Below are 115,343 nucleotides of genomic sequence, written 5' to 3'. Positions count from 1 at the left end.
ATCCATCAGAATGGATAAAGTCGGTACGTGACGGTAAGACTGGTAAAGTTTATACCTATGATGAATTTAGAAAATCGTTTCCTGATCAAGTGACAAATAAAAGGTGATTAGATGTTAACAGAAAATGATATGCAGGATATATCAAGGCTTATAGAGCTGTTAAATAAGGTCATCGCATATGTCGTTGAGAACGAAGGTAATGACTTGCGTTGTAAGGGAATCCTTAAGTCTTTAAGAATACTTGAGGGCAATCAGCGTAATGGCCTTCCAAATTTATATAATCATATCATGGGTGATTTTAGAATGATGGTTGATCGAGGGTTATATGGTGATCAATATATAGATGAAATAACAAATGAAGTATGTAAAATAATAAAGTCAAATAGCTTGTTTTATAAATAGTCAACAATGTGATCCCGGCCCTTGCGCCGGGATCTTTGTTTTTTACCGGTCAGATCCTAATCTCCGCCTCAATCACCAGCCGCCCGCGCTCGACGGTGACGATAACCGGCTGGCCGGTGTTAAAACCGAGATCGTCCAGCCAGCGGACCTTGAGGGTGGGTTGTGGCAGGGTTGCCCGAAAAAGCTCCATCACCCGGACAGGAAATGTTTTGTGGCCACCGCCAGTGGGCCGTGTCCCCAAAACCACCCGGTCAGGGCCATGCCCCGACACCCCTGCGTTAAAACAAAAACCCCGGCGCGGGCCGGGGGTGGTGTTGGTTACTCGGCAAACGTCAGCCCGCCGGGATAATGCCTGATCCAGTTGGCGGCGGCGTCCGGGTCAAAGGGTTCGATGCTCAGCCCTTCCAGACAGTGCCACAGCTCGCGGGTGTTCTGCGCGGTGATGACCATGCAGACGGGGATGACCCGTATTTTTAACGGCATCCCGTCGGTAAATCCGGCTTCGGTAAGCCAGGCCCCTTGCAGTGGCACCGCCTGAAACCCGGCGCGTGCATAGCGTTCGGCTTGGGAAATGCGTTGTATTGCCTGATATGACTGCTTTGGTGGTGGATGAGGATGTGTATTAATAAAGGGCGATGGTGCGGCAAAGGAAGAGAAGAAAAGTCTAACAGATTAGTAATGAATACTATCCCGTAGAGTTGGAGACAATGATGGTAACCAGTATCGCGTTAAGCCCGTACTTCGAGCCGTTTATCCGTGAGCAAATCGATAGTGGCCGTTATAACAATGTCAGCGAAGTAGTACATGCCGGGTTGTGTGCGCTGGAAAAGTGGGGGCAGCAGATGACGCTGGATGCGCTGCGGGCGGCGGTAGAGCTGGGCGTGAACAGCGGGCCGGGCAAGGAGGCGCAGGCGGTGTTCGGTCGTCTGTCGGAGAAATACCGCCGGATGGCGGAAGGTGAGCAGGCAGAATGCAAAACGGCTGGGTGTTGAGCGTGACAGGCTGAAAAACTGCCTGCATAATGACAACACAAATGACACCACGAAGGTGAAAAATGATGGGAACAATCCACTTCAGAATAGACGAGGAAACCAAGCGTCTGGCGATGCAGGCAGCGGAAAGACGGCGAATGAGTCTGACAGAGGTAATGCGTCAGCGGGCAGAAGAGCTGGCCGCAGAGGAGCGTCGCTATCAAAACAGTGAGCATGAGGGCTGGCTGGAGCAACAGATACTGGAGGCATTCAGCCGTTATGAGGACGGGGAAAGTGAGTTTATCAGTAACGAAGAAATGAACCACCACATGAATGAACTGAAAATACAGGCAGCACGGGGCAAGCTGTGACATCAGCCATTCAGTGGGAAAAACAGGCACAGGCAGATCGTGAGGCCATCTTCCGTTATCTTTACAAAGAAGCGGGATTAGCGGTAGCCAGTGCCACGGATGACCGGTTCGTCAGTATGGCTGACATCCTTCAGGACAATCCTCAGGCGGGGGTAAAAGCCGCGAAAACGGAAAAACATCGGAAACTGGTGGTGCCACGTTTCCCGTTCATCATCGTCTATGCTGTTGAAGAGCATGTGGTTCGTGTACTGCGCATACTGCATACCTCCCGAAAAATAGCGGGACATTACCGTAAGTGTTAGCTCTACCGGGCGAGTCCACGAGCCTGTCCGTAATTCTGTGTAATTGCCACCCTTCAGTTGCTCCTCTATTACTCTTTACCTCATTACCTCATTACCTCATTACCTCATTACCTCATTACCCTTCTGACTCTATCCCCCAATCTTCACCTCCCTTGACGCACATCAAAAGGCGATGCGTAGACAGGAATATGATTGATAATCGTTATTACTTACCTTGATGCATTGCCGCCGTGTTGTAACGCAGGCGGGGTGCGGCGCACTGTCAGTGAAGGAATGGTGTATGGCTCTGAGTCTTCAAACGCTGCTTGATCTTCCTCTTAACGTGAATGCCGTAGTGGCGCGTATTCGCTCAACGGGCGAGTACCAGCAGCGGCTGACTGAGCTTGGCATCCGTGTCGGTGGCCAGGTGCGCGTGATTCAGCGTGATGCCAATCAGCCGTTAATGTTGGCTGCCGGGGATAGCCGGGTGGCGATCAACTGGGAGATGGGTAAGCAAGTGTGGGTATCGCCACAGCAATAAACACGATGGCAATCGGTTTGTCATGTTCGGTTTCTGGCAATCGGTTGATGACGGCGGGGTTACGACTCCCGTTATTTTTTATCAGGCAACTGCTTTTTATCAGGCTGCAATGGGTATGAGGTTTACACAGCGATGACACTGGAAGCATTGGCAGTGGGCACACAGTGGCGTGTGCTGGGGTTTCAGAAAGGATCGGCGGATTACCGCAAGCGCCTGCTGGCGCTGGGCGTGACGCCGGGAGTGGAGTTTTCGGTGTCGCGAGTCGCACCGCTGGGTGATCCGATAGAACTGCGCCTGCGTGGTGCATCGATCAGCGTGCGTAAAGGCGAAGCACAGATTTTGATTCTGGAAAAATGTTAATCCGGGCAGGTAAGGATTTTTTATGAATACGCAACCCGTAATTTGCGTGGTAGGTAACCCCAATTGTGGCAAAACGACGCTATTTAACGTCCTGACCGGCGGTAAACAAACGGTCGGTAACTGGCCCGGCGTGACGGTGGAAAAGAAAGTCGGCAGTTACCGTTATCATCAGCAACAAGTGACGTTGGTGGATTTGCCGGGGGTTTACTCGCTGAACCCGTCTTCCGAAAGCTCGGAAGACGAACGGGTAGCACGTGATTACATCCTGTCCGGCGAAGCCAATCTGGTACTGAATATCGTTGATGCCTCCAATCTGGAGCGAAATCTGTATCTCACCGCGCAGTTGCTGGATATGCAGGTGCCGATGGTGGTGGCCGTCAATATGATGGATATCGCCGCCGCACGTAAGTTGGATATTGATATCGCCGGTTTACAGCAGCGCCTGGGGTGCCCGGTCATCCCGATTACCACCAGCCAGAAGAAAGGCATCGCGATGTTGCATGAGGTGTGTCAGGCCGCGCTGGCACAACCGGTGATTCCACCGGTGTCGATTCCTTATGACGCGCCACTGAACCAGGCGGCGCAGGCGATTGCGGATAAACTGCAAGGGCAGGCGGCGATTCGTAACCCGTATTGGCTGGCGATTCAGTTGCTGGAAGGCGACATGACGGTGCGTGACCGGGTGCCTGCGGATACGCTGGCCTTTGCCGATGCTGAAGTCGCCCGGCTGGTCGCCGAGTATGAGGATGAGCTGGATATTTTTCTGGCGGACGCGCGTTACCAGTTCGTTGGCGCGGTGGCGCGTGAGGTGATTACCCGCCGTGGCGAGGCTTCCGCAACCCTGACCGACAAAATTGACCGCGTCGTGTTGCACCGCTTTTTTGGTATTCCGATCTTCCTGCTGGTGATGTACCTGATGTTCGTCTTCACCATCAATATCGGCAGTGCGTTTATCGACTTTTTCGACAAGCTGTTCGGCACCTTGCTGGTGGATGGATTCGGCGAGCTGTTGCTGGCGTTGCATACCCCAGAATGGCTGAAAACCCTGCTGGCGGATGGCGTGGGCGGCGGTATTCAGACCGTATCCACCTTTATTCCGGTGATCGGTTGTCTGTATCTGTTCCTGTCCTGGTTGGAGGATTCCGGCTATATGGCGCGAGCGGCGTTTGTGATGGACCGCTTTATGCGCAGCATCGGTTTGCCGGGCAAGGCGTTCGTGCCGCTGATTGTCGGGTTTGGTTGTAATGTGCCAGCGGTGATGGCGACGCGCACCATGGAGCGCCATAGCGACCGTGTGGTGACGGTGATGATGGCCCCATTTATGTCTTGTGGTGCACGTTTGCCGGTGTACGTGCTGTTTGCGTCCGCCTTGTTTGTCGAAGGCGGACAAAACCTGGTGTTCGGGTTGTATCTGGTCGGTATCGCGGCGGCGATTGCGACCGGCTTTTTGCTGAAAAATACCGCGTTGAAAGGCGAAGCGTCTGCCTTTGTGATGGAAATTCCCCCTTATCACTTGCCCAGCCTGCGCAGTGTACTGATTCGCACCTGGGAGCGCCTGAAGGGGTTCTTGCTGCGTGCCGGACGGCTGATTGTGGTGGTGGTGACGGTGCTGGGCTTTCTCAACTCGATGGGGACAGATGGTTCCTTTGGTAACCAGAATACCCAGAAGTCGGTGCTGTCGGCGGTGGGGCAAGCCATCGTGCCGGTATTCAAACCGCTGGGCATTCGCGATGAAAACTGGCCAGCCGCAGTAGGGGTGTTCACCGGGATCTTCGCCAAAGAAGCGGTTGTCGGTACGCTGGATGCGTTGTACGGCGCAATGGCAGCCTCGCAGGACGGCGGCGCGAAAGCAGAAGCCAAACCTTTTAGCCTGACCGGCGGTATTCAAGATGCGCTGGCGACCATCCCTGAAAATCTGGGCAAGCTGGGTGACGCGGTATTAAACCCGTTAGGGATCAATGTTGGTGATTTGAGTGATACCGCCACGATTGCCAAAGACAATAAATTCTCTGTGACCTCGCTGACCGTGATCAGCCAACTGTTTGATGGCCGCCTGGGGGCGTTTAGTTACCTGCTGATGGTGCTGTTGTATATCCCTTGCGTGGCGGCGGTATCCGCCATCTGGCGTGAGGTGGGCACCGCCTGGACGCTATTCTGCGCTGGCTGGACTATTCAGGTCGGCTACAGCACGGCGGTGGTGGTGTATCAGGTTGGGCGGTTTAGCCAGCACCCGTTGTATTCGCTGTGTGCGCTGATGGGGGTGGCGGCAATGCTGTGTGTCACAGTGATGTTGCTGCGCCGCAATGGTCTGCAACGCCAGCGCACCGTGGTAGGTGAAGTAAAATAAACCAGTCGGGCGGGCAACTGCCCGCCGGGGAGACATAATGACGCTACTTGAATTGCGGGATTTTGTCCGCGAAAGAAAAAAGGTGTCGCTGCAAGATATCAGCACGGCTTTTAAGGCCGATCCTGGTGTGGTGGCGGGAATGCTGGAGGTGTGGGTACAGAAAGGCAAAATCCGCTTCCATCAGGGGGATGCCGCACCCAAATGCGGCGGCTGTTGCGGCTGTGATAAACGCCAGGGCCAGTATTACGAGTGGTTGTGATGTTTTCCCGGGCCGAGGTGCAATCAGCCGTCGGCCCGGCTTCCCGTCCTGCGGCGGTAAATCTGCCGCCTGTCTTGAGATGTTGTCTGTTTATTAACTCCTTGTAGGTGTTCCTGGCGTGTCTGTCATGGTGGCTGACGTGCTGCCCAGCGTTATGGGCGCTGTAAGACGGCGGTGCCGGGTGGAAAACCAATAAAAACTGACCTGACGCAATATGTGGTACAGGCACCCTCTACATAATGAAACCTGTAATCCATCGGAGGGGGTGATGATGGAAAAATTACTTGATCGTTTTTTGAATTACGTTGCGTTTGATACCCAATCCCGACCGGGTGTTCGGCAGGTGCCGAGCACGGAAGGGCAATTGAAGCTGGCGCAGGCGCTGCAACAAGAATTAATTGAACTGGGACTGGAACAGGTATCGGTTACCAAGCATGGCTGTGTGATGGCGACATTACCCGCTAATGTTGCCTGGCCTGTGCCGGTGGTGGGGTTTATCGCCCATATGGATACCTCACCGGATTTTAGCGGCAAACATGTTAATCCACAGATTGTCGAGAATTATCGTGGCGGTGATATTGCGCTGGGTATGGGTGATGAAGTCTTGTCGCCGGTGATGTTCCCGGTGCTGCATCATCTGCTCGGCCAGACATTGATTACAACTGATGGCAAAACGCTGTTAGGGGCGGATGATAAAGCCGGTATTGCGGAGATCATGACCGCACTGGTTCGGCTGAAGAAACGCCAAATCCCACATGGTGAGATTCGTATTGCTTTCACGCCGGATGAAGAAGTCGGTAAAGGTGCCCAGCACTTTGATGTCGATGCATTCCGGGCGGAATGGGCCTATACAGTAGATGGCGGTGGCGTGGGTGAGTTGGAGTATGAAAACTTCAATGCCGCGTCGGCTGTCGTGAAGATTGTCGGTAACAACGTCCATCCGGGCTGGGCAAAAGGGGTGATGGTCAATGCGTTGTCGTTGGCGACACGTTTTCACCAACTCGTACCGGCTGATGAGACGCCAGAGCAGACCGAAGGCTATCAGGGTTTTTATCACCTCAATAGCGCGAAAGGGACGGTAGAACGGGCTGAACTGCACTACAGCATTCGGGACTTTGAGCGTGATAGCTTCGAGCGGCGCAAGAAAACGCTGCTGGATATCGCGGAAAAAGTGGGTGAGGGCCTGCATCCGGATTGTTATATCGAAGTCACGATTACCGATAGCTACTACAACATGCGTGAACAAGTGGAGCAGCATCCCCATATCATCGCGCTGGCGCAGCAGGCCATGCGTGATTGCGGGATTACGCCGCTGATGCAACCGATTCGTGGCGGTACGGATGGCGCTCAGTTATCTTTCCGCGGTTTGCCGTGCCCTAATCTGTTTACGGGCGGCTACAATGCTCACGGTAAGCATGAATTTGTGACGCTGGAAGGGATGGAAAGCGCTGTGGCGGTGATTATGCGTATCGCCGAACTGACGGCATTACGGGCCAGGAGCCGACAAACCAGCACTGAGAGTGCGTCAGTAAAAGCCTGATGGTTTAGGTATTAAGCTACTAACACAGAAGACGCCGTTTGGCGTCTTCTGTGTTTTAGATGACAGAGCAATAATCAGCCAACGATAGTCAGTCAACAAAGTACCAGTAACCGCTGTTAACCAGAGCGGTCAACTGGGCAAGGAAAGACGGATCATCCAGCGTGTCGCCAAATCGCCCGATGTTCAGCACGTCATATTGTGCCAGGGCAGCGATCGCCTGTGGTGGGTGGTTCTCCAGCCGCTCGCCGTTGACGAAACAGGTTTCGCCAATACGCAATACCCGCAATCCGCCAAGACGGCGCAATGCCTCGCCCTGCTGTAACAGGTCGTATACTTCGCCTGGCTGGTAAGGCGGCTCCGGCGGTGCCAAATCCAGCTCATGCCGTGACTGGGATGCAAATTCGCCGAACCATTGATGAAAAGCGTCTTTGTGCTGCACCAGTTCCAGCATCATGTGCTGAAGTTTATCCAGCTCCTGCGGTAACACGTCGGCTGGATGGGCGCGAGAAGGAATATCCGGGTCACTGTAGCGTTGGCCACCCAGTTCGCGGGACAACACATAGTCGGCGAAACCACTGACCAGCTCGCGGGAACTGGGAGCACGGAACCCGACCGAGTAGTTGAGCGAGTTTTCCAGTGAATAGCCTTCGTGCGGAAAACCCGGCGGAATATAGAGAATATCGCCGGGTGCCATTTCTTCATCAATAATGGCGTCGAACGGTGCAACCTGCAGCAAGTCAGGATGTGGGCAATGCTGCTTCATTGGCACCTTGTCGCCAACGCGCCAGCGACGGCGTCCGGTGCCCTGAATAATAAACACATCGTATTGGTCAAGGTGCGGGCCGACGCCGCCGCCGGGCACCGAGAATGAAATCATCAGGTCGTCAATACGCCAGTCAGGTAACTGACGGAAAGGGCGCATCAACGCGGCAGAAGGCTCATGCCAGTGGTCGACGGCTTGTACCAGTAAAGACCAGTTGCTTTCTCCCAGATGGTCATAGCTTTCAAACGGGCCGTGGCTGACATCCCAGCGGCCGTCACGATGGCTGACCAGACGGCTGTCTACCTCGTTTTCCATCGCAAGCCCCGCTAATTCGTCCGGGCTAATGGGATCAAGAAAATGAGGAAAACCGGCTTTGATGATTACCGGCTTTTTTTGCCAGTGGTGTGTCAGGAAGTCCTGCCAGTCAAGATTAAGTTGGTAGTCCATAACGCATTTCCAGTAACAGGGAGCTATCGACGATTATAACGAAGTCGCCGTGATGGTGTTTGCCCTTTATTCACAGATGAGATGGCAGGCTGAAAAGCGCGGTCGATGCGCTCGACCGCAGGCAATAACGATGGGGGTTGTCGCTAACCGCGCTGTTAATAACAAGGTTGATGTTAATAACAAGGTTAATGACAACCGTACCACTTACTACAGTGTAGGTGATTCGCAGCGGAGCGCATTAATTATCATTCTGGCCGAGGTGCTGCTGACCGAAAATCGCTTCGACTTTGGCACCACCAAGTGTGCTGGAACCGATGAGAATTTCGCCCTGATATTGCTCGATGATTTCAGCGGCAACGGATAGCCCAATGCCTTGCCCCGGGCGCAATGTGTCCGCCCGTTGTCCGCGCTGGAATATGACTTCGCGCTTGCTGTCAGGAATACCAGGGCCGTCATCATCAACAACCAGATGCAGTTTTTGGCCGGAATAGCGGGCGCTGATTTCAACGAACTCCAGACAATACTTACAGGCGTTGTCGAGAATATTGCCCATAACTTCCATAAAGTCGTTTTTCTCGCCAATAAAAGTCAGCTCGGGGGCAATGTCCATGGTCAGCACAACACCTTTACGTTGGTACACCTTATTCAGCGCGGAGCAGAGCGCATCGAGCTGTGCCGGCACGGAGTGCACTTCCCGAATGATAGTGAGGTGTTCGGTCCGCACGCTGGCGCGATGCAGGTAATAGCCGATTTGCTGCGAGATACGGCTGATTTGCGTCAGCATGATGGGTTCGGCTTGTTCGATGGTTAGCTCTTTGCCGGTGCGTAACGAGCGTAATGTGGTCTGCAACACCGCCAGCGGCGTTTTCAGACTGTGGGTCAGGTCGGTCAGGGTCGTTCGATATTTGTGATAACGCTGGCGCTCATTACTCAACAAGGTATTGAGATTCCTCACCAGACTGTTCAACTCGTGTGGTGGATTTTCGTCCAGGTGTTCGCGGGAACCACTTTCCAGTTCGCTTATCTGATGCACCAGATGCTTAATAGGCCGCAGACTCCAGTGGGCTGCCAGCCACAATAACGGCAGTACCAACACCAGATGAGCGATAAACACGTAACGGAACCATTCCCAAACTACATCCGCCTGTTGCAGTTCCTGCGGTACCCTGTCTACCACCACAATAACCAGTTTAGGCAAACGCTCAGAGGCGGGGTAAACGTTGACGGCGATTGAATGGGTGAACGGTGTTTTGTCTTCCGAACTGTAGGCGTGCAACTTATCCAGCATTTGCGGGCTGCTGCCTTGTAAGACGGCATCACTGGTGTTGCTGTTGGCATCCAGCTCGTGATAATCGGTTTTTTCCAGCCATTCAGGTTTTATCTGGGATTCCAGTTCCGGAACGGAACGCTCCCGCCACAATATATTGCCGTTCTTATCATAGATAAACACCAGCGTAGGGTAGTTAATATCGATTTCAGGCGGTGTTGCGATGGTCAGTTGATTGTCATGCCACTGCGCCAGGCTATAAAACAGGTTGCTCTCACCACGCAGCAGGCGGAATGACGTCTTGTCAAAACTCACGCTGTATCCCACTACTGCGACAATACCGTAGGAGAGAGTGAGTGCCAGTACTACCGCAGCGGTCGAAATCAGAAAGCGAAAACGCAGCGAAAAATGAGATTTTCTCAACTTGCCGTCCAGAATTTAGATATCGAAGCGGTAACCCTGTCCGCGAACGGTGGTAATAACATCATGGGAGTTGGCAGATTGTAGTTTCTTGCGCAGCCGACCCATTAATACGTCGATGGTATGACTTTCTCGCAACTCTGCGTCGGGATACAGTTGTAGCATCAGTGACTCTTTGCTGACCACCTTACCGTTATTGCGGATAAGCGTTTCGACGATGGTATATTCAAACGCGGTGAGTTTGACCGGCTCACCATGCACCAGCAATTCTCGACGTGACAGGTCCACTTCAAAGGGCGGCAGGCTGATAATTTGAGAGGCCAGGCCGCTATTGCGACGCATCAGCGCCTGCATGCGTGCGACGACTTCCTCAATGTGAAACGGCTTGGTGACGTAATCGTCAGCACCCGCTTCCAGAACCGCGACTTTTTCCTGCCAGCTTTCCCGAGCAGTGAGAACCAAAATTGGCAATTTGACCTGATGCGAGCGCCAGCGGCGGATCAGGCTGGTGCCATCTTCTATCGGCAATCCCAAGTCGACAATCGCGATGTCTGGCGCGTGTTCCTGAAGGAAATAATCCGCTTCTTTTGCGTCCGCTGCTGCATCAACCTGGTGTCCCATTTCATTTAACTGGACATTCAGGTGATGGCGTAACAGAACATTATCTTCAATCACAAGAATACGCATGACGGTTTTCCTCGGTCCATTGCCTGATAAGAACGATCCAAACTTAGTGAATTATCCAAACTTAGAGAACTGTTAACGCGTTGTACAGGTCTTGCTGTGCTTACCGGCGCGTTTACCGTCATTTAGGATAGCCAACGACAAAAATACCTCATAGATGTAAGGTTCGTCAGCATTATCCACAATCGTGCTCAACTGGGGCTAAACGGTAGGGCAGGAAATAGGTCGGGCGACGGTGATATCGCCCGAAATAAGGTTAAAGTTCGTCAACCAGTTTGATGGCACGACCGATGTAATTGGCCGGTGTTAATGCCTTAAGACGCGTTTTTTCATCGTCCGGCAGCGCCAGCCCGTCGATAAACGCCTTCATGCCTTCCGCGTCTACTCGCTTGCCACGGGTCAGTTCTTTGAGTTTCTCGTAAGGTTTTTCGATACCGTAACGACGCATTACCGTTTGAATCGGCTCAGCCAGTACTTCCCAGTTGTGATCCAGTTCATCCAGCAGGTGGTCGCGATTGACCTCCAGCTTGCTGATGCCTTTCAGGGATGCCTGATAAGCGATAACGGCATAGCCTACGCCCACGCCGAGATTACGCAGTACCGTTGAGTCGGTCAGGTCACGCTGCCAGCGTGATACCGGCAATTTGCTGGCAAGATGGCCCATGACTGCGTTAGCCAGCCCCAGATTACCCTCGGAGTTCTCGAAGTCGATCGGGTTAACTTTGTGCGGCATGGTAGAAGAGCCAATTTCACCGGCAATGGTTTTCTGTTTGAAATGGTTAAGGGCCACGTAACCCCACACATCGCGGTCAAAGTCGATCAGAATGGTGTTGAAACGGGCGATGCAATCGAACATTTCGGCGATATAGTCATGCGGTTCGATCTGTGTGGTGTAGGGGTTCCACTGAATACCCAGTGAGGTGACGAAGCTTTCACTAAACTGGTGCCAGTCAACCGCCGGGTACGCCACCATGTGGGCGTTATAGTTCCCGACAGCACCGTTGATTTTACCCAGGATTTCCACCTGCTGCAGTTGGCGGAATTGACGTTCCATGCGGTAGGCGACGTTGGCAAATTCTTTACCGATAGTCGATGGTGTGGCGGGCTGCCCGTGGGTACGGGACAACAGCGGGATATCGCGGTACTGCTGCGCCAGTTGCTTGATGGCATCGATGATATTACGCCAGAACGGCAGCAAGACGTCACGACGAGCGGCATCCAGCATCAGCGCGTGGGACAGGTTGTTGATATCTTCAGACGTGCAGGCGAAGTGGATGAATTCATTCACAGCGTGCAGAGCCGGAACCGCCGCCACTTTTTCCTTCAGGAAATACTCCACCGCTTTGACGTCATGGTTGGTGGTACGTTCGATAGTTTTAATGCGCGCGGCGTCTTCTTCGCTAAATTCAGCGACAATCTTGTCAAGGAAAGCGTTTGCGTCGGCATCAAATGCAGGAACTTCCTTGATTTCTGCACAGGCCGCCAGTTTTTGCAGCCAACGTACTTCAACCTGCACACGGAATTTCAGCAAACCGTATTCGCTGAAAATAGTGCGCAACATGCTGACTTTATCGCCGTAGCGTCCATCAATGGGGGAAACGGCGGTCAGTGAGGATAATTCCATCGCAAGCAACTCCTGGGATTGTTTTCAAATAAATAACAGAGATTATCGCCATCCTATCGCATGACGAATCGCGTTTCATGGCAAATAACCGCGCATCGTAACAACAGCGCATGACAAACAGCATCGTCTGGTGACTAGTATCTCATGACGGTGGCTGAACCGGAATAAGCAGCCACCATCAATGAGGTGGTGTTTCTGTCAGGGGGAATGGTGACAGCGGCTCAGTATCTCTTGTGCGTGGCGTACCAGTTTGCTACGGGAGAACATCAACTGTAGTCGACTACCGCCCACTTGCTGCCACAGTACGGCAGCACGGATCCCCGCCAGCAGTACAGCACGTACCTTCGCCTGAACTTGCGGGCTTTTTAGCACATCTTGCGCGCCGGTTACCTGAATACGCGGGCCCAGTTTGCTGATGACATCCACGTAAATACCGGCGAGTACGTTAATAAACGTGTCTGAGAGCAGGTCATAATGTTCGAGTTGTCTGTCCAACTGATTGATACGGTTACCTAATTCGTCCAGTGCGGCCCGGTTATTGTTCAGGCGGCGCTCCAGCACCATCAGGCTAAACGTATAGCGCGATAACTCAGCGCCCAGACCTTCGCGTGACGAGTTGAGGATCCCCAACAGCGTTTCCAGACCCATTTTCAGATGCTGTTCCGCGTTGCCAAACACATCCATCGTACTGGATGGGTTAATACTCATGATACTTTTCAGTGACGTTTTTAATGCATCCGTATTGCAACTGCCTTGATGCGCGAGTTGCTGCACCAAATAAGCAGACTGGCAGATTCCTGCCATTGCCAGCGTAATGTCATGATAATTTTTAGCCACAATTACTCCTGTCAACATCATCTGGCCGCTGTGTGGGTGCGAAATGGCGATACTGATTGCACGACCATTTCTCCCCAGCAGAAAAGTTAAAAACTGGCGCACATCTCCAGCTTTTGCACTCACATAGCTTAAAAAGGCGATGATCATGCCATAAAAATCAGGATGAACCCAAGCACAACCGGGCAAAACCCGGCACGGATTGCAAATCGCTCACCCTGATCACTCGGTACTGCAAAGTTTAGTGTCACGACAACGAAAAAGGTGCCAACGCGGTGTTTTATTTGGTGTCATCAGCTACAGAAGAACGAGGAGGGGGAAGGGATGAATGGCAAAACGCATCAGTAATACAACAAAAAAGGACAGCAAACAGGAAAGAAAAGGGGAAATCAGAAGAGAAAAGTCAGGAGAAAACCAGAGAAGCGTTGAGGCTCCTCTGGTCGAGTGCGGTGTGAACCGATTATGGCACCATACGCAGGCGTTCTTCGATGATGCCGCCACCAAGGCAGATTTCACCCTGATAGAACACAGCGGACTGGCCCGGCGTGACAGCGGCGACCGGTTCGTCAAAGCGGACTTCGATACGGTCTGCATCCAGCGGTGTCAGCAAACAAGGGATATCTGCCTGACGATAGCGGGTTTTTACCGTGCAACGCAGCGGTGCGCTCAGCGGCTCGCGGTCAACCCAGTGGAGTTGTTGTGCAATCAAGCCAACGGACATCAGGCGGGGATGTTCATGCCCTTGTGCGACGTACAACACGTTGCTGGCGACATCTTTATCAACCACATACCACGGGTCATCGCCGCCTTCTTTAACGCCACCAATGCCGAGGCCTTTGCGTTGCCCCAGCGTGTGGTACATCAACCCCTGATGCTCACCCATCACCTTACCGTCGTCTACAGATAAGATAGGGCCAGGTTGGGCTGGCAGGTAACGAGCCAGGAAGTCACGGAACTTGCGCTCCCCAATAAAGCAGATGCCGGTCGAGTCTTTTTTCCTGGCGGTTGCCAGGTCCAACTGCTCGGCGATTTTCCGCACTTCGGTTTTTTCCAGCTCACCCACCGGGAACAGACTTTGTGCCACCTGCTGGTGACTCAGGGTATAAAGGAAATAGCTCTGGTCTTTGTTGCCGTCCAGACCACGCAGCAGACGGCTTTTACCGTCGATATCCTGACGGCGGACATAATGGCCGGTAGCAATGTAGTCGGCACCTAAATCTTCGGCCGCAAACTCCAGAAATGCTTTGAATTTGATTTCTTTGTTGCACAGAATATCCGGGTTAGGCGTACGACCTGCGCGGTATTCCGCCAGAAAATGCTCAAAAACATTGTCCCAGTACTCGGCGGCGAAATTCACGGTGTGTAGCGTTATGCCTAACTTGTCGCAGACCGCTTGCGCATCGGCCAGGTCGGTGGCGGCGGAGCAATACTCCGTGTCGTCATCCTCTTCCCAGTTTTTCATGAACAGGCCTTCCACCTGATACCCTTGCTGTTGCAACAGATAGGCGGATACCGATGAGTCAACACCGCCGGACATACCGACAATGACTTTTTTCTGGCTGTTATCTGACATGGACATCTCGCGAACTCAAACTCAGTGAGGTGGTGTAAAGCGTTAAAGCGAAAATAAGCGCGATAGGTTAACACATTTATCGTGATCACACATTTTCTTGCGCGTCATTGATCTGATAGCGCGATACCTGAAAATCGGCTTTCAGGTGGAACGGGTCCGCCGCTGGCTAAACGGCGAACCGGAAGATATCAGGCAGGGATGGGAAATGGCCAGTTAAACGCTTCCAACAGGCTCAGCGGATAACGCTGGCCGTGCTGATAACAATGCAGGCTGGCGGCCACCAATGGCGAGCGTAAACACGATGCCTGAAGAATCTCTTCCGGCTTCAACCAGTGGCAACAGAGAATGTCGCTATCGTGCGGCGTGGTTGGGAGCCGTTCGGGTAGATCAATCGTGAAGCTAAAGCGCAGAAAAGGGGTGCTATCTGGTGCGATCCATTGGTGAAGCTGCAGAAAATGTTGTGGCATGGCTCGGATGCCGGTTTCTTCGAACAGCTCCCGTTGAGCTGCCTGAATCAGCGTTTCGTCTGCTTCTAGGTGCCCTGCTGGTTGGTTCCATAGCCGACGATGGTTGATTTCTTCTTCCACCACCAGAAAATGGCCTTCTGCCTGAACAACGCAGGCCACGGTTACATGCGGTTTAAACATGATCAATCTCCTTCCAGTCGCCGGGGAGTAATCCATCAAGAGTGTGGTTAGCCATACTGTAGCGAATCAAACGCAGTGTCGGATAGCCGATATGCGCCGTCATCCGTCTTACCTGACGATTACGGCCTTCATAGAGTGTGATTTTTAGCCAGCTCACCGGAATGTTTTTACGTTCGCGGATAGGTGGCTGGCGTGGCCACAGCCAGGTGGGTTCATCTACACGTTCTGCGCCCGCAGGCAGTGTAGGGCCATCGTTTAACACCAAACCGGTGCGAAAGGCACGCAACGCATCTTCATCGGGAATGCCTTCGACCTGGGCATAGTAAATTTTGGGGGTCTGCTTGCCGGGTTGGGTCAGCCGTGCCTGCAATTTACCGTCATTAGTCAGGATGAGCAGGCCTTCGCTGTCCCGATCGAGCCGCCCGGCAGCGTAGATATCGCGAAAGGGAACGTAGTCTTTCAGCGTGGCGCGACCGCCTTCATCGGTAAACTGAGAAAGCACATCGAACGGTTTATTGAGCAAGACGATGCGCCTTTGGGTGACGACGACAGGCTCATTTTTTTTTGGTCGAGAGCTGAATCGTTTAAGTTGGTGATTTCTAACAGGGAATTTATTCATCTTATTACTGGCTGTGAATGACAAAAACATTATACTCGAAATGGTTTGTGATTGGCTCAGGCTAAATATTCAAGTAGTATTGACACGCATCTTACAAGTCATTAACAAAATGGCGCTCGAAGGAGAGGTTAATGGAAAGTAAAGTAGTTGTACCGGCAGAAGGGCAAAAAATCACGGTTGACGCCCAGGGTAAACTGGTCGTGCCTGCTAATCCGATCATTCCGTTCATCGAAGGTGACGGTATCGGTGTTGATGTTACGCCAGCCATGATTAACGTTGTCGATGCCGCGGTAAACAAAGCCTATCAGGGTAAGCGCAAAATTTCCTGGATGGAAATTTACACCGGTGAGAAATCCACTCAGGTGTATGGTCAAGATGTTTGGTTGCCAGATGAAACGCTGGATCTGATCCGCGAATATCGCGTTGCTATCAAAGGGCCGCTGACTACGCCGGTAGGTGGTGGTATCCGCTCTTTAAACGTGGCACTGCGTCAGCAACTGGATTTGTACGTCTGTCTGCGTCCGGTTCGTTACTATGAAGGTACGCCGAGCCCGGTGAAACAACCCGAACTGACTGACATGGTCATCTTCCGTGAAAACGCTGAAGACATTTATGCCGGTATCGAGTGGAAAGCTGGCACACCGGAAGCGGACAAAGTCATCAAGTTCCTGCAAGACGAAATGGGTGTGAAGAAAATCCGTTTCCCGCAGCAGTGTGGTATCGGTATAAAACCGTGTTCCGAAGCCGGGACCAAGCGTCTGGTTCGTGCTGCTATTGAATACGCTATCACCAATGATCGCGATTCTGTCACGCTGGTGCACAAAGGCAACATCATGAAGTTCACCGAAGGCGCGTTCAAAGACTGGGGTTACCAGCTGGCTCGCGAAGAGTTCGGCGGCGAACTGATCGACGGTGGGCCGTGGGTGAAAATCAAGAACCCGAAAACCGGCAAAGACATCATCGTTAAAGATGTGATTGCTGATGCCTTCCTGCAGCAGATCCTGCTGCGTCCGGCCGAATATGATGTCATCGCTTGTATGAACCTCAACGGTGACTATATTTCTGATGCGCTGGCAGCGCAGGTCGGCGGGATCGGTATCGCTCCGGGGGCTAACATTGGTGACGAATGTGCACTGTTTGAAGCGACTCACGGTACGGCACCGAAGTATGCTGGTCAGGACAAAGTGAACCCAGGTTCGGTCATTTTGTCTGCTGAGATGATGCTGCGCCACCTGCAGTGGTTTGAAGCCGCTGACCTGATCGTGAAAGGGATGGAAGGCGCTATCAGGAACAAGACGGTCACCTATGACTTCGAACGTCTGATGGAAGGCGCTACGCTGCGTAAATGTAGCGAATTCGCTCAGGATATCATCAGCAACATGTAACCGATGGCGACATCGCACCAAGCCTCACGGTGGTCAGGCTTCCGTGAGGTTTTTTTATCTCTGGCGATGTACGATTCGTGCAGTCTCTCCGATGTATTCCCTTGTAGACCTTATTAATTTTACGGTTATTACACTCTACTTTTTCCTCCTTCGCTTTTTTGTGCTATCAATTTTGAACCGTCACTTTACATTCTCTTCTCGTTTTTGATGCTTTTTATCCGAATTCATTGTCGATACTTGGTTGTTATAACACCAGAGGACGAATAGTGATTTGTTTTGTTGCCCGTTTTGACATCGAGTCAGAATAGAAACTGAGGTTGATATATCATCAGTCAGCTAATTGTTGTTTTGATTTTATACGTCGATTCCCTTAATGAAAAAGTCTTTTCCAGTATTTGACCGTTCGGAGAAAAAATATCCGGTGATTGGTTGGCTATGGAAAGTTACCGATAATAAACATTTATAGCGATAAGTTATCAAGTTTTGATTGATGATTGGGAATAACGATCTATTAGAATAATTAACCACTTGCGTTTATCGCTATTTTTATTAAAAGCAGAGAATCTCTGAAAATGTTGGAATCAGGGTCTTCCTCCTCGTCGGCATTTTGCTATTCTGTTGGCGCTGGCCGGTAATTTGCATGAACGATGAGCTCCCTGGCATGGGGAAGAGACAGAGTAAAGAGGGATAGTAGCCAGTTATCGTTTTAAATTTAATCGAAAGATATCGATGGATTTTATTCGTCGATGATTTTTTTTGCGTGGAAAGTTACGGTAAGTGCCGTCGCGGCAACAGGCTACAATTTTTTCTGACAAAAAAAACAATGGATAATGTGAGGGGAACCCCCATGAGTCGAGCCCCAGCAAATAAAGATGAGAAAAGCCGACTTGCGGCGTTAAGAGAGTACGGCATTAGTAAACCGCTGTCTGATCCTGGTTTTGATAATCTGATCAATTTGGCAGCTAACGTTTTTAACGTCCCTATCGTGTTGATTTCACTGGTAGAAGAAGAGCGACAGCTGTTTGCTGCCAGTATAGGCATGTCGATATGCGAAACCTCCAGAGACGAATCCTTCTGTGCTCATGCGATTCTCAAGAAACGGATCATGGTGATCCCCGATACGCGCAAAGACCCCCGCTTTAGAGATAACCCTCTGGTCACTGGCGAACCGCACATCCGTTTTTATGCCGGTATTCCACTTCGAACACCGAACGGCTTTCCGATCGGTGTGTTGTGCATCATCGACAACAAACCCCATTCTTCTCTTAGCGCCCGTGATGCGCATAACTTGCAGGATTTTGCCGCGTTGGTGATGGACAAACTGGAAATGCGGCGGCTGGATTTAGCGCGCCGGGCCAGCCAGGCTCGTTTTGAGAGCATTGCCGAGTCGTCACCGGACGCCATTTTGTGCGTCAATGACAGAGGGACTATCACTTTCTGGAATGAATCTGCGGAAAAAATGCTGGAATACAGCCGCGACCAGATTATCGGTGAGCACATCAGCATCATCGTCCCAGATATGTTTGTTGTGCAGTTGCACCATCTGGCGACAGATAAAACCGCAATTTTTAAAGGCAGCACAATTGATCTGGAAATCCGTGCACTGTCTGGCACATTGATATCAACAGAGTTGACAGTATCCATGTGGCGGGATCATAACCAGACACGTTATGGCATCATCCTGCGTGATGTGACGGAAAGGCAGCGTTACGAGGAGCGGCTCTTTTTGCAGGCACACCGTGACCCGCTTACCGGTCTGGCGAATCGTACCTTGCTGACGTCTACGCTGGATCAGGTGCTAAAAAACGGTGAACCTGCCGCCATCATGATTATTGATCTGGATGGCTTTAAAGATATCAATGACAGTCTAGGCCATGCCAGTGGTGATGAAATTTTGGCCAGTGTAGCAAGAAGACTGCAGGACAACGCTCATTCCGGCGATCTGGTCGCCCGTATGGGGGGCGATGAGTTCGCGATATTGTTGCCAAATCAGAGCGATGAAGAGCAGGTCGCGAGACTGGCGGAAAAAATCATCCATGATATTTCGCAAGCCGTTCCGGTTGACGACAAACAAATCAACACCAGCGCCAGTATTGGGTTAGTCATGTACCCGGCACATGGAACCACTGTACAGGACTTGCTGACCAGTGCTGATCTGGCGTTGTACCAGGCGAAAGCCGACGGACGAAACTGCTATCGTTTCTTTACCCGTGAGTTGAGAGAAGTCTTTCAGGCCCGTCATGCCTTTCAACTGGAGTTTATCCGGGCGTATGAGCAGGAGGAGTTTGAGGTGTTCTATCAACCTCAGGTCAATATGGTCAATAACAAGATTGTGGGAGCGGAGGCGTTACTACGCTGGCGTCATCCCTATAAAGGGCTGTTGGGCCCTGCGGCATTTATGTCAGCGCTGGAGCGAGGACCTTGGGCGGAACGTATTGGCGATTGGGTTGTGCGCTCAGCCTGTCAGCAGGCCTCCGACTGGTGCCGCGCTGGGGCAAAAAATTTCCGGATCAGCATCAATTTGTTTGCAGCGCAGTTCCGCTCGGGCATGTTGGCGCAGAAAATCAGGGATGTGCTGGCGCAAACCGGCCTTAAACCCAGTGCGCTGGAGCTGGAAATTACAGAGAACATCATATTGCGACATGACGAGAATATGATGAAGCCGCTCAATGAGTTGCGTAATAGCGGTATTGGCATCGCGTTTGACGACTATGGCACAGGCTATGCGTCACTCAGTATGTTGAAACATTACCCGGTTACCCGGCTTAAAATCGATCAGACCTTCGTGCGTGCCATGTGTGAATCGGCACCTGATGCGGCAATCGTTCGCGCTATTCTGTATTTAGGAAAAAGCTTTGGTCTGGATGTGATCGCCGAAGGCGTGGAAACGCAGGATCAGTGTGAAAGACTGCTTAATAAAGGGTGTGAGCAGGCTCAGGGCTATCTGTTTGGTCGGCCGATGCCGGCAGCGGAGTTCGAGAAATTGCTCGATCTGGAGGATACGCCTCTGGGGTGATGCTTCATGAGGCGATGTAGCCGAATCGGCCTGTCAGTGAATTGCGAATAAGACCGGGGCATTTTTTGTCACCAGTATGGTTCAGTGCGAAAGCGGCAGACAGTCTCTGTATTGCTGCCATTAACCATACCGTTTTAGCAGGGATGGTGGGCTGGGGCGGGGGATCTTAACAGGATGAACATTCCTCCACTATAAAATCCGTTATATTTACTTACATCACCATTTGCGCATCAGTCAGGCACTAATCTGACTGATATTGAACGCAAACTATATGTCTCTGCCAGATATCCTACCCAAATAAGGTTTAGAGATAATTCATGCTCTGAGCATGCAATTTCCTTGTTTTATCCAAATTAAGCCTGAGTAAAAGTGTAAAGTTATGTTAATTTGGTAACATAAAGGTTATGGATGCTTGAAAATGACGAAGCAGCCCATACGATGTGGTTGTTGCAAACACTTTTGTTGCTTTTGCTGAAAGAGGAAATCTTAATTATATGATGCGTATTGCGCTTTTCCTGCTCACCAACCTGGCGGTGATGGTGGTATTCGGGCTGGTACTCAGCCTGACGGGAGTCCAGCACAACAGCATGGCAGGCTTGATTATCATGGCCGGTGTGTTTGGTTTCGGCGGGTCGATTGTTTCGCTGCTGATGTCTAAATGGATGGCGCTGCGCTCCGTCGGCGGTGAGGTGATTGAACAGCCCCGTGATGAAACCGAGCGCTGGTTACTGGATACCGTGCGGATGCAGTCTCAGCAGGCGGGTATCGCCATGCCACAGGTTGCTATCTATCATGCTCCCGATATCAATGCATTTGCGACAGGCGCACGTCGCGACAGTTCGTTGGTCGCGGTTAGCACCGGGTTATTGCAGAATATGAGCCGTGACGAGGCCGAAGCGGTTATTGCTCATGAAATCAGTCACATCGCTAACGGTGACATGGTCACGATGACGTTGGTACAAGGTGTAGTGAATACCTTCGTTATTTTTATCTCACGCATCATTGCGCAAATTGTGACCGGTTTTCTTTCTGGTAACCGTGACGATGGCGAAGAGAGTGGCAACGGTAACCCACTGGTTTATATGGCCGTTTCCATGGTGCTGGAACTGGTGTTTGGTATTTTGGCCAGCATCATCACCATGTGGTTCTCCCGCTATCGTGAATTCCATGCTGATGCCGGTTCGGCGAAACTGGTTGGCCGCGAGAAAATGATTGCTGCGTTACAGCGCCTGAAAACCAGCTATGAACCGCAGGAGGCCAGTAGCATGATGGCATTCTGTATCAACGGTAAGTCCAAGTCTCTTAGCGAATTGTTCATGTCGCATCCGCCGCTGGACAAACGTATTGAGGCGTTGCGTTCTGGTGAGTACCTCAAATAGTCCGCGCGCACTAATCAACGTGCACGTGTTCAATGAGAGCGTTTTATGTACAAAGGCCCTGTAGGGCCTTTGTTTTTTCTGGTAATCAGTCCGTGTACCGCCGTCTTATCCGGCGTCCTGTCTGGCAAAATAATCTTGCGCAAACGCAAACAGTCAGTGAAAAGCGAAAGAATGTTTTATAAAATAAAACCGCGATCACGGAAAAATGAAACATTGTTTCTACAATACCGGTATAACAAGGCGATTTGCCGGAGTGACAGGTTCTTTCACCTGGCGGCGTCTGATTTTTCACGATAAGCGCTAAGGATTTACGGATGGCCAAAGGTAAAAAGCTTTCTTTTACGTTCCATTCCTACCAGGATTCAGTCACCGGCACCGAAGTGGTGCGTCTCACCCCTCCTGATGTCATCTGCCACCGCAACTACTTCTACCAGAAGTGTTTTTCCAATGATGGTAGCAAACTGCTGTTTGGCGGGGCATTTGATGGACCGTGGAACTATTATTTGTTAGACCTGAAAACTCAGCAGGCTACTCAACTGACCGAAGGTACTGGCGACAATACCTTTGGCGGCTTCCTGTCTCCGAACGATGACGCACTGTATTATGTGAAGAATGTCCGCAACCTGATGCGCGTTGATCTTAACACACTGGAAGAAACCAATATCTATCAGGTACCGGATGACTGGGTCGGATACGGTACCTGGGTCGCCAACTCTGATTGCACCAAGATGGTGGGAATCGAGATCAAAAAAGAAGACTGGAAGCCGTTGACTGACTGGAAAAAATTCCAGGAGTTCTATTTCACCAACCCATGCTGCCGCCTCATTCGTATCGACCTTAAAACCGGTGAAGCCACGACTATTTTGCAGGAAAAACAATGGTTGGGTCATCCGATTTACCGTCCTGGTGACGATAATACGGTCGCCTTCTGTCACGAAGGCCCGCATGACCTGGTGGATGCCCGCATGTGGTTTATCAATGAAGATGGTACCAACATGCGCAAAGTGAAAGAGCATGCGCCAGGTGAAAGCTGTACTCATGAATTCTGGGTGCCGAATGGCTCTGCACTGGCTTATGTTTCTTATCTGAAAGGCAGCACTAACCGCTTTATTTGCAGTGTTGACCCCGTTACGCTGGAAAACCGTCAACTGACAGAAATGCCGCCGTGCTCGCATCTGATGAGTAACTATGATGGCACGTTAATGGTCGGGGATGGCTGCAACGCCCCCGTAGATGTGAAAGATGACGGTGGCTACAAGATTGAAAACGATCCTTTCTTGTATGTGTTCAACATGAAGACTGGGAAACATTTCCAGGTTGCACAACACAATACGTCATGGGAAGTACTGGAAGGCGACCGTCAGGTGACGCATCCGCATCCATCATTCACACCGGACGATAAACATATTCTGTTTACGTCGGATGTTGATGGTAAACCGGCGCTCTATCTGGCCAAAGTGCCTGATTCTGTCTGGCACTAACAGTACCTGCAACCGTGCCCACCAAGGGCGCGGTTTTTTTCGCTTTACAATAATATTATTAATCCGGCAGTACTATTGCAGTGGGCAATATTTAATCATGTTGTCTGTTATAGTAATGCCTGATTGCCATATTCAGAGCGTTCCCTTTATACTAAAACAAGTGTTCTATTTTTTTTAAAACAAAAATACTGAGTAGGGTAACCAAAAAAATGGCTATTGCAGATTTAGATAAACAACCCGATTCCGTGTCGTCAGTCTTAAAGGTTTTTGGTATTTTGCAGGCATTAGGCGAAGAGCGTGAAATTGGCATCACTGAACTATCACAACGTGTGATGATGTCTAAAAGTACGGTTTATCGCTTCCTGCAGACGATGAAATCGCTGGGATATGTTGCTCAGGAAGGTGAGTCAGAGAAATATTCACTGACGCTGAAATTGTTCGAACTGGGTGCGAAAGCATTACAGAATGTGGACTTGATTCGCAGTGCAGATATTCAAATGCGTGAGTTGTCCGCATTAACACGCGAAACTATCCACCTCGGCGCGCTGGATGAAGACAGTATTGTCTATATCCATAAAATTGACTCTATGTACAACCTGCGCATGTATTCCCGCATTGGCCGCCGTAACCCGCTGCACAGTACCGCGATTGGTAAGGTATTGTTGGCCTGGCGCGATCGTGAAGAGGTTAAAGGCATTCTGTCGAATGTAGAGTTCAAGCGGAGTACCGTGCACACTATCGGTAGTACGGAAGAACTGTTGCCACAACTTGATCTGGTTCGTCAGCAAGGATTCGGTGAAGACAACGAAGAACAGGAGGAAGGGCTGCGCTGTATCGCTGTTCCGGTCTTTGACCGTTTTGGCGTAGTGATTGCCGGTCTGAGTATTTCCTTTCCGACGATTCGTTTTTCAGAAGATAATAAGCATGAGTATGTGGCTATGTTGCATACTGCGGCGCGCAATATTTCTGATCAAATGGGTTACCACGATTACCCGTTCTGATACACGTTGCCCTTTCTGATAAAGAGTAGGGTACGTTACCAGGCTCTGGCTATTAGCCTGTCCCAGTGACAGGCTTTTTTATGGGCAGAACCTGCTTTTCAACTGGGGAATTGCGGTATGACTGTCGAATTGTCTGGCGGCACAGTGCTAGAATGCGCGCCTGAGTCAGGTTATGTAACAGGTTTTTAGACATGAGTAGTTTTGCTTCAGACATGCTGGAAGTGGTTTTTGTCGCATTGATTGTACTGCTGGTGATCCTGGTGTGGTTCTTTATCAATCGTGCCAGTGTCCGGGCCAATGAGCAGATAAGATTGTTGCATGAGATTGTTGAACAGCAGCAACAACAAATCGCGCTACTGCAAGCGCTGGTACCGGTAACGGCAACAGAGCCACAGAGCGTAGAACCGGTGACGGAACAGCCAGTATTGCCTGAAACTAAAGAAAGCGAAGTGGACACCTTGTTCAAGGATATGATCCCTGAACGGTAAGCGTTCGATGTGTGGCGATATACAGCCGAATGTACCTAACTCCGTCTGAATGCTTTGGTATTTATCGATTATCTGCCGCCTGTTTTGGCCCAACGGGTGGCATCGCCCGGAGCATGGTGCTACTCTACGCCGTCGGGCTATTATTGGCGTATCTTGCTGACCCGCTATACCGTGCGGTGGCCGTCACCATGTTGCCTGTCAACAGGATGGGACTGATTTAACAATTGTGGGTTAAATCCTTTCTCTCCGACCTTCTATATCAAACACAATTATCTTTTGTATGTGGGCTTTCGTGTGGCTCACCACTGCAAATAAGGGAATTTACATGCCTGTTATTACGCTTCCTGACGGCAGTCAGCGTCATTATGACCATGCCGTTTCTCCTCTTGATGTCGCGCTGGATATCGGCCCTGGCCTGGCGAAGGCTTGTATTGCCGGTCGCGTTAATGGTGAATTGGTTGATGCGGTTGATGTGATTGAATCTGACGCACAACTGGCCATTATCACCGCCAAAGACGAAGAGGGGATGGAAATTATTCGCCATTCCTGTGCGCACTTGCTGGGACATGCTATCAAGCAATTGTGGCCGGATACCAAAATGGCGATTGGCCCGGTCATCGACAACGGTTTTTACTATGACGTTGATCTGGAGCATACGCTGACACAGGAAGACCTGGAACAGCTTGAAAAGCGGATGCATGAGCTGGCTGGCAAAGACTACGACGTTATTAAGAAAAAAGTCAGTTGGCAGGAAGCGCGTGATACGTTTGTGGCGCGTGGCGAAAGCTATAAAGTGGCGATTCTTGATGAGAATATCAGCCATGATGATCGCCCTGGGCTGTACCATCATGAAGAATATATCGATATGTGCCGTGGCCCGCACGTACCGAATATGCGTTTCTGTCACCACTTTAAACTGCAGAAAACCTCCGGTGCCTACTGGCGCGGTGACAGCAAAAATAAAATGCTGCAGCGTATTTATGGTACCGCCTGGGCGGATAAGAAACAGTTAGGTGCCTACCTGCAACGCCTTGAAGAAGCTGCCAAACGTGACCACCGTAAAATTGGTAAGCAGCTAGACCTGTATCATATGCAGGAAGAAGCGCCGGGTATGGTATTCTGGCACAACGATGGCTGGACGATTTTCCGCGAACTGGAAGCCTTTGTGCGCATGAAGCTCAAAGAATACCAGTATCAGGAAGTTAAAGGTCCGTTCATGATGGACCGAGTGCTGTGGGAAAAAACCGGGCACTGGGAAAACTACAAAGAAGCCATGTTCACGACGTCGTCTGAAAACCGTGAATATTGTGTCAAACCGATGAACTGCCCAGGCCATGTGCAGATCTTCAATCAGGGGCTGAAATCCTACCGTGACCTGCCGTTGCGTATGGCGGAGTTCGGCAGTTGCCATCGTAATGAGCCGTCAGGTTCCCTGCATGGTTTGATGCGTGTACGCGGCTTTACGCAGGATGACGCCCATATCTTCTGTACCGAAGAGCAGGTGCGTGACGAGGTAAACAGCTGCATCAAGATGGTTTACGACATGTACAGCACCTTCGGTTTCGAGAAAATCGTGGTGAAACTGTCAACGCGTCCTGAAAAACGTATCGGCAGTGATGACATGTGGGACCGGGCTGAAGAAGACCTTGCTGCTGCATTGACTGAAAATGCTATCCCGTTTGAGTATCAACCGGGTGAAGGCGCGTTCTACGGTCCGAAAATCGAATTTACGTTGCATGACTGTCTGGATCGCGCCTGGCAGTGCGGTACAGTACAGTTGGACTTCTCGTTGCCAGGCCGTCTGAGTGCATCTTATGTCGGCGAAAACAACGAGCGTCAGGTCCCCGTCATGATTCATCGGGCTATTCTCGGGTCGATGGAGCGTTTTATCGGGATTTTGACCGAAGAGTTTGCCGGTTTCTTCCCGACCTGGTTGGCACCGGTTCAGGCTGTTATCATGAATATTACGGATAGCCAGTCTGATTATGTCAGCGAATTGACAAGAAAATTGCAAGATGCGGGCATTCGCGTTAAAGCGGACTTGAGAAATGAGAAGATAGGCTTTAAAATCCGCGAGCACACTTTACGGCGTGTTCCCTATATGCTTGTTTGTGGCGATAAAGAGGTGGAAGCAGGAAAAGTCGCTGTTCGCACCCGCCGCGGCAAAGATCTGGGAAGCTTGGACGTCAGTGAAGTAATCACGAAGCTGCAAGAAGAGATTCGCAGCCGTAGTCTTCATCAGTTGGAGGAATAAGGTATTAAAGGCGGAAAACGAGTTCAACCGGCGCGTCCTAATCGCATCAACAGAGAAATTCGCGCACAAGAGGTACGTCTGACGGGCGTTGATGGCGAACAGATTGGTATTGTTAGCCTGAATGAAGCGTTAGAGAAAGCTGAGGAAGCAGGTGTTGATTTAGTTGAAATCAGCCCGAACGCCGAACCGCCGGTTTGCCGAATCATGGATTACGGCAAGTTCCTTTACGAGAAGAGTAAGGCCACTAAAGAACAGAAGAAGAAGCAAAAAGTTATTCAGGTCAAGGAAATCAAATTCCGGCCTGGTACCGATGATGGCGACTATCAGGTCAAACTACGCAACCTGGTTCGCTTTCTGGAAGATGGTGACAAAGCCAAGATCACACTGCGTTTCCGTGGTCGTGAAATGGCGCACCAACAGATCGGTATCGAAATGCTTAACCGCATTCGTGATGATCTGACTGAATTATCTGTCGTCGAGTCGTTCCCAACCAAGATCGAAGGGCGTCAGATGATTATGGTGCTGGCACCGAAGAAGAAACAGTAAGGCATTCAAGTAACAATGTCCGCGCTGCCTTCGCGTAGCGCGGTTTTTGTTCGCCTTATCTGATTCATTGTTTAACAATGCGAAGTGGAAATAACAATGCCAAAGATTAAAACTGTACGTGGCGCCGCTAAACGCTTCAAAAAAACCGCCAGTGGTGGTTTCAAGCGTAAGCATGCTAACCTGCGTCATATTCTGACCAAAAAAGCGACTAAACGTAAGCGTCACCTGCGTCCGAAAGCCATGGTTTCCAAAGGCGATCTGGGCCTGGTTGTAGCATGTCTGCCTTACGCATAAGTAACTTTTTTAACTCAGAATTAAGACTTTAGGAGAGAGCATATGGCTCGCGTAAAACGTGGTGTGGTTGCTCGCGCACGTCACAAAAAGATCCTGAAACAAGCGAAAGGTTACTACGGTGCCCGTTCGCGCGTTTATCGTGTTGCCTTCCAGGCAGTAATCAAAGCTGGTCAGTACGCTTACCGTGACCGTCGTCAGCGTAAACGTCAGTTCCGCCAGCTGTGGATTGCACGTATCAATGCAGCAGCCCGCCAGAATGGCTTGTCTTACAGCAAATTCATCAATGGCCTGAAAAAAGCCTCTGTTGAAATCGACCGTAAGATTCTGGCTGACATCGCCGTATTCGACAAAGTGGCTTTCAGCGCACTGGTTGAAAAAGCGAAATCAGCTCTGGCGTAAGTCAGATGGAAGAGGGAGCTAGTCTCCCTCTTTTCGTCTTTGCCGCCGTGAAAAAGCCGACAATGTTCCACGATCGTAGATGAAAGACTTTCAGAACGAGCGAAATTGGTATATTGTCAACAGCTTAGAGAGTAATAACGCATCAGCAATGACAGCAAAAGGTAACGCAAGTATGAACGCTGCTATTTTCCGTTTCTTTTTTTACTTTAGCGCCTGAACATCGGGGGCTTTGCGCGTAAGAAGAGAAACGAAAAGTAGCGCCTAAGCCTCCTCTGTGGAGGCTTTTTTATTGGTTCGGATTTCTTAATTCGTAGTCATAATTCGTAGGCATAGTTACGTTTGGCGCACTGAAAACCGTATCTTTCCAATCATGATTGTCGGCCATACAGGCAGAAGAAGAGGAATGCAATGCAACATCTCGCAGAACTGGTTGCTAAAGCCAGAGCAGCCATAGAACAGGCTGGAGACGTCGCCGCACTGGAAAATGTGCGCGTCGAGTTTCTGGGCAAAAAAGGTCACTTAACCCTTCAGATGACCTCGCTGCGCGAGCTGCCTGCTGAAGAGCGTCCTGCCGCGGGCGCGGTGATCAATCAGGCGAAGCAGGAAGTACAGGACGCGCTGAATGCGCGTAAGCAAACGCTGGAAAATGCTGAACTGAATGCCCGTCTGGCAGCGGAAACCATCGATGTCTCTCTGCCTGGTCGCACGATGGAAAACGGTGGTCTGCATCCGATTACCCGAACGATTGATCGCATTGAAACCTTCTTTGGCGAACTGGGATTTGCCGTGGCATCAGGCCCGGAAATCGAAGACGACTATCATAACTTCGATGCATTGAATATTCCCGGGCATCACCCGGCGCGCGCTGACCATGACACGTTCTGGTTCGATGCGACCCGCCTGCTGCGTACACAGACATCCGGTGTACAGATTCGTACGATGAAGAAACAGCAGCCGCCGATCCGCATTATCGCCCCGGGGCGTGTCTACCGTAACGATTACGATCAGACACATACCCCGATGTTCCACCAGATGGAAGGGCTGATCGTGGATAAAAACATCAGCTTCACCAATCTGAAGGGAACGCTGCATGATTTTCTGCGCAACTTTTTTGAGGAAGATTTACAGGTGCGTTTCCGCCCGTCCTACTTCCCGTTTACCGAACCCTCCGCCGAAGTGGATGTGATGGGCAAAAACGGCAAATGGCTTGAAGTATTGGGATGCGGCATGGTGCATCCAAACGTGTTACGTAATGTCGGCATTGATCCGGAAGTGTATTCCGGCTTTGCATTCGGTATGGGGATGGAACGTCTGACCATGCTGCGCTACGGCGTGACGGATTTACGCGCCTTCTTCGAAAACGATTTACGCTTCCTCAAACAGTTTAAATAAGGCAGGAATATCAAGATGAAATTCAGTGAACTCTGGTTACGGGAATGGGTTAACCCAGCTATCAGCAGCGATGCCTTATCTGAACAAATCACGATGGCAGGCCTGGAAGTGGATGGCGTCGAGCCGGTCGCAGGTGCCTTCCATGGTGTGGTCGTCGGGGAAGTCGTGGAGTGTGCGCAGCATCCCAATGCGGACAAATTGCGTGTCACTAAGGTGAATGTTGGCGGTGAGCGCTTGCTGGATATCGTTTGTGGTGCGCCGAATTGCCGTCAAGGGCTCAAGGTGGCAGTAGCCACGGTGGGCGCAGTATTGCCGGGCGATTTCAAAATCAAGGCAGCCAAACTGCGTGGCGAACCGTCTGAAGGCATGCTGTGTTCTTTCTCCGAACTGGGCATTTCCGACGATCATAGCGGCATTATCGAACTGCCGTCCGATGCGCCGTTGGGTACCGACATCCGCGAATACCTGAAACTGGATGACCATACCATTGAGATCAGCGTAACCCCTAATCGTGCCGATTGTCTGGGCATTTTGGGTGTGGCGCGTGACGTTGCGGTATTAAATTCGATGGCGTTGGTGGTGCCGACGACTGAGCCGGTGCCTGCTACGATTACCGATCAATTCCCCATTGCGGTTGAAGCGAGTGACGCATGCCCGCGTTATTTGGGGAGAGTGATCAAAGGTATCAATGTGAAAGCGGCTACGCCGTTGTGGATGCGTGAAAAACTGCGCCGCTGTGGTATCCGCTCCATCGATCCGGTGGTGGATGTCACTAACTATGTCTTGCTGGAACTCGGCCAGCCGATGCATGCGTTTGACCTTAATCGTCTGGAAGGCGGTATTGTGGTTCGCATGGCGAAAGAAGGGGAAACGCTGCGCCTGCTGGACGGCACTGATGCTACCCTGAGCGCGGATACACTTGTGATTGCCGATCATCAAAAAGCGCTGGCGATGGGTGGGATTTTCGGTGGTGAACATTCTGGCGTAAATGGTGACACGCAAGATGTGCTGCTGGAATGCGCCTATTTTAATCCGCTGTCGATTACAGGGCGTGCCCGCCGTTATGGTTTGCATACAGATGCATCACATCGCTATGAGCGTGGTGTGGACCCGGCATTGCAGTATCAGGCAATCGAGCGTGCGACGCGTCTGCTACTGGATATTTGCGGCGGTGACGCTGGCCCGGTCGTAGATGTGACCAGTGAAAAAGATTTACCGGCACGTGCGACCATTACGTTGCGTCGCGATAAGCTGGATCGGTTGATTGGTCATGTGATTTCCGATGAGAAAGTCAGCGATATTCTTAACCGTCTGGGTTGTCAGGTGACGAAAACGGCTGATGGCTGGCAGGCGGTTGCACCGAGCTGGCGTTTCGATATGGCTATCGAGGAAGATTTGGTGGAAGAAGTGGCGCGTATTTACGGCTACAACAACATTCCGAATATTCCTACTCAAGCGCCGCTGAAGATGACGCAACATCGCGAGGCGAGTCTGACGCTTAAGCGTGTGAGAACGTTGTTGGTGGATCGCGGTTTTCAGGAAGCGATCACGTACAGCTTCGTTGACCCTAAAATTCAGTCGCTGATTCATCCCGGTGAGCAGGCATTGATTCTGCCGAGCCCGATTTCGGTAGAAATGTCCGCTATGCGCCTGTCTCTGTGGAGTGGGTTGTTGGGGGCGGTGGTGTATAACCAGAACCGTCAACAAAGCCGTCTGCGTGTGTTTGAGAGCGGTTTACGCTTTGTTCCAGACCTGAGCGCTGACTTGGGCGTGCGTCAGGAAACTATGCTGGCAGGGGTTATCACAGGGACTCGCTACGAAGAGCATTGGGATCTGGCACGTCAGACCGTTGACTTCTATGATTTGAAAGGCGATTTGGAAGCGGTATTGGCATTAACTGGGAAACTGTCTGCGATTGAGTTTCGCGCAGAGAGCCACTCAGCATTGCACCCAGGGCAGAGTGCGGCTATTTATCTGGCTGGCGAGCGTATCGGTTATATCGGTGTTGTTCATCCGGAACTGGAGCGTAAGCTGGACTTGAACGGTCGTACCGTGGTGTTTGAAGTGCTGTGGGATAAGCTCGCTGATCGTGTGGTGCCAGAGGCGGCGGACATTTCTCGTTTCCCGGCAAACCGTCGTGATATCGCTGTGGTAGTGGCTGAAAGCGTGCCTGCTGGCGATGTTTTGAACGAGTGCAAGAAAGTTGGCGCAAATCAGTTAGTTGGCGTAAACTTATTTGACGTGTACCGGGGCAAGGGCGTAGCGGAAGGGTATAAGAGTCTTGCTATCAGTCTGGTATTGCAGGATACCGCTCGTACACTGGCAGAAGAGGAAATTGCCGCTACCGTTGCGCAATGTGTAGCAGCACTAAAACAGCGATTCCAAGCATCCTTGAGGGATTAACCTATGGCGCTTACTAAAGCTGAAATGTCTGAATACCTGTTTGAAAAGCTTGGGCTCAGCAAACGGGATGCCAAAGAGCTCGTCGAGTTGTTTTTCGAAGAAGTACGGCGCGCTCTGGAAAATGGTGAGCAGGTTAAGTTGTCGGGGTTTGGCAACTTTGATTTGCGGGACAAGAACCAGCGCCCGGGACGTAACCCAAAAACCGGCGAAGATATTCCGATTACGGCGCGTCGGGTCGTTACGTTCCGTCCAGGGCAGAAATTAAAGAGCAGAGTGGAAAACGCGTCACCCAAAGAGTCCTGATTTGACAAAAAGGCCGCATTAGCGGCCTTTTCCTTTTACAGAATCGTCTGAAAATGTAGTAGTCGATTCAGGCCTTTTTACTACTTCGTTCTGGACTGCTTTTTGCCGGACTACAGTTTTTTGTCGGACCATTGTGCGCGGGCGTTGCGGCGCGGCAGGTGCTGGTTTACGGTCGTCTAACAGATGCCGGATTGCCAGTACCGGATGGTACAAAAGCATTCTTGGTCCAGCCCACCGCATGACAACCTTGATTTCCTCTCGTTTCGCAGGCTGATAGCAATGGATCGGACATTGTTTGCAGGCGGGTTTGTTTTCCCCGTAGTAACATTTTTCTAGCCGGTTTAAGGCGTAGTCCTGTAGCCTGACATAATAATCTGTGTCATCGACTGGGGCTGGAAAGGCACGCTCATACAACGTGATCATCGCCTGAATGGTACGGATTTCCCGTTGAATACGTTTGCCGGGGGAAGAAGACATTACTGTGCTCCCATGGTGATCATTAAGTTGCATAACAGATGCATTTTAATCGAGAAACACAATCCTGTCGCCGTTTAAGGTGCTCTGCGTGTTGCCAGCCAGGACAGCAGAGACCCCAAGGTCACCATGATAACGCCTTGCCAGAATGCTACTGAAGGCGTGGTTTGTAGCCACAGAGCCGCCATCAGCGTCGTTAGTATCGGGGTAAAATAAGACGCCGTTGCCAGTAATGCCATGTTGCCGCGTTGAATACCGGTATCCCACGCGGCATAGGCCAATGCCGTTGAAGCGCCGATAAAGAGCAATTCGAGTAGAGTGCGAATCGAAAAAGAGAATGCCGGCGCGTCATTGCGCAGATATTGACCCCACAACACCACCGCTGTAACGATGAAAAACAGCAGGATGCCACTTTTGCCATTGCCGAAACGGCGCGAGATATTGCAGTACAACGCCCAGACCAGCGCTGCGGCCAGTGCCATGCAATAAGCGAGCGGGTTGGTGCTGACATTTTGCCACATCAGAGTGGGAGTCCAGTCACCGTTACCTTTCAGAATCCACAGAATACCGGCTATTGAAAGGGCAAGACCCGGCCACAGCCACAGTCGACTTTTTTGTTGATTGATAAACAGCGAAAACAGAATGGTCAGGCAAGGCCACAGGTAATTAATCATTCCCAGTTCCATGGCCTGCAGACGGTTTTGTGCCATCCCAATCGACAACGAAAAACAGATTTCGTAGCTAACGAACAAAGCTCCGCCGAGTAGCAGGTAGATCCTGGCATGAGTACGAAGGGTGGGGCGATGTCCGAACAACAGCAAGCATATCGCGCTGGTGGTGTAAATCATGGCGGCACCGCCTAACGCACCTAATGCTTCGGTCAGGCTACGAATCACCCCGACAGAAGTGCTCCAGAGTACGATTGCCAGCAAGCCAGCCAGCGTAGCGCGACGAGGGGTTATGGGTATCATTAATGATTATCGACTATCACGGTTATTGATTATCACCTGGTAAGAAAGCGGGCAGATGCCGATAAGTCGTATCTGCCCAGAGAAATTAACGCAGTGAAAATTAACGCAGTGGCGAGGTGATTAGCGCCAGAAGTCGTCAAAAACGGTAATCGGTGGGCGGCGTTTATGCTCGGTTCTACGATACCAGCTTTCGATGATCGCAGCGTCAATCGGATCAAGCGTTTTGCCTTCCAGATAATCGTCAATTTTCTCGTAAGTGATGCCGAGAGCCATCTCATCCGGTAAGGATGGACGATCATCTTCCAGGTCTGCCGTTGGCGCTTTGGTGTAAAGGTGGGATGGACACCCCAGCAGCTTGAGTAAGGCTTTACCCTGTCGCTTGTTGAGACGGAAAATCGGGTTAATGTCGGTGCCGCCATCACCGTACTTAGTGAAGAAACCAGTGACGGCTTCCGCTGCATGGTCGGTACCCACTACCAAACCCGCGTTCATGCCCGCGATGCTGTACTGTGCTTTCATGCGCTCACGCGCTTTTTCGTTGCCTTTGACGAAGTCAGACAGCTCAATACCGATGGTGCGCAGCGTCGCTTCACTGGCATCTACCGCCGGTTTGATATTGACGGTCAGCACCTGATCAGGCTGGATAAACTGAATCGCATCCTGACAGTCTTGCTCATCGGCTTGCACGCCATACGGCAGCCGTACCGCAATAAAGCGATAATCAGCCTTGCCGGTTTCCTGACGCAGTTCGGTGATAGCGGTCTGGCATAATTTGCCGGTTAGCGTCGAATCCTGCCCGCCGCTGATCCCCAATACCAGGCTTTTGACGAACGGGTGCGCCTTCAGATAATTCTTTAAAAAATCAATGCTCACCCGGATTTCCTGCGCCGGATCAATCGCGTCTTTTACCCCGAGTGCCCGGATGATTTCTTGCTGTAATGACATGTCCACCCCCAACTGAACCTATTGATGTGCCAGAACAATTACTCACATCGCCAAAGAGTAACGTTAATTCCGACGAAGTAAAAGAACAAGAAAAAGCCGGAGGTTTTACAGTGGAACGGGGGCTTTTTCACCAATTATCAGCCTGTTGAAAGACAATAAGGTATTTGAAAAAGTTGAGCCTGCTATCTAGTCTTAGCAACACCGATAGCGAATGAGTGAGGTCATTCCATGAAGAAACGTGATTTATTCCTGTGTATCGCAGCAAGTACCCTGATGCTCACTGGGTGTGTGGCTTACGATCGCGCAGAAAATTTTTTCACTAAACCGGTGGTGAAGGACGTGAAAAAAGGCATGAGTCGTCAGGAGGTGAATCAGATTGCCGGGCCTGCGTCGACGCAAGCTACGATGCTCCATGCCAGGGGAACCTGTAATACTTATGTGCTAGGTACCCGCGACGGTAAGGTGCAGTACTACTTTGTCAGCTTTGATGAGACCGGACATGTACTGAACAAGGGGTTCCAGAGCTGCCAGGAATACGACACCAACCCGAAATTCTAAGTGGTTAATGCTATGTCGATGTGAAGTGCTATGCCGACGAGAAGTACCATGCCGACGCGAAGAACATCAACGTTGTCGGCATGGCTTTATAACATTGTGACAGGGATTAACGGTGCGTTAATGCCGTGTCATCATCCTGATTAAACACGACTTTATCGGTTTGCCCGAGCAATTGGCTGGTTACGGTACCCGCAGTCATGGAACCGCTGACGTTAAGCGCGGTGCGGCCCATATCGATGAGTGGTTCAATCGAAATCAGCAGCGCCACCAGCGTTACAGGTAAGCCCATGGCTGGCAGGACAATCAGCGCAGCGAAGGTGGCTCCGCCGCCAACACCCGCGACACCGGCTGAACTGAGGGTGACAATACCAGCCAGCGTGGCTATCCACATTGGGTCCCACGGATTAATACCGACCGTTGGGGCGACCATGACGGCCAGCATGGCCGGATATAACCCTGCACAACCATTCTGACCGATGGTGGTACCAAACGACGCGGCAAAGCTCGCAATAGATTCTGGTACGCCAATACGGCGCGTTTGCGCTTCGATATTCAGCGGGATAGTGGCGGCGCTGGAACGGCTGGTAAACGCGAAGCTCAGCACCGGCCAGACTTTGCGATAGAAGCGGGCAGGGTTGATGCCCGTCAACGCCAGTAACACGGCATGCACGCCAAACATTAATCCCAGACCAAGATAGGACGCCACGACAAAACCGCCGAGCTTGAGGATATCTTGCAGGTTAGAGCTGGCGACCATTTTGGTCATCAATGCCATCACGCCATAAGGTGTGAGGCGCATAACCAGACGGACCAGCTTCATTACCCAGGACTGCAAAGTATCAATCGCCGTCAGTACACGTTCACCTTTCACTGCATCGTCTTTGACCAGATGCAGGGCGGCGACGCCAAGGAAGGCCGCGAAAATGACCACGCTGATGATTGAGGTCGGGTTGGCACCGGTCAGGTCGGCAAACGGGTTTTTCGGAATAAACGACAGCAGCAGCTGTGGTACGTTCAGGTCTGCGACCTTACCAACATAACTCGTCTGAATGGTCGATAGCCGCGCGGTTTCCTGTGAGCCTTGCACCAGCCCCGAGGCGGTAAGCCCAAACAGATTGGTCACAAAGATACCGATTAAGGCGGCGATCAGCGTGGTAAACAGCAGCGTACCGAGAGCCAGCAGGCTGATTTTCCCCAGCGATGATGCGTTGTGTAGACGCGCCACTGAATTAAGAATCGACACGAACACCAGCGGCATTACGATCATTTGCAGTAATTGCACATAACCGTTGCCGACGATGTTGAACCAGGCGATGGATTGTTTGATGACAGGGTTGTCATCACCATAGATCAGGTGTAATACCAGTCCAAACAGCACGCCAGTAACCAACCCCAGCAGTACCTTTTTAGACAGACTCCAGCTTTTATTACCGCCATACCCTAGTGCGAAAAGTAGCATAGCAAAAACAAGCACATTTATTATCAGCGGAAAATTCATCCCACTACTCCTTTTTTAATGTTTATCACCGCTACGGTCAGAAGGAAACGTAGCCAGCGCAGTAGAATAGCAGGTCTTTTATATTGCGGTTATAGAGATAACTAACATTGATTAAACCGAATGGAATAACGAGGTTGGCGTTGATTTAACGCATCAGTAATTCATGCAATTGTTGGCCGAATTGCTGCAACCAGCGCGCAGGTTCGCCGTAGTGCCAGGATTCCAGCGGTTGTTGTGGTTGCCATAACATAAACAGAATAAGGCTTACACACAGTATGCGTTCCAGTTGGTTTCCTTTATCGCTATTGAGAATGGGCAGACGAAACCGCCATCGGCACGGCCATAACAGTGGTACGCCAGCGGTCGTCAGCATATCAGCGACAATATGGCTTAAATACCCCACGATCATGGCATGGTAGACATCACCCGGTAAGGGCCAGTCGACCGGTAGCCGGGTACGAATAACATAAACGCCGACCAATATCGCCAGCAAACTATGTGTAAAACCACGGTGGCCACACAACCTGGCGATTGGTACGGAAATCCACTTCAGGCGCTGGCCCAGAATCGACTTAGGGTGATCGATGTCCGGTAACAGGGCCGTTAGCATTGCGGCGGGAATAATATGCCACCAGTCACCCGCTGCCAGAGCGGGCGAGAGTTCTGCTTTCTTTGCAAAGATTGCGCTGGCTACGGCAAACAGGAGGTGGCCTTCCGCGGTCATGAAACATCTCAAAAACTGTCATTTTATACAGTATAAGAGATTGCAGCAGTTGACGGAAGGTGTGACGCTGTAACCAGTTATGTTTTATCTGGTTGATTCCCGGTCTTTTTATCTAATTGCAGTGATTTTATCCAGTTATTTAATAACTGTGGCCACATCGCCACAGGTAGTCCGGTTGTCCCCCGGATACCAAAACCATGTTTCCCTTGTTCAAACAGATGGATTTCAGCCGGAATGTGGTGCTCTCGCAGTGCTGCCAGCATCACCAGGCTGTTGTCTACTGGCACCGAGGGGTCATCAATCGCATGTACCAAAAATGTTGGTGGCGTTTGTGTACTGACCTGTTTTTCTGCGGAATAACGCTGAATTTGTGCGTCGCTGGGGTGCGAGCCTATCAGCGCTTTACGTGAACCTGGATGGGCAATATTTTCCTGCATAGAGATGACGGGGTACATCAGCACCATAAAGTCGGGGCGGGCGCTGGCGTAGTCTATTTCGTCCTGAGCTGGATAAGCGGTTTGTGCAAAACGGGTACCGAGGCTGGCTGCAACATGCCCACCGGCAGAGAATCCCATCAAGCCGATATGGTGGGGGTTAATACGCCATTGTGCGGCATGGGTACGCAAGATGCGGATCGCGCGTTGAGCATCGGCCAGTGGCGCATCGGCACCTTCCTGATGACCATCGGCTGGCATACGGTAGGTCATGACGAACAAGGTGTAACCTTGCTGAGTGAAATACGGTGCCAGGTCACTGCCTTCTTTATCCAGTACAACACGCTGATAAGAACCGCCAGGGGTAATTAATAGTGCGATGCCGTTAGGGGTTTCTGGCGCGTAAACCGTGATTTCTGGTCGGCGTATGCCGGTTACGGCACGGTCTGGCAATGTGGGGTCTTTGCTGCGTTCAACCACTTGCTGCTGTACTGACGATGTGACCGCACCGGGTGCGTCGCCTTGCGGCCATATCGGGAAGGTAGTGTCGGCGAAGGTGAGTCCACTGACAGACATGATAAGTGTTCCTGTAATGAATTTGCGTAGTGACATGGCCGTTTATCCATTGCGTTTATTGAGTCAGTATGACGGTGGAGGGGATAAAAAACAGGTAAACATTTCATCGAAGAGAATAAAATGTTTACCCAAACTGGCGAGTAAAATTATTTCCCATAAAGGGAAATAGGCACAGAAATTCAAAATGACGAATTGATGGTTTGGTTAATTCCTGGCAGATATTAACCTGGATAATAAAAATGCCACACTAATAGCATGGTATTATCCGTTTTGACGCAATATTCCAGATGTCGTGATCAGTGAATTAGAAACTGTACTGCACACCGACACGGTAACGAGTTTGACGTTCATCGGTGGATTTAGAACCGGAAACGTTACCCACTTCGACATAGGGTTTCCAATTCTTGTCCCATTTATAAGACAATTTCACGTTATGAGTGATTTCGTAATCATCGTTGTCGGCAAGAACAACCTCACCTGAGGTGGCTTTTTTATATTCCAGCTCGTAACCGATGGTGTAAGCCTGCAGGAAGGTATAATCGATATTACCAGTTAACGTATACCCTTTATCCATAGTGCTTTTTTTAGGATCACTATTATTTATGTTCTCGCTATTACGTTTGAAATACGGACGATAACGTAACGCGACGGACAAGTCATCGGTGACATTAGCGCGACCGCGAATGTAAGGGCGGTAGTTGTTGCCAGATGATGCTGAATCTAAAGAAAAACCTGGCTCAATGGAAAAGGTGTTGTTGAATTTGTAAACATAACTGGCAACCACTTCAGTGCCATTGCTAACTTGTTCGTTAAAGGGTTTATCCGGCGTTTTGTCTTTGCTGGATTGCACCCATTTCACTTCGGAAGATAATCCGAAGCCATTAGCAAAGCGATGAGCAATTGTCAGACGGTCTTTATGACCTGCTTTAGCAGTATCCTGCATTTCATGACGATAATCGATGGATACAGCTAAAGCGTTTACGCTAACCAGAGATGCAACAGCCAAAGTTAATAATTTAATCTTCATTGTATTTTCCCTATATATATACAGATAAAGAAAAGAATAAAAAAATAAAAGCGATGTGTTCTTATGGAACGAGTTCTATTTTATGGATTATTTAATTTCATTTTGTGATCTTGATCTTTTAGATTCACAATAAATTCAAAATTACTTCAAGTTGTGACGATGATCGACAGAATGATTCGTTTTGTTTCAATTTAAATAAAAAAGCCCCGGCTTAGCGCACGGGGCTTTAAATAAAAAATCAAATGACAATTATTCTTTCATTGCACGTTTCAGAATACGATCAGCCTGGCGTTGGAAATATTTAGCCGTTTCTTCCACAGATTTCTGACCATAATCGATATACTGAATGGCATCACCAAACAATGCGACAATTTGCGGGTCATCGAAATAAGGTGATGTCTTGGTTTCATGTGGTAAAGACAATGCCAGATTCAGACCTGCCACAGATGGATCGTTGTCTTTGATCACACCATCAGCACGCAATTGAGCGACGGCGGCTTTACTCAACGGTACACCACGCTCCAGGCCCAACGCCTGAATCCCTTCTTTGCTGTTCAACAGGTAGTTGATCAGCATGGCCGCTTCTTTCGGATGCTTGCTGGATTTGCCGATGGACAACATCTGAGCCGGTTTGAAGAACAGCCCTGCCTCTTTAGCACCTGGCAGCATGGGGTAGGAGCCTAACTCCAGTTTGGCCGGTGGTTGCAGGTTGTCGGAGTATTTGGTGATGGTGGAGTTCCACATGTAAGTGCCGCCCCATTCACCCGCAATCCATGGCTTCATTTCATACATGTTGCTCTTGCCAAACGAAGCGTAGTACTTCGCAGACGGCATGACGTGGGAGTCGACCAGCTTTTTATACGTTTCGAAGAATTCTACCCACTGTGCGTCGGTATAAGAGAATTTCTTGTTCTTCTCGTCTACCGCCGGGATGTTGTATTTCTGAACCATGTAGGAGTTCAGCAGCGCCAGAGAATCCTGATGCTCCAGTACCAGAGGGTAGAATTGGTCGCCCAGTTTTTCCTTGAAGACTTTACCGGCGTTCATCAACTCATCCCAATTTTTCGGGTAAGTTAAGCCGGATTTCTTCCAGGTTTCGATGTTGTAATAGAACACACGTGCTGTCACCGAGATCGGGATCCCGTTCAGTTTGCCGTCGACTGTCGTGGCCTGCAGTTCTTTGGCGTCAAATTGCGACAGATCCAGTACGTCTTTCACCTTGTTCAGGTCGTAGAAACCATCACCCGTGCGCGAGAAAATCGGCAGCCAGTTCCAGTTGGTCTGCATTACGTCCGGCTCGGTATTGCCCGCGATTTGGGTAGTCAGGCGGGACAGGTGACCATCCCAGCCGGTGTATTCTGCTTTAACTTTGATGTCCGGGTACTTTTTCTGGAATTCCTCGATGGCTTTCAGTGTCACCTGGTGACGACCGTTACCGCCCCACCATGACATGCGCAGGTCAACCTGATCAGCAGCAAAAGACTGGTGCGCCATCAGCGCCAGAGAAGAGGCAATTAATGTCCGTAGGATCACTTTTTTCATCGGTTATACTCCTGTTAGAGAGAGATATTTTGTTCTGTTTTTGCATCAAAGATATGGCATTTATCCATATCAAATTTGAAATACACCTGACGATGCATGCTGTTGTTGATAATCGTCCGCGCTTCGTCTGACGGCATACGACTGGTCAACTCAAACCCATCGACCTTGATGTACATAAAGAACTCGTGGCCCATGTTTTCGGCACGTACCAGGTCTCCCTGGAAATGGCCGCCATCGAAAGGTGTTTCCGATACCGTGACGTATTCAGGGCGAACGCCGAAGCAGATATCTTTACCCACATAATTGCGGACTTTGTCCTGCTTGGATTGGTTCAAGCTCATGGTGTATTGGCCGACCTGCAATGAGATCTGACCGTTTTCTTCCAACAGTTTGCCCGGCTTGATGTTCATTTCCGGCGCACCGATAAAACCGGCGACAAACATGTTTTTCGGGAAGTGATACAGGTTATCCGGTGTATCCACCTGCATGATGTGGCCCAGCTTCATCACACAAATGCGGTCACCCATGGTCATGGCTTCGGTCTGGTCATGCGTCACGTAGACGCTGGTCGCAGGATGCCCGCTCTTTTTCAACTGCTTATGCAGATCCGAAATACGGATACGCATTGAGGCACGCAGCTTGGCATCCAGGTTGGAGAGTGGTTCATCGAACAGGAATACATCCGGTTTTTTCACGATGGCACGGCCTACCGCCACACGCTGCGCCTGACCGCCGGATAGCTGGCGCGGCAGGCGATCCATCAATTCTTCCAGTTCCAGAATTTTGGCTGCTTCATTCACCTGTGCTTCGATCTTGTCTTTCGGCATCTTGCTGAGTTTCAGGCCGAAGGCCAGGTTTTCGCGCACTGTCATGTGCGGATAGAGCGCGTAGTTCTGGAACACCATCGCGATGCCGCGATCTTTCGGTGCCAGATTATTGACGATCTTGTCGCCGATACGAACTTCACCGCCGCTGATGGTTTCCAGACCGGCCAGCATGCGCAGGGTAGTGGACTTGGCACAACCAGACGGCCCGACGATGACCATGAATTCGCCGTCTTTGATCGTCAGGTCGATACCGTGGACTGCTTTGAAACCGTTGGAGTAAACTTTTTCCAGTTTGTTGAAAATGACTTCAGCCATGATAAATCCTCTATTAACCTTTAATGCCGCTGCTGGTAACGCCCTGAACGAAGTAGCGCTGCGCCATGAAGAAAATGATGATGGACGGCAGAATGGAGATGCTCGCCATTGCCAGAATTTCGTTCCACGGTGCGCCTTCTGTCACGTCGATAGACATTTTCAACGCCAGCGCAATCGGGTATTTGTCGACGCTGTAAACGTAAATCAGCGGACCGATAAAGTCGTTCATTGACCACATGAACTGGAACAGTGCGACAGAGATGATGGCCGGTTTCAGAATCGGCACCACGACATACCACAGTACCTGCCAGGAATTGCACCCATCGATCTGTGCGGCTTCCTCCATATCACGCGGTACACCACGCAGGAACTGAATCAGCATGAAGACAAAGAATCCCTGGGTGGCGAATGCAACCGGCACATACAACGGCAGGTAGCTGTTCAACATGCCCATTTCACGGAACATGATGTACTGCGGAATCAACAAAACGGTGCTTGGCAGCAGCATGGTGCCGATCAGCGTGGCGAACCAAAAGTTCTTCCACGGAATCTCGAACCGGGCAAAACCGTAAGCCACAATGGTGGAGGAAATGACCGTCAACACCACCTTCGGAATCACATACTTGAAGGTATTGATCATGTAGTGACCGAAGTTGTATTCGGTGCCGGTTTTCCAGCCATTGATAAAACCATCCCAGGTGGCATGTGTCGGCCACAGACTGAGAGTGGTGAAGATCTCATGGTTCGGTTTGAACGACGCTGAGAACATCCACGCCAACGGGTAAAGCATCAGGATGCCGACGGCCAGCAAAATGATGTAGCGGATGCTGGCGCTGATTTTTTCACGGCGCAGCGTGCGGCGAACTTCTTCTGCAGCGATGTCCTGCGCAGACAGTGGAGAATGAATATCAGCCATTTTTTCCTCCTTTATCGGCGGAATAGAACACCCAGTATTTAGACGATTTGAAGGAGATAGCGGCGAAGACAGCTACCACCAGGAACAGCACCCATGCCAGCGCGGCACCGTACCCCATATCGAAATACTTGAACGCGGTATCGTAGATATAGAGCGAGAACAGATAGGTGTAGTGGGTTGGACCACCGCCAGTAATCACATAGGGCGCGGTAAACTCCTGGAACGCCTGCGTTGTCTGCATGATGAAGTTGAAGAAGATAACCGGCGTAATCAGCGGTACGGTAACCTTCAGGAACATCTGCCATTTCGAAGCACCATCGATCATCGCCGCTTCATATTGGGATTGCGGCACGTTCTGTAGGGCAGCCAGGAAGATAACCATCGCGGAACCGAACTGCCAAACACGCAGTAAGGTAACCGACATTAACGCCAGCGAGGGCTCGCCCAGCCAGTTAACCGGGTCGAAACCGAAGACGCCGATAAAGCTATTGAGTAACCCATCGATGGCGAACAGGGCGCGCCACAATACGGCGATAGCTACGCTACTACCGAGAATTGACGGCACATAATAAGCGGTACGGAAAAAACCGATGCCACGTAACTTGAAGTTCAGCACGAAGGCGATGAGCAGTGCGAAAATCAGTTTCAGCGGAATGGTCAGGAACACATAAGCAAACGTCACTCCCATGGATTTCCAGAAAAGATCGTCCTCCATAAACATCCGGTGGTAATTTTCCAGGCCGGTGAAGGTGGGCGGACTCATTAAATCGTATTCAGTAAAACTGAGTACGAACGATGAAAGAAAGGGAAAAGCGGTAAAAACTATCAGCCCTATTATATAGGGGGAGATATAAGCTAACCCCAGCATTCTGTTTTCATTCATAATGCTTACCTACTTTTGTAATGGTGAGTCTGTAAAAATAAAATCAATGAATTAGTTTCTCTGGGTAAATAAACTCCGTGTCATAAATAACCCGGCTTTCTCCATTAATCCGATAATCGCCATGGATATATCCCCCCTGGGTTAATATCGTAGGAATTTCCTGCCATTTATTTCTGCAGGCGGCGATCAACGTCAACAGAATGGCAGGGAAGGGATCATCAAGGCGTACATAACGATGGTGTTCAGAGCGCACAAATAAACCGTGGTGGTAATGACGCTTAAATAAAATTTCCGCCATTTGCCAGGCATATTCCGCCCATTGTGCGGATTGCTGAGTGTGCGCCAGTTCGGTAATTGCCAACAACAGGAATGGGGAGGCGGACTGATGAAAGCCTTCTTTTTCCAGTCGTGACAACATCGTCATGATCAATGTATACAGGTCGCTATCGTGACTCAGTCGCCAGGCACGAACCAATGGCAGCAGATAGTCACCTTCCAGCGGGAACGGCTTTAATACGGTACCTGCTTTGCCGTAGTAACCATCACGCTTGAAGCAGTAGCCGGTCATGTCCTGACCATCGTTCCACATCGGCCGCAGGCTATTGCTGTCGATGTCATAAGCGTATTGGTAGTAATTTTTCAGGCCGGAGATAACCCAGGTGAGTGTTTCGGTATCAGGGCGGTGTTGCAAAATATCGAGCATTGCCAGTGGGTTGTCGATCAGCAGTGGACGCATATCGCGGAACAACACGTTCGCTTCACGGGCAATCGCACCAAATTCCGGACCAAACTGCCGCTGCGCGCGGTCACCAAACCAGGATTGGGTTTGATTGTCATCAGTCGGTACGGGCTGGCGCTGCAATGGTGAACTGAATTGGTAAACCGGCATACCGGTTTCCGGGTTACGCGCCAACACATACTGACGGTAGAGGTGTTTACCCCAGTCAGCCGCCTGTGTATCGCCACTGTGGCGGGCGTAAGCGAAGGCGGCGTAGATAAGATCAGTACCGGCATTAACGAAGGTTAACCCTTTGGTTAACGGTAGCTCCGGCCATTTGGCAGGGTCGACGACATCATGCCGGGCATGCTCAAAGACGTGTGGATCGCGTATCTTGGCGTAATCGCCGTGTCGCCCCAAATCCAGACTATCCCAATTTTCTACATGCGCGTTCCAGAATCCCTGAATAAAATGATGGGTTTTCTCAGGATTGACCTGATACAGGAACTCATAATAGGGAAGATGGTGTTTTAATTCATGGACCAGCGATTTTGATTCTGGTCCTTCACTGGCTAATGTGTCGAGATGAATAAAACGATGGCCGCCCCAGTAAAAAAGACCGCTATTTTCATCGACGAATCGGTTCAGAAAATAGTCGCACTGAGCAAAAGCGGACTGACGATATTTTTCTGTTTCTGTGACTGCGCTCATGGATATTAATAAACGCAGCCAGTTTTGCTGACTGGCGAAGTTAGAGATTGGTGCATCATGGCCATCGGGAAACCGCCAGACAACAGGAGATTGTGTTTTTATCTCAAATCCGTCAGCCAATAACGGCGTGGGATTGACCGCGCTGTGAGCGTATTGCTGAATTTTTTCAATGTGGCTGTTAATCGCCGATAACCATTGGTCGATTTGCCATTTTCTGCTGGTGTTCAAATCAGTAAAAATACTCATGGACTACCTTCTTGCAGAACTGGAAGAAACAGTTCCTTATAAATAGAAACATTGTTTTGATTGATTATATTGCCCAAGTTATATTTTCGTCATGTGCTCAGTATCGAAAGTGTGATCAAAGTCGGAACGTTGTTTTGAAAATTTTTTATGGGGAATTTGGAAACCAGGAGGGGATGAGTGGAAAGAGTAACTTGCTGATAGATAAAAGAAAGGCACAATAATGCATTGTGCCTTTGTCCATAAAGAAATTTTGTAGAAAATTAGCGAGCCAGCCAGCCACCGTCGACTGCGATGGTGTAACCGTTCACATAATCGGAGGCGCTGGATGCCAGGAACACGGCCGGGCCTTGCAAATCTTGCGGCAGACCCCAACGACCTGCCGGGATACGATCCAGGATTTCTTTGCTGCGGTCTTGGTCAGCACGCAACTGCTGGGTATTGTTGGTTGCCATGTAGCCAGGGGCGATAGCGTTTACATTGATGTTGTGTTTTGCCCATTCGTTGGCCAGCAGGCGGGTGATCCCCATGACGGCGCTCTTGGACGCGGTGTAAGACGGTACGCGGATACCACCCTGGAAGGACAGCATGGAGGCGATATTAATAATTTTACCGCCATGACCCTGTTTGATGAACTGACGGGCAACGGTCTGCGACATGAAGAACACGCTCTTGATGTTCAGATTCATCACATCGTCCCAGTTCTTTTCACTGAACTCGATGGCGTCTTCACGACGGATGATGCCAGCGTTGTTAACCAGAATGTCCACTTTACCGAACTCAGCGACGGCTTTTTCCACCAGTGCAGCATGACCGGAGATATCGCTCATGTCAGCAGTCAGGCTGAGGAAACGACGGCCTGTGGCAGCGACTTTTTCGATGGTTTCTTTCGGTTCAACGATGTTGACGCCGACGATGTCGCAACCTGCTTCAGCCAGACCGACAGCCATACCCTGACCCAGGCCGGTATCACAACCCGTAATCAGTGCCACTTTGCCCTGTAAATTGAATGCTTCTAGAATCATAGCTTTAATCTCTCTGTAAACGACATGTTGTGTCGTGAGCTTGTTACTGTAGGGAAATACCGGTTATACCCGTCATTTTTCAGGTTGCCGGTCGAGTGGCTGCTTTCACCATCCCCACTACGGGATACGGAGTTGCCTGCCTGCCGCTTTCCTGCAACACGAAATCTGGTGGGTAAGCCGCTAGCGCAATTCGCTAACTTTGACGTGATCCATGTCTGAGAAAACCTGATTCTCGCCAACCATACCCCAGATAAAGGTGTAGCGTTTGGTGCCTACACCAGAATGAATCGACCAGCTCGGCGAAATCACCGCCTGTTCGTTGTGAACCAAAATATGACGTGTTTCCTGTGGTTGCCCCATCATGTGAAACACGGCCGTTTCCTCGTCCATATCAAAATAGAAATACACCTCCATACGGCGCTCATGGGTATGACACGGCATGGTGTTCCACAGGCTACCTTCCGCCAGTTTGGTCAGACCCATCGTGAGCTGGCAGGTCGGTAACACATCAGGAACGATATATTTGTTGATAGTACGATGGTTGCTGGTCGCGTCATCACCAATGGTTTGAGGCGACGCATCAGCGGCGGTAATCTTGCGTGTTGGATAAGTCGTGTGAGCCGGTGCGCTGTTATAGTAGAAACGAGCCGGGGCGAACGGGTCTGCGCTGGTAAACTGGATATCCCGCGCGCCTTTGCCGATGTAAATCGCTTCTTCGTGACCAATTTCATAGCGCTCGCCGTCGACGCTGACTACGCCATTGCCGCCGATGTTGATGGCGCCCAATTCACGGCGCTCAAGAAAGTAGCTGACGCCCAATTGTGTTCCCACGTCTTCGCCTATCGTCACCACCTGATGGACGGGCATAACGCCGCCTACGATGATCCTGTCAATATGGCTATACGTCATGGTGCAGGCGTCTGCATCAAAAATGCGTTCGATCAGAAATTCGCGCCGCAGACCAGCAGTATCAAGCTGGCGGGCGTGGTCGCTGTGGATGCTCTGACGGACTTGCATGGTTGCTCCTCGCTTTCAGATAGACATCAGGCTATGGCCTGACAGGAAAGCGCCGGGCGGAACAGGTCACCTTGCGTGGCAGTGACAACGTCACCTGAACCTTTTTTGCCCGGTTCTTTCGTGTTATGGCGCGATAATAGTGCGGTTGAGATGTGAATTCAATAAAAATGAAATAATGTTTTATTTATTTCTTGAGAGACGTCATGGTTTTGCTTATTTTATGTTTAATCTGATGCCGTTGTTACTAGAATAGCGGCATGACCCCTTTGTGTTACCTTGTTCACATCAGGGAAGCACGTTGTATTACCTTTGAGGAGAAAGCATGAGAAGGTACTTTATTGACGACGAAACGCCGTGGGAAGAACTGGGCGGCGGTATCAAACGTAAAATCATCACTTGGAGCGATGACCTGATGATGGTGTGCGTCCATTTTGCTAAAGGCGCTATCGGTACGCCGCACACGCACGACATTCATGATCAGATAGCCTATGTCGCGGCAGGGAGCTTCGAAGTAGTGATCGAAGGTGAAAAGCGCATTCTCAAAACCGGCGATGCTTACATGGCGGTGAAGCATGAAATGCACGGTGTGGTATCTCTGGAAGAAGGCAGTGTGCTGATTGACACCTTCTCGCCCAAACGTGCCGACTTCCTCTGAGTTTTTCGCATAATCTGCGTTCTTCTATTTATTTTCTTCTATTAATTAAGGTGTCGGCGACGGTGTCGACACCTTGCTTATATCCTGTTCTTATGTTCTGCTTCTCATCGTTTGGATGGCTATCGTCGTCAAAATAGGTAGTCAGGTGGCCGGGAAAGAAAACGTTGACTCTGTTAAAACCTGAAGTACCCTGCTAACGGGTTTTATGGGTCCACACTTTTTGCCCTCCGTGGCACTGGGCGTGACGTCACGCACAAGGGGAACACATGACGTATCAACAGGCTGGCCTTTTTGCCGTGATTAAGCGTATTACGGGGTGGGTCGTCTTCCTTCCTGCTTTGCTCTCGACCATTATCTCACTGGCTAATCTCATTCATGCTTTTACCGAGAAAAAGCAGGGGATCAATGGTGTGATGCAGGACTTTTTACATCTGGTCGTTGAGGTGCTGCGTTTCAATACACCGTTTTTAAACCTCTTTTGGTACAACTCACCGGTTCCTGACTTTGGTCGTTTGTCGTCACCTGCTACTGTTATGTTTTGGCTGATTTATGTGCTGATGTTTGTTGGCCTGGCATTGCAAGTGTCTGGTTCCCGTTTGTCTCGCCAGGTAAAACATATCCGGGAAGGTCTGGAAGACCAGTTAATTCTGGAGAAGGTCAAAGGGGATGAAGGTAAAACGCGTGAAGAACTGGAGTCACGTGTAGAGCTGCCCCGGCATACGATTTTGTTGCAATTCTTTCCGCTATATATCCTGCCAGTTGTCGTTGGCGTCATTGGTTACCTGACGCTGAAAGTCGTCGGTATAGTTGGGTGAGCTTACCGGGGCCTGTGTTGCCCCGGTATCGAGTCTGATTGCCTGCGTACGACAACCAATGTATGCGCGATAGCCATCTGTATACGATAACCACAATGTGTATACGACGACCAATTGTGCACTATAACAAGTGATGTTCTATCGCTTGCTGGGCTGTCACCACGTGTTTGCCGCCAAACAGGTTCGCACGATTAAGCAGATAGTAAATTTGATAGAGTGGCTGTCGCTCAACAAAATCCCTCTCCAGTGGCCAGATGCTTTGGTAGCCATCGTAAATCTGTGGTGGTAATTCAGGGTGCAGTGGCAACATTGCCAAATCACATTCCCTGTCTCCCCAGTAACAGGCAGGATCAAACAGGTAATAGCCACGGTCGGTGTTGAGGGTATTTCCAGACCATAAATCACCATGTAGCAACGACGGTTGTGGATGATGACCACAAAGGCGTTTTTCCACCTGCGTAATCAGTGCATCGATATCCCCAAAATGTAGCCCTTTTTCTGCCGCCAACTGTAGCTGCCAGCCGATGCGTTGTTCGGCAAAAAAGCTGGACCAGCGGCGCTGCCACGCATTGGGTTGAGGGGTAGTCGAGAGGTCATTATCGAAATCAAGCCCAAACTGCGGTTGATCACTCCATTGATGCAACTGTGCCAACTGCTGCCCCAGCCGCCAGGCATCGTGGGCTGATGCGGGTTTAGGGGCGAGGTATTCCAGCAGTAGAAAGCTGTAATCACGGTTGCTGCCGACACCATAAACAGCCGGTACCTGCACTGTTTGGCTACGAGCCAGGAGCTCCAGTTGCTCGGCTTCTGCCCGAAATTTGGTCAGTAATTCACGGGCATCGCATTTGACGAAAACATCATGCTGGCCGTAACGCAGATACCAGGCGGAATGAACTTCACCACCGGGTAATTCCCGCCGATCCAAGATATCACCGGGGCCAAGATGTTCTTCCAGCAGTTGCTCGATCGTCTGCCACATAGGTCACCTCCCGTTGATGTTGCCGATGTACCATTACGTTAGCGATTTATGCAGAGTAAAAACGGAATCTGGCGCACAGCTGGCAGCGTTATCGTTGCTACCGGAAATGAGGTTTGCAGATGTGCATCACCATGATGCTGAGACTAACCGGTCTGCCCCTCAGAAAAAGATGAACCCGCCGGTGCCGGTATAGACGTGAATGATTGGATAGTGGCGGTAAAGACACAATAACGCGCTGTGTCGGGGTTGTCACGATGGAGATCAAAAAACGAGCACACATCGGTAAATGAGCGCACGGAATAGTAAATTTGACGTGAGTTGATGTTGTCTATTACTGGTTGATGCGCCAGAGGTTGATGCAGATTAATTTTTTATTCGGTGCAATATGTGATCACATCGACTGCATGGTGGTGATACAGGCAGTGTGAAAAATATAACTTCGTAACATTATTGCCCCATGGAGAAATAAACAATCGGTGTCATCGAGTAATAATCGGGTATAAACATTTTTTCTACGGCTAAAAAACAGAAATGAATCTGTAATAAGCGGGACATAAATCATGATTACATCATTTTTTTGCAAAAATAATGTTATCTCTGTTCCGGGTGTTGAATGTATGACCCGGTAAAGCGAGCGTTGCCCGTGTGTCGATTTATTAATCAGACTAACACGTGTCTGGCAACACCAGGACGACGGTGGCGGGCTATATGGCGATACGGTTACCCATGCTTAGCATGCGTTTGCGTTCTGAGGGGCGGCTGTTGAGAATGCTCAGAACTATTTTTCATATCTATTTGCTATGTTTCATTATTATAAAAGCGGATAGTCACGATTAGAAATATACCCTTCATACTTCAAGTTGCAGGTGCGTTGGCTGCGTTACTCGGCCCACTTCATGGACCTTGCCCCTTCGGGGCCGCTGCCAGCAGCGTTCAAATCGGCTTCGCCAATTTGTCACTCACCCCAGTCACTGACTTGTGTAAGCTCCAGGGGATGAAATGAGAGACATCCTGTCTCTCACCGGAGGCCAGCCGTTGGCTGGTCAAATTCGTTCCCAACGAATTTGTCGCTCGATTGCCGCGTTACAAGGCTCTAACGAGCCTTGCCCTAAAGGGCCAACGCGTGGCGTTGTTCAACACACGAGCGTGTTGTCCTGCAACTCGAATTATTTTGGGTATAGACATTCTGTCATGCTGACCGGTTTGAGGGGTTCTCTTATTACAAAGGAGTAAAAAAGAAAGCCTTAGTCACAGTTTTTGCCAACAGTGTCTGGACAGCGACTGCATCCTGTGATTGATGAGTAATATTATTTTTTTATGGCATAGTCCATTCAGCAATAAGTCGATCATAGCGACTTGCGTAATTGAAATACCGTGCACATAATCAAATGGTTGGGTGCACCGAAGAGAATGCTTTGGTGTATCAATATCCCGGAATATTGTAGAGTGGATATTAATGATACATTAAAGGTTCTAATTTGTGCGACATGTCCATTGCTGGTAAAAAATGGCTTGCCAACGATTACATAGTATGTAATAACGCATCTGGGTAAAACGAGGTACAGTTCTGTATATGAATGGCATTTTCAGTAAAGAAGTCTTGAGTACAAACGTTAGCGTTGAATACCACTTCTCTGCCGATCCTTATTTTAGTGCCTCAAGCAGTAACGACTCTGGTTTTTCTGTATAACGCCTTAGTGCGGTTTAAACTATTCAAGGAAACTTTGAAATGGCAAAGATTAAAGGTCAGGTTAAGTGGTTCAACGAGTCTAAAGGCTTCGGTTTCATTACTCCGGCTGATGGCAGCAAAGACGTGTTCGTACACTTCTCTGCAATTCAGGGCAACGGCTTCAAAACATTGGCTGAAGGCCAGAATGTTGAGTTCGAAATTCAGGATGGACAGAAAGGTCCTTCTGCAGTGAATGTTGTTGCGCTGTAATTTCCAGCTCATGCCATAAAACCCGCCTTGTGCGGGTTTTTTGCTTTTCTCATCATCAAGAACGCTATGCAAAAATCGTCAGTGCCTTATCAATGCCCTCTATGTCATCAACCCCTATACGCCGAATCCGATCGTTGGTCTTGTGGACGACACCATTTTGATCGCGCACGGGAAGGGTACGTCAATTTACTGCCAGTGCAGTTTAAGCGCTCCAAACAGCCGGGAGACAGTGCTGAAATGATGCAGGCCCGCCGGGCTTTTCTTGATAATGGGCACTATCAGCCGCTGCGCGATCGGGTATCAGAGCGCCTGTCTGTGTGCATGCAGGGACTGCCGGGGGCATTATTGGATATTGGGTGTGGCGAGGGGTATTACACAGCCGCGCTGGCGGACAAACTCGCCCCTCAGCAGATGCCTGTTTATGGGCTGGATGTGTCTAAAGCGGCGATACAGCGAGCGGCAAAACGCTATCCCCAGGTCATGTTTTGTGTGGCCTCCAGCCAACGGCTGCCTTTTCAGGACAACTCTCTGGCTGCCGTATTGAAAATCTATGCGCCCTGCAATAGCGACGAACTGGCGCGGGTTATTCAGCCTGGAGGAGGGGTGATGACCGTCTCTCCAGGGCCCAACCATTTATTGTCGCTCAAAGCGCGGGTCTATCAGGATGTCAAACCGCACCCTGAAATTGATGAAGTATTTCCGGGGTTTGTGCTGGAAACCGTCGAGCGGCTAGAGTATCGCATGTCGATGACGGGAACCGATGCCGCCAGTCTGTTACAGATGACACCATTTGCATGGCGAGCGACGCCGGATGTTCGTGATGGATTAATGGCAGAATCGCAGTTTGCGTGTGAAACCGATTTTCTGATTCGATTTCACCGGCGCGAAGGCTGAAGTGCGTGGAGTAACCAACGGGCGGCGGAAACTGCCCGTTGGTGTATTCATCAGGCGAGATCGAACAGGTGTTCGTAAAGAATGTTGCAGCCAATGCCGATCAGCACCACGCCACCAAGAATTTCGGCTCGTTTACCCAGGATGGGGCCGACATATCGGCCAATCATCATGCCGATTGTCACCATGATCATGGTGGCGCAGCCAATCGCCATCGCGGTGTGGAAGATATTCACCTGCAGGAAGGCCAACCCGACGCCAATCGCCATCGCATCCAGACTGGTGGCGACAGCAGTACACACCAAAACGAACAGACTGTGTTTAGAGATTTTCTCGCAGTTACAGGCGTCTTCGCCTTTTAACCCTTGCACAATCATACGTCCGCCCAAAATAAGCAGCAGACTGAAAGCAACCCAATGGTCCCAGGCAAGAATAAAACGGCTGGCATAAAATCCGAGCGCCCAACCGATTAACGGCGTCAATGCCTCGACAAAACCGAAGATGAGACCGGTTCGTATGGCTTCACGGAAACGGGGATTGTGCAGTGTGGCACCTTTACCAATAGACGCAGCAAACGCATCCATAGACATGCCAAAAGCAAGAATGAGTGTAGCGGATAAATTCATAATAAATGGCCTCGGCTGGGCAGTTCTCCATATCCACGTAATCCCCCCCCAACCAGACGACGGATCACGTGTCTATGGTCTCGCCTGCCAGTCTGGCCGCCCGTACCACGTTCAGTGAAGAACGAGTATGTTGATACGAGCATTCCTGAATGTGAGACATCAGGAATCGGCTACTCCCCAAGGACGGCGCAAAGATACCATATTATTCCTGCAGGAAACAACAATAAATAATATATGGGTTTAATTGAAATTGAGAATTATTTTCATCTCTAGGGGGGTTGAAAAAATTGATGAAAATTAAAACAATGCTACGTGGTTAAAATAGCAACCAGATATATTAGGTTAATATGGGTTGTGATTTATTCGCAAAGCGAATTTATTTCATTTTATTGATTTTCAATCATAAAATTATATATTTTCTCTAAATCATCCAAATCATTGACCGCCACCAGTAGTCGCCCTTTTTCAAGCCCAATCACCAGAATGCCGTCTTCTGATAAATTCATATTTTTAATACGATGATAAGGAATATAGGTATTGGCATAAAAGAAACCCTGATCTTTGAAGAGTAATTTTGGGTAACGAATCATGGTGAGATATATCGCCATGAGTATGAGCGAAAAAAGCAGCAATGTTGTCAGGTAAGCGCCTTGTGTTGTGACATTCTTGTAGATGAGTATCGCCACCAATACGATAAAGATCAGCGCATCCAGTCGATGTTTTCGTCGCAATTGCACCTTGAGCAGGGTATGACCATGCCGTCGACCCATGAGGAACTCATCGTAAATGGCGTATAGCAGTGACAAGGCAATAGAGACCATCAGAACAACGTCGGTAAAAGTCATGTACAACTCCAATGGTGGTGAGAGGCGCTAAAAACGATTTGGATGGTGAAAGTGGCAAATATCGTCAGGAACGTAAGGCGATGACAGTTTAACAATCTCTCTGTCTAACAATACAAAAATAACATGGCCGGGTTGCCCCGGCCAGTTGCGTCAGAGTCCCAACACGCCAATCCAGTAACCGATGATACCGATAACGAAAAAGCCGACAATCAACCAAAGTGCATTCACTTTGCGGCGCAGAAGCCACATACAGCCAAATGTCAGCAGTAACGGCACTAAACCGGGCATCAATTGGTCAAGTATCGATTGCACCGTCGTGACGGTAGTATGCCCGTCCTGCCCGGTTACACGCGATACCACCAACGGAATGTTAACGTGGGTCCATTTGTTGACTAGCGCCCCCATGACGAAGAGCCCTAGAATCGACGCCCCTTCAGTCATTTTTTGCAGCAAGCCGCCACCCATGTCACTCACGATATCCGCCCCTTTGCGGTAACCGTAAGCCACGCCGTAATAGCGCACCAACAGGCGCACCAGATTAAACAATACAAAAAACAGGATAGGGCCAAGCAGGCTGCCGCTCATGGCGATGCCAGCACCCAGCGCCGCGAAGACAGGACGCGCTGTTCCCCAGAATATCGGGTCACCCACACCGGCCAGCGGCCCCATCAACCCGACTTTCAGGCCGTTTATCGCCCCATCGTCGATCGGTGCGCCGTTGGCGCGCTGTTCTTCCATTGCCATTGTTACGCCCAGAACCGGGGCGGCGACAAACGGCTGTGTATTAAAAAACTCCAGATGGCGTTTAATCGCCTGTTTGCGTTCTTCCGAGTTTTCCGGGTAGAGGCGACGAATCACCGGTACCATGGAAAAGCAGAAGCCCAGGGCTTGCATACGTTCAAAATTCCACGACCCCTGGAACAGGTTCGAGCGCAGGAACACAGCGCGAATATCGCTGGGAGTCAGTTTCTTTGTGGTGTCCACCATGGCTTGCTCTCCTGTTAATCCAGTTCGTTATCGAGATCGTTGTTTGACGATGCAGCCGCTGCACCATGAGCTTTGTTGTATTTAGGGCTGAGCTGGATATACAGCACCGCCATAACAACACCGATGACACCCAGTGCGACCAGATTGAAATTAGTGAAAGCGGCGGTAACAAAGCCCAAATAGAAGAAGGGCATCAGATAACCGGCGCGCATCATGTTGATGACCATCGCATAACCGACGACGACGATCATACCGCCGGCGATATTCAACCCAGTGGTGACCACTTCGGGGATGGAAGAGAGCAGGCTGTGTACCGCTTCTGTCCCGACTGAAACGGCAACAATCACCGCAGGGATAGCAATACGCATGGCCTGCAACAGCAGGGCGGAAACGTGGATCCAACTGATAGCGGAAAGGTTACCGCGTTCGGCTGCGCTGTCAGCGGCATGCTGGAAGGCAACGGTGATAGTGCGCACAATAATGGTCAATACCTGACCTGCGGCGGCCAGCGGGATAGCCAGAGCGATCCCGGCACCGACGCTTTGGCCGCCAGCGATAACCAGAATGGTCGAGATGATGGAGGCGAGGGCCGCATCGGGTGCAACCGCCGCACCGATGTTCATCCAGCCTAATGCGATCATTTCCAGTGTACCGCCGATAATAATCCCGGTTTTCAGATCGCCCAGCACCAGCCCGATGAGGGTACAAGCCACCAGTGGCCGGTGAAACTGGAATTCGTCGAGAATAGAACCCATACCTGAAATACAGGCCACAATAAATATCAGCACGATTTGAAGCGTGGTGATCTCCATGGTACTTCTCCTGTGAGAATAGTGGTCCGAACAATAACGTCGTTACGCGCTTCGTTGCTCCGGAGGCGTCAACGCGGCACTTTAGTGATCAAATCCATCATATTGAGTTTGCTGTCTGTCGATACCTTCCGGACTTCCAGCTCAATACCTCGCGCATGGAGCTTGTTGAACGCGTCGATATCCTTGTCGTCAATCGATACTGCGTTATTGACCTGGGTTTTGCCCTGTCGGTAAGCCATGCCGCCGATATTGACCGACTTAATCTCGACGCCGTTTTCTACCAGTCGCACTACATCGGTTGGATTGGTAAACAGCAACATTACGCGGTCAGCGGCGTATTTCGGGTTATCGTAAACCCTGACAGCCTTGGCGACATCGACCACATGTGCAGAAACACCGGGAGGCGCGACTTGAGTCAGTAGCGTTTTTCGCACGTTATCCGCCGCCACTTCGTCGCTGACCACAATAATCCGGCTGACGTTGGTTTCCTTGGTCCAGCGGGTGGCGACTTGCCCGTGAATCAGACGGTCATCAATGCGAGCCAACCCGATTTTCATGTGTCCACCCGCTCCCGGCGGTGCGCTTGGCTTGGCGCTAACAGGGGCAGGGCGAGGTGCTTTTTCCGGTTCCGGTGCCTTCAGTGCTTTGACACCAGCGCGGCCGGTCTCCAGAGCAATGGCAACCAGTTCGTCAAAGGATGGGTTGTCGTCGCGGGCCATAAATGTTTCGGCCAGCATAGGAATATTGACCCCGGTAATCACTTCGTGATTTTTCTTGTCGTTCACCAGACGGCTGGCCGCATTAAACGGGCTACCGCCCCAGGTGTCGACCAGAAAAAGCACACCTTGCGAGGTGTCCAGTTCGGCTAGTTTCGCCTGATATTTTTCCATCAGGATCTCGGCGTTTTCGCCGGGAACAAAATCAATCCAACCAACGTTACTTTGTTCACCAAGAATCATTTCAGCTGTATTTAACAGCGGACCGGCCGTGGCGCCGTGAGTGCATAGTATGATGGCAATACTCACTTGCTCCCTCCTTTCAAGAATCACTGTTTTGTTGAGAGTGAAATCTGTCTGATTATCTGGATAAATTTCGTCACGTTTATTTGTGAGCGATATTCAGTATGGCTGCAATACCGTTTCTTGCCCGATTCTTTCCCGATATAGGGCACAAAAAGCGTCTAAGTCACGCATTACGCCGCTTTATGAATCGATTCAGGGCAGACTGACATCGGCAGGATTTATTTTAGGGGTCGAATAAATAAATTATGTGATATCGCTCGATAATTAGTAGCGGAATTGCACTGACGATGGTTGTGTTGCCGATGATGCGACCGGCTTCGCGGAGTCACAGAAAATCGTTGTGGAAAATAGCATTGACTCTGTTAAAGTTACTGTCCCTTTAATTACAGAGGAGTTACGGGTAAACGCCCTTCCTATGGACTGTCACCGACGATTCATTTCTTTTACTCCGGCGCTGGCCGGTGGAATTCTTCAGCTAATAGGCCATTCAGGCCGTATTCAGCCTTGTACTGATACCTCTCTTTTTCTTTCGCTGCACAATGCGACGGCATTGATGTCGTTTGCTCGTTCATTTTCCGGAGTCTGACATGGAATTTTTGCTGGATCCCTCAATCTGGGCAGGCTTACTGACGCTGGTGGTACTCGAAATTGTATTGGGTATCGACAACCTGGTGTTCATCGCCATTCTGGCAGATAAACTGCCTGCCAGGCAGCGTGACAAGGCGCGAATCATCGGTTTATCGCTGGCGCTGTTGATGCGGCTTTGCCTGCTATCCCTGATTTCCTGGATGGTGACACTGACTCGACCGCTGTTTTTCGTCGGGCAGTTTAGCTTTTCGGGCCGCGATTTGATTTTGCTGGCCGGGGGGATATTTTTGCTGTTCAAGGCCACGATGGAGTTGCATGAACGGCTGGAAAACCGCCCGCTTGACCCCAATGCCAACCGTGCGCAGGCCAGTTTCTGGGCCGTTGTGGTACAGATCGTTATTCTGGATGCGGTGTTCTCGCTGGATGCGGTGATTACTGCGGTAGGTATGGTCAACCATCTGGGTGTGATGATGACCGCCGTGGTGATCGCGATGGCCATTATGTTATTGGCATCGAAGCCGTTAACCCGCTTTGTGAACGCGCATCAAACCGTCGTTGTACTTTGTCTGAGCTTCCTGCTGATGATTGGCCTGAGTCTGGTTGCTGAAGGGTTTGGTTTCCATATCCCGAAAGGCTACCTGTACGCGGCGATCGGCTTTTCGATCATTATCGAACTGTTTAACCAGGTTGCCCGACACAACTTCATCAAACACCAGTCGCACTTACCTATGCGTGAGCGTACCGCCGAAGCGATTTTGCGTCTGATGGGGGCGCGCAAAGCGACCCATGATGAGGAAGAGCAGCCGCTGCAAAAAACAGAAGAAACGTTTGCGGAAGAAGAACGCTACATGATTAGTGGGGTGCTGACGCTGGCTTCCCGTTCCCTGCGTAGTGTTATGACACCGCGTACCGATATTTCCTGGGTGGACAGTGAACGGTCGGTGGAAGATATCCGTCTGCAACTACTGGATACACCCCATAGCCTGTTTCCGGTGTGTCGGGGGTCGCTGGATGAGCTGGTCGGTGTCGTGCGTGCCAAAGACTTGCTGGTCGCGTTGGAAGAACATATCGATGTGGAACAGTTCGCTGCCAACAACCCGCCTATCGTGGTCCCTGAAACATTGGATGTGATCAATCTGCTGCCGGTACTGCGCCGGGCAAAAGGCAGTCTGGTGATCATCACCAATGAGTTTGGTGTGGTGCAGGGGCTGGTCACGCCGCTGGATGTTCTGGAGGCAATTGCTGGCGAATTCCCGGATGAAGATGAAACGCTGGACATCATCGACGATGGCGACGGCTGGCTGGTGCGGGGCGGTACCGATCTGCATTCGTTGCAGCAGGTGCTCAATGTGCAGGACCTGGTCGACCCGAAAGAGGATTACACCTCGCTGGCGGGATTGTTGTTGGCTCACAGCGATGAATTCCCCAAAGTGGGGGACACACTGGAGTTGCACCGATTGCGTTTCCTGATTGTGGAAGCGACGGACTACCGTATTGAACTGGTTCGGGTGGTTCGCGTACCGGAAACGACGGCAGAAAGCGCTGTATAAGCCGTGTCGGCCGTATGATGTAACGCCCGCCGTTGTGGCGGGCGTTACCGGCGCAAAAGTATCAATTCCTGTCAGGATGGACCAATGGCGCGTTTGCGATCAGTCGCATTGCACCTTGATTGCCAGCCCACCACGGGACGTTTCACGGTATTTGGCGTTCATGTCTTTGCCAGTTTCGTACATGGTTTCAATCACCTTGTCGAGTGATACGCGGGCTTCCGTCGTGCGGCGTATCGCCATGCGGGTTGCGTTGATAGCCTTGACGGACGCGATAGCATTACGCTCGATACACGGCACTTGCACCTGTCCGGCAACCGGATCGCAGGTCAGGCCTAAATTGTGTTCCATACCGATTTCTGCGGCTACGCACACCTGCTCCGGGCTGGCACCCAGCAATTCAGCCAGACCTGCCGCCGCCATTGAACAGGCCACACCCACTTCGCCCTGACAACCGACTTCCGCTCCGGAAATAGACGCATTCATTTTATACAACGACCCAATCGCGCCGGCTGCCATGAAATAACGCAGATAGATACCGGGGCCGACAGGCTCGATAAAGTGATCATAGTAGGCCAGTACCGCTGGCACGATGCCACAAGCGCCGTTAGTCGGTGCGGTGACAACCCGTCCTCCAGCGGCGTTTTCCTCGTTGACCGCCAGTGCGAACATGTTGACCCAGTCCACCACGTTCATCGGGTCGTTAGAGAGTTTGTCCGAGGCGACCAGCATGCGGCGAAGCGCGGCGGCACGGCGCGGTACCCGCAGCGGACCGGGCAGTACACCCTCGGTATTCATGCCGCGATCCATACATGCGCGCATGGTTTGCCAGACCGCAGCGAAATAATCTTCAATTTCCTGACGGCTATGTAACGCCAGTTCATTGCGCATCATCATGCCGGAAATAGAAAGTCCGCTTTGTTTGCAGTGCTCCAGAATTTCCCGGGCCGAGCGGTAAGGATGCGGAACGGTGAGGGTATCTTCCTGAGTCTGGCCAAAGTGTGCTTCATCGACGATAAACCCACCGCCGATCGAATAATACGTTTGGCGAAACAGTGGAAGATCGGCAGCAAAAGCGGTCAGCGTCATGCCGTTTTCGTGCAGCGGCAAATTTTCTCCCCGAAAGATCATGCCGCCTTCGCGGGGGAAGGCGACCTCATGTATGCCTGCCAGAGACAATCGTTCGGTTTGCTCGACTTCCCGAATAAACGTCGGGATAGCATCGATATCTACCGTATCGGGTTGGTTACCTGCCAGACCAAGAATAATCGCGATATCGGTATGGTGACCCTTACCGGTCAGAGCGAGGGAGCCGTAAACCTCGACCATGACCCGATCGGTACGAGACAGCACATCCCGCTGTTGCAGTTCATCGACAAATTGCTTACCGGCTTTCATCGGTCCAACCGTATGAGAGCTGGAGGGGCCAATTCCGATTTTGAACATGTCGAATACGCTTATCACGCTGAAACTCCTCTCAGGGCGTTGCCTGTTGTGACTATATAGGAAGCGGGTCGTCGTTGCTCGCTATACCACCACGTATCCGGTGTGATGGCGCGAAGCTGACTTGCTTTAGAATAAAACTCGATAGATCACGCTATTGTAGTGGAGAGTATGCTGACATATTCGGCTTTTCACATGAAATAAAGTTATGTTATGCCGAAAAATAACTTATAGCTGGCGAAGGGAAACACGGCAAAATCAAACGGACTCCGGCATCGCCACGTGCAGTGCTAACTGACGAATGATGGCGGCGGTCAGCCCCCAGACCAGTTGTTGCTGATACCAGGAAAGATAAACCCGGTGGCGTTGTTGATGGCGTTTGATATCCAGCGGGTAGTAACGCTGTAGGGCAAACGCCTCTCGTAATGGCATTTCAAACAGTTCTGCGACTTCATCGGCGTTAGGATGAAAAGACGTGTTTTCCGGTAACAAGCCGACCACCGGCGTGACCTGATAACCGCTGGAGCTGTCGAAGGCAGGCAGCGTACCCAAAATCTGAACCGATGCTGGTGGAATGGCGACTTCTTCCTCGGCTTCACGCAGCGCGGTGGCAATCAGCGAGGCGTCTTCCGGGTCTGCCGCTCCGCCGGGGAACGCTACCTGTCCGGCATGCTTACGCAGGTGGGGCGAACGGCGTGTCAGCAGCAGGCATGGGTCAGGGCGACGGATAATCGGTATCAGCACAGCAGCCTGCCGTTGGTGGCGAGTAATCGGCAAAACCGGTGCGGTTTGCAACTGAAAGCGTGTAATAAACGCGTCCAGATCGTAAGGGGCGTCATCATCTGTATCGGGTAAGAAAGGCAACAGCGTAGTATCCGTCATGATGTTCAGCCCTCCGGTTTAATCCATGGTCGATACTGTTAATAACGGCAGGATGCGGCCAATCTTGTCGAATGTTTCCTGATATTCTGCCTGTTCTTCGCTATCGGCCACAATTCCACCACCCGCCCAGCAGGACAGTGTGCCGTTGGTGGCGATCAGTGTGCGAATGGTGATGTTGGTATCCATGGTGCCGCAAACACTTATATAGCCGATACTGCCGCAATACGCATTGCGTCGGTGAGGCTCCAGTTCCTCGATGATCTCCATCGCGCGTACTTTGGGCGCACCGGTTATCGAGCCGCCGGGAAAGCAGGCGCGCAGCAGGTCGGTGGCGTGCTGCTGCGACGGGAGCTGTGCTTCGATGGTGCTGACCAGATGGTGTACTGCCGGAAAAGGCTCCACCACAAATAGCTCGGGAACACGCACGCTACCTGGCACGGCGACCCGACCAATATCGTTGCGCAGCAGGTCAACGATCATCAGGTTTTCTGCGCGGTCTTTTTCGGAGTCAGCCAATCGCTGCGCCTGACGGGCATCTTCGTCGGCATTTGGCAGCCGCGGCAGTGTGCCTTTGATCGGTCGCGTTTGAATGTGGTTATCCTGTAGCCACAGGAAGCGCTCTGGCGAAATACTGAGCACGGCGCTATGCGGCAATCGCAGAAAAGCGGAAAACGGTGCCCGGTTGCTGGCGGAAAGCGTCAGAAATGCCTGCCATTCATCCCCGTGATAAGCGGCCTGAAAACGCTGAGCCAGATTGACCTGATAACAATCGCCAGCACGCAGATAATCCTGAATGCGACGGAATTTTTCACCGTACTGGTCACGGCTCATGTTGGCTTGCCAGTCGCTGGTCAGGCAGAATGCGCCCGGCTCAATAGGGGAAAGATTATTTATCCAGGCCAGTCGGCTCGTGATATCGCCGTGGCACACCAGGGTCAGGCGTTGTTGGTGATGGTCGGCAATTAACGCCCAATCGTAAATACCTACTGCCATGTCAGGCTGGTCGATATCCCGCGCTGCCACGGACGGCAAGGTTTCTACCCGTCGACCCAAATCGTACCCAAACAGACCTAGTGCGCCGCCCTGAAACGGATAATCCGGATGGGGTGGCACCTTGACTGCCAGTGCGTCGAGGTGCTGTTGCAGCAATAAAAACGGGTCTTCGGTAGAAATCTGCCGGGTATCACCTTGTTGGATGGTGGTTTGTGTACCAATGGTCTCTAGCGTCAGACGTGGCTCGGCGACCAGAATATCAAACCGGTTATGAGGATGGTCGGCAAATCCGGAATGGAGCAACATCGCCCAAGGCTGGTGTGAGAGTGTGCTAAAAAGGCGTAACAGCACATCCGGTTGGTAGGACAGAGCATGATAGACTATCGATGTCGGCATAACGGTATTGGTATGGTCTCGCGATGTTGGTCATACCGGCAGCCGAGTGCTGAACCGGCAGCAGGCGTTGCAGTGTTGCAAGCGTACCACAAACCGCAGCCTGGCGCGGGTATCGTCGGCATAAAAAGGTTTTCAGGAGAAGAATGATGTTTGCAGGTATCCCGGCGCTGACCCATGAGCAGCAGCAACAAGCGGTAGAAAGAATACAGCACCTGATGGCAGAAGGCATGAGTAGCGGCGAAGCCATCGCTCAGGTCGCAGAGGAATTGCGTCAAAACCACCAGGGGGCGCGGGTGGTGGCGCGTTTTGAGGATGACGACGCACCAGAGTAGTGATTGACGGGCGGCACAGGTCACCGCCGCCCGCGAGTGTTATTCCACTGCGGCGATCGCTTTGATTTCCACTTTAAATTTGGGGTTCATCAGTTTCGCTTCGACGGTGCAACGCACCGGTGCGCTACCGGCCACGACCCAGGCATCCCAGGCGGCGTTCATAGCGGCGAAATCCGCTTTATCGGCCAAAAAAATAGTGACATCCAGCAGGCGACTCTTATCGCTGCCCGCCTGTTGCAAGATGGCATCCAGCGACGCGAGCGCGTTTTCGGTTTGGGCTTTGGCGTCGTCATCCAGATTTTCCGGCACACTGGTGTAGTACAGCGTGTTGTTATAGATAACCGCGTCGGACCAGCGTGCGTCGGGATTGATACGGGTAATGGCCATGAAGTCAGTCTCCTTGTGGCATGTGCGCGTTGCAGGATTTGCGTATTGCAGCATGTGCAGTGCCGTTGTGCAGAATTGCGCAGAGTGGAACAGGCGCTAAAACCGCAGAGACTAACACAGTTCGGCTTTCCGTGTGACCCAGCGTGGGGCGCAAATATTAGCGTGCGGTGGAGACTTGAGCCGCAGTGGTGTCGTGCACGCAGGCTTGGCATAATCAGCCACCTTAATTCCGCCGCATTCAGGTGACGGCATTGTCAGACAAGAGAAACCGCGTGACAGCAGAGAACACAATCGACGATTTTGCAACGGATGGCGTACTGGCGAGGGCGATTCAGGGCTTCCAGCCGCGTGAACCACAACGGCAGATGGCGGCGGCTGTGTTGGACGCCATTGATGCCAGACAACCGCTGGTGGTGGAAGCGGGTACCGGCACGGGCAAAACCTATGCGTATCTGGCACCGGCTCTGCGTTCTGGCAAAAAAGTGATTGTGTCTACCGGTTCACGTGCGTTGCAGGATCAACTGTATAGCCGTGATCTACCGACAGTTGCTAACGCATTACAGTTTCAGGGCAAGCTGGCGCTACTAAAAGGTCGTGCCAATTATTTGTGCATCGAACGCTTAGAACAGCAATCGCTGGCGGGCGGCGATCTTGGTCATGAAGTGCTGCGTGAGCTGGTACGGTTGCGCAGTTGGAGCAGTGAAACCGAAGACGGCGATATCAGCCAGTGCGGCGACGTCGCTGAAGACAGCGCGGTATGGCCGCTGGTGACCAGCACCAACGATAACTGCCTTGGCAGCGATTGCCCGCATTACAAAGACTGTTTTGTGGTGAAGGCCCGTCGACGGGCGATGGATGCCGACGTGGTCGTGGTGAACCATCATCTTTATTTAGCGGATATGGTGGTCAAAGAGAGCGGGTTTGCTGAACTGATCCCCGATAGCGACGTCGTGATATTCGACGAAGCCCACCAGATTCCCGATATTGCCAGCCAGTACTTTGGTCAGCAGCTCTCCAGTCGTCAGTTGCTGGATCTCGCCAAAGATATCGTGATTGCTTACCGTACCGAAGTGCGCGACGCCAGTCAGTTGCAGAAAAGTGCTGATCGTTTGAGCCAGAGCACCCAGGATTTCCGGCTGGCGCTGGGTGACCCGGGATTTCGTGGTAATCTGCGTGACATTGTCACGGATAATGTGTTGCAGCGCTCGTTGACGCTGCTGGATGATGCGCTGGAGCTGTGCTGTGATGTGGCGAAGTTATCGCTGGGCCGTTCTGCGTTGCTGGATGCGGCTTTTGAGCGTGCGACTGTTTATCGGGCTCGGTTAAAGCGGCTGCGCGATGTGCAGCAACCCGGCTACAGCTACTGGTACGAATGCACCTCGCGTCATTTTGTGCTGGCGCTGACACCACTGTCGGTCGCAGACCGCTTTCGCGATGTGATGAAAGAGAAACCGGCCTGTTGGGTGTTCACCTCAGCTACGCTGTCGGTTAACGAGCAGCTCACGCATTTCATCGAACGACTGGGGCTGGATCAGGCCCGCACATTACTGCTGCCAAGCCCGTTTGACTATGCGACTCAGGCATTACTGTGCGTACCGCGCAACCTGCCGGAGATCAATCGGCCCGGCGCTGCCAGACAACTGGCGCGGCTGTTGCGCCCGCTCATCGAAGCCAATCAGGGGCGTTGCTTCATGTTGTGTACCTCACACCAGATGATGCGTGATCTGGCTACGGAGTTTCGTGCCTCGCTAACGTTGCCGGTGCTGATCCAGGGGGAAACCAGTAAGCCGCAATTGCTGGCGCAATTTCTGTCGGCGGGCAATGCGCTGCTGGTGGCGACCGGCAGTTTTTGGGAAGGCGTCGATGTGCGAGGGGATGCGTTGTCGTGTGTGATTATCGACAAGCTACCGTTTACCTCACCGGATGACCCGCTGCTGAAAGCGCGTATGGAGGATTGCCGGGTGCGTGGCGGTGATCCGTTTGATGAGGTACAACTGCCCGATGCGGTCATTACCCTAAAGCAAGGGGTTGGTCGGTTGATTCGTGATGTGGAAGATCGCGGTGTGCTGGTGATTTGCGATAATCGATTAGTGACTCGACCCTATGGCGAGGTGTTTCTGACCAGCTTGCCGCCCGCGCCAAGAACGCGCGATTTGCGTCAGGCTATCGATTTTCTGACGCGCAAACCGTGACGCTTACCGGCGCTGGCTGTTATGATGCGCGCCGTTGAAATATTCTCTCCCTGCCTGAGGTTGGCATGTCTACGCGAATTTTAGCGCTTGATACCGCAACGGAAGCCTGTTCTGTTGCACTATGGAATGATGGTGAAATCCATTCCCTGTTTGAGGTTTGCCCTCGTGAACATACTCAGCGAGTCTTGCCGATGGTTCAGCAACTGCTGGCCGAGCAGGGTATTACGCTCAATCAACTGGACGCGCTGGCGTTCGCTCGGGGGCCGGGCAGTTTCACCGGTGTGCGTATTGGTATCGGCATTGCGCAAGGGTTAGCGTTGGGTGCTGGTTTGCCGATGCTTGGCGTGTCAACGCTGGCGACGCTGGCGCAAGGCGCATACCGCCTGACCGGCGCGAACCGGGTATTGGCTGCGATTGACGCCCGTATGGGGGAAGTCTACTGGGCGAGTTATGAGCGTGACCAACAAGGCCACTGGCAGGGTGAAGCGAGTGAGGCGGTGCTGGCACCGGTTCAGGTGCAGGCGCTGACGGCATCGCTGAGTGGTGACTGGGCCACGGCCGGAACCGGCTGGCAAACCTACCCGGATTTACTGGATAACCCGGCGGTCACCCTGAATCATACCGATGTGCAGTTGCCACAGGCACAAGACATGTTGCCGATGGCCTGTCAGTTATGGTCATCAGGTGGGGCGGTGAACGTCGAACAGGCTGAACCCCGTTATCTGCGCAACAACGTGGCATGGAAAAAATTACCCGGCCGCGAATAACAGCAACTTATCGCATCAACTACAGTCTAATTCAGGTATCTGTCATAACTTAACGGCAGCAGGCAGGTGTATGTGATGACAATCGAAAGTTTCGCCAATCAAGCGTTTGAACGCAGACGGTCAGGGTGGACTCGGGGTGGGTGGTGTGCGCTGTTGTTGCTAAGCCTGAGTGTGTTATCCGGTTGCGTCACGGTGCCCGATGAAATTCGTGGCACGTCGGCAACACCGCAGATGGATCTGATTCGGGTGATGAATGCGCCTAATCTGTACGTCGGTCAGGAGTCACGCTTTGGTGGCCGGATTGCGGATATTCGCAATGAAGCCAACCGTACCCGGCTGGAAATCGTGACATTACCGCTGGATAACGCAGGTCGACCACGGCTTGATGAGCCGTCGGAAGGGCGGCTGGTGGCCTACGTGAACGGTTTTCTGGAACCGGTAGAGTTTAAAAATCAACTGATCACGGTCGTCGGACCGATTACCGGCAGCGAGCAGGGTAAAATTGGTGAACGGCCATACACGTTTGTGGTCGTGAAGGTTGAAGGCTATAAGCGTTGGCGAGAGGTACAGCAGATGGTGTTGCCGCCACGGGCTTATGATCCCTGGTGGGACCGTCGTTACCGCCACGTATGGGGTCCTGGCTGGGGGCCGGGTTGGAATGATGGCTACGCGCCGGTGCAGGTGGAGACGGTGGTAACAGAGTAATACCCATCATCCGTAGGCACTGACCTGACAGTCAGATGACTTGATAGTAAAACGAGGCGGCGAGGGTCGCCTCATTTTTTTGTCGTTATAGTTTTTGCAGTAATAGCAATACGTTGAAATTAAGTGATCGTCTTCTCAACCTGAGCATTGTGAACGTCACAGTGGACAATTTGAGTTAAAATATTGTTAAAGAACGCTCGGATTGGGATTGATTATGCCACTTAAAAAATATCTCGGGAGTGACGTTTTGGAAAAAATCTGGTTAGCGCGTTATCCGGCGGATGTCCCTGCGGAAATTGACCCGGATCGTTATGCTTCGCTGATCGAATTGTTTGAACACGCGGTAGCGCGTTATGCCGACCAGCCTGCCTTTATCAATATGGGCGAGACCATGACGTTTCGTCGGCTGGAGGAGCGTAGTCGGGCGTTCGCTGCTTATCTGCAGCATCAATTGAAGTTGAAAAAAGGTGAGCGCGTTGCGCTGATGATGCCTAATTTGCTGCAGTATCCGATAGCACTGTTTGGTGTGCTGCGCGCCGGGCTGGTGGTAGTCAATGTCAATCCGTTGTATACGCCACGTGAACTGGAGCACCAGCTAAAAGATTGTGGTGCCTCAGCGATTGTTATCGTTTCCAATTTCGCTCATACGCTGGAGAAGGTGGTGTATAACACCCCGGTGAAGCATGTGATTCTGACCCGTATGGGCGATCAACTGGCACCGGCAAAAGGTACGCTGGTTAACTTTGTGGTTAAGTACATCAAGCGACTGGTACCGAAGTATCACCTGCCGGATGCCATTTCGTTTCGCCGTGTCTTGCAACAGGGCAAACGGATGCCCTATGTGCGCCCGGAGGTTAATAACCAGGATCTGGCTTTTCTGCAATACACCGGTGGTACAACCGGTGTTGCCAAAGGTGCCATGCTGACTCACCGAAATATGCAGGCTAACCTGATGCAGGCCAAAGCGGCGTACGGTCCGGTGCTCCATGAAGGACGCGAACTGGTGGTAACGGCGCTGCCGCTCTATCACATCTTCGCGTTAACGGTGAATTGCCTGCTGTTTGTCGAGTTGGGTGGCAAAAACCTGTTGATTACCAATCCGCGCGATATCCCCGGCATGATTAAAGAACTGTCGCATTATCCGTTTACTGCCATTACCGGGGTGAATACGCTGTTTAACGCGTTGCTGAACAATGAAGCGTTTAGTCGGCTGGATTTTTCCACGTTGCACTTGTCGGTGGGCGGTGGCGCATCGGTACAACAGGTGGTGGCTGAGCGTTGGGAAAAACTGACCGGTATTCACCTGCTGGAAGGTTACGGGTTGACGGAAAGTGCACCGCTGGTGGCGGGCAATCCTTACGACTTGCAACACTATAGCGGCAGCATCGGTTTGCCGGTGCCGTCCACCGATGTGCGAATCATCAATGATGATGGGGTGGATGTGGCACCCGGTGAACCCGGTGAGTTATGGGTGCGCGGCCCACAGGTGATGTCGGGTTACTGGCAGCAACCGGCCGCGACGCAAGAGGTGCTCAAAGAGGGCTGGCTGGCGACGGGTGACATTGTCACGTCAAACGAGCAGGGCTTTCTGAAAATCGTTGATCGTAAAAAAGATATGATCTTGGTGTCTGGCTTTAATGTTTATCCTAACGAGATAGAAGAAGTGGTGGTTCGCCATCCTAAGGTCTCTGAGGCCGCCGCTGTCGGCGTGGCCAGTGAAACGTCCGGGGAAGCGGTGAAAGTCTTCGTGGTGTGCCGCGACCCGTCACTGACGGTAGAAGAACTCATTAGCCATTGTCGTCGTAATCTCACGGGGTATAAAGTGCCACGATTATTTGAGTTCCGAAGTGAGTTACCTAAATCCAACGTGGGGAAAATCCTCCGGCGTGAGCTGCGTAATGAGCAGTCAGCTGCCTGATGGTTGCCTGTGACGGTCATGACGGGTATGGTGAGAGCCTGCCTGCTGAGCCACAGGACAATATCACCTTTCGCCAGGCCCTTGCCTGCCCTGACGGACCGGTAGAACCGCGTCGTGTTGGTGGTTCGTCATGAATGTGTTTTATGCCCTGAGCGCGGCTGTTCGCACCGGGGCACAACCAAGAGAATACCGTTTTGAATTATCAGTTGATTACTACCGATGAAGGATTATCAGCGGTGTGCGCGTTGGCGTGCGCGGTGTCCGAAGTCGCGCTGGATACCGAGTTTGTTCGTACCCGCACTTACTATCCACAACTGGGGCTGATCCAGTTGTATGACGGCGAGAACCTGTCGTTGATAGACCCGCTGGCAATCAGCAACTGGGAGCCGTTTCGGGCGCTGTTGCAGAACCCGCAGGTGACCAAATTCCTGCATGCCGGTAGTGAAGATTTAGAAGTGTTTTTAAATGCGTTCGGCTGCCTGCCGTCGCCCTTTATCGATACCCAGATTCTGGCGGCATTTCTGGGTAAGCCGTTGTCTTATGGGTTTGCGGCACTGGTGGCGGATTACCGCCAGGTTGTGCTGGATAAAAGCGAGTCCCGCACCGACTGGCTGGCGCGTCCATTGAGTGAGAGACAGTGCCAGTATGCGGCTGCTGATGTGTTTTATCTGCTACCGGTAGCCAGAGTACTGGTAGAAGAGACGCGGGCGGCTGGCTGGCTGGAGGCTGCGCTGGATGAGTGTTTGTTGTTATGCCAACGTCGTCAGGATGTGCTGGCACCGGAGATGGCGTATCGGGAAATCGGTAATGCCTGGCAACTGAGAGGGCGTCATCTGGCTTGTCTGCAAAAATTGGCGGCGTGGCGTCTGCGTAAAGCCCGGGAGCGTGATAGCGCGGTTAATTTTATTGTCCGTGAGGAGAACCTGTGGCAGGTTGCTCGTTGTCTTCCCGGTTCGCTCGGCGAGCTGGACTCGTTAGGCCTGAGTGGGCCGGAGATTCGTTATCACGGTAAAACACTGTTGTCGCTGGTGGCGGAAACCGCAGCGCTGAGCGAAGCGGATTATCCGCCTGCCGTGGTTAACCTGATCGATTACCCCGGCTACAAGAAAGCTTTCCGTGATATCAAGGCGCTGGTGCAGCAGTGCGCTGAACAAAGTGGTTTATCAGCAGAATTGCTGGCATCCCGGCGGCAGATTAACCGTTTGCTGAATTGGCACTGGAAACTGGTATCGCTGGATAATGCGCCGGAAATGGTCACGGGCTGGCGCGGTCGTCTGTTTAGGGATGGGTTGCAAGCGATTCTGGCGCAGTATTAAGCACGATAAATCATCATGACGAAAACCACCGCCCCTGATGTGCAGAGGCGGTAGTGGAAACGGTTACCTGTTGAAACAGGGAAGCGGTGATTATTTGTCGACGGTCGGCGTGGGTGCTGCGGGTTCGTCAGCTTCCGGCAGCGTAACGTTCAGTTCCAGTACGGAAATATCATCGCCTTTCTGTTCCAACTGTACCGTTACCATTTCCGGGTCTATCTGCACGTACTTACAGATAACTTCCAGAATGTCTCGTTTGAGCTGCGGCAGATAATGCGGCTCACTGTCCCCACGGCGTCGCTCCGCGACAATAATCTGTAGCCGTTCCTTGGCGATATTGGCTGTCGTTTTTTTGCGGGACAAAAAGAAATCGAGTAACGCCATGATTTATCCCCCAAAGAGTCGTTTCAGGAAGCCTTTCTTCTCTTCCTCAATAAACCGATACGGTCTATCTTCGCCCAACAGGCGATCCACGGTATCTGCATAGGCTTTGCCTGCATCGGCTTCTTTATCCAGAATAACCGGCTCACCCTGGTTGGATGCTCGCAATACGGACTGGTCTTCCGGAATGACGCCTATCAACGGAATACGCAGAATTTCCAGAACATCTTCCATGCTCAGCATATCGCCGCGGCTGACACGACCTGGGTTGTAACGGGTGAGCAGCAGATGTTCCTTGATAGGGTCCTGTCCTTGTTCCGCACGGCGCGATTTTGACGACAAAATTCCCAGAATGCGGTCGGAGTCACGCACTGACGACACTTCCGGGTTAGTGGTAATGATAGCCTCATCGGCGAAATACAACGCCATCAAGGCACCGGTTTCAATGCCTGCCGGGGAGTCACAGATAATAAAATCGAACTCCATGTCAGCCAGGTCGTTGAGAACCTTATCCACGCCTTCGCGGGTCAGGGCATCTTTATCCCGGGTTTGTGAAGCCGGTAATATGTACAGATTTTCGGTACGCTTATCTTTGATCAACGCCTGATTCAGGGTCGCGTCGTTCTGGATGACGTTCACAAAGTCATACACGACCCGGCGCTCACATCCCATGATCAGGTCGAGGTTACGCAGACCGATGTCAAAATCGATGACAACCGTCTTCTTACCTTTTTGGGCTAAACCGGTAGCAATGGCCGCGCTTGAAGTGGTCTTGCCAACGCCCCCTTTACCTGAAGTAACAACAATGATGCGTGCCATAAATAATTCCTTTCAAGGGCCTAGTCTAGAGGTTGTATAGTCAAAGCATGGTCAGGCGGATTGAGTTTCAGGCGCGCCGCCTTCCCGAAATAACTTTCCGGTATCTGATCGCTAAGCCAGTAACGACCAGCGATAGAGACCAGTTCAGCGGCCAACTGGGTACAGAAGATCTGGCTGCTGACATCGCCAGAAACACCTGCCAGCGCACGGCCGCGCATCATGCCGTAAATATGGATATTGCCATCGGCAATGACCTCCGCACCGGCACTGACATGGCTGGTGACGATAAGATCACAGTCGCGAGCATAAATTTGCTGTCCGGAACGGACGGGCGTGTTGATCACCCGGGTTTTAACGGGTGTAGCAACTGGTGCCGGAGGTTGAGTCGTCCGGCGTTCCTTGCCTTCACGTGATTTACCTTCACGTAATAGCGGGAGTCCCGCTCTGGCGATGACGTGCCTGAGTTGCTCATCATCGCATCCACTTACCCCTACGACTTTCAAACCGGCGTCGGTAATCGCCTGCTGAAGTTTGCTCCAGTCTGCATCAACGGGCAGTGTCGATACATTGACAACAACCGGCGCGTTTTTGAGAAACGCCGGTGCCTGTTCAATCTTTTCCTGCAAGGCCTGGTGAATAATGTCGGGCTGTGCATCATGCAGATGAACAACAGATAAGGTAAAGTTGCTGCCTTTCAACTCAATTGGCGTTTGTGACATCTGTCCTGACTCAGTTTCAGCATCTTTAAATCCCCAGAGTAACATTTAAGGCATGATATTCCAGAGCGCTCCAAGCATGTTATAGTCACATGAAAATACAGGCAAGACACCATTTTCCTGGTTCAGAGTAAAAAACATGTATTGTGTGATCTATAGAAGTTCTAAACGCGAACAAACATATCTCTACGTCGAAAAAAAAGACGATTTTTCCCGAGTTCCGGCAGAGCTGATGAAAAGTTTTGGCCTGCCACATCTGGTGATGTTATTACCGCTTGATGGCAGTAAGAAACTGGCTTCAGCAGATATAGAGAAGGTAAAACAGATGCTTAAGGATCAAGGTTTTTATCTGCAACTGCCCCCGCCGCCGGAAAATCTATTGGATGAGTTGCAGGCAAGCGCGAAAAAATAATGTCCGAATTATTTTTCATATAATGGTAAGAACAGTTGGAGGAATTAGCCGCTGTTTTTTAATACAGGGGTGTCAGAAATAAACCAGGGGAATGCGTTAATTTTACTGATGCTATTTCCCGGATACTGATTTATATACAGGTGTATTATAAATAAATCTATTTCCTGGCACTCCTCAGGATTCCTCTCTACTCACCAGGTGTATTGGTGGCGCGAACATACAGGTAGCGCAAAATTTCTGATACATTTCAGACACTATTGTTCATCAATTGTGCTTACTTTTTGGATAGCGATGCCGGTATGATGAACAGGCTATGTCCCGCTCACTGTGGTGGGCTGGCGCATCCACTAACAGAAAAGTCAGGAGAGGGTTCATGTATCAACACAGAGACTGGCAGGGCGCATTACTGGATTTTCCTGTCAACAAAGTGGTGTGTGTCGGTAGTAACTATTCCGAGCATATCCGTGAAATGGGTAGCGCCAAACCGGCGGAACCGGTTCTGTTTATCAAGCCTGAGACCGCTCTGTGCGATTTGCGCCAGCCAGTGGCTATTCCGAAAGAGTTGGGATCGGTACATCATGAGGTTGAGCTGGCTGTATTGATCGGTACGCCGCTCAAACAGGCAAACGAGGAACGTGTCGCCAGAGCTATCGCAGGCTATGGTGTGGCATTGGACCTGACGCTGCGTGATCTACAAGCCGGTTTCAAAAAAGCCGGGCAGCCGTGGGAAAAAGCGAAGGGATTTGATGGTTCCTGTCCGGTATCGGGCTTCATTCCTGTGGCTGAATTTGGCGACCCGCAGCAGGCTGATTTGGGCATCAACATCAATGGTGAGGTACGCCAGCAAGGCAACACCAGCGATATGATTACACCAATCCTGCCGCTGATAGCTTATATGAGCCGCTTTTTCACCTTGCGCGCCGGAGACATTATCCTGACCGGAACCCCTCAGGGTGTGGGGCCGTTACAGGTAGGCGATGCGTTGACCATTACGCTTAACGATCGCACGTTGACTACTCACGTCATTTGATTTAACACCACCCGCGGTGTCGCTGCGGGTGGTATCCCTCAGCATCCGCCTTTACAATACGCTACAGACCTCCTGTTTATCATCGGAATGGCAGTTATGACTCAACAACCCTTTTGGGAAACCAAAACACTGGAACAAATGTCGAACGACGAGTGGGAGGCACTCTGTGATGGTTGCGGTCGCTGCTGCCTGCATAAGCTGATCGATGAGGATACGGAAGAGCTTTATTTCACTAATGTCGCGTGTAACCAGCTGAACATTAAAAGCTGCCAGTGCCGTAATTACGCACGTCGATTCGAGTATGAGCCAGATTGCATCAAGCTGACGCGCGAGAATTTGTTGTCATTTGACTGGTTACCGCAAACCTGCGCTTATCGTTTGATCCATGAAGGCAAAGGGTTACAACCCTGGCATCCGTTGCTGGCAGGGGCCAAATCAGCGATGCACCAGCAGCGGATCTCGGTGCGTTATATCGCGGTGCGTGAAAGCGATGTGGTGGACTGGCAAGACCACATTTTGAACAAACCGGAGTGGGCGAGATAAAAACGAGCAGCCTGACGGAGATATTGACGCAATGCGAGCAGGGTGTTCGTCAGAAATAACAGTTCAGGATAGCCGTTAGCGTATCGTCTAAAACCAGCCGGGCCAGAATTAATCTGGCCCGGAGTCTTCGTGGTTTGGGTATTTATCGAAGTATTTACCGGCCGAACAGATCTCGACGTTTGGGTCGAAATGGCTGGGCAATCAGTACCAGCACCGCCATCAGCAAGTAAGCGGCGAAAATGACGATCATCCACTGTGGCATTTCCAGATTCAGGAAGTTCCACTGCCGTTCGGCACAATCGCCCGTCGCGGTGAAGATAGCTGGTAGCCATTTGTCCAGCGGCAACCAGGATGGGAAACTGACAAAAAAGTCACAGGTAACGAACGGCGAGGGATGCAACTGGATATTGGTGTGTTTGATAGCCAATGCCAGACCTTCCCAGGCACTGTAAATCCATAACCCGATGGCCGGATAACGCAGCACGGTACCCGGTGCGATGGCTCCCACCAGTCCGGCGGCCATGATACCATAAAGCGCAGTTCGCTGGTAAATGCACAGTACGCAAGGTTTTAGCATCATTATGTACTGGAAATAGAGGGCAACCAGTTCAAAAGCCAGTGCCGTAAACGCCATCAGAAGCCAGGCACCCCGGCCGCGGGAGCAACGGTTTAAAAATCGCAACATAAAAAATATTCCATGCTAAAAACGATAATATGAGCAGTGATAACCGTGCTCACCGCCCTCATTGAATCTCTGGTCCGGGTGCGCTGACGTTTCTCGCGGTGGTGGGGTTGCCCTGTACCGCATGGAATGTGCATCAGCGCCTGAGCGAAGATTCTGCTGTGCCAACAAATACCTTGCTGTTTTTAACGCTTTCTGTGAGGGATCGCCAGTTTCGTGACAAAATCCGCCCCTTACTATACACGATTTATTCCAGAGCATGACGCTATTGATCAATCATCACTGTATTGAATAATGGTGCCGTGGCGGTGTGCTTGCTTGCCATGTCACGGATTGTGCTGTCACGGATGCCATCATCTCAGGGTGAGCGTGGCGATAATAACCGTTTGTTGGAATAGTTTCCCGTTATCATAAAAATCTGTAATAACAAAACTTCAATATTACTCAGAATGGCATGCCATACTTGATTTGGACTGGTCATGCCAGTGAAAATAGTCTGCCACGCGGCTGAGCCATCGAACCGCGGCAGGTAGCATTCAGGGCTATGCCCAGGGAAAAAAATAACCACTGTGTACAAAGCCACCCCGAAAAATGGGAGTCTGGCGGAAACGGCGAGGTGGTTAAAATGAGAATAATGGCAGACACCGCGTCGTTATCTGACTGGGTGCCCGCAATGTATGCAGAGGAAATAGGGTGGCAGATTGCGCCTGGCGCATCGATTTTCCTTTTCTCATATTAATTTAATTTAATTTAACTATTTGATGGGTGTTTAGAGAAAATTATCGTAAAGCGTGGGGGATATTCGCGTTTGTTTACGGGGAATTGTCTTTAGTCACAGTTTTTATGTCGAATTGAGATTTTCAGGTCCTGCTATGCTATGTGATGTAGGGTTCGTTTGGTATGATGATGTTGACTTTCACTGGTAAACATCGCTACGGAATATAAACTTATGGTTATAAAGGCGCAAAGTCCGGCGGGATTCGCGGAAGAATATATTATTGAAAGTATATGGAATAATCGTTTCCCTCCTGGGTCTATTCTGCCCGCTGAGCGGGAGTTGTCCGAGTTGATCGGGGTGACGCGTACGACGTTACGCGAGGTGCTACAGCGCCTGTCCCGTGATGGATGGCTTACTATCCAGCATGGCAAACCGACCAAAATCAATAATTTTTGGGAAACGTCCGGATTAAATATCCTGGAAACGCTGGCTCGACTTGATCATGACAGCGTTCCTCAGTTGATCGATAACTTGCTGGCGGTGCGCACGAATATCGCCGGGATTTTTATCCGCACTGCAATTCGTTTGCATCCGGCAAAATCGGTAGAAATTCTTAAGCTGGCCGAGTCTGTTCAGGATACGTCAGATGCGTATGCCGAGCTGGATTACAACGTGTTTCGAGGGCTGGCTTTTGCCTCCGGCAATCCGATTTATGGTCTTATCATCAACGGGTTGAAAGGGTTGTACATTCGGGTAGGGCGTTATTACTTCTCTAATCCAGAAGCTCGTAAAACAGCACTGGCGTTTTATCGCCGTCTGGAATCGCTGGGGCGTGACGGGTTGTATGAGCAGGTGCCTGATGCGATTCGTCAGTATGGTAAAGAGAGCGGGGCATTGTGGCATAGCATGCAAAGCGGTATCCCGCGTGATCTGGCAGAAGGTCGCCGGTAGTCACATTTGCCACTAAAGAGTAAGACAAATAAAAAACGGGTAGCTTCAACGCTACCCGTTATCGTATGGAAACATCCTTGGTCATAAGGCTGGGTTGCGTGGCGGGCAACGGTCGATCAGCTCAATGCTGCCATCCTCGTTCATCTGCTCCAGTGTGACGTCAAATCCCCACAGACGATGAACATGTTTCATCACTTCATGGCTGCTTTTATCCAGTGGTGCACGGTTTTGCGGCACATAGCGCAGCGTCAATGAGCGATTGCCGCGTAAATCTACGTTCCAGACCTGTATATTGGGCTCGATATTACTCAGGTTGTACTGGGACGAAAGCTCCTGGCGGATTTTCCGATAGCCTTTTTCATCATGGATCGCGGCAATCTCCAGATAATTGTTGCGATCGTCATCCAGTACGGTAAACAGCCGAAAATCTCGCATCACTTTCGGCGAGAGGAACTGGCTGATAAAGCTTTCGTCTTTGAAGTTTTGCATCGCGAAATGCAGTGTTGTCAGCCAGTCTTTGCCAGCGATATCCGGGAACCAATAACGGTCTTCTTCCGTCGGGCTCTGACAAATGCGCTTGATATCCTGGAACATCGCAAAACCGAGGGCATACGGATTGATGCCGCTGTAATACGGGCTGTTGTACGGCGGTTGGTAGACGACGTTGGTGTGACTGTGAAGAAACTCCAACATAAAACGGTCAGACAGTTTCCCCTCGTCATAAAGATGATTGAGGATGCTGTAATGCCAGAAGGTCGCCCAGCCTTCATTCATCACCTGTGTTTGTTTTTGCGGATAAAAATACTGACTTATCTTGCGTACGATACGCAAAATCTCACGCTGCCACGGCTCCAGCAGTGGGGCATTTTTCTCCATGAAGTAGAGCAGGTTCTCTTGGGGCTCATGGGGGAAACGACGCGCTTTCTCCGGTGAGGCTTCCTGTTCACGACGTGGCAGTGTGCGCCAAAGTTCGTTGACCTGACTCTGTAAGTAGGCTTCACGACTTTTCTGGCGCATTTTTTCCTCTTCCAGCGAGATTTTCTGCGGTCGTTTATAGCGGTCCACCCCGTAATTCATCAGTGCATGGCAGGAATCGAGCAGTTTCTCCACTTCATCGACACCATGGCGCTCTTCACATTGGGCAATGTACTGGCGGGCGAACAGCAGGTAATCGACGATAGAGCTGGCGTCGGTCCAACTGCGAAACAGGTAGTTACCTTTGAAGAAGGAGTTATGACCGTAGCACGCATGTGCCATCACCAATGCCTGCATCGGCATGGTATTTTCTTCCATCAGATACGCGATGCACGGATTGGAGTTGATGACGATTTCATAGGCCAACCCTTGCTGGCCGTGTTTATAGCGTTGTTCGGTTTCGATAAATTTCTTGCCGAACGACCAGTGGGCATAGTTGATGGGCATCCCGATGCTGGAATAGGCGTCCATCATTTGCTCAGACGTGATCACCTCGATTTGGTGGGGATAGGTATCCAGACGATACAGTTTGGCTACCCGGTCAATTTCATCCAGATAGACCTGCAGCAAATCGAATGTCCAGTCAGGTCCGTCATTCAGACGTTGTGGGCTTGTTACCCGCTCATCAGTCGATATAGCCATCAGCGCACCCCTCACTATAACTGCCGCCACTTCATTGCGTCGGCATACTTAATCGTAGCTTATTCTGAGAAAAGTGATGTGAAATCGGTAGCTTGGATGAAAGCTTTAGGGAGAAAGCCGGATAACGCGCCGTCAGCGCTACGCCTGATAGCGACACACCGCTATGGGTTATCCTACGTTGTTGTGTCCACTCTCTCATAATAAATAAAAGCTATATCTGCAACAGATGACAATTAATACCCGCATGTTAAAGTAGGTTTTTATTTTGGTGTTTAAACTGTTACGCAGCATATTTCGCCGGATTGGCGGAGGAAGCAGGGAGAATAGCAATAATGAAGGTGGTAATTTTAGGGAGTGGTGTTATCGGCGTCAGTACCGCCTGGTATCTGGCGCAATCAGGGCATGATGTCACGGTTATTGACCGGCAGGCTGAGCCAGCCCTGGAAACTAGCGCAGCTAACGCGGGGCAGATTTCCCCCGGTTATTCTGCCCCCTGGGCGGCACCGGGTATTCCGCTTAAGGCCGTCAAATGGCTCTTTCAGCAGCATGCCCCGTTGGCGATTCGCCCGGACTTTACCGCCACGCAACTGCGCTGGATGTGGCAGATGCTGTTAAATTGCGACAGCGCACACTACCGGGTTAATAAAGCCCGCATGGTACGGCTGGCTGAGTACAGCCGTGATTGCCTGCAAGCGCTGCGTGCCGCAACCGGCATTGCCTATGAAGGGCGTCAGGGGGGAACATTACAACTGTTCAGAACCCCACAGCAGTATGAAAATGCTTACCGGGATATCGCGGTGCTCAAGGAAGCCGGTGTCCCGTATGAATTGCTGGAGGCAAGCCAACTGGCGTCTGTCGAACCGGCGTTGGCAGGCGTGCGCCACAAGCTCACCGGGGGATTGCGACTGCCGCATGACGAAACCGGTGATTGCCAGCTGTTTACTCAGCAGCTGGCGACGCTGGCGGCAGCGGCGGGGGTTACCTTCCGTTTCAATAGCCCGATACAACATCTCGCCGTGGAAGGGCAACGGGTTAGCTCCGTGCATTGCAACGGTGAAAAAATTACTGCAGATGCTTATGTGATGGCATGCGGCTCCTATTCTCGCGGCTTACTGGAAAAATGGTTCGATATCCCGGTCTATCCACTCAAGGGGTATTCGCTGACGATCCCGCTCTCCAGCGAAGAGGGGGCACCTGTGTCCACCGTACTGGATGAAACCTATAAGATTGCGATTACGCGTTTTGATCAGCGCATTCGCGTCGGCGGTATGGCTGAGATAGCTGGGTTTGATCTCTCGTTGAGCCAGAAACGCCGGGCTACGCTGGAAATGGTGGTGCGTGATCTGTACCCCAACTGTGGGCCAGTGGAACAGGCGACGTTCTGGACTGGGCTGAGACCGATGACGCCAGATGGCACGCCATTGGTGGGGCGTTCCCCCTTGCAAAACCTGTATCTGAACACCGGCCACGGCACACTGGGGTGGACAATGGGGTGCGGCTCCGGTCAGTTGCTCGCCGATATTATCTCCGGCAAAACGCCAGCCATTGAGTACGACGATCTCTCTTTCTCTCGCTACGCCTGACTTCGCCATTCCTGTTGGACGTTAACCGCTCTGATTGGGGCGGTTAACTATAAAAGGGATCCTGGCAGATCCCTTTCGATATATGAATGGTTAATTTGCCAACGGTGCATCCGGGTGCAGGCCCAGCCAACCGGGGGTGGGATCGCCTTTGGCTTCGCCTACATACAGACTCATTTGGGCGCGGAAGCGTTCAACGGCAGCGCGATCAGACATGAAATCAGCAAACGCCTGCGGGCGGGTGTTACTGTATTCCCAGATATGCTTATAACCTGCGGGCGGAGCCACATCGGTACGCACTGACCACATCCGCGCAACCTGCGTTTGTGTTTGTGGGGCCAGCAGCCAGCTCAGATACAACTTGGCGCTTTCAGGATGTTTGGCCTGTTTGAAGATGGCAGCACGCTGCGCCCAGGAGACAAAGGGGTCTGATTTCGGCAGTACAAATCGGGTTACCGAACCTGCTACGGGAACCAGTGCGCCAGAACTGCTTGGGGTGGCGCTGTATTTACCGGTGGCTATTTGCGCGCCGGGGACGTTAGTGCCTCGGGCATAAACCGGGTCTTGCTCCTGAAGTTTTTCTACAAACTCCCAGCCGTATTTATCCACTATCTGTTTGTACCAAAACAGCACCGCGTCATCGTCGTTTGGATAGGCCAGTATCAGGTTGCCTTTTAAATCTGGGCGCAGATAGTCGTTAGCCTCTCGCGGCCAGGATTTCTCATCCAGCAATTGGGTGTTGACCAGGTTACTAAACGCGATGACGTACGCACCAATCCAGGCACCGTCTGCGTCACGAAATTCCGGGTAAATTTTGTCCCAGCCTACGGGTTTGTAATTCAGCAAAACCCCCTGTTTTTTCCAGCGAGGGAAATCCTGCACGGTCTGTAACTGCACCACATCCGGAATCAGGGTATTGGTCGCCAGTTGGTTGTCGATACGCGCGTCGTGATATTTGCTGTAGTCGACGATGACATTCAGCTCGATACCAGGAAAACGGCTCTCAAACGCCTGCTTGAAGCCCGTTTGCTGTGACTGCACATCGCCACCGGCATAAACGGTGACCGTCCCGCCTTCTCTGAGCGCGCTCTGATAAATTTCATCCAGTGAACGGGTATCGGGAGCAACGGCAGCCTGCGTTTGCCAGCTGCTGATGCCCGCCATCATGGTCAAGAGTAGTGCGGTTTTTTTTAAGTACTTCCCAGTGTATTGCATCGTGGTCTCCTGACTGGGGTGATAAAAGCCGTGCCGACAGGCGACAACCTTCAGAATTGAACGACAGCGACGGCGTAATAAGCGAACGACTGCAGGTGTTTTTCCCTTTTTCTGTCAGGGAATTGAGAGTTGAGTTTATCGGATTAAATAAAAACAAACAGGAAGAAAACATGAACGAAATGATTAAAAATACTGAATGATTGTGGCGGTGAATTGTTCTCTATGTGCGATTTATTCTGGAGTTAAATGGTGGAGAACGGGATGTAGTACAACGTTATTATTAATTTTTTCTAATTTTTTTGATTGGGTAAGAAAATGGTCTGATTGTACAGAAAGAATGCAGAGATCACAGACAAGGGCAAAACGCCCTGTCTGACAGGGGCTCAGAGTTCGAAACCGGGGGCGACCTCTTTCACCGGTTTTCGACAGGCAGCAGGTACATCGGAGGCCGGAGAACGGGCGTTGCAGTCAGGAGCAAACGGGTTAAGCAACTCACGGTTAACGTAGATCAACAAGAGAAGGAGTATTAACACAATGGTGCGCAGGCGTTTTTTCTTTTTCATATCATGTGCCGACAGTTTACGCGTGGCGAGTGGAAATCAGGTTGGATTAGATTACGGGAGTCGTTCATTACTGTCTTGCTTTACAAACTTTTGTCATTACGATTCAGGATGGTTCATTTCGTCAGGCTCGGATGCGGCATCACGAGAGGAAACGTCGTACTGGCATCAGGCATAAAAAAACCAGCGTCTGGCGCTGGCTTGTAAGGTGGGATAGGCTCACGAATTATAACGCATGCCGTTGTTGTTGTAGGGCGATCAAATGGTCGGCTATCTGACGAATAACCCAGAATGCCGTTTGTCCTACGTCGCTGTTCATTTCTGGATCCAACGTGGTATCCACGCTTTTCAGAAAATCAGCCTCCAACGAGTCGACAAAAGCGTCAAAGTCGAACTGACCACTACGCGGTAATTCTTTTTTGCTCAAAACCAGATTGAAACGTCGGGTAACCATCTGGATAGCCTGTTCGAATGCCTGACGTTGTGCGGGTGTGATATATCCGCCCCGGTCGACCAGTTCAGTCCAGCGGGTAGGCGTGCCGATATCATGTTCGGTCATGATGAATTTCCTGTCAGTAGCGTGGTGGATTTAGGCTCTTATTCGGTGTTCCACTCGATCGCTGCGCGCCGTAAAGCCCGTTATTGCCTAATCCATTATTCGTTATGCGGTCCGTGCCGCCAATACCGCTCGCAAGCCCCGTGCTGGGGATGCGAAGCGTGATGCTGATATCTGACATGATATGCCCCTTTAACCCAAAGATGAGATACCGTTCCCCAAACAGGCAGGCGACACGGCCTGCCTTTCGCCGAATGAACTGTCTTTAACCGACTAAAAAACGCGCCTGATGTGTTTTCCTCCGGGAGATAACAAACCGGCGCGTGAGATGATCACACCGTGGCGTTGTCGGTATTGCTGCCTGCCTCGGCAGGTGCAGGAGCCATACCGAGTGGTGTTCCGCCTTTGCTGTCGGCCAGTTCGCTGGCGTTATGGCTGGCCCCGGTTGGTGCGATACCGCCAGTTTCAGGTGCCGTGCCGCTCAGAACTGGGTTTGCCCCGCTACCGGCAGCCGGTGTGGTGCTACCGACACCGGGGGCCGCATTGCCGCCGGATACCGGTGCTGCACCACTTCCGCCACCGGAGCCGCCCTGAGGCTGACCAAATTGGTTTTTCTGGTTTTCCATCAGCATCGCCACCAATGCCATCAGGATTTTCACCAACGGGTTATCACTGATTTGGCCGCCACCATCCTGCGTTGGAGAAATGCCGTTGCCGAGGCTGTTTTCGCCTGAGTCCTGCAACAGTGATTTACTGAGATCCTCCAGACCGCCTGTTCCCCCAGGCCCGGATGCACCGCCTGCACCTTGCGCGCCGCCCAGTCCGCTACCTTGCAATCCCTGCCCGCCTTGTGCCCCGTTTTTCGGCATCAGCAAGTCCAGCAATTTCGTCAGCATGTCGGTCAGCCCGTTTTGACCCTGGCTACCGTTTGCTCCCGCGCCATCACCCAGGCCGCTCAAGCCGCTATTCAGTCCGTCGCCCAGACCGTTGCTCTGCCCGCCGCCTTGTGCGTTACCTGCACCGCCACCAAGTGCATCACTGGTTCGCCCGAGAGGACTGTCGCCGCTGCCCTGACCGTCTTTGTTGTTCAGCAGACTGGGGAGCAGCGCGGTCATGAGCACCGCCAGCGCCTCCAGCAGTTTGTTTTCCTGCGCACTGGATTGATTGCCGGAAAGCCCGTTACCACGCGGGCCGTTATTGAGGTTGTCTGCACCGCCAACGCCACCCAGTCCGCCATTCAGGCCAGCACTGGGGAGACTTAGCGTGATGTTGATATCAGCCATAGTTCGCCTCTGTTTATCAGGATGTGGATGCCCGTTATCGAAAACGAGCGCGTGTCAGCACGGCAAATGCCCGCTGTTTGCTGAGTGAGGAACGCGGCGTGATGGTTCCATCCCTCACGGTGGGGGAATGCACGCAGGGGGAATGTGGGAGAGCACTTTGTTGGTAAGGGGAACTGAAGGTGAGCACCGGCCACTCAACAGGCATCACCGCACTCAATCCAGCACACGGGAGAAGGCCAATGTTGGGCAACATTAATTCTATTCAGCGACAAGCGTCGTTGACAGACATCCAGAACTCCGCCCCCCAATGCAGTCATACACTGACGCAAGGCAGTACGAGCGTGCCCGCGCAGTCCACGTCAGCGTCACTGCAACGGGCAGGAATGCACGCCGGTATCGCACACGTTAGCCAGCAGCCGTCGCTTCCCAATGGTGAAGGTGCGCAGATTGGCCGTTCTCCCAATTTGCAGGGCATGAAAGGGGCGATAGACCGTGCGCTATCGACAACCGCGAATACGCCTGCGGTGGCTGGGTCAGGCAGCGTGATATCGCTGGATAAGAAAGGGCGGCTTGAACTGGGCGAAGGGGTGTCCGATCACCTGAAAACGCTGTTGTCGCAAACGCTCGGTAAGAACGCGTTGCCCTTTGTCGCGCATCAGGCTAGCGACGATGGTAGCCAACACGTGCTGATGGATAAAAGCGGTCGGCTGTTTAGTCTGCACCTGACGGGTGACAGGATAGTGGCGTTGCATTCCAGCGCTCCGCTACAGGCGGGTAAAGCCGCACAGGCGTTGTCCGGCAAGCATCAGGCCAGCTTTGCGCTGGCGATGGATGATACGCACATCCGTGCGTCCGTCGTTAACCACAGTGGCGTCACTACCATCAACCTGCCACAACCGGGTCAGGTGGTTAAGGCGTTGTTGACAGGGGGGCACACCGACCCGTCAAACGGGAACCTGACACTGAGGATTCATGACAAAGCGCTGTATAGCCTGAATGCCGATCAGGTATGGGAGAAAAAGAGCGATACGCCACACAGCCATCTGGCGGGTCAGGCCGATGGTAAATTGTATGCCGTGAAGGGAGATAAAATCCTGGCTAATCTGTCGGCAGGACAGGAATCACAGCCGTTTGCTGACAAAATTAAATCCTTCTTCGCCAATGCGCAGCACAGCGTAGCGTTACTGACGGAAAAAGAGGACAGCACGGTGCAGCTCCATCTGTTACCGAAAGCCGATGCCCCGGCAGACCAACACCTCACGCTCAACCTGAAGCTCGAAGGGCCTGTGGCGCTGGCTCGCGGCAGTGAGCAGGTGAACGCCAGAGCCGTCGGGCTGGAGGGCCATCGTTTATTTGTGGCCGATGATGAAGGCCAGGTTTTTGTCGGGACGCTACCATCGGCTGGCGACAATACCGTGAAACTGGAGCCGTATCACAGCCCGGCGTTGAATGCGGTATTGGGTGAGCACCATAAGGTGCAAGGCTTTGTGGCGGATGAACACGGTGCCATGCATGCACAGGTTAACGACGCTGCCGGGCAAAAACACCTGGCACCGCTGGCGGATGGCAGTAAACCGGGGGAAACCGAAGGATTCAAACCCGGTTGGAATCTAAGTGATGTGTTGGTGGTGGATAATCAGGCCGGGTTAACCAAACAGGACCCACCGGCGCATGAGGTGATGGACATGGGGCGGCTGGGGGCCATGGCGCTGCATGACGGCAAAATTCACTACCTCGACAGCACCACCCAGAGCTGGACCAAAACCGAGGTGGGTGCCACCCAGCTGGCGCGTGGCCTGGATAATCAGGCTTACGTGCTGGATGAAGGGCAGGTGAAGAAGCTCTCCATCAACCAAAAAGCCGACAGCGTGACCCACGGCGATAACAACGTCTTTGCTGTCACGCAAGGACGTAACTCGCCCTCGGCGGGTGACCCGTTATCCGGGCCGGATAAAAACAGTGGCACCAGAGCACTGGCAGTAGTGGATGGCAACAAATATGTTACCGCCACCGCACAAGGCGCATTGCAACTGCATCTCAACAAGCCGGGTTTACAACGTGCGGCGATACCTCCTCAGCCATTGCCGACCGACGGACTGCACGGTGAAGTGAAACATCTGGCGTTGGATAAGGAACAGAACCTGTTTGCACTCACTAGCGATGGGCAGGTATTCCGGCTGGATAAACAGGCGTTACAGGGTCACGCAGAAGCGCGATCCAGTAGCCAGTGGCAGCCGGTTGCGTTGCCGGACAATGTGAAAGCCGAGCGGTTATCGACCAGTAAAAATCACGAGCCGATGATCGTGGATGACGGGCATCAGCATCACAGCTTAACGAGCGATGGTTGGAAAACCGCCACGCCGGAAACCCCCGACACGCATGCGCCGCGTGCCGCGGCTGCGGCTTATGATCGGCTGGCAGGGGCTACCAAAGCGGTACACATTCCATTGACTCACCTCACGGGGAAAGTGGAGGCACAGGTTCTGGGGCGCTCAGGGATGGAGGGGCACAAGACCAACAGCCACTTTGGTGATTTCCTGGGGGCTTATGTCAAAGAAACGGTGAAAGAGATAGCCAGAAAGCCGATTGACGCTGCACAACACCACCTGAAAGGGCGGGAAGGGCTGTCACCGCTTTACGACACACAAGCCAACCTGTTCAAAAAACTGGAGCTGGCGGTCTCTTCTCATCGCTGGAGTGCTAAACGCGAAGATTTACAAAGTCGGCTGGAAAAACTCGATTTAGGCGAGGCTGGAAAGCCGTTGCTGGCAGCATTGACATCATTTCAGAACGATTTGGAAATGAGTGCGGCTAAATCCGCCACCTTGTTAGGCAAGCATCAGGGGGTATTGCAACCTGGCGGCGAGGTCAACGACACATTCAAACCCTCGGCATTCAAGGCGGTGGCTCAAGCCATCAATGATAAGCGTTCCGGCAACGATCTGAGTGTGGCGCTGTCGACGGTCATCAACGCGGCACCGCTTTCCAAAGACAGCAAAGCCGGGGCATTGCTGAATACCTTCGTCGCCAAAAAAGTCGATATGAGCTACCAGAGTGACAGCGTGGCAACCGGGCCACGGCGTGATTTGGGCGATGCGATGGCACTGACCAAATCACGTCTGGCGTTGGATGTCATGACGGCAAGCGATCTGCACGGCATCGTTGACAAACTGACCGCTTTCTCCGGTAAACAGCCAACCACGGCTGACCTTAAGCCGGTGCACGCGGCCCTGAGTGCGCTGCGTGATCATCACTATGGTGATAACGACGTCAAAAAGGTCACGGATATGGGCTTTACCCGGTTTGGCGCGCTGGAGGCGGATTACGATGCGGTGAAAACCTTCACTCACGCGTTTAGCAACGAGAAAAGCGCCGTCAACCTGACCTCTCGCACCTCGCTGGATGCCAGCGATAAGGCCGGGTTAGCCAGCAAACTCAAAGAGACCATTTTGTCGCTGGATAATGGTGAAAGCCTGGCCGTTAACCGCAGTTATAACGCCGGTGCCAGTACCTTCTATGTACCGGCGAAGGCCAAAGTGATGCTCAACGCCACCGCGTTCCCGATTGTGCCCAACGGCGGCGTCACCGGCGATCGCGCCTATAGCCTCACCTTCAGCCGCAGCGACAACGGTATTGACGTTAACTTTGGGCGCAATGGGGGATTGAATGCCAAAGTCGGGGTCTCAACCGGGCAAATACCGAATGATGCGAAGAAGAGTTTTGATTTCGACGATAAAAAACACACCATGACGTTGGACGTTCGCTTTGGCGGCAGTCTCTCCGCCGGGCTGGGAACCGTTCAGCAACATGGACTGAAATTCACGCTGAGCGAAAAAGAGCTGCCCGGTTTTATCGATAACCTGATGGAGGGCAAGGTGAACCCGCTGGAACTGGTAGCAAAGGGGAACGACCACCGTGTCAAAGAGGGATTCTCTATTAAATTTGATGTGGATGCGGCACTGACGGCTGATGCCCGTGCTGAAGTCAATCTGACGGATAAACCCGCGGCGTCGAAAAAAGGCAAAGTGCCGACCTCGGCGACCCGTTTTTCTGTTGGCGTGGGGGCCGGGGCGAACCTGATGTCGGCCAGCCATGAGCACAGCACGGTGCGGGGGGCGTTCACCGAGCAGAATGCGACCACCAACAACCGGGCGCGCTTCATGAACCAGGTGAATGTCGGGGCCAACGCCACCGCGTTTGCCGGAATCACCCGACCGGACCCGAATGGTGCATGGGTAGCCCCACTAACGACTGGCGCATCGGCCACGATGACGGTAGACACCAAAACCAACCACAGTATCAGTATGCAGCTCAAACCGGCCCAACCGCTGGAACATCGCGAGATGGATAACCTGCTGACAGCATTGAAGAAAAAATTCACCGACCCAGAGACACAGCAGGTATTGAAAGGCGTGAAAGCGCTGACGGATGTTGGCGAACAACTGGCTATTCTGAATACACATTTTGACGCGAAAACCCCGGCGGACGATGGGCAGTATGGTGCTATCAGGGATTTGCAGGCGAAGGTTCGACAGCATGACGCGGCGGGAAAACAGGGGGTGACACTGGATAGCGCCAGCTACAGCACGACGTACACTAACCTCGCCAAACTGGACAGCAACGGGATTTTCCATGCCTTGCGTAAGCTGGTTAGCGATAACCTGCCACCCACCAACGCTGAACGTATTCATGGGTTTATGGAGGAGAACCCGGCGCTGAAAGCCGTAGTGCAGAAAATGCAGTCACTGACTAATGCCACCGCGGGCGTCAGCCTGGAGTTGAAAGACGAGGTGAAAGCAAGGGTCGAAAAAGGCATCCAGAACAATACGCTGGGTAAGGATGACATTGCGGCTATTTTCCGCGACAGCAACAACCTGCGGATCAAGTCAGTCGATTTCACCCAAACGGTAAAAAACAAGGAAGGGCTGGCGTTTCCGCTACCGATTGTCAGCGCAGGCAGCAGTGCCGATGTCAGCATGACCAAGCTGCTGGGAAAAATTAACTTCAGCTACGGCCAGAACCAGAACAACCCCGCCAGTTTCAGTCTGGAAGGGGCTATCGCTAAAGCCAGCCCTGAGGTGTCGCAGGCGGTCAATCATCTGCACCAGCAAGGCATTACGCTGGCGAAACAGTGAGGTCTGCAACGGCGGATACCGTCTGTCGCGGCACAGTCAATAGCGACACCGCGAAAAGCGAAAGCCTGGTACCGGTTCATTAAGGCATTCGCGGTTCATTAAAGTATTGGCGGTTCATTAAAGCATAAGGAGTAAAACACCATGACCTCAGCACAACAACAGGCGGCGCGTTTGCTGCAACATTTCAGTCAGTTTACCCACACCCGGCTGACGCTCAATAACGGCATCTGTGTTCTGAATGACGCAGAAGGGCAAGAGGCCGCGGTCATCGAAGTGCCAGCACAAAGCGACAACCTGCTACTGCACTGCCAGATAGTGAACCTGCAAGGGGAAGCACGACCCGCTATCTACCACCTGATGTTACTGCTCAATTTCGAGATGGCGGCGATGCGCGGTTGCTGGCTGGCACTGGATGAGTTCGATAACCTGCGTCTGTGCAGTCAATACCCGCTCGATAAGCTGGATGAGCCGGGTTTTACCGCGTTGCTTAATGGTTATATCCGCCAGGTTGGCGACGTTCGTGCCTTTATCACGCAGTCGCTAGCGGACAGTCAGGCAGCCTGATGAGGTCTGTGCTAACAAATTCTTACCCCTGAAATTATCCTATCAACACCATCATACCGGTCGCGGTTGCGACCGGCTTCGCACGATGCGCTTCCCGGTATCACAGCCAATCCCATGAATGCTAAGATATTTACTGACTGTACTGTTATTCGGTTATTTATTCGGTACATCCGGTGCGGCAACGAGCAGAGAGAGCGATGAACGAAAACAGGCTACGACCCGGTTTGATGGCGATCCACAGCAACCATCCTGAAGCGCTGCGTGACGTGCTGGTCTCGTGGATGGCGGCCAACCCGCTGTCCGGGCTGGAAAACGAACTGATTCTGGTGCAAAGCAACGGTATCGGGCAGTGGCTGAAACTGGCGCTGGCGCGCGATGCCCGCGATGGCGGGTGTGGTGTGGCTGCCGCGCTGGATATTCAGTTACCGTCACGTTTTTTCTGGCAGGTTTACCGTGCGGTGCTGGGCCGTGAGCAGGTACCGGAAACCTCTCCCTTTGATAAACCGTTGTTGGTCTGGCGGCTGCTACGCCTGTTGCCGGACCTGCTGACACAGCCCGAATTTGCCGTGCTGGCGCGTTTTTTGCGACAGGATACCGATTTGCGAAAACACTACCAGTTGGCCGAACGGCTGGCTGACCTGTTCGACCAATATCAGGTGTATCGCGCTGACTGGCTGGCCGACTGGAGCGAGGGGCGGGATGTGCTGACCAGCCACCGACGCGGTGTGGAGCCGCTGCCAGAGGAGCAGCGCTGGCAACCGTTGCTGTGGCGGGCACTGCTGGCGGATACCGGCGAGGCGCTGTCCGGCACCAGTCGCGCGGCGCTGCACCGACGTTTTCTGGACGAGGTCGACCGGCGAGGTGACCGTGAACGTCCGGCCGGTTTACCGTCGCGTGTTGTCGTGTTTGGTATTTCGTCGTTATCGCAACAGGCACTGGAACTGCTGGCGGCTATCGGGCGTTGGACCCAGGTGTTCATGTGCGTGCATAACCCGTGCGAACATTACTGGGGCAACATTATTGCCGATAAAGACCTGTTACGTGCTGAACGCGCCCGTCAGCAGCGAAAACCCGGTATGCCAGAGGTAATTGCGCTGGAGGAGTTACATCAGCATGCCCACCCGCTGCTGGCGGCATGGGGCAAACAAGGGCGCGACTACATCGGGTTGCTTGATGAGTACGACCAGCGCGAGCAATATGAATCTCAACTGCAACCGGTTACCTCACGTATTGATCTGTTTAACAGCAACGGCGAAGACTGCCTGCTGCATCAGCTACAGGACGACATTCGGGATTTGCGCCCGTTGTCGGAAAGCCGGTCGCGCTGGCCCGCCATCGACCCCGATCAGGACGGTTCTGTCCGGTTTCATCTGGCGCACAGCCCGCAGCGTGAAGTCGAAGTGCTGCATGACCAACTGCTGGCGGCGTTTGCCGCCGACCCGACACTGCGCCCGAGCGATGTGATTGTGATGGTGCCGGACATCAACGGCTATGCGCCGCATATTCAGGCAGTGTTCGGGTTGATAGACCGGCAGGACCCGCGTTACATCCCATTCAGTGTGGCGGATCGCGGTGCACGGCAGAACAACCTGGTGCTGGCAGCGCTGGAAAAACTGTTGCACCTGCCGCAGTCGCGTGTGGCGGTCAGCGATGTGCTGGATCTACTGGACGTACCGGCGGTGCGCCAGCGTTTTGCCATTGAAGAAGAGCAGCTACCGTTATTGCAGCGGTGGATTCGGGCGGCCAACGTGCGCTGGGGGTTGCATGCGCGCCAACGCCAAAGTCTTAACCTGCCGGATGCGCCGGAACAGAACAGCTGGTTTTTCGGCCTGCGCCGTATGCTGCTGGGGTATGCGGTGGGCGCAGGTAGTGCCTGGCGGGATATCGAACCGCTGGATGAAATCGGTGGGCTGGATGCTGCGCTGGCCGGACAACTGGCGTGGTTGCTCGACCGGCTCGATTACAGCTGGCAGCAGCTTTGTCAGCCTGCGACGCCGGTGCAGTGGGGCGAGCGATTACGTGTACTGTTGAGCACGTTTTTTGCGGCAGAGGATGGCGAGGATGGCTTCATGCTACTGCAACTGGACGAAGGGTTGCAGAACTGGCTGGAGGCGTGCGAATCGGTCGCGTTGACGCAGGAACTGCCGTTATCGGTGGTCCGGGAACACTGGCTGGGATTATTTGAACAGGCGAGCCTGACCCAGCCGTTTTTCGCCGGGGCCGTTACCTTCGCCACATTGATGCCGATGCGCGCTATCCCATTCCGCCATGTGTGCCTGCTGGGCATGAATGACGGTGATTACCCCCGCAACCGGGTGCCACTGGACTTCGACCTGATGGGGCAGGATTACCGCCCCGGCGACCGTTCCCGTCGTGAAGATGACCGTTACCTGTTTCTGGAGGCGTTGCTGTCAGCGCGTGAGCGGCTGTATATCAGTTGGGTTGGGCGCAGCATCCACGATAACAGCGAGCGTCCACCCTCGGTGCTGGTCGCGCAACTGCGCGACCACCTCAGCAACGGCTGGCGGACGGTTAACGCAGAGGAGGTATTGCCCGTGTTAACAGTAGAACACCGGTTGCAACCTTTCAGCCCGGAGTATTTTACCGCGGGCAGTTCGCTGTTCAGTTATGCCCGTGAATGGCGTGCCGGGTTGCCGTCATACGATGGCGCGTTATCGCACACGGCTGCCGCCCCGAATGCCGTGTTAGATGATTATGTGCAGGAGGGGGTACTGACGTTGCGTCAACTGGCCGATTTTGTGCGTGACCCGGTGCGTAGCTTCTTTCGTTTACGGCTCAACGTCTGGTTTGAGCAGGAAGACCCCACCAGCCAGGATCAGGAACCGTTTGCTATCGATGCACTGGAAAACTGGCGTCTGCAACATGAGCTGATTCAGGTACAAAAAGCCGCGTTGCAGCGGCAGATTCCCCGCGAGCAGGCGCTGGCTGAGCATTTGCAGCGTATCGCCCGGCGTGGTGAACTGGCACCCGGCGGTTTCACCACGGTACTGGAGCAGGATTTGGCAGAGCCCATGGCAGACCTGTTTACCCGTTACCAACAGGAGCGAGATAAATGGCCGACAGCGATACCGGACGAAGCGCTGTCGTTGCCAGAGTTACCGCTGGAAGACTGGCTAAACGAACTGCGCCGTGACGAACAGGGCAACCGCTGTCGGCTGGTGCTGGAAAGTGGTGGGTTGCTCCATCCCACCCGTCGCAGTTACCGACTGGATAAACTGTTGCCGTTCTGGGTCGCGCATCTGGCCGGGCACCTCGGCGGGCAAGCGTTACACAGCACGCTGGTCAGCAAAAACGGTACCGTTCATCTGCCTGCACTGGAGCCTGCGCAGGCGGCGGTTTACTGGCAGTCTCTGCTGGATGCCTGGCGGCAGGGCATGCGTTGCCCGTTGCCCGTCGCGGTGAAAACCGGGTTTCGCTGGCTGGAAGTCGGTGGTGAGCCGGGGCAATCGGCTGAGGGTGAAGCAGGGAAAGCGGCACGCCAGTGCTATGAGGAGCATGATCCTGCTAACCGCAAATATGCTGAATCAGCGTCTAACCCTTATCTGGCGCGGGCTTTCCCGACGTTCGAACAGCTGTGGGCCGACGGCGAATTTGCCCGCTGGGTACAGCAGTTGCTGGCACCGCTACACCACACACTGAAAGCCGCATCGGCGAGAAATAAAAAATCAGGGGGCCAGCCATGACGGCGAGCGCGTTACCTTCTGCGCTGGATGTACTGCGCTTTCCACTCTGCGGCAGTCGGTTAATTGAAGCCAGCGCCGGTACCGGCAAAACCTTTACCATCGCCATGCTGTATGTGCGGCTGGTGTTGGGACATGGGGGTGAGCACGCCTTCTCGCGTCCGCTCAACCCGCCGGACATTCTGGTGGTGACCTTTACCGATGCCGCGACCCGCGAACTGCGTGACCGTATTCGTGCCCGGTTGGCACAGGCCGCGGCTTACTTTCAGCCGGGCGACAAGGACAGCTTGGCGGGTGAGGATGACAAGATCGATCCGCTACTGCGCGAGCTGCGCGCCGACTACCCATTGGCGCAGTGGCCGGATTGCGCCCGCAAACTGCAACTGGCGGCGGAATGGATGGATGAAGCGGCGGTGTCCACCATCCACAGTTGGTGCAACCGGATGCTGGGCGAACACGCGTTTGATAGCGGCAGCCTGTTTAATCAGACGCTGGAAACCGACCAGAGCGAATTGCTACTGGAGGTGGTGCGTGATTACTGGCGCACCTTCTTTTTCCCGCTCGATGCCAGTGATGTGCTGGAGCTACGCGATAGCTGGGCCGCACCGGAAGATTTTTATCGCAGCGTTGTGCCGTTGCTGGACTATGCCGATGAGATTGGCATTGATGACCTGCCCGCGCAGATCTTCAGCACCGTGCGTGATGAAAAAACACGCCAACTGGCGGCGCTGAAAGCGCCCTGGACACAATGGTGCGACGAGCTGCGCGACCTGCTGAACGCCGCCGTGGCAGAGAAAAAAGCGGATGGCCGCAAGCTACAGGCCCGTTATTTCGACCCGTGGTTGGATAAACTGCAACACTGGGCCAGCAGTGACGAGACGACGCTGGATATCGGCACCGGCTGGACACGGCTGACGCCACAAGGGTTACGGGAGTGCTGGAAAATACCGGACGAAGCACCGACACATCCGGCGTTAAGCGCGATGGAAACGCTGGCTCAGCAGTTGAGCGACTTGCCGGAGCCACGTAGCCAACTGTTACGGCACGCCTGCCGCTGGATACACCAGCGTTTTCGCTCCGAACAGGAAAGCCGGGCGCAGATGGGCTTTCAGGACTTGCTGACCCGGCTGGATGCCGCATTACGCGGCGATAACGGCGAACGACTGGCCCAACGCATTCGCCGCCAGTTCCCGGTGGCGATGATCGATGAATTTCAGGATACCGACCCGCTGCAATACCGCATTTTCGATACCCTGTACCGGGTGGCAACCAATGATCCGCAACAGGGGTTGATCCTGATAGGCGACCCGAAACAGGCGATTTACGCGTTTCGTGGTGCCGATATCTACACCTATTTGCGCGCCCGGCGCGATACCGACGGTCGGCATTACACGCTGGGGACCAACTTTCGTTCCACGCAGGCGATGGTCGATGCCGTTAATCAGGTGTTTATGCAAGCGGAAAACCGTGCCAACGGCGCAGGTGCGTTTCTATTTCGTCAGCCAGAGGGCGACAACCCGGTGCCGTTTTTACCGGTGCAGGCCAACGGTCGTGATGACCTCTGGATGCAGGAAGGAACGCCAGCCGCGGCATTGACCTGCTGGATGCTGGAAACCGATGAACCGCTGTCGTCGTCTGAATACCGTCAGCGAATGGCGGCGGGGTGCGCACGTGAAATGGTGCGACTGTTACAACAGGGCGAGCAGGGGCAGGCCGGTTTTGTCTCGTCAGACCAACGCTGGCGTCCGGTTAAACCGGGCGATATGGCGGTGCTGGTTAATAGCGGGCGCGAGGCGATGGCCGTGCGGGCGCACCTGTCCGCGCGCGGTGTGCGCAGTGTGTATCTGTCTGACCGGGAGTCGGTATTTGATAGCCCGCAGGCAGGAGAACTGCACTGCTGGTTGGCCGCCTGTGCTGACCCAGAGAACGACCGGTTGCTACGCGCCGCGCTGGCCACGCCGTTACTGGGGCTGAGCTGGCAGGCGCTTGACCGCCTTAACCACGACGAGCAGGAGTGGGAACACCGGGTGATGCAATTTGTTCGCTACCAGCAATGCTGGCGTCAGCAAGGCGTGTTGCCGATGCTACGGCGGTTGCTATGGGAGTTTGATGTCCCGCGTCGGTTGCTGGTTGCCGATAACGCCCGGGCGTTGACCGATGTGCTGCACCTGTCGGAGTTACTGCAACAGGCCAGCGTGCATCTGGACGGCGAACACGCGTTGATCCGCTATCTGGCTGAACAGTGCCAGGCCGATAACCCCAGCAGCGATAGCCTGAAAGTGCGGCTGGAAAGTGACGCGGATCTGGTCAAAGTGGTGACCGTGCATAAATCGAAAGGGCTGGAGTACCCGCTGGTGTTTCTGCCGTTCGCCTGTGCGTTCCGCACGGTCAGCCATCGGGATGTGCCGCTGAAATTTCATGATGATGACGGGCAACTGCACCTTGAGTTGATTGCCAGCGACGAGGCGGTTGCGCGTGCTGACCATGAGCGCCTGGGGGAAGACCTGCGTAAGTTTTATGTCGCATTGACCCGTGCGCGCTATGCGCTGTGGCTTGGGATCGCGCCGTTGAAAGCGCTGGAGAAAAGCGCGCCCGGTTACCTGCTCGGTGCCGGTGAACCATTGGAGGCCGGGCAACTGGCGTCATGCTTGTCGCTCTGGGGCGGGCCACACAGCCAGATAGCGCCACTGTCAGAAGGCGATGACGCGGTATATCGCGCGGTACGGGAAACCCCCGCGCTGGGAAACGAGCCGCCGTTACCGGATATTCGCCGTCACCGTTGGCGCATCACCAGTTATTCCGGGCTGCAACTGGCACCGGAGGGGCAGTATCAGGAGCGACGTGAGTCCGCTGCCCATGACGCCGCTGCTGCTGAAGTACAGAGCGCCCGGCAGGAAACCTTTAGCGAACCGCAGGACGCCGCAGAACGTCTGCCGCCATTGCCGACCGGCTACGACATGTACAGTTTTCCGCGCGGTGCGGTGCCGGGCAGTTTTCTACATGGGCTGCTGGAGTGGGCGGGTAAAGAGGGGTTTGCCGCTCTGGCAATGGATCGCCCGCGAGTGGAAGATCAGGTGGCGCGACGCTGTAACCGACAGGGCTGGACACCGTGGATACCGATGCTGACTGACTGGCTGATGGCGCAACTCAACCAACCGCTGGCGTTGCCCGCATCACCCGCTGGTACGGTGTCACTGGCTGGTCTGACGCAGTATCAGGTGGAAATGGAGTTCTGGTTTGCGCTCAATCAGGTCGATACGCAACGTCTGGACCAACAGGTCAGCACCGCCACACTGGCGGGGGCACCACGCGCGCCGCTGATGCGTGACGCGCTCAATGGCATGCTGAAAGGCTTTATCGATTTGGTGTTTGAACATCAGGGGCGCTACTACGTGCTGGATTACAAGTCCAACTGGCTGGGGGCGGACGCCGCCGACTATGACTCAGCGCGTATGGCGCGCGCCATGCTAGACCATCGGTATGATCTGCAACTGGCCTTGTACCTGTTTGCCTTGCACCGCTTACTACGCTCACGACTGCCAGATTATGACTACGACCGTCATGTCGGTGGGGCGTTGTATCTGTTCCTGCGCGGTAGTCAGGCACCGGGGGGCGGTGTTTACGCTGAACGACCGGATCGGGCGCTGATTGATTCGCTGGACCGCCTGTTTAGCGGTGATACGGAGGTAACGGCATGACCCTCACTCACCATGATGACGTGGTTCAACTGCTGGATCAGTGGGTTGATTGCGGGTGGTTGCGCGAGTTGGATCGCGCGCTGGTGCGCTTTCTGCATCAGGAATGCCCGGAGGCATCACCGCTGTTGTTGCTGGGCGCGGCGCTGGTCAGTTACCAGCTTGGGCGCGGGCATGTGTGCCTCGATCTGGCCGCTACGCTGGCTGACAGCGGGTTCTCGCTGGCGCTGCCGCCGGAAGGCGATCGCAGTGACAACCGTAAGATAGCGCGCCCGGCACAGGCACTGGCGGGGGTGACCCTGTCAGCCTGGCTGGCGGCGTTGCAGCAGCCACAATTGGTGGCGCCGGGCGAAGGGGCGACCCCGCTGGTGTTGGTGGGATCGCGTCTTTATCTGCGCCGTTACTGGCAGTACGAGCAGGATGTCCGTCAGGCGATTACCCGACAGTTACGGCACAACGAAACCTTGCGTGTAGCCATCGCACCAGCAGCACTACGCCAGCGGCTGGAGGCGCTATTTCCTGCGACGACATCCAACACTACCAACTGGCAGAAGCTGGCTTGTGCACTGGCGGCGGGCAGTGCCTTTAGCATCATCACCGGTGGGCCGGGGACCGGGAAAACCACCACGGTGGTGAAATTGCTGGCGCTGTTGCAGTCACTGGCGCTGGAGCAGCAGGGCAAACCGCTGCGTATCCGACTGGCGGCACCGACCGGCAAGGCAGCGGCGCGACTAAACGAATCCATCGCTGGCGCTATTGCCAGCCTGACGCTGGACGGTCTGGCGCAGGGAGAGGCGATTCGTACGCACATTAACAGCGAGGTGGTAACGCTGCATCGCTTGCTGGGTAGCCGACCGGATACCCGACATTTCCGGCACCATGCTGATAATCCGCTGCTGCTGGATGTGCTGGTAGTGGATGAGGCCTCAATGGTGGATCTGGAGATGATGGCGGCGTTACTGGCCGCCATGCCGTGCGATTCCCGGCTGATTTTGCTGGGCGACAAGGATCAACTGGCGTCGGTCGAGGCGGGGGCGCTGATGGGGGAACTCTGCCAACGCGCCGCCCAAGGGCATTACCTGCCGCAGACCCGTGACTGGCTGCGCGAGGTGACCGGAGAGGCACCGGATGACGAGTTGCTTGACCCGCAGGGCAATGCGCTGGATCAGTCTATCGTTATGCTGCGCCACAGTTACCGTTTTGGTGCTGACAGCGGCATCGGGAAACTGGCTGATGCGGTCAACGCGGGAGATAGCGCGGCGCTGGCGTCTGTCTGGCAACAGGGGTTTGCTGATTTGGCGCAACTGACACTCACCGCGAGCGATGACAATACGTTGCGTGAATGGGTTATCGACGGTGCTGCCAGCCGATTCGGTGCCCGACCGGGGACGAGTGCCCCGGTGGGCTACGGTGACTACCTGCGACGCATGGCGTCGACTCGGCCAGCGCTGACGGCATCGTCGGACGAGTTTGATACCTGGGCCACAGAGATTCTGGCGGCGTTTGGTCAGTTCCAGTTGCTGTGTGCGTTGCGTAACGGGCCGTGGGGCGTGGAGAGCATGAACGAACGCATCGCCCATTTGCTGTATCGGGAAAGGCTACTGGCTGGCTGGCAAGGCTGGTATCCGGGAAGACCGGTGATGGTGACCCGCAACGATTATGGCCAGCGGCTGATGAACGGTGACATCGGCATTACGTTGACGGTACCGCAGACGCAGCCGGACGGTTCCCGACTATGGGTCACCCGGGTCGCGTTCCCGGTCGGTGACGGCTCCTCAGGCATTCGCTGGATGATGCCGGGGCGGTTGTCGGCAGTGGAAACGGTGTTCGCCATGACGGTGCATAAATCGCAAGGGTCGGAATTCGCCCACACCGCGTTGCTGCTACCCGATAGCTTAAGCCCGATTCTGACCCGTGAACTAGTTTACACCGGCATCACTCGTGCGAAGCAGGCCTTCAGCCTTGGTTGTGTCGGTGAACACAGTTCGGTGCTGGCAGAGGCAGTCAGCCGACGGGTACTCCGGGTCAGCGGACTGGTGGAGTAGTCCGTCAGTCACTTGTTGATAGCAACGGTCGTCGCGTTTGTTCTCCTGAAATTGTCCAGTGGTTTAGGTATGGTGCGATAGGGTGTCGCAGTCTACCTATGTACACCGTCGATATCTGACTTGCTGAGGACGTATCATAAAGATGAAAATAACCACCGAAAGACTCGTCATTAGACCCTTTGAGACGAAAGATGCCGCTGGGTTATGGGAATATCTCGCCCAGCCGCGCATGAATTGTTTTATGGATGAAAAGCTCGATACCCTTGAGGACGCCATCAGCGAAGTACAGCGCAGGCATCACGATGAAACGCAATTTGCTGTTTGCCTGAAAGATACGGATACCCTCATCGGGCATGTATTTGCTGATCGCGATGACGTGGATAACGACACGTACGGCGTCGGCTGGCATTTTAATGGAAAATATGAAGGGAAGGGCTACGCCAGTGAAGCGGCGCGGGCATTTTTCAATTTCCTGTTTGACAGTAAAAAGGGAAGGCGAATTTATGCGTACGTCGAAGATTATAATGTCCGATCGCAGAAAATGTGTGAGCGCTTGAATATGCGCAGGGAAGCCTGTTTTGTGGAGTTTGTTCCGGTATGGCGCAGCACCCCAGATGAAGAACAGCGATACGACAATACCTATGTGTATGCGATCTTAAAAAGAGAGTGGCAGGCGCAGACGTCACTGAACGATGCAGCGATCCGCTGAGGTAGAGAAAACTCCTCGCGGCATGGCAGTCAAGGAATGGTATTATTGTCGGCCGAACTTATCTGGAATTTTCACTGTGACCTCATTTGCTGAACTGAACGCGCTTTCTGCGGAACAACTCACCACCTTAAACGAACTGGGGTATTTGTCCATGACCCCGATTCAGGCTGCCGCATTACCGGCTGCCCTCGCCGGTAAAGATGTCCGGGCGCAGGCGAAAACCGGCAGCGGTAAAACGGCGGCTTTTGGGCTGGGCCTGCTGCAGCATTTGGATGCCGGGCAGTTTAATACACAGTCGTTGGTGCTGTGCCCAACCCGCGAACTGGCTGATCAGGTCGCCAATGAGCTGCGTCGTCTGGCTCGTGGTATGCCGAACATCAAAGTGTTGGTGTTGTGCGGCGGTGTACCGTTTAGCATCCAGCGTGACTCGCTGATTCATGCTCCCCATATTATTGTCGCCACACCGGGCCGACTGTTGGATCACCTGAAAAAAGAGACCGTCAGCCTCGATGCATTGCAGACATTGGTGCTGGATGAAGCGGATCGCATGCTCGATATGGGGTTTGCCGATGCCATCGACGAGGTGATTCACCACGCACCGGTCGAACGCCAGACACTGCTGTTTTCCGCCACCTGGCCGGAGGCGATTGCCGCCATCAGCCGTCGTATTCAGCGTGATCCGGTGGTCATTGAAATTGACACGGTGGATGAATTGCCAGCGGTCGAGCAGCAATTCTATGAGGTGTCGCGCAACGGCAAGCTCGATCTGCTGCAAAAGTTGCTGAGCCGTGAACAGCCCGCGTCCTGCGTCGTGTTTTGTAATACCAAGAAAGATTGTCAGGCGGTATACGATGCGCTGACCCACAGTAACCAAAGTGTACTGGCGCTGCACGGCGACATGGAGCAGCGCGATCGCGACCAGACGTTGGTGCGTTTTGCCAACGGCAGCAGTCGTGTGCTGGTGGCAACCGACGTTGCTGCACGCGGGCTGGATATCAAGGCACTGGAGATGGTGATTAACTACGAACTGTCGTGGGATCCTGAAGTGCATGTCCATCGTATCGGCCGTACCGCCCGTGCCGGTGAACAGGGTCTTGCCATCAGCCTGTGTGCACCGGAAGAAGCACAGCGAGCGAATGCGCTGGAAGAGATGCTGAAGATGAAGCTGACCTGGCATCCATTGCCCAGTGGGTTGCGTATCACGCCACTGGACGCGGCGATGGCAACGCTGTGTATTGATGGTGGCAAAAAGGCCAAAATGCGCCCCGGCGATATTCTGGGCGCGCTAACCGGCGACATGGGGCTTGATGGTGCGGATATCGGCAAGATTACTATCCACCCGATGCACGCTTATGTGGCCGTCAGGCAGTCGCTGGCGCGTCAGGTTTGGAAGCAACTACAACAAGGCAAAATTAAAGGGAAAGCAGTAAAGGTCAGGCTGCTAAAGTGAGCTGATGACCGATATCAGGTCCTCTTTCACTGTTTTACCCGCGTATTGTTTTTACTCACATATTGCCTTTACTCGTGGATAATCTCAGACATGCTGGCTGCTTTTGTGGCCAGCATGGGTTGTGATTCATTTATTTCGAGCACCAGGTTAAAAATTGGAAATAGAGAATGAGCTAATTATTAGTTCGGTGTTGACTCATTTTATTATACCATTTTGTTAATGTAATGACTGAATGAAAAACCGTATCCTGATATACCTATTTATAAAATTGCACATCAGTAAATAACTATTACAATGTAAATCGCGGTGGGTTTTCATACCCTCCCCATCACGTTATTTGGAATTTCAAAGTAAATTATTTCCTATTATTTCTAAATGTTCATTTGTTAAGGATGGATGCTATGAATGGAAATGTTAGTCTCTGGGTTCGTCATTGTTTACATGCGGCTCTATTTGTTTCGGCTACGGCAGGTTCTCTCTCTGTATATGCTGATACTGTAAAAATTGACGCAAAAGTTAATTATCAAACAATTCAAGGTTTTGGTGGGATGAGTGGGGTGGGGTGGATCAATGACCTCACCACGGAACAAATTAATGCGGCATACGGGAGTGGGGCTGGTCAGGTAGGGCTGTCAATTATGCGCGTCCGAATTGATCCAGACTCCACTAAATGGAATATACAGGTTCCGAGTGCACGTCAGGCTGTTTCACTAGGGGCCAAAATAATGGCAACCCCCTGGTCACCGCCGGCTTATATGAAAAGCAACAACAGCCTGATAAACGGTGGGCGTTTACTACCGGCGCATTATTCTGCTTATACTTCGCACTTGCTGGATTTCTCCAAATATATGCAGACTAATGGCGCACCGCTGTATGCCATTTCGATACAAAACGAGCCAGACTGGAAGCCTGACTATGAATCCTGCGAATGGAGTGGTGATGAATTTAAAAACTATCTCAAATCGCAAGGTTCCAAATTCGGCTCCCTCAAAGTGATTGTCGCAGAGTCGTTAGGTTTTAACCCTGCGTTAACTGATCCGGTATTGAAAGACAGCGACGCATCAAAATATGTGTCAATCATCGGTGGGCATCTGTATGGCACGACGCCTAAGCCCTATCCGTTAGCACAGAATGCCGGTAAGCAACTGTGGATGACCGAACACTATGTGGATTCCAAGCAATCAGCGAATAACTGGACATCGGCGATTGAGGTGGGTACTGAACTGAATGCCAGCATGGTGTCCAACTATAGCGCTTACGTCTGGTGGTATATCCGTCGCTCGTATGGATTACTGACAGAAGACGGTAAAGTCAGTAAACGTGGTTATGTGATGTCACAATATGCCCGCTTCGTTCGCCCCGGTGCGGTACGCATTCAGGCAACCGAAAATCCCCAGTCAAATGTTCACCTGACCGCGTATAAGAATACAGATGGAAAAATGGTGATTGTTGCTGTCAATACCAATGACTCTGACCAGATGCTGTCACTGAATATCAGTAACGCCAACGTGACTAAATTTGAGAAATACAGCACATCGGCATCGCTGAACGCTGAATATGGCGGTTCATCTCAGGTTGATGGTAGCGGCAAAGCAACGGTATGGCTGAACCCGCTAAGTGTGACAACATTTGTCAGCAAATAATGCGTCGTATTAGCCTATAGTCGTCACGATGCGATCTGACACATCAGGCTGAATAGTCTAAAAGTCCGAGAGCTACCGATTGTGGTGGGGGAAAATACCCTGAAGCAAAAAAGTAGCTCTCATCCCATTATCAGAATCGAGATGGCAGCATGTTATTCATTATCTTGCTTGAATATGAGTAAAATGAATTGCATGCAAGCATTCAGATGTGCCTCAATGGCTTCATTCTCAACGGGATAAATTAAGCCAATAGCAGCCTGTCGAAGAGGTTCTGCGACGCACATAGCGAGTATTGCTTTGGCACTGACACCTGCTGGTAATATCGGCCACCAGCCATGATTTTGCTGCCGGGTTATCCAGTCAGTTAGTAATTGTTGGCCCCGTTCTATACCATTTTCATGGTATCTCTTCAGCAATTCCTCCTTACCCGGAAATTGAGTATTGAGAAGCCGGAACATTTTCACTGCCGTTTCTGATAGTGCCTGGCTACAAATCGCCGCCAGTAATTTTCTTAAGGTCGGTAAAACGTCATTCTTACTACTCGGATCGATTTGTAAGAGTGGAGCATAATTATCAGTCCAGTTCCGAACTGATAGGCTGAGCAGTTCTTCCCGATTCTTTGCAAAGCGATATACCGTTTTTTTAGCTACGCCAGCATGTGCTGCAACCGCTTGTATTGTTGTTGCGTCATATCCTTCATCAAATAGCAAAGTCATCGTGCTGCTGATTATCTGTTTTTTCACCTCTTCCTGGGGGGCAGAGGGGCGTCCGCGTAGTTTGGGAGGGAGTGTTGGCATATGAACTCCTTTTGGCTTGTCATATAACCATTCTATCGGCTATATTTAGGAAACGCACTGAGTTTCTTAAATGTTGTGTATTTCCCGATTTTACTGGAGAAAAAAATGCGAAAACAAGATATCGCCAGGCCATGGCTTGATCATTCAGCATTGCTTGATCCCTCGCCAATGCCACTGGAGACAGGCATTAAACGTCTGGATGATGGGAGTCTGATGGTCGCTGTGCGCACTGACTTACATGGTTGCAAAGGACGGATGATTGACTGGTGGTTTACCTTTTTTGAAACGACACAGCATATAAAATGGTGGCATCCCATCGATCATGTTGAGCATCGCGGTTGGGACGCCAACTGGAAACGTGGAGAAAGTTTTTACGGCGCAAGCATATATGCCGTCGAGTCGTTAGCTGAGGTCCCACCCATCCCCGCCCGTCTGAAATTCCATCATCCTGCAGCAATATTTGGAGAAAAGGCTGTGGAAAAGGCGATGGCTGACGATTGTATCTCGGCAATTATTGCTGCAAGGATAGGCTTCGGTGAAGACACTGAACTGGATAGCCAGGGTGATCCATTGGACGGGCAGATGTTACATGTTGTTCGAGATACACCTTTTGGATGCGTGCTGCGTAGCCGCTTTATTCTTGGTATGAGTGATGATGATCCTTCGAATCCCGCAGATGAAATTGGATTAGCGCTTATGCGGCACTGTTATACTGAGTTCACGTTCCTGTCTCGTTTCCTGCCTTCTCTATATTATGGCGAGAAAGCTAACGATGAAAAAATTGCACTTCCTTGGTAAGACCAACCGGATCGGAAAGAATCCGGTTCTGCCACGATTTCAGCCTCCGGATCACAACGGTTATTGGATGTTCAACGCACGGTCATCTGAGTTTGTAGCAGGCTGGCGAAACGGGTGAACAAGCTGACATGACTAACTGAGTCTTCATCGTGGCCGAGCTGTGGCGAACTCATTTGAAACACTATGCAATAAAAAAATCCACGCAACTGCGTGGATTTTAAAAGGTTTGTTAGTCTTGATAAGATTTTATGAGACCTTATCAGACCACCGATTTTATTTAGACGTTGAACAGGAAGTTCATAATATCGCCGTCTTTAACGATATATTCTTTCCCTTCTGAACGCATTTTACCGGCTTCTTTGGCACCTTGTTCACCTTTGTAAGTGATGAAATCATCAAAGGCGATGGTTTGGGCGCGGATAAAGCCTTTCTCGAAGTCGGTATGAATTTTACCGGCTGCCTGCGGAGCCGTCGCACCGACCGGGATGGTCCAGGCGCGGACTTCTTTCACCCCGGCGGTGAAATAGGTCTGCAGGTTCAGCAGTTTGTAACCAGCACGAATCACGCGGTTTAGCCCCGGTTCTTCCAGGCCCAGTTCAGCCATGAATTCGTCGCGCTCGGCGTCGTCCAACTCGGCAATGTCTGACTCCACCGCCGCACAGACAGGAACCACCACCGAACCTTCACTGGCAGCGATTTCACGCACCTGATCCAGGTAGGGGTTGTTTTCGAAACCGTCTTCATTAACGTTGGCAATGTACATGGTCGGCTTTAACGTCAGGAAGCTCAGGTAACGAATGGCGGCTTTCTCTTCTGCACTCAGGTCTAAGGCGCGAAGCATGCCAGCCTTTTCCAGTTGTGGCAGGCATTTTTCCAGCGCCGCTTGCTCAATTTTCGCGTCTTTGTCGCCGCCTTTGGCTTTCTTCTGCACACGGTGTAGCGCACGTTCACAGGTATCCAGATCCGCTAGCGCCAGTTCGGTGTTAATGGTATCGATATCTTCCGCCGGGTTCACTTTACCCGCAACGTGGATGATATTTTCATTCTCAAAGCAACGTACCACATGGCCGATGGCTTCGGTTTCACGGATGTTAGTCAGGAACTGGTTACCCAGACCTTCACCTTTGGAGGCACCTTTTACCAGACCAGCGATATCCACAAATTCCATGGTGGTGGGGATGGTACGCTGCGGCTTGACGATCTCAGCCAGTTGGTCGAGGCGGAGATCCGGCATGGGCACAACGCCAGTGTTGGGTTCGATAGTACAAAACGGAAAGTTGGCCGCTTCGATACCGGCTTTGGTCAGCGCGTTGAACAGAGTAGATTTACCCACGTTAGGCAGCCCAACGATACCGCATTTGAATCCCATGTTTATGTCACCTTAAAAATCACTAATCATCAGGCTTTACGTGTAAAAAGCCTGTCAGAATGGAAAAAGTCAGTCTTGATGCTAATTATACACATAATGCGGCATGAACTCGATCCGCCCGATACTTGATCATGACGCTTTGAACGCATGCAGGCGGTTCATGGCTTTGACCATGTCTTCTTTCATCAAAATATCGGTACAGCGCAAGGATTCGTCGATGGCCTGATCGATCAGCGTCTGTTCGCTGACGGGCGGCTTACCGAGCACGAATCCCACCACTTTGTTTTTATCGCCCGGATGACCGATGCCGATGCGTAAACGGTGGAAATTGGGGTTATTGCCCAGTTTACTGACGATATCTTTCAGCCCATTGTGACCACCGTGGCCACCGCCGAGTTTCAGCTTGGCGACGCCAGGGGGGAGGTCCAGCTCATCGTGTGCCACCAAAATTTCATCAGGTTGGATGCGATAAAACGTTGCCATGGCGGCCACGGCTTTACCGCTCAGGTTCATGAACGTTGTGGGCACCAGCAAACGTACATCGTTGCCTGCCAGAGACAGGCGTGCGGTATAGCCGAAAAATTTACTCTCTTCTTTCAGCGGCTGCCGGTAGGCGTCTGCCAGGCGGTCAACGTACCAGGCGCCCGCATTGTGGCGGGTGGCGGCGTATTCGGCACCAGGGTTCGCCAGACCTACAATCAATTTGATACCACTCACAGTTGCATACCACTCATTATTGGACACGACTCACTCGATACGTTTTCAAACGGCCAGGGGCGTGCCACGTATCTGGGGAATTGGCAAAGCTGGTAGTGTAACGCAGGGGCTGTTGATCGCCAACATGTGATCCTTCACGCAACCTCAGGCGGAGGGGCTGCTTATACTGTGAGCAAGATCAGAAGGACACGCAGCACTATTTTAATTATTCACCGTGGTCTGATTATTTCCACTGGATATTTCTGGAGGTGAAATATGAAACGTAGAAATGCTGTGAGAGTGGGCAACGCATTCATGGGATTGGGTCTGTTGCTTATGGTTTCAGGAATAGCGTATTCGATTGCTAATCAGCTGCCTGAATTAAATCTGCCGGGGTCGCTCTATTATGTAGAGTTACTGGCTATTTTTGCTGGCGCTATTTTGTGGCTGACTGGCGCACGTATTAGTGGTCGTGAGAGTGTGACGGACCGTTACTGGTGGCTGAAACACTTTGATAAACGCTGTCGCCGTGAGCGTCACCCTTAAGTCATGTGTAGCTCAAGACGCAATTGACTCGTCGGTCGCAGGCGGGGTTATATATACGTCATATTTCACGTTGCAGGCGTGTGTTGGTGTTTTACTCGAGCCATAACGAGGCCAGGCGCATCGTTCAGCTGTGAATGTTCAACGTATGAATGTTCAAAATAAGAACGTGTTGCCCTGCAACCCGAATGAGGCGGGGGAAATATTCACCGGCATCGGGTAAGAAGAATAAAGACGGGTATAAATAATACGCATCGTCATAATGTGATGCCAATAAAAACGCCACCGGATAATAATGCCCCGGTGGCGTCGCCTTGCTAACCGAAATATCGATTAATGCTCGAACATCGCAGAAATAGATTCTTCGTTGCTGATACGGCGGATAGCTTCTGCCAGCATGCCAGATAATGTCAGCGTGCGTACATTCGGCAGTGACTTAATATTTTCCGACAGCGGGATGGTATCGCAGACAATCACTTCATCAATGACAGAGTTCTTGATGTTCTCGTAAGCGTTGCCGGAGAAGATCGGGTGGGTTGCATAAGCGAAGACACGTTTGGCACCGCGCTCTTTCAGCGCTTCTGCCGCTTTGCACAACGTGCCGCCGGTATCGATCATGTCATCAACCAGTACGCAGTCACGACCCGCTACGTCACCGATGATATGCATCACCTGAGAAACGTTGGCACGAGGACGACGTTTATCGATGATCGCCATGTCGGTATCGTTCAACAGCTTCGCGATAGCACGGGCGCGAACCACACCGCCGATATCCGGAGAAACCACGATCGGGTTATCCAGACTCTGTTGCAGCATGTCTTCGAGCAGGATTGGGCTACCGAACACGTTGTCTACCGGCACATCAAAGAAGCCTTGGATCTGCTCGGCATGGAGGTCCACTGTCAGGACACGGTCAACACCGACGCTGGAGAGAAAGTCAGCCACGACTTTAGCCGTAATCGGCACGCGGGCGGAACGCACACGGCGATCCTGGCGGGCATAGCCGAAATAGGGGATGACAGCGGTAATACGTCCTGCGGAAGCGCGGCGCAGGGCATCAACCATAACGACCAGTTCCATCAGGTTATCGTTGGTGGGAGCACAGGTCGATTGGATGATGAAAATATCACCACCGCGTACATTTTCGTTGATTTGTACGCTGACTTCGCCGTCGCTAAAACGACCAACAGCAGCGTCGCCCAGACTAGTGTACAAACGGTTGGCAATACGTTGTGCTAGTTCCGGCGTAGCGTTACCAGCAAAAAGCTTCATATCAGGCACGAGAAGAACCTCAAGCTTGCGTCCAGAGAAATATTCCGCCTGCGGAAGGCCGTGTGTCGTACCGCAAGCAGGATATACATACGGGTGTATGGAAAAGATCGTTAGAGCACCACGGTCGGTGGTGGTGTTTTAGCAACCCTTAAATTGCCCGGAAAGCTGTTGTTGCAGTGGAGAAACGTTCATTCCACGGGCAACAAAACCCTGTAAACCTTCCGGGGCCCGGTCTAACACCTGACGAGCGGCGGACTCGGTGTCGAATTCGGCAAACACGCAAGCGCCGGTGCCAGTCAGGCGCGACGGTGCGTATTCTAACAGCCATAAAAGTCGCTCTTCAACCTCACGAAAACGTTTTCTTACGACGGCTTCACAATCGTTGCTGAAAGTTTGTGTCAGTAACTGTGACAATGGGCGTACTGGCGTGTCTCGTGTCAGGTCTGGATCGCCGAAGATGAGCGGGGTAGGAATACTCACACCGGGATGCACCACCAGATACCATTTTTCCGCAGGTGAAGCAGGGGTTAATTGTTCTCCCACCCCTTCGGCGAATGCGGCGTGCCCGTGTACAAATACCGGTACGTCCGCCCCCAGTTTCAGGCCCAGCGCGGCCAGTGTGTCCACGGGGACCTGACTGTGCCACAACTGATTGAGTGCCACCAGCACGGTGGCGGCATTCGAGGAGCCACCACCCAGACCGCCCCCCATCGGCAGACGTTTATCGATACCAATATCAGCACCGGCAAACGGTAATCCAGCCTGTTGGCACCACGCCTGCAACAAACGGGCGGCACGAACCACCAGGTTTTGTTCATCGGGAACATCGGGCAATGGCGTCAGCAGCACGATGTCTTGATCCTGACGTGGGGTAATGGTCAGCGTATCGCCGTAGTCCAGAAACTGAAACAGCGTTTGCAGATTATGATACCCGTCCGGTCGGCGGCCAGTGATATACAAAAACAGATTCAGCTTGGCCGGGGAAGGCCAGCGGTTGCTTGCAGTCGCCATGATTTATTGCGTCGTCCAGTTGTCCATTTTCAGTTTGATGCGCTGCTCGCCCTGAGTCAGTTCCAGATTCTGCGGCAATGGCAACGGGCCATCGGTATAAGACAGGTAAGAGACATTCCAGTGCTGATCGCCTTGCTGATAGTTGACGCTGTGCAGCAGAGCATGTTCATCCAGTGTGAAATCCTGAGCGTCACCCGGCAGGCCAAGCATCCACTGGCGTAAGTTGTCGAGCGGAATCGCCATGCCGGTTAACTGTTGAACCATGTACTGCGCGTCTTTACCCATATAGCGTTTGCCCTGATTGTCGGTTATCTGCACCAGCTCCGGGCTTGCCTGAAGTTCCAGTTCCGTGCCGCCAAGCGGGTTGGTAAGTAACAGACGGTAGCGCTGTGGGGAAGGCTGCTGCCAGAAAAAACGGGCATACAGTTTTTTCCTATCAGAAATATAGGCAAACGAGCCGCGCGTTTGATAGTGGGTCAAATTTTGTACTTTCTGCTCGTGTTCACGCCACTCGGGAGAGGTGGTTTTTTTACCCGGCAAGGAGGGCTGAGTCAGGGTACAGGCAGTCAGTAACACACTCGCCAAAGGCAGTAACCGTAAGGCTTGGGTGGGTTTATTGGGCATGTCGAAGAGGTCCTGTTACAAGCATCATAGGTTCACAACAAGGCGTCACGCTAGCGGGGTTGGCTGGCAGCGTCAATCCTTGTGATGTTACCTGGTAAGACGTTGATGACGTGAGTCTAGTCAATTGGGGTTACTTTTCTTGCCCGCAGGCTTCAAGTAGAATGCCCCTTAGATGAAACCCATACTAACACCGGGATTACTCTGTAGACCATGACCCTGCTTGCGCTTGGTATCAATCATAAAACAGCACCCGTCTCTCTTCGCGAGCGCGTTGCGTTCTCGCCGGACAGACAGGGGCAGGCGCTGCACAGTCTGTTACAACAACCGTTGGTTCAAGGCGGTGTGTTGTTGTCTACCTGTAACCGCACTGAGCTGTATCTCAGTGTGGAAGAGCAGGACAACCGGCACGAACAGTTGATCGCCTGGCTGTGTGATTATCACCAGCTCAACCCTGATGATATCCGCAAAAATCTTTACTGGCATGAAGGCAACGCTGCCGTTAGCCATCTGATGCGTGTCGCCAGCGGGCTGGATTCTCTGGTGCTGGGTGAACCGCAGATTTTGGGGCAGGTCAAAAAAGCGTTTGCGGATTCTCAGCGTGAGCGTTCGCTGTCAGGCGATCTGGAGCGCATGTTCCAGAAATCATTCACCGTCGCCAAACGGGTTCGTACCGAAACGGATATTGGTGCCAGTGCGGTATCGGTCGCGTTTGCCGCCTGTACACTGGCGCGGCAGATTTTTGAATCGCTGGCCGATGTCAATGTGCTGTTGGTTGGCGCCGGCGAAACCATTGAGCTGGTATCCCGCCATTTGCGTGAACACCGTGTGAAGCGGATGGTGATTGCCAACCGTACGCGTGAGCGCGCTCAGGCGCTAGCCGAAGAGGTGGGCGCCGAAGTCATTACGCTGGCGGAGCTGGACGCGCATTTACCGCAGGCGGATATCGTCATCAGCTCTACCGCCAGTACATTACCCATCATCGGTAAAGGGATGATGGAGCGCACGATGAAAACGCGTCGCAACCAACCGATGCTGATGGTGGATATCGCGGTACCGCGTGACATCGAGCCGGAAGTTGGGCGATTGCCGAATATTTACCTGTATAGCGTGGATGACCTGCAAGCGATCATTCAGCACAATCTGGCGCAGCGCAAAGCGGCGGCGATTCAGGCTGAATCCATCGTAGAGCAGGAGTGTTCAGAGTTTATGGCGTGGTTGCGCGCGCAGTCAGCGGTAGATACCATCCGGGATTATCGCTCTCAGGCGGATAGCCTGCGTGAAGAGATGACAACCAAAGCGCTGGCGGCAATACAGAATGGTGGTGATGTTGAGGCCATCGTACAGGAACTGACGCACCGCCTGACCAACCGCTTGATCCATGCGCCCACCCGTTCGTTACAGCAGGCCGCCCGCGATGGCGATGTTGAGCGTTTGCAGATTTTGCGTGACAGCCTCGGCCTGAACTAGCATTCTTCTCCCCCCATATGATTCAACACAGGATTGAACTGCCCGCATGAAGTCTTCTATTGTTGCCAAACTGGAAGCGTTACAAGAGCGCCATGAAGAAGTACAGGCGCTGCTGGGGGAACCCAGTGTGATTGCCGATATGGACCGTTTCCGGGCGTTGTCCCGCGAGTACGCGCAACTTACCGACATTACCCGTTGCTTTGAGCGCTGGCAGCAGACGCAGGATGATATCGAAACGGCTGAATTGATGCTGGATGATCCTGAAATGCGTGATTTGGCCCAGGACGAACTGAAAGCAGCTAAAGTAGCCAGTGAAGATCTGGAACAACAACTGCAAGTGCTGCTGTTGCCAAAAGATCCTGATGATGAACGTGGCTGTTTTCTGGAAATCCGCGCCGGTACAGGTGGTGATGAAGCGGCGTTATTCGCCGGTGACCTGTTTCGTATGTACAGCCGCTATGCTGAGTCCCGCCGCTGGAAGGTCGAAATCATGAGCGCGAGTGACGGTGAACACGGTGGCTACAAAGAAATGATTGCCAAGGTCATTGGTGATGGCGCTTATGGGCAATTGAAATTCGAATCCGGTGGTCACCGTGTTCAGCGTGTGCCAGCCACCGAATCTCAGGGCCGAATTCATACGTCCGCCTGTACGGTGGCGGTAATGCCGGAAGTGCCGGAAGCCGAGTTACCTGACATCAATCCTTCTGATTTGAAGATCGATACCTTCCGCTCCTCCGGTGCGGGCGGGCAGCACGTCAACACCACGGATTCCGCTATCCGTATTACCCACCTGCCAACCGGCATTGTGGTGGAGTGTCAGGACGAGCGTTCGCAGCACAAGAATAAAGCCAAGGCGTTGTCGGTGTTGGCTGCCCGTATTCGTGCTGCGGAAATGCATAAGCGTCAACAGGAAGAGGCCTCTACCCGACGCAACTTGTTAGGAAGTGGTGACCGCTCTGACCGTATCCGAACCTACAATTTCCCCCAAGGGCGAGTCACGGATCATCGTATTAACCTGACGCTCTATCGGTTGGATGAAGCGATGGAAGGTAAACTGGATATGTTGATTCAGCCTATCGTCCAGGAATATCAGGCTGACCAACTGGCAGCGCTGGCTGAGCAGGATCAATGAATTATCAGCACTGGCTGCGACAGGCGACAGTCCGGCTTCAGGCAAGTGATAGCCCGAAGCGCGATGCCGAAATCCTGCTGGAGCATGTGACCGGTAAACGCCGTACGTTTCTGCTGGCGTTTGGCGAAACTGAACTGACTGACGACGAAGCACTAACGCTGGAGTCCCTGCTGGCACGGCGTGTAACCGGCGAACCGATTGCTTATTTGGTTGGGTATAGGGAATTTTGGTCGTTACCGTTGGCGGTATCGCCAGCGACGCTGATCCCGCGACCGGATACTGAATGTCTGGTCGAGCAGGCATTGGCGCATTTGCCTGACGGTGCGTCATCGGTGTTGGACCTAGGGACCGGTACCGGGGCGATAGCATTGGCCATTGCCCATGAACGACCTGACTGTCAGGTTGTGGGTATTGATCGCCAACCGGATGCGGTCGCGTTGGCAAGCCAGAATGCCAGCCGACTGGGGATCCATAACGCCCGATTTTTGCCGGGCGATTGGTTTTCGCCGTTGGGCGAAGAGCGATTTGCCGTCATCGTCAGCAACCCACCGTATATTGATGAACATGACCCGCACCTGTCATGTGGTGATGTGCGCTTTGAGCCAGCCAGTGCATTGGTAGCGGGCGCACAGGGATTGGCTGATTTACAGCACATTATCCGACAGGCAGGTGATTTCCTGCTGGATGGCGGCTGGCTACTGCTCGAGCATGGCTGGCAGCAGGGTGAGTCGGTTCGGAAACTGTTGTCGCAGCAGGGGTTTGTTCAGGTGAAAACACACCGTGATTATGGTGATAATGAGCGGGTGACGTTGGGGCAATGGTCAGCCTGTTCGCCTGACAAGCGCTAAACCTGTTGGGGCTTCTGGTAACACAACTTGAACAGGATCACATTGGTAATGATTAGCGGCCATTATCGCTTGAGGTTCCAGACAGTGCTGCTGACGAACACGCGATTTGGCATTATTATCGGATTCGCTGGCGCGACCGGACTCGCTGGGCGTGTGGGCATCGGTTATGAAGTTTGCTTTTCAGGCGTGCAGCTGACGTTATCTTTGCTTTGATGGAATAACTATGAGTTCTATTGCTGATTTTGAATTTAACCAGTCATCCTTAAGCGAAGGTGTGATCCTGGTTTCCCAGTCGATACGTCGCGATTTTTCCGCGCAGGAAGTGAAGCAAAATCTGCAACAGCTTGTTGATGAAGCGCGAGTGACCATCTCCGCCGACTTGGATCAGGATCAACAACTGGAGCAGTTGATTGACCTCTTTTTCCATACCTGGGGTTTTGGCGGTGCCAGCGGTGTGTATCATTTGTCTGACGTGCTATGGCTGGACAAAGTGCTGGCTACCCGACAAGGGATGCCGGTGTCGCTCGGGATTATCTTCCTGCATATCGCTCATCAGCTGGACCTGCCACTGATGCCTGTAATTTTCCCCACCCAACTTATTTTACGCGCGGATTGGCTCGATGATGAAATGTGGCTGATTAATCCGCTAAATGGCGACACGCTGAGCGAGCATGTGCTTGAAGTCTGGCTGAAAGGCAATATCGGCCCCTCTGCCAGACTGCTGGATAGCGATCTGGATGAAGCGGAAAACGTGATGATTGTCCGCAAGCTGTTAGATACGCTCAAGGTCGCACTAATGGAAGAAAAGCAGATGGAGCTGGCGCTGCGTGCCAGTGAGGCTGTGTTGCAGTTTGACCCTGAAGACCCGTATGAAATTCGTGACCGTGGTTTGATTTATGCACAGTTAGACTGCGATCATATCGCGTTGTCAGATCTGAGTTACTTTGTAGAGCAGTGCCCGGAAGACCCGGTCAGCGACATGATCAAAAAACAGATTCACTCCATTGAACATAAGCAGATTGTGCTGCATTAGTTCGGGGCATAACCGGAAATCCGAATATCTGATTTATCCGACAATAAGGTAAGTTTATGAACAATAAAGTGGTTAACATCGGGTCCATCCCGGTCGGCAACCATCTGCCGTTTGTGCTATTTGGCGGCATGAATGTACTTGAATCCCGTGAACTGGCGATGCGAATTTGTGAGCACTATGTTACGGTGACGCAGAAACTGGGCATCCCCTATGTTTTCAAGGCTTCCTTTGATAAAGCGAACCGTTCCTCTATCCACTCTTACCGTGGCCCGGGTCTGGAAGAGGGGATGAAGATTTTCCAGGAGCTGAAGGACACCTTCGGCGTGAAAATCATTACCGATGTGCACGAACCACAGCAAGCTCAACCGGTCTCTGAGGTTGTCGACGTTATTCAGTTACCAGCTTTTCTGGCCCGCCAGACCGATCTGGTCGAGGCGATGGCCAAAACGGGCGCGGTTATCAATATCAAAAAACCACAGTTCATTAGCCCCGGCCAGGTCGGGAATATCGTGGATAAATTCCGCGAAGGTGGTAATGAGCAGGTGATCCTGTGCGATCGTGGCACCAACTTCGGTTATGACAACCTGGTTGTGGATATGCTGGGCTTCAATGTCATGAAACAGGTTTCGCATGGCGCACCGGTGATTTTTGATGTCACGCATGCATTGCAATGCCGCGATCCGTTTGGTGCGGCGTCAGGTGGACGCCGTGCTCAGGTCGCTGAACTGGCACGAGCCGGTATGGCCGTTGGTATCGCCGGGTTGTTTATTGAAGCACACCCAGAACCGAACAGTGCCCGATGTGACGGTCCTTCGGCATTACCGCTGGATAAGCTGGAACCGTTCTTGCGACAGATGAAAGCGATTGATGAGCTGGTTAAACATTTCCCGGAATTGGATACCAGTAATTAATCGACTTTCAGACACAAAAAAACCGCCAGATGGCTAATGCCGATCGTTTAAGGATCGGTTGACCGATCCGGTGGCTGATGTAAAAAGGGTTCATGTCTTCACATGGAC

107 protein-coding genes, 1 riboswitch and 1 other annotated feature (1 of these 109 running past the window's edge) are annotated in these 115,343 nt (G+C 52.2%); of the genes, 57 read left to right on the top strand and 50 right to left on the bottom strand.

From position 1 onward, the window contains the following. A protein-coding gene (locus tag FAZ14_RS00540) for a DUF6862 domain-containing protein (RefSeq protein ID WP_153507869.1) crosses the window boundary here: on the top strand, positions 1–107 show its 3' portion. 895 nt of this gene lie to the left of the window's left edge; 107 of the gene's 1,002 nt are visible here — the last part of the coding sequence; the start codon falls outside the window, past its left edge; it ends in the stop codon at positions 105–107. A gap of 4 nt (positions 108–111) precedes the next feature. Beyond that, a complete protein-coding gene (locus tag FAZ14_RS00535) occupies positions 112–402 on the top strand; it encodes a hypothetical protein (protein ID WP_153507868.1) in 291 nt (96 codons plus the stop codon). Positions 403–451: 49 nt separating this feature from the next. Here FAZ14_RS00535 and FAZ14_RS00530 read toward each other — a convergent pair whose 3' ends face one another. Both FAZ14_RS00530 and FAZ14_RS00525 read right to left on the bottom strand, forming a co-directional pair. Continuing rightward, positions 452–592: a SymE family type I addiction module toxin gene (locus FAZ14_RS00530; RefSeq protein WP_153507867.1), complete on the bottom strand. Its 141-nt coding sequence runs from the start codon at positions 590–592 to the stop codon at positions 452–454. 128 nt (positions 593–720) lie between these two features. Beyond that, on the bottom strand, positions 721–933 hold the full coding sequence (locus tag FAZ14_RS00525; protein WP_420890210.1) for a SymE family type I addiction module toxin: 213 nt from the start codon (positions 931–933) through the stop codon (positions 721–723). Positions 934–1,112: 179 nt separating this feature from the next. On the opposite strand from FAZ14_RS00525, the gene FAZ14_RS00520 reads away from it, so the two are divergent. From FAZ14_RS00520 to pepT, 8 genes are all read left to right on the top strand, one after another. Then, positions 1,113–1,394, top strand: a complete 282-nt coding sequence (locus tag FAZ14_RS00520) for a type II toxin-antitoxin system ParD family antitoxin (protein ID WP_153507865.1) — start codon at positions 1,113–1,115, stop codon at positions 1,392–1,394. A gap of 65 nt (positions 1,395–1,459) precedes the next feature. Next, a complete protein-coding gene (locus tag FAZ14_RS00515; RefSeq protein WP_016941527.1) occupies positions 1,460–1,744 on the top strand; it encodes a DNA-damage-inducible protein J in 285 nt (94 codons plus the stop codon). Continuing rightward, entirely contained in the window at positions 1,741–2,046 is a 306-nt protein-coding gene (locus FAZ14_RS00510; RefSeq protein ID WP_153507864.1) for a type II toxin-antitoxin system RelE/ParE family toxin, read from the top strand. The genes FAZ14_RS00515 and FAZ14_RS00510 overlap by 4 nt, the downstream gene beginning before the upstream one ends. 280 nt (positions 2,047–2,326) lie before the next feature. Then, positions 2,327–2,566 (top strand): FeoA family protein, encoded by a 240-nt coding sequence (locus tag FAZ14_RS00505; RefSeq protein ID WP_016941525.1) that lies wholly within the window; start codon positions 2,327–2,329, stop codon positions 2,564–2,566. 132 nt (positions 2,567–2,698) lie between these two features. Continuing rightward, positions 2,699–2,926, top strand: coding sequence for a FeoA family protein (locus FAZ14_RS00500; protein WP_012884601.1), 228 nt, complete (start codon positions 2,699–2,701; stop codon positions 2,924–2,926). Between the two features lie 22 nt (positions 2,927–2,948). Further along, complete coding sequence (feoB, locus tag FAZ14_RS00495) at positions 2,949–5,273, top strand: Fe(2+) transporter permease subunit FeoB (RefSeq protein ID WP_153507863.1); 2,325 nt, start codon at positions 2,949–2,951, stop codon at positions 5,271–5,273. 37 nt (positions 5,274–5,310) lie between these two features. Next, positions 5,311–5,532, top strand: a complete 222-nt coding sequence (locus tag FAZ14_RS00490) for a FeoC-like transcriptional regulator (RefSeq protein WP_012884603.1) — start codon at positions 5,311–5,313, stop codon at positions 5,530–5,532. A gap of 271 nt (positions 5,533–5,803) precedes the next feature. Continuing rightward, positions 5,804–7,072, top strand: a complete 1,269-nt coding sequence (gene pepT, locus FAZ14_RS00485) for a peptidase T (RefSeq protein ID WP_016941477.1) — start codon at positions 5,804–5,806, stop codon at positions 7,070–7,072. A gap of 88 nt (positions 7,073–7,160) precedes the next feature. On the opposite strand, the gene FAZ14_RS00480 is transcribed toward pepT, so the two are convergent. The 8 genes from FAZ14_RS00480 to rluE form a co-directional block, all read right to left on the bottom strand. Next, positions 7,161–8,282 carry a ribosomal protein uL16 3-hydroxylase gene (locus FAZ14_RS00480; protein ID WP_016941476.1) on the bottom strand — a complete coding sequence of 374 codons (1,122 nt, stop codon included), beginning with the start codon at positions 8,280–8,282 and terminating at the stop codon, positions 7,161–7,163. Positions 8,283–8,520: 238 nt separating this feature from the next. After that, the gene (gene phoQ, locus FAZ14_RS00475; protein WP_153507862.1) at positions 8,521–9,972 is read right to left on the bottom strand and encodes a two-component system sensor histidine kinase PhoQ; all 1,452 of its coding nucleotides are present in this window, start codon (positions 9,970–9,972) and stop codon (positions 8,521–8,523) included. A gap of 15 nt (positions 9,973–9,987) precedes the next feature. After that, a complete protein-coding gene (gene phoP, locus FAZ14_RS00470) occupies positions 9,988–10,656 on the bottom strand; it encodes a two-component system response regulator PhoP (RefSeq protein ID WP_012884607.1) in 669 nt (222 codons plus the stop codon). Positions 10,657–10,909: 253 nt separating this feature from the next. Then, the gene (gene purB, locus FAZ14_RS00465) at positions 10,910–12,277 is read right to left on the bottom strand and encodes an adenylosuccinate lyase (protein WP_016941474.1); all 1,368 of its coding nucleotides are present in this window, start codon (positions 12,275–12,277) and stop codon (positions 10,910–10,912) included. A gap of 198 nt (positions 12,278–12,475) precedes the next feature. Beyond that, positions 12,476–13,114, bottom strand: a complete 639-nt coding sequence (gene hflD, locus FAZ14_RS00460; protein ID WP_038926304.1) for a high frequency lysogenization protein HflD — start codon at positions 13,112–13,114, stop codon at positions 12,476–12,478. A 457-nt stretch (positions 13,115–13,571) separates the two neighbouring features. Then, positions 13,572–14,684 carry a tRNA 2-thiouridine(34) synthase MnmA gene (gene mnmA, locus FAZ14_RS00455; protein ID WP_153507861.1) on the bottom strand — a complete coding sequence of 371 codons (1,113 nt, stop codon included), beginning with the start codon at positions 14,682–14,684 and terminating at the stop codon, positions 13,572–13,574. Between the two features lie 188 nt (positions 14,685–14,872). Continuing rightward, positions 14,873–15,331, bottom strand: a complete 459-nt coding sequence (locus FAZ14_RS00450; RefSeq protein ID WP_016941471.1) for an NUDIX hydrolase — start codon at positions 15,329–15,331, stop codon at positions 14,873–14,875. After that, the gene (rluE, locus tag FAZ14_RS00445; protein ID WP_029456356.1) at positions 15,324–15,950 is read right to left on the bottom strand and encodes a 23S rRNA pseudouridine(2457) synthase RluE; all 627 of its coding nucleotides are present in this window, start codon (positions 15,948–15,950) and stop codon (positions 15,324–15,326) included. The genes FAZ14_RS00450 and rluE overlap by 8 nt, the downstream gene beginning before the upstream one ends. Positions 15,951–16,081: 131 nt before the next feature. Between rluE and icd the strand changes: the two genes are divergently transcribed. From icd to ihfA, 14 genes are all read left to right on the top strand, one after another. Continuing rightward, on the top strand, positions 16,082–17,335 hold the full coding sequence (gene icd / locus FAZ14_RS00440) for an NADP-dependent isocitrate dehydrogenase (protein WP_012884613.1): 1,254 nt from the start codon (positions 16,082–16,084) through the stop codon (positions 17,333–17,335). Positions 17,336–18,182: 847 nt separating this feature from the next. Next, the gene (locus FAZ14_RS00435) at positions 18,183–20,351 is read left to right on the top strand and encodes a sensor domain-containing phosphodiesterase (RefSeq protein ID WP_153507860.1); all 2,169 of its coding nucleotides are present in this window, start codon (positions 18,183–18,185) and stop codon (positions 20,349–20,351) included. A 494-nt stretch (positions 20,352–20,845) separates the two neighbouring features. Beyond that, positions 20,846–21,730, top strand: a complete 885-nt coding sequence (gene htpX, locus FAZ14_RS00430) for a protease HtpX (RefSeq protein ID WP_016941467.1) — start codon at positions 20,846–20,848, stop codon at positions 21,728–21,730. Positions 21,731–22,044: 314 nt separating this feature from the next. Next, entirely contained in the window at positions 22,045–23,211 is a 1,167-nt protein-coding gene (gene ogl, locus FAZ14_RS00425; protein ID WP_016941466.1) for an oligogalacturonate lyase, read from the top strand. A gap of 209 nt (positions 23,212–23,420) precedes the next feature. Beyond that, positions 23,421–24,212, top strand: coding sequence for a DNA-binding transcriptional regulator KdgR (gene kdgR / locus FAZ14_RS00420; protein ID WP_016941465.1), 792 nt, complete (start codon positions 23,421–23,423; stop codon positions 24,210–24,212). 191 nt (positions 24,213–24,403) lie between these two features. Continuing rightward, positions 24,404–24,700 carry a YebO family protein gene (locus FAZ14_RS00415; protein ID WP_016941464.1) on the top strand — a complete coding sequence of 99 codons (297 nt, stop codon included), beginning with the start codon at positions 24,404–24,406 and terminating at the stop codon, positions 24,698–24,700. A gap of 325 nt (positions 24,701–25,025) precedes the next feature. Beyond that, positions 25,026–26,954, top strand: a complete 1,929-nt coding sequence (gene thrS, locus FAZ14_RS00410) for a threonine--tRNA ligase (RefSeq protein ID WP_016941463.1) — start codon at positions 25,026–25,028, stop codon at positions 26,952–26,954. 3 nt (positions 26,955–26,957) lie between these two features. Further along, positions 26,958–27,500, top strand: a complete 543-nt coding sequence (infC, locus tag FAZ14_RS00405; protein ID WP_071526205.1) for a translation initiation factor IF-3 — start codon at positions 26,958–26,960, stop codon at positions 27,498–27,500. A gap of 96 nt (positions 27,501–27,596) precedes the next feature. After that, positions 27,597–27,794, top strand: coding sequence for a 50S ribosomal protein L35 (gene rpmI / locus FAZ14_RS00400; protein WP_016941461.1), 198 nt, complete (start codon positions 27,597–27,599; stop codon positions 27,792–27,794). A 42-nt stretch (positions 27,795–27,836) separates the two neighbouring features. Then, positions 27,837–28,193 (top strand): 50S ribosomal protein L20, encoded by a 357-nt coding sequence (gene rplT / locus FAZ14_RS00395; RefSeq protein WP_012769671.1) that lies wholly within the window; start codon positions 27,837–27,839, stop codon positions 28,191–28,193. 167 nt (positions 28,194–28,360) lie between these two features. Beyond that, positions 28,361–28,484 (top strand) — a sequence feature (Phe leader region). Continuing rightward, positions 28,366–28,410, top strand: coding sequence for a pheST operon leader peptide PheM (gene pheM, locus FAZ14_RS20185; RefSeq protein WP_106120997.1), 45 nt, complete (start codon positions 28,366–28,368; stop codon positions 28,408–28,410). It overlaps the preceding feature by 45 nt. Before the next feature lie 117 nt (positions 28,485–28,601). Beyond that, on the top strand, positions 28,602–29,585 hold the full coding sequence (gene pheS, locus FAZ14_RS00385) for a phenylalanine--tRNA ligase subunit alpha (RefSeq protein ID WP_012884624.1): 984 nt from the start codon (positions 28,602–28,604) through the stop codon (positions 29,583–29,585). A 15-nt stretch (positions 29,586–29,600) separates the two neighbouring features. Continuing rightward, positions 29,601–31,988 (top strand): phenylalanine--tRNA ligase subunit beta, encoded by a 2,388-nt coding sequence (gene pheT / locus FAZ14_RS00380; protein WP_153507859.1) that lies wholly within the window; start codon positions 29,601–29,603, stop codon positions 31,986–31,988. Positions 31,989–31,991: 3 nt separating this feature from the next. Beyond that, positions 31,992–32,291: an integration host factor subunit alpha gene (gene ihfA, locus FAZ14_RS00375; RefSeq protein ID WP_012769674.1), complete on the top strand. Its 300-nt coding sequence runs from the start codon at positions 31,992–31,994 to the stop codon at positions 32,289–32,291. Between the two features lie 18 nt (positions 32,292–32,309). Here the strand turns inward: ihfA and FAZ14_RS00370 are convergent, their stop codons facing one another. The 3 genes from FAZ14_RS00370 to nadE all read right to left on the bottom strand — a co-directional run bounded on the left by FAZ14_RS00370 (position 32,310) and on the right by nadE (position 34,681). Further along, positions 32,310–32,768 (bottom strand): nitrous oxide-stimulated promoter family protein, encoded by a 459-nt coding sequence (locus FAZ14_RS00370; RefSeq protein WP_071602845.1) that lies wholly within the window; start codon positions 32,766–32,768, stop codon positions 32,310–32,312. A 74-nt stretch (positions 32,769–32,842) separates the two neighbouring features. Further along, positions 32,843–33,736, bottom strand: a complete 894-nt coding sequence (yddG, locus tag FAZ14_RS00365) for an aromatic amino acid DMT transporter YddG (RefSeq protein WP_153507858.1) — start codon at positions 33,734–33,736, stop codon at positions 32,843–32,845. Positions 33,737–33,856: 120 nt separating this feature from the next. Continuing rightward, on the bottom strand, positions 33,857–34,681 hold the full coding sequence (gene nadE, locus FAZ14_RS00360; RefSeq protein WP_153507857.1) for an ammonia-dependent NAD(+) synthetase: 825 nt from the start codon (positions 34,679–34,681) through the stop codon (positions 33,857–33,859). Positions 34,682–34,909: 228 nt separating this feature from the next. Here nadE and osmE point away from each other — a divergent pair, with 228 nt between their 5' ends. Further along, positions 34,910–35,239: an osmotically-inducible lipoprotein OsmE gene (osmE, locus tag FAZ14_RS00355; RefSeq protein ID WP_012884629.1), complete on the top strand. Its 330-nt coding sequence runs from the start codon at positions 34,910–34,912 to the stop codon at positions 35,237–35,239. A gap of 106 nt (positions 35,240–35,345) precedes the next feature. Here osmE and FAZ14_RS00350 read toward each other — a convergent pair whose 3' ends face one another. The 11 genes from FAZ14_RS00350 to kduI form a co-directional block, all read right to left on the bottom strand. Then, a complete protein-coding gene (locus FAZ14_RS00350) occupies positions 35,346–36,737 on the bottom strand; it encodes an L-cystine transporter (protein ID WP_016941456.1) in 1,392 nt (463 codons plus the stop codon). 145 nt (positions 36,738–36,882) lie between these two features. Further along, entirely contained in the window at positions 36,883–37,461 is a 579-nt protein-coding gene (locus FAZ14_RS00345; RefSeq protein WP_033581386.1) for a metal-dependent hydrolase, read from the bottom strand. 77 nt (positions 37,462–37,538) lie between these two features. Further along, on the bottom strand, positions 37,539–38,507 hold the full coding sequence (paeX, locus tag FAZ14_RS00340; RefSeq protein WP_153507856.1) for a pectin acetylesterase PaeX: 969 nt from the start codon (positions 38,505–38,507) through the stop codon (positions 37,539–37,541). Positions 38,508–38,775: 268 nt separating this feature from the next. Next, positions 38,776–39,498, bottom strand: coding sequence for an oligogalacturonate-specific porin KdgM (gene kdgM, locus FAZ14_RS00335; RefSeq protein ID WP_016941453.1), 723 nt, complete (start codon positions 39,496–39,498; stop codon positions 38,776–38,778). Positions 39,499–39,747: 249 nt separating this feature from the next. Next, positions 39,748–41,040, bottom strand: a complete 1,293-nt coding sequence (locus tag FAZ14_RS00330; protein ID WP_012884634.1) for an ABC transporter substrate-binding protein — start codon at positions 41,038–41,040, stop codon at positions 39,748–39,750. Positions 41,041–41,054: 14 nt separating this feature from the next. Continuing rightward, complete coding sequence (locus FAZ14_RS00325) at positions 41,055–42,182, bottom strand: ABC transporter ATP-binding protein (RefSeq protein WP_012884635.1); 1,128 nt, start codon at positions 42,180–42,182, stop codon at positions 41,055–41,057. Positions 42,183–42,195: 13 nt separating this feature from the next. Next, positions 42,196–43,098 carry a carbohydrate ABC transporter permease gene (locus FAZ14_RS00320; protein ID WP_012884636.1) on the bottom strand — a complete coding sequence of 301 codons (903 nt, stop codon included), beginning with the start codon at positions 43,096–43,098 and terminating at the stop codon, positions 42,196–42,198. Then, positions 43,091–43,981 carry a carbohydrate ABC transporter permease gene (locus FAZ14_RS00315; protein WP_016941452.1) on the bottom strand — a complete coding sequence of 297 codons (891 nt, stop codon included), beginning with the start codon at positions 43,979–43,981 and terminating at the stop codon, positions 43,091–43,093. The genes FAZ14_RS00320 and FAZ14_RS00315 overlap by 8 nt, the downstream gene beginning before the upstream one ends. A gap of 43 nt (positions 43,982–44,024) precedes the next feature. After that, the gene (gene pelW, locus FAZ14_RS00310) at positions 44,025–45,656 is read right to left on the bottom strand and encodes a pectate disaccharide-lyase PelW (protein WP_153507855.1); all 1,632 of its coding nucleotides are present in this window, start codon (positions 45,654–45,656) and stop codon (positions 44,025–44,027) included. A gap of 260 nt (positions 45,657–45,916) precedes the next feature. Beyond that, positions 45,917–46,678, bottom strand: coding sequence for a 2-dehydro-3-deoxy-D-gluconate 5-dehydrogenase KduD (gene kduD / locus FAZ14_RS00305; RefSeq protein ID WP_153507854.1), 762 nt, complete (start codon positions 46,676–46,678; stop codon positions 45,917–45,919). 180 nt (positions 46,679–46,858) lie between these two features. Then, entirely contained in the window at positions 46,859–47,695 is an 837-nt protein-coding gene (kduI, locus tag FAZ14_RS00300; RefSeq protein ID WP_153507853.1) for a 5-dehydro-4-deoxy-D-glucuronate isomerase, read from the bottom strand. 322 nt (positions 47,696–48,017) lie between these two features. On the opposite strand from kduI, the gene FAZ14_RS00295 reads away from it, so the two are divergent. Next, positions 48,018–48,350, top strand: coding sequence for a cupin domain-containing protein (locus FAZ14_RS00295; RefSeq protein ID WP_012884640.1), 333 nt, complete (start codon positions 48,018–48,020; stop codon positions 48,348–48,350). Positions 48,351–48,616: 266 nt separating this feature from the next. Continuing rightward, the gene (locus FAZ14_RS00290) at positions 48,617–49,165 is read left to right on the top strand and encodes a YniB family protein (RefSeq protein ID WP_016941447.1); all 549 of its coding nucleotides are present in this window, start codon (positions 48,617–48,619) and stop codon (positions 49,163–49,165) included. Between the two features lie 121 nt (positions 49,166–49,286). On the opposite strand, the gene FAZ14_RS00285 is transcribed toward FAZ14_RS00290, so the two are convergent. Further along, entirely contained in the window at positions 49,287–50,144 is an 858-nt protein-coding gene (locus tag FAZ14_RS00285; protein ID WP_016941446.1) for a fructosamine kinase family protein, read from the bottom strand. A gap of 1,573 nt (positions 50,145–51,717) precedes the next feature. Between FAZ14_RS00285 and FAZ14_RS00280 the strand changes: the two genes are divergently transcribed. The 3 genes from FAZ14_RS00280 (at position 51,718) to rlmA (ending at position 52,977) form a co-directional block, all read left to right on the top strand. After that, a complete protein-coding gene (locus FAZ14_RS00280) occupies positions 51,718–51,834 on the top strand; it encodes a DUF2627 domain-containing protein (protein WP_071526204.1) in 117 nt (38 codons plus the stop codon). A 39-nt stretch (positions 51,835–51,873) separates the two neighbouring features. Continuing rightward, positions 51,874–52,083: a transcription antiterminator/RNA stability regulator CspE gene (gene cspE, locus FAZ14_RS00275; protein ID WP_012769694.1), complete on the top strand. Its 210-nt coding sequence runs from the start codon at positions 51,874–51,876 to the stop codon at positions 52,081–52,083. Positions 52,084–52,164: 81 nt separating this feature from the next. Continuing rightward, a complete protein-coding gene (gene rlmA, locus FAZ14_RS00270; RefSeq protein WP_153508145.1) occupies positions 52,165–52,977 on the top strand; it encodes a 23S rRNA (guanine(745)-N(1))-methyltransferase in 813 nt (270 codons plus the stop codon). 50 nt (positions 52,978–53,027) lie between these two features. Here the strand turns inward: rlmA and mntP are convergent, their stop codons facing one another. The 5 genes from mntP to manX form a co-directional block, all read right to left on the bottom strand. After that, positions 53,028–53,600 carry a manganese efflux pump MntP gene (mntP, locus tag FAZ14_RS00265; protein ID WP_038925851.1) on the bottom strand — a complete coding sequence of 191 codons (573 nt, stop codon included), beginning with the start codon at positions 53,598–53,600 and terminating at the stop codon, positions 53,028–53,030. A gap of 7 nt (positions 53,601–53,607) precedes the next feature. After that, positions 53,608–53,791, bottom strand: a riboswitch (yybP-ykoY riboswitch). 195 nt (positions 53,792–53,986) lie between these two features. Then, on the bottom strand, positions 53,987–54,445 hold the full coding sequence (locus tag FAZ14_RS00260) for a DUF986 family protein (RefSeq protein ID WP_016941444.1): 459 nt from the start codon (positions 54,443–54,445) through the stop codon (positions 53,987–53,989). Between the two features lie 150 nt (positions 54,446–54,595). Next, a complete protein-coding gene (locus FAZ14_RS00255; protein ID WP_016941443.1) occupies positions 54,596–55,432 on the bottom strand; it encodes a PTS mannose transporter subunit IID in 837 nt (278 codons plus the stop codon). A gap of 14 nt (positions 55,433–55,446) precedes the next feature. Further along, positions 55,447–56,244, bottom strand: a complete 798-nt coding sequence (locus tag FAZ14_RS00250) for a PTS mannose/fructose/sorbose transporter subunit IIC (protein WP_016941442.1) — start codon at positions 56,242–56,244, stop codon at positions 55,447–55,449. 68 nt (positions 56,245–56,312) lie between these two features. Next, a complete protein-coding gene (gene manX / locus FAZ14_RS00245; protein WP_016941441.1) occupies positions 56,313–57,269 on the bottom strand; it encodes a PTS mannose transporter subunit IIAB in 957 nt (318 codons plus the stop codon). 584 nt (positions 57,270–57,853) lie between these two features. Between manX and FAZ14_RS00240 the strand changes: the two genes are divergently transcribed. Then, positions 57,854–59,404, top strand: a complete 1,551-nt coding sequence (locus FAZ14_RS00240; protein WP_016941440.1) for a TerC family protein — start codon at positions 57,854–57,856, stop codon at positions 59,402–59,404. Positions 59,405–59,503: 99 nt separating this feature from the next. Here the strand turns inward: FAZ14_RS00240 and FAZ14_RS00235 are convergent, their stop codons facing one another. The 3 genes from FAZ14_RS00235 to pabB all read right to left on the bottom strand — a co-directional run bounded on the left by FAZ14_RS00235 (position 59,504) and on the right by pabB (position 63,115). Then, complete coding sequence (locus FAZ14_RS00235) at positions 59,504–60,865, bottom strand: L-serine ammonia-lyase (RefSeq protein WP_016941439.1); 1,362 nt, start codon at positions 60,863–60,865, stop codon at positions 59,504–59,506. Between the two features lie 237 nt (positions 60,866–61,102). Further along, a complete protein-coding gene (locus tag FAZ14_RS00230) occupies positions 61,103–61,726 on the bottom strand; it encodes a CoA pyrophosphatase (protein ID WP_016941438.1) in 624 nt (207 codons plus the stop codon). A gap of 18 nt (positions 61,727–61,744) precedes the next feature. Continuing rightward, the gene (pabB, locus tag FAZ14_RS00225; RefSeq protein WP_153507852.1) at positions 61,745–63,115 is read right to left on the bottom strand and encodes an aminodeoxychorismate synthase component 1; all 1,371 of its coding nucleotides are present in this window, start codon (positions 63,113–63,115) and stop codon (positions 61,745–61,747) included. Positions 63,116–63,261: 146 nt separating this feature from the next. On the opposite strand from pabB, the gene FAZ14_RS00220 reads away from it, so the two are divergent. Beyond that, the gene (locus FAZ14_RS00220; RefSeq protein WP_016941437.1) at positions 63,262–63,447 is read left to right on the top strand and encodes a YoaH family protein; all 186 of its coding nucleotides are present in this window, start codon (positions 63,262–63,264) and stop codon (positions 63,445–63,447) included. Between the two features lie 39 nt (positions 63,448–63,486). Here the strand turns inward: FAZ14_RS00220 and FAZ14_RS00215 are convergent, their stop codons facing one another. After that, positions 63,487–63,834, bottom strand: coding sequence for a RidA family protein (locus FAZ14_RS00215; protein ID WP_016941436.1), 348 nt, complete (start codon positions 63,832–63,834; stop codon positions 63,487–63,489). 272 nt (positions 63,835–64,106) lie between these two features. On the opposite strand from FAZ14_RS00215, the gene FAZ14_RS00210 reads away from it, so the two are divergent. From FAZ14_RS00210 to rnd, 5 genes are all read left to right on the top strand, one after another. Then, on the top strand, positions 64,107–66,026 hold the full coding sequence (locus FAZ14_RS00210) for a DNA repair helicase YoaA (RefSeq protein ID WP_029456350.1): 1,920 nt from the start codon (positions 64,107–64,109) through the stop codon (positions 66,024–66,026). A 65-nt stretch (positions 66,027–66,091) separates the two neighbouring features. Next, positions 66,092–66,793 (top strand): tRNA (adenosine(37)-N6)-threonylcarbamoyltransferase complex dimerization subunit type 1 TsaB, encoded by a 702-nt coding sequence (tsaB, locus tag FAZ14_RS00205; RefSeq protein WP_038925855.1) that lies wholly within the window; start codon positions 66,092–66,094, stop codon positions 66,791–66,793. A gap of 75 nt (positions 66,794–66,868) precedes the next feature. Next, entirely contained in the window at positions 66,869–67,498 is a 630-nt protein-coding gene (locus tag FAZ14_RS00200; protein ID WP_038925856.1) for a Slp family lipoprotein, read from the top strand. A 247-nt stretch (positions 67,499–67,745) separates the two neighbouring features. Continuing rightward, positions 67,746–69,416, top strand: a complete 1,671-nt coding sequence (gene fadD, locus FAZ14_RS00195; protein ID WP_038925857.1) for a long-chain-fatty-acid--CoA ligase FadD — start codon at positions 67,746–67,748, stop codon at positions 69,414–69,416. Positions 69,417–69,610: 194 nt separating this feature from the next. After that, positions 69,611–70,732 (top strand): ribonuclease D, encoded by a 1,122-nt coding sequence (rnd, locus tag FAZ14_RS00190; RefSeq protein WP_016941432.1) that lies wholly within the window; start codon positions 69,611–69,613, stop codon positions 70,730–70,732. A gap of 90 nt (positions 70,733–70,822) precedes the next feature. Here rnd and minE read toward each other — a convergent pair whose 3' ends face one another. Genes minE through minC form a run of 3 tightly spaced genes read right to left on the bottom strand, consistent with a single transcriptional unit; the run spans position 70,823 to position 72,648 of the window. Then, a complete protein-coding gene (gene minE / locus FAZ14_RS00185; protein WP_016941431.1) occupies positions 70,823–71,113 on the bottom strand; it encodes a cell division topological specificity factor MinE in 291 nt (96 codons plus the stop codon). Between the two features lie 3 nt (positions 71,114–71,116). After that, positions 71,117–71,929 carry a septum site-determining protein MinD gene (gene minD / locus FAZ14_RS00180; RefSeq protein ID WP_016941430.1) on the bottom strand — a complete coding sequence of 271 codons (813 nt, stop codon included), beginning with the start codon at positions 71,927–71,929 and terminating at the stop codon, positions 71,117–71,119. 20 nt (positions 71,930–71,949) lie between these two features. Further along, positions 71,950–72,648, bottom strand: coding sequence for a septum site-determining protein MinC (gene minC / locus FAZ14_RS00175; protein WP_038925954.1), 699 nt, complete (start codon positions 72,646–72,648; stop codon positions 71,950–71,952). A 136-nt stretch (positions 72,649–72,784) separates the two neighbouring features. Here minC and FAZ14_RS00170 point away from each other — a divergent pair, with 136 nt between their 5' ends. The 3 genes from FAZ14_RS00170 to FAZ14_RS00160 all read left to right on the top strand — a co-directional run bounded on the left by FAZ14_RS00170 (position 72,785) and on the right by FAZ14_RS00160 (position 74,630). After that, positions 72,785–73,057 (top strand): YcgL domain-containing protein, encoded by a 273-nt coding sequence (locus tag FAZ14_RS00170; RefSeq protein ID WP_038925858.1) that lies wholly within the window; start codon positions 72,785–72,787, stop codon positions 73,055–73,057. A 373-nt stretch (positions 73,058–73,430) separates the two neighbouring features. After that, a complete protein-coding gene (locus FAZ14_RS00165; protein WP_038904279.1) occupies positions 73,431–74,087 on the top strand; it encodes a fumarylacetoacetate hydrolase family protein in 657 nt (218 codons plus the stop codon). Positions 74,088–74,183: 96 nt separating this feature from the next. Further along, positions 74,184–74,630, top strand: a complete 447-nt coding sequence (locus FAZ14_RS00160) for a YcgN family cysteine cluster protein (protein WP_029456348.1) — start codon at positions 74,184–74,186, stop codon at positions 74,628–74,630. 154 nt (positions 74,631–74,784) lie between these two features. Here the strand turns inward: FAZ14_RS00160 and dsbB are convergent, their stop codons facing one another. Next, positions 74,785–75,315: a disulfide bond formation protein DsbB gene (gene dsbB, locus FAZ14_RS00155; protein ID WP_016941426.1), complete on the bottom strand. Its 531-nt coding sequence runs from the start codon at positions 75,313–75,315 to the stop codon at positions 74,785–74,787. Positions 75,316–75,670: 355 nt separating this feature from the next. Continuing rightward, on the bottom strand, positions 75,671–75,880 hold the full coding sequence (locus FAZ14_RS20425; protein ID WP_420890241.1) for a hypothetical protein: 210 nt from the start codon (positions 75,878–75,880) through the stop codon (positions 75,671–75,673). A 381-nt stretch (positions 75,881–76,261) separates the two neighbouring features. Here FAZ14_RS20425 and fadR point away from each other — a divergent pair, with 381 nt between their 5' ends. Next, on the top strand, positions 76,262–76,981 hold the full coding sequence (gene fadR, locus FAZ14_RS00145; RefSeq protein WP_016941425.1) for a fatty acid metabolism transcriptional regulator FadR: 720 nt from the start codon (positions 76,262–76,264) through the stop codon (positions 76,979–76,981). An 81-nt stretch (positions 76,982–77,062) separates the two neighbouring features. Here fadR and FAZ14_RS00140 read toward each other — a convergent pair whose 3' ends face one another. Then, positions 77,063–78,598, bottom strand: coding sequence for a SpoVR family protein (locus FAZ14_RS00140; protein ID WP_016941424.1), 1,536 nt, complete (start codon positions 78,596–78,598; stop codon positions 77,063–77,065). Between the two features lie 332 nt (positions 78,599–78,930). Between FAZ14_RS00140 and FAZ14_RS00135 the strand changes: the two genes are divergently transcribed. Continuing rightward, entirely contained in the window at positions 78,931–80,181 is a 1,251-nt protein-coding gene (locus FAZ14_RS00135; protein WP_016941423.1) for a D-amino acid dehydrogenase, read from the top strand. A 90-nt stretch (positions 80,182–80,271) separates the two neighbouring features. Here FAZ14_RS00135 and FAZ14_RS00130 read toward each other — a convergent pair whose 3' ends face one another. The 4 genes from FAZ14_RS00130 to FAZ14_RS00115 all read right to left on the bottom strand — a co-directional run bounded on the left by FAZ14_RS00130 (position 80,272) and on the right by FAZ14_RS00115 (position 83,792). Next, positions 80,272–81,393 carry an ABC transporter substrate-binding protein gene (locus FAZ14_RS00130; protein WP_153507851.1) on the bottom strand — a complete coding sequence of 374 codons (1,122 nt, stop codon included), beginning with the start codon at positions 81,391–81,393 and terminating at the stop codon, positions 80,272–80,274. Positions 81,394–81,776: 383 nt separating this feature from the next. Beyond that, positions 81,777–81,956 (bottom strand): hypothetical protein, encoded by a 180-nt coding sequence (locus tag FAZ14_RS00125; RefSeq protein WP_153507850.1) that lies wholly within the window; start codon positions 81,954–81,956, stop codon positions 81,777–81,779. A 223-nt stretch (positions 81,957–82,179) separates the two neighbouring features. Further along, on the bottom strand, positions 82,180–82,512 hold the full coding sequence (locus FAZ14_RS00120) for a hypothetical protein (RefSeq protein WP_016941420.1): 333 nt from the start codon (positions 82,510–82,512) through the stop codon (positions 82,180–82,182). A gap of 329 nt (positions 82,513–82,841) precedes the next feature. Further along, positions 82,842–83,792: a type III effector protein gene (locus FAZ14_RS00115; RefSeq protein ID WP_153507849.1), complete on the bottom strand. Its 951-nt coding sequence runs from the start codon at positions 83,790–83,792 to the stop codon at positions 82,842–82,844. 239 nt (positions 83,793–84,031) lie between these two features. Between FAZ14_RS00115 and FAZ14_RS00110 the strand changes: the two genes are divergently transcribed. The 8 genes from FAZ14_RS00110 (at position 84,032) to FAZ14_RS00075 (ending at position 102,734) form a co-directional block, all read left to right on the top strand. Further along, a complete protein-coding gene (locus tag FAZ14_RS00110; RefSeq protein WP_153507848.1) occupies positions 84,032–88,927 on the top strand; it encodes an AvrE-family type 3 secretion system effector in 4,896 nt (1,631 codons plus the stop codon). Between the two features lie 141 nt (positions 88,928–89,068). Next, positions 89,069–89,491 carry a type III secretion system chaperone gene (locus tag FAZ14_RS00105; RefSeq protein WP_016941417.1) on the top strand — a complete coding sequence of 141 codons (423 nt, stop codon included), beginning with the start codon at positions 89,069–89,071 and terminating at the stop codon, positions 89,489–89,491. Between the two features lie 197 nt (positions 89,492–89,688). Then, the gene (recC, locus tag FAZ14_RS00100) at positions 89,689–93,195 is read left to right on the top strand and encodes an exodeoxyribonuclease V subunit gamma (protein ID WP_029456347.1); all 3,507 of its coding nucleotides are present in this window, start codon (positions 89,689–89,691) and stop codon (positions 93,193–93,195) included. Further along, a complete protein-coding gene (gene recB / locus FAZ14_RS00095) occupies positions 93,192–96,890 on the top strand; it encodes an exodeoxyribonuclease V subunit beta (RefSeq protein WP_038925866.1) in 3,699 nt (1,232 codons plus the stop codon). The genes recC and recB overlap by 4 nt, the downstream gene beginning before the upstream one ends. Next, on the top strand, positions 96,887–98,932 hold the full coding sequence (gene recD, locus FAZ14_RS00090; RefSeq protein WP_016941414.1) for an exodeoxyribonuclease V subunit alpha: 2,046 nt from the start codon (positions 96,887–96,889) through the stop codon (positions 98,930–98,932). The genes recB and recD overlap by 4 nt, the downstream gene beginning before the upstream one ends. Before the next feature lie 142 nt (positions 98,933–99,074). Continuing rightward, on the top strand, positions 99,075–99,641 hold the full coding sequence (locus tag FAZ14_RS00085) for a GNAT family N-acetyltransferase (protein WP_029456346.1): 567 nt from the start codon (positions 99,075–99,077) through the stop codon (positions 99,639–99,641). A gap of 76 nt (positions 99,642–99,717) precedes the next feature. Then, positions 99,718–101,091, top strand: a complete 1,374-nt coding sequence (gene dbpA / locus FAZ14_RS00080) for an ATP-dependent RNA helicase DbpA (protein WP_016941412.1) — start codon at positions 99,718–99,720, stop codon at positions 101,089–101,091. Positions 101,092–101,492: 401 nt separating this feature from the next. Further along, entirely contained in the window at positions 101,493–102,734 is a 1,242-nt protein-coding gene (locus FAZ14_RS00075) for a glycoside hydrolase family 30 protein (protein WP_038925870.1), read from the top strand. A 152-nt stretch (positions 102,735–102,886) separates the two neighbouring features. On the opposite strand, the gene FAZ14_RS00070 is transcribed toward FAZ14_RS00075, so the two are convergent. Continuing rightward, positions 102,887–103,531: a TetR/AcrR family transcriptional regulator gene (locus tag FAZ14_RS00070; RefSeq protein WP_016941410.1), complete on the bottom strand. Its 645-nt coding sequence runs from the start codon at positions 103,529–103,531 to the stop codon at positions 102,887–102,889. 105 nt (positions 103,532–103,636) lie between these two features. On the opposite strand from FAZ14_RS00070, the gene FAZ14_RS00065 reads away from it, so the two are divergent. Beyond that, complete coding sequence (locus FAZ14_RS00065) at positions 103,637–104,329, top strand: DAPG hydrolase family protein (protein WP_016941409.1); 693 nt, start codon at positions 103,637–103,639, stop codon at positions 104,327–104,329. 277 nt (positions 104,330–104,606) lie between these two features. On the opposite strand, the gene ychF is transcribed toward FAZ14_RS00065, so the two are convergent. Both ychF and pth read right to left on the bottom strand, forming a co-directional pair. Then, positions 104,607–105,698, bottom strand: coding sequence for a redox-regulated ATPase YchF (gene ychF / locus FAZ14_RS00060; RefSeq protein WP_012884687.1), 1,092 nt, complete (start codon positions 105,696–105,698; stop codon positions 104,607–104,609). Positions 105,699–105,827: 129 nt separating this feature from the next. Beyond that, the gene (pth, locus tag FAZ14_RS00055; protein ID WP_012884688.1) at positions 105,828–106,415 is read right to left on the bottom strand and encodes an aminoacyl-tRNA hydrolase; all 588 of its coding nucleotides are present in this window, start codon (positions 106,413–106,415) and stop codon (positions 105,828–105,830) included. 255 nt (positions 106,416–106,670) lie between these two features. Here pth and ychH point away from each other — a divergent pair, with 255 nt between their 5' ends. Then, entirely contained in the window at positions 106,671–106,940 is a 270-nt protein-coding gene (gene ychH, locus FAZ14_RS00045) for a stress-induced protein YchH (protein WP_016941408.1), read from the top strand. 330 nt (positions 106,941–107,270) lie between these two features. Here the strand turns inward: ychH and prs are convergent, their stop codons facing one another. The 3 genes from prs to lolB form a co-directional block, all read right to left on the bottom strand. Then, entirely contained in the window at positions 107,271–108,218 is a 948-nt protein-coding gene (gene prs, locus FAZ14_RS00040) for a ribose-phosphate diphosphokinase (protein WP_012884690.1), read from the bottom strand. Between the two features lie 129 nt (positions 108,219–108,347). Beyond that, positions 108,348–109,220, bottom strand: coding sequence for a 4-(cytidine 5'-diphospho)-2-C-methyl-D-erythritol kinase (gene ispE / locus FAZ14_RS00035; protein WP_016941407.1), 873 nt, complete (start codon positions 109,218–109,220; stop codon positions 108,348–108,350). 3 nt (positions 109,221–109,223) lie between these two features. Next, complete coding sequence (gene lolB, locus FAZ14_RS00030) at positions 109,224–109,844, bottom strand: lipoprotein insertase outer membrane protein LolB (protein WP_016941406.1); 621 nt, start codon at positions 109,842–109,844, stop codon at positions 109,224–109,226. Between the two features lie 210 nt (positions 109,845–110,054). Here lolB and hemA point away from each other — a divergent pair, with 210 nt between their 5' ends. The 5 genes from hemA (at position 110,055) to kdsA (ending at position 115,235) form a co-directional block, all read left to right on the top strand. Beyond that, the gene (gene hemA, locus FAZ14_RS00025; protein ID WP_016941405.1) at positions 110,055–111,311 is read left to right on the top strand and encodes a glutamyl-tRNA reductase; all 1,257 of its coding nucleotides are present in this window, start codon (positions 110,055–110,057) and stop codon (positions 111,309–111,311) included. 46 nt (positions 111,312–111,357) lie between these two features. Beyond that, a complete protein-coding gene (gene prfA / locus FAZ14_RS00020; protein WP_016941404.1) occupies positions 111,358–112,443 on the top strand; it encodes a peptide chain release factor 1 in 1,086 nt (361 codons plus the stop codon). Continuing rightward, entirely contained in the window at positions 112,440–113,291 is an 852-nt protein-coding gene (gene prmC, locus FAZ14_RS00015; RefSeq protein ID WP_016941403.1) for a peptide chain release factor N(5)-glutamine methyltransferase, read from the top strand. Before prfA ends, prmC begins: the two co-directional genes overlap by 4 nt. 223 nt (positions 113,292–113,514) lie before the next feature. Then, on the top strand, positions 113,515–114,324 hold the full coding sequence (gene sirB1, locus FAZ14_RS00010; RefSeq protein ID WP_016941401.1) for an invasion regulator SirB1: 810 nt from the start codon (positions 113,515–113,517) through the stop codon (positions 114,322–114,324). 56 nt (positions 114,325–114,380) lie between these two features. After that, positions 114,381–115,235 carry a 3-deoxy-8-phosphooctulonate synthase gene (gene kdsA / locus FAZ14_RS00005; RefSeq protein WP_016941400.1) on the top strand — a complete coding sequence of 285 codons (855 nt, stop codon included), beginning with the start codon at positions 114,381–114,383 and terminating at the stop codon, positions 115,233–115,235. The last annotated feature ends 108 nt before the right edge of the window (positions 115,236–115,343 follow it).

The organism is Dickeya oryzae, from assembly GCF_009372235.1.
GTDB lineage: Bacteria > Pseudomonadota > Gammaproteobacteria > Enterobacterales > Enterobacteriaceae > Dickeya > Dickeya oryzae.
Note: the sequence above shows the minus strand (reverse complement) of the source record. Positions and strands in the feature narration are given on the sequence as shown.

Coding starts and splice junctions, on each gene's coding strand:
- FAZ14_RS00490 (WP_012884603.1), top strand. CDS start 5,311: ATGACGCTACTTGAATTGCGGGATTTTGTCCGCGAAAGAAAAAAGGTG.
- minE (WP_016941431.1), bottom strand. CDS start 71,113: ATGGCGTTACTCGATTTCTTTTTGTCCCGCAAAAAAACGACAGCCAAT.
- FAZ14_RS00535 (WP_153507868.1), top strand. CDS start 112: ATGTTAACAGAAAATGATATGCAGGATATATCAAGGCTTATAGAGCTG.
- rpmI (WP_016941461.1), top strand. CDS start 27,597: ATGCCAAAGATTAAAACTGTACGTGGCGCCGCTAAACGCTTCAAAAAA.
- sirB1 (WP_016941401.1), top strand. CDS start 113,515: ATGAGTTCTATTGCTGATTTTGAATTTAACCAGTCATCCTTAAGCGAA.
- FAZ14_RS00280 (WP_071526204.1), top strand. CDS start 51,718: ATGAATGGCATTTTCAGTAAAGAAGTCTTGAGTACAAACGTTAGCGTT.
- FAZ14_RS00130 (WP_153507851.1), bottom strand. CDS start 81,393: ATGCAATACACTGGGAAGTACTTAAAAAAAACCGCACTACTCTTGACC.
- FAZ14_RS00200 (WP_038925856.1), top strand. CDS start 66,869: ATGACAATCGAAAGTTTCGCCAATCAAGCGTTTGAACGCAGACGGTCA.
- pheS (WP_012884624.1), top strand. CDS start 28,602: ATGCAACATCTCGCAGAACTGGTTGCTAAAGCCAGAGCAGCCATAGAA.
- dsbB (WP_016941426.1), bottom strand. CDS start 75,315: ATGTTGCGATTTTTAAACCGTTGCTCCCGCGGCCGGGGTGCCTGGCTT.
- FAZ14_RS00515 (WP_016941527.1), top strand. CDS start 1,460: ATGGGAACAATCCACTTCAGAATAGACGAGGAAACCAAGCGTCTGGCG.
- feoB (WP_153507863.1), top strand. CDS start 2,949: ATGAATACGCAACCCGTAATTTGCGTGGTAGGTAACCCCAATTGTGGC.
- FAZ14_RS00345 (WP_033581386.1), bottom strand. CDS start 37,461: ATGACCGCGGAAGGCCACCTCCTGTTTGCCGTAGCCAGCGCAATCTTT.
- FAZ14_RS00350 (WP_016941456.1), bottom strand. CDS start 36,737: ATGAATTTTCCGCTGATAATAAATGTGCTTGTTTTTGCTATGCTACTT.
- cspE (WP_012769694.1), top strand. CDS start 51,874: ATGGCAAAGATTAAAGGTCAGGTTAAGTGGTTCAACGAGTCTAAAGGC.
- FAZ14_RS00480 (WP_016941476.1), bottom strand. CDS start 8,282: ATGGACTACCAACTTAATCTTGACTGGCAGGACTTCCTGACACACCAC.
- FAZ14_RS00170 (WP_038925858.1), top strand. CDS start 72,785: ATGTATTGTGTGATCTATAGAAGTTCTAAACGCGAACAAACATATCTC.
- pepT (WP_016941477.1), top strand. CDS start 5,804: ATGGAAAAATTACTTGATCGTTTTTTGAATTACGTTGCGTTTGATACC.
- nadE (WP_153507857.1), bottom strand. CDS start 34,681: ATGTCATTACAGCAAGAAATCATCCGGGCACTCGGGGTAAAAGACGCG.
- FAZ14_RS00530 (WP_153507867.1), bottom strand. CDS start 592: ATGGAGCTTTTTCGGGCAACCCTGCCACAACCCACCCTCAAGGTCCGC.
- kdgM (WP_016941453.1), bottom strand. CDS start 39,498: ATGAAGATTAAATTATTAACTTTGGCTGTTGCATCTCTGGTTAGCGTA.
- pabB (WP_153507852.1), bottom strand. CDS start 63,115: ATGCCGACATCGATAGTCTATCATGCTCTGTCCTACCAACCGGATGTG.
- pheT (WP_153507859.1), top strand. CDS start 29,601: ATGAAATTCAGTGAACTCTGGTTACGGGAATGGGTTAACCCAGCTATC.
- minD (WP_016941430.1), bottom strand. CDS start 71,929: ATGGCACGCATCATTGTTGTTACTTCAGGTAAAGGGGGCGTTGGCAAG.
- icd (WP_012884613.1), top strand. CDS start 16,082: ATGGAAAGTAAAGTAGTTGTACCGGCAGAAGGGCAAAAAATCACGGTT.
- FAZ14_RS00290 (WP_016941447.1), top strand. CDS start 48,617: ATGACGTATCAACAGGCTGGCCTTTTTGCCGTGATTAAGCGTATTACG.
- recD (WP_016941414.1), top strand. CDS start 96,887: ATGACCCTCACTCACCATGATGACGTGGTTCAACTGCTGGATCAGTGG.
- FAZ14_RS00325 (WP_012884635.1), bottom strand. CDS start 42,182: ATGGCTGAAGTCATTTTCAACAAACTGGAAAAAGTTTACTCCAACGGT.
- FAZ14_RS00450 (WP_016941471.1), bottom strand. CDS start 15,331: ATGTTTAAACCGCATGTAACCGTGGCCTGCGTTGTTCAGGCAGAAGGC.
- FAZ14_RS00435 (WP_153507860.1), top strand. CDS start 18,183: ATGAGTCGAGCCCCAGCAAATAAAGATGAGAAAAGCCGACTTGCGGCG.
- FAZ14_RS00105 (WP_016941417.1), top strand. CDS start 89,069: ATGACCTCAGCACAACAACAGGCGGCGCGTTTGCTGCAACATTTCAGT.
- FAZ14_RS00120 (WP_016941420.1), bottom strand. CDS start 82,512: ATGACCGAACATGATATCGGCACGCCTACCCGCTGGACTGAACTGGTC.
- purB (WP_016941474.1), bottom strand. CDS start 12,277: ATGGAATTATCCTCACTGACCGCCGTTTCCCCCATTGATGGACGCTAC.
- ispE (WP_016941407.1), bottom strand. CDS start 109,220: ATGGCGACTGCAAGCAACCGCTGGCCTTCCCCGGCCAAGCTGAATCTG.
- ychF (WP_012884687.1), bottom strand. CDS start 105,698: ATGGGATTCAAATGCGGTATCGTTGGGCTGCCTAACGTGGGTAAATCT.
- FAZ14_RS00230 (WP_016941438.1), bottom strand. CDS start 61,726: ATGACGGATACTACGCTGTTGCCTTTCTTACCCGATACAGATGATGAC.
- FAZ14_RS00140 (WP_016941424.1), bottom strand. CDS start 78,598: ATGGCTATATCGACTGATGAGCGGGTAACAAGCCCACAACGTCTGAAT.
- minC (WP_038925954.1), bottom strand. CDS start 72,648: ATGTCACAAACGCCAATTGAGTTGAAAGGCAGCAACTTTACCTTATCT.
- FAZ14_RS00285 (WP_016941446.1), bottom strand. CDS start 50,144: ATGTGGCAGACGATCGAGCAACTGCTGGAAGAACATCTTGGCCCCGGT.
- FAZ14_RS00255 (WP_016941443.1), bottom strand. CDS start 55,432: ATGGTGGACACCACAAAGAAACTGACTCCCAGCGATATTCGCGCTGTG.
- ychH (WP_016941408.1), top strand. CDS start 106,671: ATGAAACGTAGAAATGCTGTGAGAGTGGGCAACGCATTCATGGGATTG.
- ogl (WP_016941466.1), top strand. CDS start 22,045: ATGGCCAAAGGTAAAAAGCTTTCTTTTACGTTCCATTCCTACCAGGAT.
- FAZ14_RS00110 (WP_153507848.1), top strand. CDS start 84,032: ATGTTGGGCAACATTAATTCTATTCAGCGACAAGCGTCGTTGACAGAC.
- FAZ14_RS00070 (WP_016941410.1), bottom strand. CDS start 103,531: ATGCCAACACTCCCTCCCAAACTACGCGGACGCCCCTCTGCCCCCCAG.
- phoP (WP_012884607.1), bottom strand. CDS start 10,656: ATGCGTATTCTTGTGATTGAAGATAATGTTCTGTTACGCCATCACCTG.
- recB (WP_038925866.1), top strand. CDS start 93,192: ATGACGGCGAGCGCGTTACCTTCTGCGCTGGATGTACTGCGCTTTCCA.
- ihfA (WP_012769674.1), top strand. CDS start 31,992: ATGGCGCTTACTAAAGCTGAAATGTCTGAATACCTGTTTGAAAAGCTT.
- hemA (WP_016941405.1), top strand. CDS start 110,055: ATGACCCTGCTTGCGCTTGGTATCAATCATAAAACAGCACCCGTCTCT.
- tsaB (WP_038925855.1), top strand. CDS start 66,092: ATGTCTACGCGAATTTTAGCGCTTGATACCGCAACGGAAGCCTGTTCT.
- yddG (WP_153507858.1), bottom strand. CDS start 33,736: ATGATACCCATAACCCCTCGTCGCGCTACGCTGGCTGGCTTGCTGGCA.
- paeX (WP_153507856.1), bottom strand. CDS start 38,507: ATGTCACTACGCAAATTCATTACAGGAACACTTATCATGTCTGTCAGT.
- kduI (WP_153507853.1), bottom strand. CDS start 47,695: ATGCAAGTCCGTCAGAGCATCCACAGCGACCACGCCCGCCAGCTTGAT.
- prfA (WP_016941404.1), top strand. CDS start 111,358: ATGAAGTCTTCTATTGTTGCCAAACTGGAAGCGTTACAAGAGCGCCAT.
- FAZ14_RS00260 (WP_016941444.1), bottom strand. CDS start 54,445: ATGACTTTTACCGACGTTGTTCTGATGGTCTCTATTGCCTTGTCACTG.
- fadR (WP_016941425.1), top strand. CDS start 76,262: ATGGTTATAAAGGCGCAAAGTCCGGCGGGATTCGCGGAAGAATATATT.
- mnmA (WP_153507861.1), bottom strand. CDS start 14,684: ATGTCAGATAACAGCCAGAAAAAAGTCATTGTCGGTATGTCCGGCGGT.
- FAZ14_RS00160 (WP_029456348.1), top strand. CDS start 74,184: ATGACTCAACAACCCTTTTGGGAAACCAAAACACTGGAACAAATGTCG.
- FAZ14_RS00370 (WP_071602845.1), bottom strand. CDS start 32,768: ATGTCTTCTTCCCCCGGCAAACGTATTCAACGGGAAATCCGTACCATT.
- FAZ14_RS00500 (WP_012884601.1), top strand. CDS start 2,699: ATGACACTGGAAGCATTGGCAGTGGGCACACAGTGGCGTGTGCTGGGG.
- FAZ14_RS00295 (WP_012884640.1), top strand. CDS start 48,018: ATGAGAAGGTACTTTATTGACGACGAAACGCCGTGGGAAGAACTGGGC.
- FAZ14_RS00520 (WP_153507865.1), top strand. CDS start 1,113: ATGGTAACCAGTATCGCGTTAAGCCCGTACTTCGAGCCGTTTATCCGT.
- FAZ14_RS00505 (WP_016941525.1), top strand. CDS start 2,327: ATGGCTCTGAGTCTTCAAACGCTGCTTGATCTTCCTCTTAACGTGAAT.
- FAZ14_RS00115 (WP_153507849.1), bottom strand. CDS start 83,792: ATGGCTGATATCAACATCACGCTAAGTCTCCCCAGTGCTGGCCTGAAT.
- FAZ14_RS00250 (WP_016941442.1), bottom strand. CDS start 56,244: ATGGAGATCACCACGCTTCAAATCGTGCTGATATTTATTGTGGCCTGT.
- lolB (WP_016941406.1), bottom strand. CDS start 109,844: ATGCCCAATAAACCCACCCAAGCCTTACGGTTACTGCCTTTGGCGAGT.
- FAZ14_RS00125 (WP_153507850.1), bottom strand. CDS start 81,956: ATGAAAAAGAAAAAACGCCTGCGCACCATTGTGTTAATACTCCTTCTC.
- FAZ14_RS00330 (WP_012884634.1), bottom strand. CDS start 41,040: ATGAAAAAAGTGATCCTACGGACATTAATTGCCTCTTCTCTGGCGCTG.
- FAZ14_RS00075 (WP_038925870.1), top strand. CDS start 101,493: ATGAATGGAAATGTTAGTCTCTGGGTTCGTCATTGTTTACATGCGGCT.
- mntP (WP_038925851.1), bottom strand. CDS start 53,600: ATGAATTTATCCGCTACACTCATTCTTGCTTTTGGCATGTCTATGGAT.
- kdsA (WP_016941400.1), top strand. CDS start 114,381: ATGAACAATAAAGTGGTTAACATCGGGTCCATCCCGGTCGGCAACCAT.
- FAZ14_RS00315 (WP_016941452.1), bottom strand. CDS start 43,981: ATGAATGAAAACAGAATGCTGGGGTTAGCTTATATCTCCCCCTATATA.
- FAZ14_RS00220 (WP_016941437.1), top strand. CDS start 63,262: ATGTTTGCAGGTATCCCGGCGCTGACCCATGAGCAGCAGCAACAAGCG.
- recC (WP_029456347.1), top strand. CDS start 89,689: ATGAACGAAAACAGGCTACGACCCGGTTTGATGGCGATCCACAGCAAC.
- rluE (WP_029456356.1), bottom strand. CDS start 15,950: ATGAATAAATTCCCTGTTAGAAATCACCAACTTAAACGATTCAGCTCT.
- FAZ14_RS00065 (WP_016941409.1), top strand. CDS start 103,637: ATGCGAAAACAAGATATCGCCAGGCCATGGCTTGATCATTCAGCATTG.
- FAZ14_RS00165 (WP_038904279.1), top strand. CDS start 73,431: ATGTATCAACACAGAGACTGGCAGGGCGCATTACTGGATTTTCCTGTC.
- FAZ14_RS00415 (WP_016941464.1), top strand. CDS start 24,404: ATGAGTAGTTTTGCTTCAGACATGCTGGAAGTGGTTTTTGTCGCATTG.
- FAZ14_RS00240 (WP_016941440.1), top strand. CDS start 57,854: ATGGAATTTTTGCTGGATCCCTCAATCTGGGCAGGCTTACTGACGCTG.
- kdgR (WP_016941465.1), top strand. CDS start 23,421: ATGGCTATTGCAGATTTAGATAAACAACCCGATTCCGTGTCGTCAGTC.
- FAZ14_RS00215 (WP_016941436.1), bottom strand. CDS start 63,834: ATGGCCATTACCCGTATCAATCCCGACGCACGCTGGTCCGACGCGGTT.
- osmE (WP_012884629.1), top strand. CDS start 34,910: ATGAAGAAACGTGATTTATTCCTGTGTATCGCAGCAAGTACCCTGATG.
- htpX (WP_016941467.1), top strand. CDS start 20,846: ATGATGCGTATTGCGCTTTTCCTGCTCACCAACCTGGCGGTGATGGTG.
- FAZ14_RS00085 (WP_029456346.1), top strand. CDS start 99,075: ATGAAAATAACCACCGAAAGACTCGTCATTAGACCCTTTGAGACGAAA.
- rplT (WP_012769671.1), top strand. CDS start 27,837: ATGGCTCGCGTAAAACGTGGTGTGGTTGCTCGCGCACGTCACAAAAAG.
- thrS (WP_016941463.1), top strand. CDS start 25,026: ATGCCTGTTATTACGCTTCCTGACGGCAGTCAGCGTCATTATGACCAT.
- kduD (WP_153507854.1), bottom strand. CDS start 46,678: ATGATTCTAGAAGCATTCAATTTACAGGGCAAAGTGGCACTGATTACG.
- FAZ14_RS00320 (WP_012884636.1), bottom strand. CDS start 43,098: ATGGCTGATATTCATTCTCCACTGTCTGCGCAGGACATCGCTGCAGAA.
- FAZ14_RS00135 (WP_016941423.1), top strand. CDS start 78,931: ATGAAGGTGGTAATTTTAGGGAGTGGTGTTATCGGCGTCAGTACCGCC.
- prmC (WP_016941403.1), top strand. CDS start 112,440: ATGAATTATCAGCACTGGCTGCGACAGGCGACAGTCCGGCTTCAGGCA.
- pelW (WP_153507855.1), bottom strand. CDS start 45,656: ATGAGTATTTTTACTGATTTGAACACCAGCAGAAAATGGCAAATCGAC.